This window comes from Pseudomonas halotolerans (assembly GCF_039581215.1).
GTDB classification, from domain to species: domain Bacteria; phylum Pseudomonadota; class Gammaproteobacteria; order Pseudomonadales; family Pseudomonadaceae; genus Aquipseudomonas; species Aquipseudomonas tehranensis.
This window is the reverse complement of sequence record NZ_JBCNTJ010000008.1, coordinates 112,089-222,961: the sequence shown is the minus strand read 5'-3', so window position 1 is coordinate 222,961 and position 110,873 is coordinate 112,089. Positions and strand designations below refer to the sequence as shown.

At 60.4% G+C, this 110,873-nt stretch carries 112 protein-coding genes and 2 pseudogenes (2 of these 114 cut by a window edge); 64 read left to right on the top strand and 50 right to left on the bottom strand.

Annotated elements, in window-relative coordinates; genetic code table 11:
- Both pgl and AAIS01_RS13860 read left to right on the top strand, forming a co-directional pair.
- Nucleotides 1–19, top strand: partial view of a 6-phosphogluconolactonase gene (gene pgl / locus AAIS01_RS13865; protein ID WP_343469421.1) — the end only. 695 nt of this gene lie to the left of the window's left edge; only the last 19 of its 714 coding nucleotides appear in the window; the start codon falls outside the window, past its left edge; the stop codon is at nt 17–19.
- 17 nt (nt 20–36) lie between these two features.
- Nucleotides 37–702 (top strand): bifunctional 4-hydroxy-2-oxoglutarate aldolase/2-dehydro-3-deoxy-phosphogluconate aldolase, encoded by a 666-nt coding sequence (locus AAIS01_RS13860; protein WP_343469420.1) that lies wholly within the window; start codon nt 37–39, stop codon nt 700–702.
- A gap of 245 nt (nt 703–947) precedes the next feature.
- Here AAIS01_RS13860 and AAIS01_RS13855 read toward each other — a convergent pair whose 3' ends face one another.
- Together AAIS01_RS13855 and AAIS01_RS13850 are read right to left on the bottom strand one after the other, a co-directional pair.
- Entirely contained in the window at nt 948–2,135 is a 1,188-nt protein-coding gene (locus AAIS01_RS13855; protein ID WP_343469419.1) for an aminotransferase class V-fold PLP-dependent enzyme, read from the bottom strand.
- 12 nt (nt 2,136–2,147) lie between these two features.
- A complete protein-coding gene (locus tag AAIS01_RS13850; RefSeq protein WP_343469418.1) occupies nt 2,148–2,384 on the bottom strand; it encodes a DUF3820 family protein in 237 nt (78 codons plus the stop codon).
- Between the two features lie 205 nt (nt 2,385–2,589).
- Between AAIS01_RS13850 and AAIS01_RS13845 the strand changes: the two genes are divergently transcribed.
- The 4 genes from AAIS01_RS13845 (at nt 2,590) to AAIS01_RS13830 (ending at nt 6,355) form a co-directional block, all read left to right on the top strand.
- The gene (locus tag AAIS01_RS13845) at nt 2,590–3,054 is read left to right on the top strand and encodes a PA2169 family four-helix-bundle protein (protein WP_343469417.1); all 465 of its coding nucleotides are present in this window, start codon (nt 2,590–2,592) and stop codon (nt 3,052–3,054) included.
- A gap of 233 nt (nt 3,055–3,287) precedes the next feature.
- Entirely contained in the window at nt 3,288–5,288 is a 2,001-nt protein-coding gene (locus AAIS01_RS13840) for an FUSC family protein (RefSeq protein WP_343469416.1), read from the top strand.
- A complete protein-coding gene (locus tag AAIS01_RS13835) occupies nt 5,275–5,481 on the top strand; it encodes a DUF1656 domain-containing protein (RefSeq protein ID WP_047228349.1) in 207 nt (68 codons plus the stop codon). The genes AAIS01_RS13840 and AAIS01_RS13835 overlap by 14 nt, the downstream gene beginning before the upstream one ends.
- A gap of 10 nt (nt 5,482–5,491) precedes the next feature.
- Nucleotides 5,492–6,355: an efflux RND transporter periplasmic adaptor subunit gene (locus AAIS01_RS13830; RefSeq protein WP_092397089.1), complete on the top strand. Its 864-nt coding sequence runs from the start codon at nt 5,492–5,494 to the stop codon at nt 6,353–6,355.
- Between the two features lie 153 nt (nt 6,356–6,508).
- On the opposite strand, the gene AAIS01_RS13825 is transcribed toward AAIS01_RS13830, so the two are convergent.
- Both AAIS01_RS13825 and AAIS01_RS13820 read right to left on the bottom strand, forming a co-directional pair.
- Nucleotides 6,509–6,979, bottom strand: a complete 471-nt coding sequence (locus tag AAIS01_RS13825; protein WP_003184579.1) for a MaoC family dehydratase — start codon at nt 6,977–6,979, stop codon at nt 6,509–6,511.
- Nucleotides 6,980–7,019: 40 nt separating this feature from the next.
- Nucleotides 7,020–7,964, bottom strand: a complete 945-nt coding sequence (locus AAIS01_RS13820) for an alpha/beta hydrolase (protein ID WP_343469415.1) — start codon at nt 7,962–7,964, stop codon at nt 7,020–7,022.
- Between the two features lie 247 nt (nt 7,965–8,211).
- Between AAIS01_RS13820 and fadD2 the strand changes: the two genes are divergently transcribed.
- On the top strand, nt 8,212–9,900 hold the full coding sequence (fadD2, locus tag AAIS01_RS13815) for a long-chain-fatty-acid--CoA ligase FadD2 (RefSeq protein WP_343469414.1): 1,689 nt from the start codon (nt 8,212–8,214) through the stop codon (nt 9,898–9,900).
- Nucleotides 9,901–10,264: 364 nt separating this feature from the next.
- Nucleotides 10,265–11,956 carry a long-chain-fatty-acid--CoA ligase FadD1 gene (fadD1, locus tag AAIS01_RS13810; RefSeq protein WP_186656333.1) on the top strand — a complete coding sequence of 564 codons (1,692 nt, stop codon included), beginning with the start codon at nt 10,265–10,267 and terminating at the stop codon, nt 11,954–11,956.
- 226 nt (nt 11,957–12,182) lie between these two features.
- On the opposite strand, the gene AAIS01_RS13805 is transcribed toward fadD1, so the two are convergent.
- Nucleotides 12,183–12,560 (bottom strand): hypothetical protein, encoded by a 378-nt coding sequence (locus AAIS01_RS13805; RefSeq protein ID WP_025212261.1) that lies wholly within the window; start codon nt 12,558–12,560, stop codon nt 12,183–12,185.
- Between the two features lie 195 nt (nt 12,561–12,755).
- Between AAIS01_RS13805 and AAIS01_RS13800 the strand changes: the two genes are divergently transcribed.
- From AAIS01_RS13800 to def, 3 genes are all read left to right on the top strand, one after another.
- A complete protein-coding gene (locus AAIS01_RS13800; protein WP_343469413.1) occupies nt 12,756–12,947 on the top strand; it encodes a CsbD family protein in 192 nt (63 codons plus the stop codon).
- 174 nt (nt 12,948–13,121) lie between these two features.
- Nucleotides 13,122–14,066 (top strand): YihY/virulence factor BrkB family protein, encoded by a 945-nt coding sequence (locus tag AAIS01_RS13795; protein ID WP_343469412.1) that lies wholly within the window; start codon nt 13,122–13,124, stop codon nt 14,064–14,066.
- Between the two features lie 2 nt (nt 14,067–14,068).
- Nucleotides 14,069–14,608: a peptide deformylase gene (def, locus tag AAIS01_RS13790; protein WP_343469411.1), complete on the top strand. Its 540-nt coding sequence runs from the start codon at nt 14,069–14,071 to the stop codon at nt 14,606–14,608.
- Between the two features lie 128 nt (nt 14,609–14,736).
- On the opposite strand, the gene AAIS01_RS13785 is transcribed toward def, so the two are convergent.
- From AAIS01_RS13785 to gntR, 3 genes are all read right to left on the bottom strand, one after another.
- Nucleotides 14,737–15,159 (bottom strand): GNAT family N-acetyltransferase, encoded by a 423-nt coding sequence (locus AAIS01_RS13785; RefSeq protein WP_343469410.1) that lies wholly within the window; start codon nt 15,157–15,159, stop codon nt 14,737–14,739.
- A gap of 282 nt (nt 15,160–15,441) precedes the next feature.
- Nucleotides 15,442–15,996, bottom strand: a complete 555-nt coding sequence (locus tag AAIS01_RS13780; RefSeq protein ID WP_343469409.1) for a hypothetical protein — start codon at nt 15,994–15,996, stop codon at nt 15,442–15,444.
- A 160-nt stretch (nt 15,997–16,156) separates the two neighbouring features.
- On the bottom strand, nt 16,157–17,188 hold the full coding sequence (gntR, locus tag AAIS01_RS13775) for an HTH-type transcriptional regulator GntR (protein ID WP_343469408.1): 1,032 nt from the start codon (nt 17,186–17,188) through the stop codon (nt 16,157–16,159).
- Nucleotides 17,189–17,403: 215 nt separating this feature from the next.
- On the opposite strand from gntR, the gene AAIS01_RS13770 reads away from it, so the two are divergent.
- Together AAIS01_RS13770 and AAIS01_RS13765 are read left to right on the top strand one after the other, a co-directional pair.
- Nucleotides 17,404–17,937, top strand: coding sequence for a gluconokinase (locus AAIS01_RS13770; RefSeq protein ID WP_343469407.1), 534 nt, complete (start codon nt 17,404–17,406; stop codon nt 17,935–17,937).
- Between the two features lie 91 nt (nt 17,938–18,028).
- Nucleotides 18,029–19,381, top strand: coding sequence for a GntP family permease (locus tag AAIS01_RS13765; RefSeq protein ID WP_343469406.1), 1,353 nt, complete (start codon nt 18,029–18,031; stop codon nt 19,379–19,381).
- Between the two features lie 133 nt (nt 19,382–19,514).
- Here AAIS01_RS13765 and alaC read toward each other — a convergent pair whose 3' ends face one another.
- The gene (gene alaC, locus AAIS01_RS13760) at nt 19,515–20,732 is read right to left on the bottom strand and encodes an alanine transaminase (RefSeq protein ID WP_214916634.1); all 1,218 of its coding nucleotides are present in this window, start codon (nt 20,730–20,732) and stop codon (nt 19,515–19,517) included.
- A gap of 211 nt (nt 20,733–20,943) precedes the next feature.
- On the opposite strand from alaC, the gene AAIS01_RS13755 reads away from it, so the two are divergent.
- The gene (locus tag AAIS01_RS13755) at nt 20,944–21,606 is read left to right on the top strand and encodes a LysE family translocator (protein WP_343469405.1); all 663 of its coding nucleotides are present in this window, start codon (nt 20,944–20,946) and stop codon (nt 21,604–21,606) included.
- 78 nt (nt 21,607–21,684) lie between these two features.
- Entirely contained in the window at nt 21,685–22,173 is a 489-nt protein-coding gene (locus tag AAIS01_RS13750) for a GyrI-like domain-containing protein (RefSeq protein WP_343469404.1), read from the top strand.
- 124 nt (nt 22,174–22,297) lie between these two features.
- On the opposite strand, the gene AAIS01_RS13745 is transcribed toward AAIS01_RS13750, so the two are convergent.
- Complete coding sequence (locus tag AAIS01_RS13745; protein ID WP_343469403.1) at nt 22,298–22,783, bottom strand: GNAT family N-acetyltransferase; 486 nt, start codon at nt 22,781–22,783, stop codon at nt 22,298–22,300.
- Between the two features lie 143 nt (nt 22,784–22,926).
- Here AAIS01_RS13745 and AAIS01_RS13740 point away from each other — a divergent pair, with 143 nt between their 5' ends.
- From AAIS01_RS13740 to AAIS01_RS13725, 4 genes are all read left to right on the top strand, one after another.
- On the top strand, nt 22,927–23,361 hold the full coding sequence (locus AAIS01_RS13740) for a YybH family protein (protein ID WP_343469402.1): 435 nt from the start codon (nt 22,927–22,929) through the stop codon (nt 23,359–23,361).
- A gap of 67 nt (nt 23,362–23,428) precedes the next feature.
- Nucleotides 23,429–23,773, top strand: a complete 345-nt coding sequence (locus AAIS01_RS13735) for a YciI family protein (protein WP_092397118.1) — start codon at nt 23,429–23,431, stop codon at nt 23,771–23,773.
- Nucleotides 23,774–23,800: 27 nt separating this feature from the next.
- A complete protein-coding gene (locus tag AAIS01_RS13730) occupies nt 23,801–24,277 on the top strand; it encodes an SRPBCC family protein (protein ID WP_343469401.1) in 477 nt (158 codons plus the stop codon).
- The gene (locus AAIS01_RS13725; protein WP_343469400.1) at nt 24,277–25,512 is read left to right on the top strand and encodes an RNA polymerase sigma factor; all 1,236 of its coding nucleotides are present in this window, start codon (nt 24,277–24,279) and stop codon (nt 25,510–25,512) included. The genes AAIS01_RS13730 and AAIS01_RS13725 overlap by 1 nt, the downstream gene beginning before the upstream one ends.
- A gap of 869 nt (nt 25,513–26,381) precedes the next feature.
- Here the strand turns inward: AAIS01_RS13725 and AAIS01_RS13720 are convergent.
- The 4 genes from AAIS01_RS13720 to AAIS01_RS13705 all read right to left on the bottom strand — a co-directional run bounded on the left by AAIS01_RS13720 (nt 26,382) and on the right by AAIS01_RS13705 (nt 31,723).
- On the bottom strand, nt 26,382–27,716 hold the full coding sequence (locus AAIS01_RS13720) for an imelysin family protein (RefSeq protein ID WP_343469399.1): 1,335 nt from the start codon (nt 27,714–27,716) through the stop codon (nt 26,382–26,384).
- A 277-nt stretch (nt 27,717–27,993) separates the two neighbouring features.
- On the bottom strand, nt 27,994–30,045 hold the full coding sequence (locus AAIS01_RS13715; RefSeq protein ID WP_343469398.1) for a putative bifunctional diguanylate cyclase/phosphodiesterase: 2,052 nt from the start codon (nt 30,043–30,045) through the stop codon (nt 27,994–27,996).
- A gap of 303 nt (nt 30,046–30,348) precedes the next feature.
- The gene (locus tag AAIS01_RS13710) at nt 30,349–30,945 is read right to left on the bottom strand and encodes a superoxide dismutase (protein WP_343469397.1); all 597 of its coding nucleotides are present in this window, start codon (nt 30,943–30,945) and stop codon (nt 30,349–30,351) included.
- Nucleotides 30,946–31,120: 175 nt separating this feature from the next.
- Entirely contained in the window at nt 31,121–31,723 is a 603-nt protein-coding gene (locus AAIS01_RS13705; RefSeq protein WP_214916610.1) for a LysE/ArgO family amino acid transporter, read from the bottom strand.
- A gap of 95 nt (nt 31,724–31,818) precedes the next feature.
- Here AAIS01_RS13705 and AAIS01_RS13700 point away from each other — a divergent pair, with 95 nt between their 5' ends.
- From AAIS01_RS13700 to AAIS01_RS13685, 4 genes are all read left to right on the top strand, one after another.
- A complete protein-coding gene (locus AAIS01_RS13700) occupies nt 31,819–32,712 on the top strand; it encodes a LysR family transcriptional regulator ArgP (RefSeq protein WP_343469396.1) in 894 nt (297 codons plus the stop codon).
- Nucleotides 32,713–32,769: 57 nt separating this feature from the next.
- The gene (locus tag AAIS01_RS13695; protein WP_343469395.1) at nt 32,770–33,762 is read left to right on the top strand and encodes an NAD-dependent epimerase/dehydratase family protein; all 993 of its coding nucleotides are present in this window, start codon (nt 32,770–32,772) and stop codon (nt 33,760–33,762) included.
- Between the two features lie 108 nt (nt 33,763–33,870).
- Entirely contained in the window at nt 33,871–34,749 is an 879-nt protein-coding gene (locus AAIS01_RS13690) for an ATPase (protein ID WP_343469394.1), read from the top strand.
- A 155-nt stretch (nt 34,750–34,904) separates the two neighbouring features.
- Nucleotides 34,905–35,747 (top strand): cache domain-containing protein, encoded by an 843-nt coding sequence (locus AAIS01_RS13685; protein WP_343469393.1) that lies wholly within the window; start codon nt 34,905–34,907, stop codon nt 35,745–35,747.
- 158 nt (nt 35,748–35,905) lie between these two features.
- Here AAIS01_RS13685 and rapA read toward each other — a convergent pair whose 3' ends face one another.
- Nucleotides 35,906–38,752, bottom strand: coding sequence for an RNA polymerase-associated protein RapA (rapA, locus tag AAIS01_RS13680; RefSeq protein ID WP_214916598.1), 2,847 nt, complete (start codon nt 38,750–38,752; stop codon nt 35,906–35,908).
- A gap of 248 nt (nt 38,753–39,000) precedes the next feature.
- Between rapA and AAIS01_RS13675 the strand changes: the two genes are divergently transcribed.
- The 3 genes from AAIS01_RS13675 (at nt 39,001) to ccoM (ending at nt 39,860) form a co-directional block, all read left to right on the top strand.
- Complete coding sequence (locus AAIS01_RS13675) at nt 39,001–39,342, top strand: aspartate-semialdehyde dehydrogenase (RefSeq protein WP_092397144.1); 342 nt, start codon at nt 39,001–39,003, stop codon at nt 39,340–39,342.
- Between the two features lie 93 nt (nt 39,343–39,435).
- On the top strand, nt 39,436–39,597 hold the full coding sequence (locus AAIS01_RS13670) for a hypothetical protein (protein ID WP_343469392.1): 162 nt from the start codon (nt 39,436–39,438) through the stop codon (nt 39,595–39,597).
- Nucleotides 39,598–39,743: 146 nt separating this feature from the next.
- Nucleotides 39,744–39,860, top strand: a complete 117-nt coding sequence (ccoM, locus tag AAIS01_RS13665; RefSeq protein WP_025212288.1) for a cytochrome c oxidase subunit CcoM — start codon at nt 39,744–39,746, stop codon at nt 39,858–39,860.
- 251 nt (nt 39,861–40,111) lie between these two features.
- Here ccoM and AAIS01_RS13660 read toward each other — a convergent pair whose 3' ends face one another.
- Together AAIS01_RS13660 and AAIS01_RS13655 are read right to left on the bottom strand one after the other, a co-directional pair.
- Entirely contained in the window at nt 40,112–41,587 is a 1,476-nt protein-coding gene (locus AAIS01_RS13660; RefSeq protein ID WP_343469391.1) for an inorganic phosphate transporter, read from the bottom strand.
- Nucleotides 41,588–41,948: 361 nt separating this feature from the next.
- Nucleotides 41,949–42,149 carry a hypothetical protein gene (locus AAIS01_RS13655; protein ID WP_047228318.1) on the bottom strand — a complete coding sequence of 67 codons (201 nt, stop codon included), beginning with the start codon at nt 42,147–42,149 and terminating at the stop codon, nt 41,949–41,951.
- A gap of 563 nt (nt 42,150–42,712) precedes the next feature.
- On the opposite strand from AAIS01_RS13655, the gene pcaR reads away from it, so the two are divergent.
- The 11 genes from pcaR (at nt 42,713) to pcaC (ending at nt 54,017) form a co-directional block, all read left to right on the top strand.
- Nucleotides 42,713–43,555: a pca regulon transcriptional regulator PcaR gene (gene pcaR, locus AAIS01_RS13650; RefSeq protein WP_092397150.1), complete on the top strand. Its 843-nt coding sequence runs from the start codon at nt 42,713–42,715 to the stop codon at nt 43,553–43,555.
- A 292-nt stretch (nt 43,556–43,847) separates the two neighbouring features.
- Nucleotides 43,848–45,194, top strand: coding sequence for a 4-hydroxybenzoate transporter PcaK (pcaK, locus tag AAIS01_RS13645; RefSeq protein WP_343469390.1), 1,347 nt, complete (start codon nt 43,848–43,850; stop codon nt 45,192–45,194).
- Nucleotides 45,195–45,479: 285 nt separating this feature from the next.
- Nucleotides 45,480–46,337: a CoA transferase subunit A gene (locus tag AAIS01_RS13640; RefSeq protein ID WP_343469389.1), complete on the top strand. Its 858-nt coding sequence runs from the start codon at nt 45,480–45,482 to the stop codon at nt 46,335–46,337.
- Nucleotides 46,334–47,116, top strand: a complete 783-nt coding sequence (locus tag AAIS01_RS13635) for a CoA-transferase subunit beta (RefSeq protein WP_343469431.1) — start codon at nt 46,334–46,336, stop codon at nt 47,114–47,116. Before AAIS01_RS13640 ends, AAIS01_RS13635 begins: the two co-directional genes overlap by 4 nt.
- A complete protein-coding gene (gene pcaF / locus AAIS01_RS13630) occupies nt 47,113–48,318 on the top strand; it encodes a 3-oxoadipyl-CoA thiolase (protein ID WP_343469388.1) in 1,206 nt (401 codons plus the stop codon). Before AAIS01_RS13635 ends, pcaF begins: the two co-directional genes overlap by 4 nt.
- Before the next feature lie 37 nt (nt 48,319–48,355).
- Complete coding sequence (pcaH, locus tag AAIS01_RS13625) at nt 48,356–49,060, top strand: protocatechuate 3,4-dioxygenase subunit beta (protein WP_343469387.1); 705 nt, start codon at nt 48,356–48,358, stop codon at nt 49,058–49,060.
- A gap of 1 nt (nt 49,061) precedes the next feature.
- On the top strand, nt 49,062–49,628 hold the full coding sequence (gene pcaG / locus AAIS01_RS13620; RefSeq protein ID WP_343469386.1) for a protocatechuate 3,4-dioxygenase subunit alpha: 567 nt from the start codon (nt 49,062–49,064) through the stop codon (nt 49,626–49,628).
- 310 nt (nt 49,629–49,938) lie between these two features.
- Entirely contained in the window at nt 49,939–51,234 is a 1,296-nt protein-coding gene (locus AAIS01_RS13615; protein ID WP_343469385.1) for an MFS family transporter, read from the top strand.
- 202 nt (nt 51,235–51,436) lie between these two features.
- Nucleotides 51,437–52,801, top strand: coding sequence for a 3-carboxy-cis,cis-muconate cycloisomerase (locus tag AAIS01_RS13610; protein WP_343469384.1), 1,365 nt, complete (start codon nt 51,437–51,439; stop codon nt 52,799–52,801).
- A 12-nt stretch (nt 52,802–52,813) separates the two neighbouring features.
- Nucleotides 52,814–53,614, top strand: coding sequence for a 3-oxoadipate enol-lactonase (gene pcaD / locus AAIS01_RS13605; RefSeq protein WP_343469383.1), 801 nt, complete (start codon nt 52,814–52,816; stop codon nt 53,612–53,614).
- A 10-nt stretch (nt 53,615–53,624) separates the two neighbouring features.
- Nucleotides 53,625–54,017, top strand: a complete 393-nt coding sequence (gene pcaC, locus AAIS01_RS13600) for a 4-carboxymuconolactone decarboxylase (protein ID WP_343469382.1) — start codon at nt 53,625–53,627, stop codon at nt 54,015–54,017.
- A gap of 312 nt (nt 54,018–54,329) precedes the next feature.
- On the opposite strand, the gene AAIS01_RS13595 is transcribed toward pcaC, so the two are convergent.
- A complete protein-coding gene (locus AAIS01_RS13595) occupies nt 54,330–55,583 on the bottom strand; it encodes an OprD family porin (RefSeq protein WP_343469381.1) in 1,254 nt (417 codons plus the stop codon).
- A gap of 1,096 nt (nt 55,584–56,679) precedes the next feature.
- Between AAIS01_RS13595 and AAIS01_RS13590 the strand changes: the two genes are divergently transcribed.
- Complete coding sequence (locus tag AAIS01_RS13590; RefSeq protein ID WP_343469380.1) at nt 56,680–57,048, top strand: DUF6124 family protein; 369 nt, start codon at nt 56,680–56,682, stop codon at nt 57,046–57,048.
- 239 nt (nt 57,049–57,287) lie between these two features.
- Here AAIS01_RS13590 and adeC read toward each other — a convergent pair whose 3' ends face one another.
- Genes adeC through AAIS01_RS13575 form a run of 3 tightly spaced genes read right to left on the bottom strand, consistent with a single transcriptional unit; the run spans nt 57,288 to nt 63,067 of the window.
- Nucleotides 57,288–58,745 (bottom strand): AdeC/AdeK/OprM family multidrug efflux complex outer membrane factor, encoded by a 1,458-nt coding sequence (gene adeC / locus AAIS01_RS13585; RefSeq protein ID WP_092397168.1) that lies wholly within the window; start codon nt 58,743–58,745, stop codon nt 57,288–57,290.
- Nucleotides 58,742–61,906 carry an efflux RND transporter permease subunit EmhB gene (emhB, locus tag AAIS01_RS13580; protein ID WP_092397170.1) on the bottom strand — a complete coding sequence of 1,055 codons (3,165 nt, stop codon included), beginning with the start codon at nt 61,904–61,906 and terminating at the stop codon, nt 58,742–58,744. Before emhB ends, adeC begins: the two co-directional genes overlap by 4 nt.
- 3 nt (nt 61,907–61,909) lie before the next feature.
- Nucleotides 61,910–63,067 carry an efflux RND transporter periplasmic adaptor subunit gene (locus tag AAIS01_RS13575; protein WP_343469379.1) on the bottom strand — a complete coding sequence of 386 codons (1,158 nt, stop codon included), beginning with the start codon at nt 63,065–63,067 and terminating at the stop codon, nt 61,910–61,912.
- 265 nt (nt 63,068–63,332) lie between these two features.
- Here AAIS01_RS13575 and AAIS01_RS13570 point away from each other — a divergent pair, with 265 nt between their 5' ends.
- Entirely contained in the window at nt 63,333–63,965 is a 633-nt protein-coding gene (locus AAIS01_RS13570) for a TetR family transcriptional regulator (protein WP_343469378.1), read from the top strand.
- Nucleotides 63,966–64,071: 106 nt separating this feature from the next.
- On the opposite strand, the gene AAIS01_RS13565 is transcribed toward AAIS01_RS13570, so the two are convergent.
- The 4 genes from AAIS01_RS13565 to AAIS01_RS13550 all read right to left on the bottom strand — a co-directional run bounded on the left by AAIS01_RS13565 (nt 64,072) and on the right by AAIS01_RS13550 (nt 67,404).
- Nucleotides 64,072–64,563: a hypothetical protein gene (locus tag AAIS01_RS13565; RefSeq protein WP_343469377.1), complete on the bottom strand. Its 492-nt coding sequence runs from the start codon at nt 64,561–64,563 to the stop codon at nt 64,072–64,074.
- A gap of 274 nt (nt 64,564–64,837) precedes the next feature.
- Nucleotides 64,838–65,887 carry an alkene reductase gene (locus tag AAIS01_RS13560; RefSeq protein WP_343469376.1) on the bottom strand — a complete coding sequence of 350 codons (1,050 nt, stop codon included), beginning with the start codon at nt 65,885–65,887 and terminating at the stop codon, nt 64,838–64,840.
- A 31-nt stretch (nt 65,888–65,918) separates the two neighbouring features.
- Nucleotides 65,919–67,085, bottom strand: coding sequence for an MFS transporter (locus AAIS01_RS13555; protein WP_343469375.1), 1,167 nt, complete (start codon nt 67,083–67,085; stop codon nt 65,919–65,921).
- A gap of 16 nt (nt 67,086–67,101) precedes the next feature.
- Nucleotides 67,102–67,404: an ArsR/SmtB family transcription factor gene (locus tag AAIS01_RS13550; protein ID WP_339475792.1), complete on the bottom strand. Its 303-nt coding sequence runs from the start codon at nt 67,402–67,404 to the stop codon at nt 67,102–67,104.
- A 156-nt stretch (nt 67,405–67,560) separates the two neighbouring features.
- Between AAIS01_RS13550 and AAIS01_RS13545 the strand changes: the two genes are divergently transcribed.
- Nucleotides 67,561–68,145, top strand: coding sequence for an acyl carrier protein phosphodiesterase (locus tag AAIS01_RS13545; RefSeq protein ID WP_343469374.1), 585 nt, complete (start codon nt 67,561–67,563; stop codon nt 68,143–68,145).
- A 161-nt stretch (nt 68,146–68,306) separates the two neighbouring features.
- Here the strand turns inward: AAIS01_RS13545 and AAIS01_RS13540 are convergent, their stop codons facing one another.
- Entirely contained in the window at nt 68,307–69,101 is a 795-nt protein-coding gene (locus tag AAIS01_RS13540) for a lysophospholipid acyltransferase family protein (protein ID WP_343469430.1), read from the bottom strand.
- The gene (gene olsB, locus AAIS01_RS13535) at nt 69,101–69,856 is read right to left on the bottom strand and encodes an L-ornithine N(alpha)-acyltransferase (protein ID WP_343469373.1); all 756 of its coding nucleotides are present in this window, start codon (nt 69,854–69,856) and stop codon (nt 69,101–69,103) included. The genes AAIS01_RS13540 and olsB overlap by 1 nt, the downstream gene beginning before the upstream one ends.
- A gap of 145 nt (nt 69,857–70,001) precedes the next feature.
- Between olsB and AAIS01_RS13530 the strand changes: the two genes are divergently transcribed.
- From AAIS01_RS13530 to AAIS01_RS13510, 5 genes are all read left to right on the top strand, one after another.
- Nucleotides 70,002–70,886, top strand: a complete 885-nt coding sequence (locus AAIS01_RS13530) for an acyl-CoA dehydrogenase middle domain-containing protein (RefSeq protein ID WP_343469372.1) — start codon at nt 70,002–70,004, stop codon at nt 70,884–70,886.
- Nucleotides 70,887–71,058: 172 nt separating this feature from the next.
- Nucleotides 71,059–72,153: a serine hydrolase domain-containing protein gene (locus AAIS01_RS13525; RefSeq protein WP_343469371.1), complete on the top strand. Its 1,095-nt coding sequence runs from the start codon at nt 71,059–71,061 to the stop codon at nt 72,151–72,153.
- The gene (locus AAIS01_RS13520) at nt 72,150–72,461 is read left to right on the top strand and encodes an amidase (protein ID WP_343469370.1); all 312 of its coding nucleotides are present in this window, start codon (nt 72,150–72,152) and stop codon (nt 72,459–72,461) included. Before AAIS01_RS13525 ends, AAIS01_RS13520 begins: the two co-directional genes overlap by 4 nt.
- 219 nt (nt 72,462–72,680) lie before the next feature.
- Nucleotides 72,681–73,271: a YceI family protein gene (locus tag AAIS01_RS13515; RefSeq protein ID WP_092397192.1), complete on the top strand. Its 591-nt coding sequence runs from the start codon at nt 72,681–72,683 to the stop codon at nt 73,269–73,271.
- Between the two features lies 1 nt (nt 73,272).
- Entirely contained in the window at nt 73,273–74,430 is a 1,158-nt protein-coding gene (locus tag AAIS01_RS13510; RefSeq protein WP_343469369.1) for a phospholipase D-like domain-containing protein, read from the top strand.
- A 127-nt stretch (nt 74,431–74,557) separates the two neighbouring features.
- Here the strand turns inward: AAIS01_RS13510 and bglX are convergent, their stop codons facing one another.
- On the bottom strand, nt 74,558–76,849 hold the full coding sequence (gene bglX / locus AAIS01_RS13505; protein ID WP_343469368.1) for a beta-glucosidase BglX: 2,292 nt from the start codon (nt 76,847–76,849) through the stop codon (nt 74,558–74,560).
- 261 nt (nt 76,850–77,110) lie between these two features.
- On the opposite strand from bglX, the gene AAIS01_RS13500 reads away from it, so the two are divergent.
- From AAIS01_RS13500 to AAIS01_RS13475, 6 genes are all read left to right on the top strand, one after another.
- On the top strand, nt 77,111–77,719 hold the full coding sequence (locus tag AAIS01_RS13500; RefSeq protein WP_343469367.1) for a LemA family protein: 609 nt from the start codon (nt 77,111–77,113) through the stop codon (nt 77,717–77,719).
- Nucleotides 77,720–77,855: 136 nt separating this feature from the next.
- Nucleotides 77,856–78,605, top strand: a complete 750-nt coding sequence (locus AAIS01_RS13495) for a TPM domain-containing protein (RefSeq protein WP_343469365.1) — start codon at nt 77,856–77,858, stop codon at nt 78,603–78,605.
- Between the two features lie 28 nt (nt 78,606–78,633).
- Complete coding sequence (locus tag AAIS01_RS13490; protein ID WP_343469364.1) at nt 78,634–79,251, top strand: TPM domain-containing protein; 618 nt, start codon at nt 78,634–78,636, stop codon at nt 79,249–79,251.
- Between the two features lie 148 nt (nt 79,252–79,399).
- Nucleotides 79,400–80,617, top strand: a complete 1,218-nt coding sequence (locus tag AAIS01_RS13485; protein ID WP_343469363.1) for a class I SAM-dependent methyltransferase — start codon at nt 79,400–79,402, stop codon at nt 80,615–80,617.
- A gap of 253 nt (nt 80,618–80,870) precedes the next feature.
- Nucleotides 80,871–81,452: a DJ-1/PfpI family protein gene (locus AAIS01_RS13480; RefSeq protein WP_343469362.1), complete on the top strand. Its 582-nt coding sequence runs from the start codon at nt 80,871–80,873 to the stop codon at nt 81,450–81,452.
- 68 nt (nt 81,453–81,520) lie between these two features.
- Nucleotides 81,521–81,865 carry a YegP family protein gene (locus tag AAIS01_RS13475; RefSeq protein ID WP_092454418.1) on the top strand — a complete coding sequence of 115 codons (345 nt, stop codon included), beginning with the start codon at nt 81,521–81,523 and terminating at the stop codon, nt 81,863–81,865.
- 161 nt (nt 81,866–82,026) lie between these two features.
- Here AAIS01_RS13475 and AAIS01_RS13470 read toward each other — a convergent pair whose 3' ends face one another.
- The gene (locus AAIS01_RS13470; protein ID WP_343469360.1) at nt 82,027–83,046 is read right to left on the bottom strand and encodes a DUF4917 family protein; all 1,020 of its coding nucleotides are present in this window, start codon (nt 83,044–83,046) and stop codon (nt 82,027–82,029) included.
- Between the two features lie 140 nt (nt 83,047–83,186).
- On the opposite strand from AAIS01_RS13470, the gene yiaY reads away from it, so the two are divergent.
- Complete coding sequence (gene yiaY / locus AAIS01_RS13465) at nt 83,187–84,335, top strand: L-threonine dehydrogenase (RefSeq protein WP_343469358.1); 1,149 nt, start codon at nt 83,187–83,189, stop codon at nt 84,333–84,335.
- Here yiaY and AAIS01_RS13460 read toward each other — a convergent pair.
- Complete coding sequence (locus tag AAIS01_RS13460; protein WP_343469357.1) at nt 84,332–85,495, bottom strand: MFS transporter; 1,164 nt, start codon at nt 85,493–85,495, stop codon at nt 84,332–84,334. The two genes, yiaY and AAIS01_RS13460, sit on opposite strands and share 4 nt — an antisense overlap.
- 12 nt (nt 85,496–85,507) lie before the next feature.
- Nucleotides 85,508–86,743, bottom strand: a complete 1,236-nt coding sequence (locus AAIS01_RS13455; RefSeq protein WP_343469356.1) for an aminotransferase class I/II-fold pyridoxal phosphate-dependent enzyme — start codon at nt 86,741–86,743, stop codon at nt 85,508–85,510.
- 264 nt (nt 86,744–87,007) lie between these two features.
- On the opposite strand from AAIS01_RS13455, the gene fos reads away from it, so the two are divergent.
- The 5 genes from fos to AAIS01_RS13430 all read left to right on the top strand — a co-directional run bounded on the left by fos (nt 87,008) and on the right by AAIS01_RS13430 (nt 91,326).
- Entirely contained in the window at nt 87,008–87,424 is a 417-nt protein-coding gene (gene fos, locus AAIS01_RS13450) for a fosfomycin resistance glutathione transferase (RefSeq protein ID WP_343469355.1), read from the top strand.
- 58 nt (nt 87,425–87,482) lie between these two features.
- Complete coding sequence (locus AAIS01_RS13445) at nt 87,483–88,121, top strand: LysE family translocator (RefSeq protein WP_343469354.1); 639 nt, start codon at nt 87,483–87,485, stop codon at nt 88,119–88,121.
- Between the two features lie 67 nt (nt 88,122–88,188).
- Nucleotides 88,189–89,538 carry a sensor domain-containing protein gene (locus tag AAIS01_RS13440; RefSeq protein ID WP_343469353.1) on the top strand — a complete coding sequence of 450 codons (1,350 nt, stop codon included), beginning with the start codon at nt 88,189–88,191 and terminating at the stop codon, nt 89,536–89,538.
- Between the two features lie 289 nt (nt 89,539–89,827).
- Nucleotides 89,828–90,340, top strand: coding sequence for a DUF4142 domain-containing protein (locus tag AAIS01_RS13435; protein ID WP_343469352.1), 513 nt, complete (start codon nt 89,828–89,830; stop codon nt 90,338–90,340).
- 77 nt (nt 90,341–90,417) lie between these two features.
- Nucleotides 90,418–91,326 (top strand): SDR family oxidoreductase, encoded by a 909-nt coding sequence (locus AAIS01_RS13430; protein WP_092454432.1) that lies wholly within the window; start codon nt 90,418–90,420, stop codon nt 91,324–91,326.
- A 42-nt stretch (nt 91,327–91,368) separates the two neighbouring features.
- Here the strand turns inward: AAIS01_RS13430 and AAIS01_RS13425 are convergent, their stop codons facing one another.
- Nucleotides 91,369–91,782, bottom strand: a complete 414-nt coding sequence (locus AAIS01_RS13425; RefSeq protein WP_343469351.1) for a low affinity iron permease family protein — start codon at nt 91,780–91,782, stop codon at nt 91,369–91,371.
- Nucleotides 91,783–91,948: 166 nt separating this feature from the next.
- Here AAIS01_RS13425 and AAIS01_RS13420 point away from each other — a divergent pair, with 166 nt between their 5' ends.
- The gene (locus tag AAIS01_RS13420; protein WP_177193336.1) at nt 91,949–92,095 is read left to right on the top strand and encodes a hypothetical protein; all 147 of its coding nucleotides are present in this window, start codon (nt 91,949–91,951) and stop codon (nt 92,093–92,095) included.
- Between the two features lie 132 nt (nt 92,096–92,227).
- On the opposite strand, the gene AAIS01_RS13415 is transcribed toward AAIS01_RS13420, so the two are convergent.
- The 3 genes from AAIS01_RS13415 to AAIS01_RS13405 form a co-directional block, all read right to left on the bottom strand.
- Nucleotides 92,228–92,638, bottom strand: a complete 411-nt coding sequence (locus AAIS01_RS13415) for a type II toxin-antitoxin system HicB family antitoxin (protein WP_092397230.1) — start codon at nt 92,636–92,638, stop codon at nt 92,228–92,230.
- A 1-nt stretch (nt 92,639) separates the two neighbouring features.
- Nucleotides 92,640–92,855: a type II toxin-antitoxin system HicA family toxin gene (locus AAIS01_RS13410; protein WP_343469350.1), complete on the bottom strand. Its 216-nt coding sequence runs from the start codon at nt 92,853–92,855 to the stop codon at nt 92,640–92,642.
- Nucleotides 92,856–93,048: 193 nt separating this feature from the next.
- Entirely contained in the window at nt 93,049–93,678 is a 630-nt protein-coding gene (locus AAIS01_RS13405; RefSeq protein ID WP_343469349.1) for a LysE family translocator, read from the bottom strand.
- A gap of 146 nt (nt 93,679–93,824) precedes the next feature.
- Here AAIS01_RS13405 and AAIS01_RS13400 point away from each other — a divergent pair, with 146 nt between their 5' ends.
- Nucleotides 93,825–94,304 (top strand): Lrp/AsnC family transcriptional regulator, encoded by a 480-nt coding sequence (locus AAIS01_RS13400; protein ID WP_092397234.1) that lies wholly within the window; start codon nt 93,825–93,827, stop codon nt 94,302–94,304.
- On the opposite strand, the gene AAIS01_RS13395 is transcribed toward AAIS01_RS13400, so the two are convergent.
- The 3 genes from AAIS01_RS13395 to AAIS01_RS13385 form a co-directional block, all read right to left on the bottom strand.
- Nucleotides 94,189–94,731, bottom strand: coding sequence for an MFS transporter (locus tag AAIS01_RS13395; RefSeq protein ID WP_343469348.1), 543 nt, complete (start codon nt 94,729–94,731; stop codon nt 94,189–94,191). The two genes, AAIS01_RS13400 and AAIS01_RS13395, sit on opposite strands and share 116 nt — an antisense overlap.
- Before the next feature lie 264 nt (nt 94,732–94,995).
- Nucleotides 94,996–95,892, bottom strand: coding sequence for an EamA family transporter (locus AAIS01_RS13390; protein ID WP_343469347.1), 897 nt, complete (start codon nt 95,890–95,892; stop codon nt 94,996–94,998).
- Between the two features lie 120 nt (nt 95,893–96,012).
- Nucleotides 96,013–97,272, bottom strand: a complete 1,260-nt coding sequence (locus AAIS01_RS13385; RefSeq protein WP_343469346.1) for an MFS transporter — start codon at nt 97,270–97,272, stop codon at nt 96,013–96,015.
- Between the two features lie 149 nt (nt 97,273–97,421).
- Between AAIS01_RS13385 and AAIS01_RS13380 the strand changes: the two genes are divergently transcribed.
- Nucleotides 97,422–97,877, top strand: coding sequence for a winged helix-turn-helix transcriptional regulator (locus tag AAIS01_RS13380; protein WP_343469345.1), 456 nt, complete (start codon nt 97,422–97,424; stop codon nt 97,875–97,877).
- A 281-nt stretch (nt 97,878–98,158) separates the two neighbouring features.
- Here AAIS01_RS13380 and AAIS01_RS13375 read toward each other — a convergent pair.
- The 8 genes and pseudogenes from AAIS01_RS13375 to AAIS01_RS13340 form a co-directional block, all read right to left on the bottom strand.
- Nucleotides 98,159–98,340, bottom strand: a pseudogene (locus AAIS01_RS13375) (reverse transcriptase domain-containing protein); the annotation flags it as partial.
- A 182-nt stretch (nt 98,341–98,522) separates the two neighbouring features.
- On the bottom strand, nt 98,523–99,515 hold the full coding sequence (locus tag AAIS01_RS13370; protein WP_343469344.1) for a TerC family protein: 993 nt from the start codon (nt 99,513–99,515) through the stop codon (nt 98,523–98,525).
- 449 nt (nt 99,516–99,964) lie between these two features.
- Nucleotides 99,965–100,825 (bottom strand): AraC family transcriptional regulator, encoded by an 861-nt coding sequence (locus AAIS01_RS13365; RefSeq protein ID WP_343469343.1) that lies wholly within the window; start codon nt 100,823–100,825, stop codon nt 99,965–99,967.
- A 414-nt stretch (nt 100,826–101,239) separates the two neighbouring features.
- Nucleotides 101,240–101,413: a hypothetical protein gene (locus tag AAIS01_RS13360; protein ID WP_343469342.1), complete on the bottom strand. Its 174-nt coding sequence runs from the start codon at nt 101,411–101,413 to the stop codon at nt 101,240–101,242.
- A 327-nt stretch (nt 101,414–101,740) separates the two neighbouring features.
- Entirely contained in the window at nt 101,741–102,580 is an 840-nt protein-coding gene (locus AAIS01_RS13355; protein ID WP_343469341.1) for an oxidoreductase, read from the bottom strand.
- 28 nt (nt 102,581–102,608) lie between these two features.
- Complete coding sequence (locus AAIS01_RS13350; protein ID WP_343469340.1) at nt 102,609–102,917, bottom strand: putative quinol monooxygenase; 309 nt, start codon at nt 102,915–102,917, stop codon at nt 102,609–102,611.
- A 30-nt stretch (nt 102,918–102,947) separates the two neighbouring features.
- Nucleotides 102,948–103,712, bottom strand: a complete 765-nt coding sequence (locus AAIS01_RS13345) for an SDR family NAD(P)-dependent oxidoreductase (protein WP_343469339.1) — start codon at nt 103,710–103,712, stop codon at nt 102,948–102,950.
- Between the two features lie 174 nt (nt 103,713–103,886).
- Nucleotides 103,887–104,810 (bottom strand): pirin family protein, encoded by a 924-nt coding sequence (locus AAIS01_RS13340; protein WP_343469338.1) that lies wholly within the window; start codon nt 104,808–104,810, stop codon nt 103,887–103,889.
- 100 nt (nt 104,811–104,910) lie between these two features.
- Between AAIS01_RS13340 and AAIS01_RS13335 the strand changes: the two genes are divergently transcribed.
- From AAIS01_RS13335 to AAIS01_RS13320, 4 genes are all read left to right on the top strand, one after another.
- Complete coding sequence (locus AAIS01_RS13335) at nt 104,911–105,819, top strand: LysR family transcriptional regulator (protein WP_343469337.1); 909 nt, start codon at nt 104,911–104,913, stop codon at nt 105,817–105,819.
- A 120-nt stretch (nt 105,820–105,939) separates the two neighbouring features.
- On the top strand, nt 105,940–106,539 hold the full coding sequence (wrbA, locus tag AAIS01_RS13330) for an NAD(P)H:quinone oxidoreductase (RefSeq protein ID WP_343469336.1): 600 nt from the start codon (nt 105,940–105,942) through the stop codon (nt 106,537–106,539).
- A 57-nt stretch (nt 106,540–106,596) separates the two neighbouring features.
- Complete coding sequence (locus tag AAIS01_RS13325) at nt 106,597–107,013, top strand: nuclear transport factor 2 family protein (protein ID WP_343469335.1); 417 nt, start codon at nt 106,597–106,599, stop codon at nt 107,011–107,013.
- A 78-nt stretch (nt 107,014–107,091) separates the two neighbouring features.
- Nucleotides 107,092–108,036: a helix-turn-helix domain-containing protein gene (locus AAIS01_RS13320; RefSeq protein ID WP_343469334.1), complete on the top strand. Its 945-nt coding sequence runs from the start codon at nt 107,092–107,094 to the stop codon at nt 108,034–108,036.
- Between the two features lie 8 nt (nt 108,037–108,044).
- Here AAIS01_RS13320 and AAIS01_RS13315 read toward each other — a convergent pair whose 3' ends face one another.
- From AAIS01_RS13315 to AAIS01_RS13300, 4 genes and pseudogenes are all read right to left on the bottom strand, one after another.
- On the bottom strand, nt 108,045–108,602 hold the full coding sequence (locus tag AAIS01_RS13315) for a flavin reductase family protein (RefSeq protein WP_343469333.1): 558 nt from the start codon (nt 108,600–108,602) through the stop codon (nt 108,045–108,047).
- Nucleotides 108,603–108,825: 223 nt separating this feature from the next.
- Nucleotides 108,826–109,749: an NADP-dependent oxidoreductase gene (locus AAIS01_RS13310; RefSeq protein WP_343469332.1), complete on the bottom strand. Its 924-nt coding sequence runs from the start codon at nt 109,747–109,749 to the stop codon at nt 108,826–108,828.
- A 71-nt stretch (nt 109,750–109,820) separates the two neighbouring features.
- Nucleotides 109,821–110,264 (bottom strand): DoxX family protein, encoded by a 444-nt coding sequence (locus AAIS01_RS13305; RefSeq protein WP_343469331.1) that lies wholly within the window; start codon nt 110,262–110,264, stop codon nt 109,821–109,823.
- A 362-nt stretch (nt 110,265–110,626) separates the two neighbouring features.
- A pseudogene (locus AAIS01_RS13300) lies at nt 110,627–110,873 on the bottom strand (Atu4866 domain-containing protein); it runs 11 nt beyond the window's last position.

Genomic DNA, 110,873 nt, shown 5'->3' with positions numbered 1-110,873 from the left:
GATTTACTGGTGCCCATGAACCAAGGATCAGCCGCTATGAAAAACCCATCCCCGACCGTTTCCATGGCGGACAAAATTACCCTGATCGACAGCCTTTGCGCCAAGGCGCGGATCCTGCCGGTGATCACCATCGCCCGTGAGCAGGACATCCTGCCGCTGGCCGATGCCCTGGCCGCTGGCGGCCTGACGGCGCTGGAAGTGACCTTGCGTTCCCAGTACGGCCTCAAGGCCATCCAGGTGCTGCGCGAGCAGCGTCCGGAACTGGTGACGGGCGCCGGCACGGTGCTCGACCGCCACATGCTGGCCGCCGCCGAGGCCGCCGGTTCTCAGTTCATCGTTACCCCAGGCATCACCCGTGATCTGCTGGAGGCCAGCGTTGACAGCCCGATCCCGTTGCTGCCGGGCATCAGCAACGCCTCCGGCATCATGGAAGGCTATGGCCTGGGCTATCGCCGCTTCAAACTGTTCCCGGCGGAAGTCAGCGGCGGCGTCGCGGCCATCAAGGCCTTGGGCGGCCCGTTCGGCGAAGTGAAATTCTGCCCGACCGGCGGCGTAAGCCCGGCCAATATCAAGAGCTACATGGCGTTGAAAAACGTGATGTGCGTGGGCGGCAGCTGGATGCTTGATCCTGAGTGGATCAAGAACGGCGACTGGGCCCGCATCCAGGAATGCACCGCTGAGGCGCTGGCGCTGCTGGACTGATTGTCTTTTACCGAACCTTCGTTGGGTGTTCTACGGTTTTACGGTGCGCTTGGTCGGCGCGCCGTTTTTTTTTGCCTGGGTTTTATCGTACCGCGCTGGATGAACGCTGGATTTGTGGCGAGGGGATTTATCCCCGCTGGGGCGCGCAGCGGCCCCGAAACCTGACATCTCGGTGCGTCAGATAGGTTAAGTCCACCTTGCTGGGCTGCTGCGCAGCCCTGCGGGGATAAATCCCCTCGCCACAACTACATTCGGCTCAGGTTAATCAGCGCCGCAGTCAACCGCTCGATGTCACTGGCCAACGTAATCAGCCCAGGCGTAATGCGGATACACGGCCCGACACTGGTGTTACGCACCACCGTGAAGATCCCATAGTCATTGAGCAGTCGATCAGCCATCGCCTGTTGATCGGGGTGTTCGGTGAAACGCATCGACGTGATGCCGCAGTGCAGGCGCGGATCGTCCGGCGTCATGATTTCGATCCCCGGCACATCACGCACGGCATTCACCCACAGGTCGCGCAGATAGCTGAGCCGCGCGCCCTTGGCCGATGCGCCCCCCAATGCACGGTGTTCCTCCAGTACCAGGGGCAGCGTGAGCAAGGCCGGGATGTTGGGCGTGCTGTGGGGTGTTCGCGAGCGCACATCAGTGGCAGGACAATGATCTTCGTCCATGTCCGGGTCGATGTCGGCCAGCCGTTGCGGTGCGATGTATAAAAAGCCCAGGGCCAGTGGCCCGCCGATCCACTTCTGCAGGTTGAACCCGGCGAATTCGATACCGAGCTTTTTCAGGTCGAAATCGATCTGGCCCAAGGCATGGGCACCGTCGAGAATGATATCGACGCCAAACTCACGAGCGGTCTCGGCAATGGCCTGGACCGGCATCACCAGCCCGGTGAGGTGGTTGACGTAAGTCAGCGCCATCAGCTTGAGGCTCGGATAGCGAATGAACGCCTGGCGATAAGTGCCCACCAGGCTTTCGAAACTGGCGGGGTAGGGGTGGACGAGTTCAATGACTTGCACGCCCCGCTGCCGGGCCAGCCAGCGCATCGCGCTTTTGACCGACGCGTATTCCAGATCACAGATCAATACCTGATCGCCAGGCTTGAGGCCGTTGTAGTTGCGAATCAGCGTTTGCAGAGCGTCTACAGCGCTGTTGGCCAGCGCTACGCCAGCGGGGGATGCGTGGATCAGCTGTGCCACTTGCTGGCGAATCGCTTCGCCATGGTCCCGGTCGAAATGCTGGCGTACGTACACCGAGTTACCGCGGTTGACGAACTCGATGTTGCGTTGGTACTCCTCGACCACGGTCCGGGACATGCGGCCGAAGTAGCCGTTTTCCAGATTGAGCGGAGCATGAGGGTCGACATCGTAGCGGCCCACGAAAGTCTCCCAGAAGCTTTCATCGTGGGCGCGCAGGGTGTTCTCGGGCATGGCGGGGCTCGATCAATGTTGGGGCTTGGGTTTGCCATGTTTGGCGCGCAGTGGGTCAAGCAGATCCGACAGACCGTTGTGGTCGATCTCCTGCATCAGCGCTAGCAAAGCGCCCAGTTCCCCGTGAGGAAAACCCTCGCGAGCGAACCAGTTCAGGTATTGCCCGGGAAGGTCGGCCAGGATTCGGCCTTTGTATTTGCCAAAGGGCATCTGGCGTGTCACCAGCAGTTCGAGCTTTTCCGGGTTCATGGTCTGGGTCTTGATTCAGTCAGCCTGGAAAATACAGGCATTCTGCATGCAGGCCAAATGACAGATCATGCAAAGAACACGGATACAGTTGTGGGGTGATTACTTAAATATCTGATTTTAAAGTGTTTTATTTTGAGCGGGGGGCTGGCACGACCGATGCAATATTGCTTGTAGGTTTTTTATTCACAAGCAAAGGAATTGAAAAATGACCGACATCAATAAAGAATCCATCTCCGTCCTGAACGACCTGATCGAAACCAGCAAAGACGGTCAGGAAGGTTTCAAGACTTGCGCTGAAGACATCAAGCATCCACAACTCAAGGCATTGTTCGTCCAGCGTGCCGCAGACTGCGCCACCGCCGCAGCTGAACTGCAAGCTGCCGTACGCTCGCTGGGCGGCGATCCGGAAACCTCGACCAGCGTGGCCGGTGACCTGCACCGCCGTTGGGTCGACGTGAAAGCCGTGTTCACTGGCAAGGACGAAGAAGCGGTCCTTAACGAAGCCGAGCGCGGCGAAGACCATGCTCTGAAGGCTTACAAGGAAGCCATGGAGAAAATCAGCAAGCACAACCTGGTAGGCATTCGCGACTTGGTTGAGCGTCAGTACCATGGCGTGCAGCGTAACCATGACCAGGTGAAAGCCCTGCGTAACCAGGCGCGCGCCAGCTAAACACGCGTGCAGAACAAAAAAACGCCAGCTTGTCTGGCGTTTTTTTATGGGGTTCATCGATTGGATGGGGGAAGATCGCAGCCTCGTTGCACTCGACAGCTCCTACGCTCCGGCGTGTCTACGCAGCTTCTGGAAACAACTCTGGACTCAAATAGATAGCTAGCTAATAATTACACCCTCCATCACCCTTTTATTGCATCTATCGTTACTGCGTTCCCAGAAGAGTTTTTCGCGTGCCCATTACTTTCCAGGCCTTGTTCGCCCCCGACCGCCTCGCTGTGCAATTCGCCATCAAGACCGTGCTCGGTGGCGGGCTGGCGCTTTGGCTGGCCTTGCGCTGGGGGCTGGAGCAGCCTTCATGGGCGTTGATGACCGCGTTCATCGTGGCGCAACCGCTGTCCGGGATGGTGGTGCAAAAAGGCTTGGCGCGGCTGCTCGGGACGTTGGTGGGCACCGTCATGTCCGTGGTGTTCATGGGGCTGTTCGCCCAGACGCCCTGGCTGTTCCTGCTGGCGCTGGCCGTGTGGCTGGGCTTGTGCACGGCCTGTTCGACACTGCTGCGCAGCGCCTGGTCCTATTCCTTCGTGCTGGCCGGGTACACGGTGGCGATCATTGCCCTGCCGGCGATTTCCCATCCGCTGGGGGTGTTCGATCAGGCGGTGGCGCGCTGTACGGAGATCAGTCTGGGCATTGTCTGCGCCACGGCGGCCAGCGCGTTGCTCTGGCCGTTGCGGGTTGAGCGGCAATTGGCCGATCAGGCCCGTGCCGCCTGGCAGAGCGGCATGCACGCGGCCCGCGCCACACTGACCGGCGATGCCCAGGCCCGTAAAGGGCTGCTGGAAATCCTCGGCAAGATCGTCGCCGTGGACGCCCAGCGCGAGCACGCCTGGTTTGAAGGCAGCCTGGGGCGGCAGCGGGCCCGGGCCATCAGCGCTCTGAGCCAGAAACTGTTGATGCTGCTGCGCATCTCCCGCTCGGTCCGGCGGCAATGGAAACAACTCGACCCAGAGGAAGCCGAGGCTCTCAAGCCTTGGATGAGCGAGGTGCAACAAGCCCTCGATGCTGACAGCGCGACGTTGCAAGCCCTGCGGCCACGGGTGCTGGACGCGTCTCACGACCCTCGGATCAGTTCGGCGCAAAGCTATTGCCTGGCCCGCTTCGCCTTGTTGCTCGATACCGCCCTGGCCGCCTGCGCAGCCTTGAGGGCGGTGCAAGAGGGCAGGGAGGCGGTGGATCCGCCGCGCACCCTGGCGCCTCATCGTGACCTGCCCCTGGCCATGGTATTTGGTGCGCGTAGCGCCCTGGCGTTTCTGGCGGTCGCCTGTTTTTGGCTGGCCACTGCCTGGCCCGCCGCCTCAGGCGCGCTGGTGCTCACCTGCGTGGTGTGCAGTCTATTCGCCAGTCGTGAAAACGGCGCGCAGATCGGCATGAGTTTTCTTCGGGGAATTCTGTTGGCGGTGCCCACGGCGTTTGTGGTCGGTGAGATTTTGCTGCCGCAGTGGAGCAGTTTTGCGATGTTGGGCATGGCCATGGGCGTGCCGCTGTTCCTGGGGGCGTTGGGCATGGCCAAGCCGCAGATTTTCGCCACGGCCACCTCGTTTTGCCTGCATTTCGTGGTGCTGATATCGCCGCTCAACGCCATGAAATATGACGTGGCGGCGTTCTTCAACAATGCGCAAGCGATGATGCTCGGTGTCGGCGCGGCGGTGTTGGCATTCAACCTGCTGATTCTGCGCGATCCAGCCTGGCATAGCCGTCGTCTGCTGGCTGCCACGCTTGATGATCTGGTGCGTCTCACGCGTCGTAACCTGCGGGGCGCCGAGAGCTGGTTCGGCGGGCGCATGGCTGATCGGCTGCTGCAACTGGCGCGGCATTATCCCGAACTGCCGGTGCCGGCGCGTAGCCGTTGGGATGACGGATTGTTGGGCCTGGACATGGGGGACGAGTTGCTGCATCTGCGCTTGAGTCTGGCCGTCGCCCAAATGCCCGACAACCGCGCCCAGCGCCGTTACTTCGAAGCGCTGGAGCAGGTGCTTGAGCGCGGTCCGGCAGTAGATCAGGCCGAAGCACTGGGCCCGGCGAGCGACGAGTTCCTGAAGGTGTTGTCGACGCAACCGCCCGGCGATGCGCTGAAACTGGCCCAGGGCGCGGTGGTGCAATTGCAGAACAGCTGGCGCGCCTGGTGCCGTCAGCATGAACCTGAACAACGGGAGCACAGCCATGGGCTTGCGTGAGTGGTCGATAGGCGGGGTATTGCTCAGCCCGTTTTTGATTTATGTGGTGCTGGCCTTGCTGGTGACCGGGGGGCTACGCCTGTTGCTCAGCCTCGTGCCGGCCGGGCGCTGGATCTGGCATGAAGCCTTGTTCGACTGCGCCCTGTATGTCTGTGTCCTGACTGTTATTACCGTGGTCCTCGGACCGCTATAAGGAGTTGAACATGCGTACCTCCGTACGTGTTGCTGTCACGCTGAGCGTGGTGGCCGTGGCGATCTTCGCCGGGTTTCATCTGTGGCAGTACTACATGCTCACGCCCTGGACCCGGGATGCGCGGATTCGCGCCGACGTGGTGGTGATCGCCCCTGACGTATCGGGTTGGGTGCGTGAGCTCAAGGCGGTGGATAACCAGCAGGTCAAGGCAGGCGATTTGTTGCTGAGCATCGACCGCGAACGTTTTGAGGCCGCGCTGGAGAAAGCCCGGGCGGTGGTTCAGACCCGCCAGCAGCAACTGAGTTTGCGTGAACACGAAGCCAGTCGACGCGCCGCCCTGGGGCCTCAGGCTATCAGCGCCGAGTTGCGCGAGAACGCCCAGATCAACGCCGGCATCGCCCGGGGCGAACTGCGCGAGGCCCAGGCGGAGGCGAAGGTCGCCGAGCTCAATCTGGCCCGCAGCCAGGTGCTGGCCCCACGGGGCGGCCATATCACCAACCTGCGTCTGGCCGAGGGCAACTACGTGAATGCCGGGCAACCGGTCATGGCGCTGATCGACGATTCAACGTTTTACGTGCAGGCCTATTTCGAAGAAACCAAACTGCCCAGGATCCGCGTGGGTGATCCGGTCAAGGTCTGGTTAATGAGCGCTGACCATGTCCTGCAAGGTCACGTCGAAAGCATCAGTCGCGGTATCACCGACCGCAATACCAACCCCGATGCGCAACTGCTGGCCGAGGTCGAACCGACGTTCAACTGGGTGCGCCTGGCCCAGCGGATTCCGGTGCGGATCAAGCTGGACAAGGTGCCCGAAGGGGTGAACCTGAGCGCGGGGATGACGGCGAGCGTGCAGGTGCGTGAAGACCCGCAATAACTTTGTGGCGAGGGGATTTATCCCCGCTGGGGCGCGAAGCGGCCCCAACACCTTACATCACCGCGGTGTCAGCGCCGAGTGCAGGGGGCTGCTTCGCAGCCCAACGGGGATAAATCCCCTCGCCACAAGTCATCCACCGTAAATGCGGGTGGATCAACCGACCGTAATCGCCGGCAGCGTCGGCAAGGTCACGGTCTGTTGCTTGCGTGGCGCGAGGATTTCAGCTTCGCCGTCCACCACCAGTTCATCGCGCTGATTGAACACGCGAGTGGCGATGCGCACGCGGAATTTCGGCAGTTTTTCAAGAATTTCCAGGCGCACGGTCAGGGTGTCGCCGATTTTCACCGGCTTCTGGAAGCTCATTTGCTGGCCGATATAAATGGTGCCCGGCCCAGGCAGCTCGCAGGCCACCGCCGCACTGATCAGCGCTCCGCTGAACATGCCATGGGCGATGCGCTCCTTGAACATGCTCGCTGCGGCGAATTCGGCGTCCAGGTGCACCGGGTTGTGATCGCCCGACATGGCGGCGAACAGCTGAATGTCGCGCTCTTCGACGGTTTTGCTGTAGCTGGCGGTCTGGCCGACTTCGAGGGCTTCGTAGGGGATGTTGGTAACCTGGGTCATCTATCAAATCCTGTGACGAGTAAAGGAAAACGCTGCAAACCTATTCGCTGCGTGGCGGTCGCTTGTGACTCAGGGCCTGGGCAATCCAGGCCAGCACGTCGGCCGTCACTTCATCGCGGTTGGTTTCATTGAACAGTTCGTGCCGGGCTTGCGGGTAAATCGTCCATTGCAAGTGCTGGCTACCGGCGCCGCGCAGGGCGTCGGCCAGATCCTTGAGACGCTTGCCTTCACTCACCGGATCACATTCGCCGCCGATCACCAGCAGGGGCAGGCCCGGATCGATCTGGGCGAGATTGGACGCTTTGCTGATCTGCTGCAACCCACTGAGCAGGTCGACCCACAACTGATTGGTGCAACGAAAGCCGCACAGCGGGTCGTGGAGGTACTTGTCGACTTCTGCCGGGTCGCGGCTGAGCCAGTCGAAGGGGGTGCGCGTGGGTTTGAATTTCTTGTTGAAACTGCCGAAGGACAGCCACTCGATCAGGGCGCTGCGGCCCTTGGGACCCTGGCGCTTGCGCTCGAAACAGGCGATCAGGCGTGCGGCGCGATAGAGCGCCACGGGCTGGAAATTCGAGCCGCTGAGAATCGCCCCGTGCAGACTGGCGCTGTGATGCAACAGGTAAGCCTGGGCGATGTAGCTGCCCATGCTGTGACCCAGCAGCACAATGGGAACCTCGGGGTGTTGCTGGCCGATGTGCTGATTGAGGCTGGCCAGGTCGCCGACTACCTTGGCCCAGCCATCCTCGTCTGCAAAATGGCCGAGCGTCGCCGCTTCGCCGGTCTTGCCATGACCGCGCAGGTCCGGCGCATAGACGCCGTAGCCTGCATCGCACAGCGCCTGGGCCAGACGCGCGTAGCGGCCGCTGTGTTCGGCCATGCCGTGGGCCAGCATGATCACCGCTTCAGGGGCGGTGTCAGGCAGCCACTGATTGACGAACAGGCGGGTGTGGTCGGTGGCGGTGAGCATGAACGTTTGGTGGATCATGGGCATTCCTTTACTCACGGGCATACACAAGGGCAAACACAGCGTCGCTGCATTGTATAGCGCATCCGTTGCGTCTCGCCTGATCAGGTCACGTTACGTTACGTCGTGGCAGGTAGATTCACACAATCTATGACGCAGGTTGTCATATTTGCCTGATTGGCCATAGCTGCTAGTGTCCCAAGAGCACCGCCTGTGCAAGAGCCACAGAAGCGGCCCGGACACGTTCAGGTTAAAGAGGACAAAAACAATGCAGCCTGATTTCTGGAATGACAAACGCCCGGCCGGCGTGCCCCTGGACATTGACCTGGGGGCGTACAAATCGGTGATCGAGGTGTTCGAGCGTTCCTGCAAGAAATTCGCCGACCGTCCGGCGTTCAGCAACATGGGGGTGACCCTGACCTATGCCGAGCTCGAGCGCTATAGCGCCGCCTTCGCCGGTTACCTGCAAGCCCATACCGACCTGGCGCCTGGCGATCGTATCGCGGTGCAGATGCCCAATGTCCTGCAATACCCCATCGCCGTGTTCGGTGCCTTGCGCGCCGGGTTGATTGTGGTCAACACCAACCCGCTATATACCCCGCGGGAAATGCGTCACCAATTCAAGGACTCCGGCGCCCGGGCGCTGGTGTACATGAACCTGTTCGGGCAGAAAGTCCAGGAGGTGCTGCCTGACACCGATCTGCAGTACCTCATTGAGGCGAAGATGGGCGACCTGATGCCGGCTGCCAAGGGTTGGCTGGTCAATACGCTGGTAAGCAAGGTCAAGAAGATGGTCCCTGACTATTCGCTGCCCCAGGCGGTTTCATTCAAGAGCACGTTGCGTCTGGGGCGGGGCCATGGCATCAAACCGCTGCAAGTCAGTCTCGATGACATCGCAGTGTTGCAATACACCGGCGGCACCACCGGCCTTGCCAAGGGCGCCATGCTGACCCACGGCAACCTGGTGGCGAACATGCAGCAGGCCCGGGCATGCCTGGGGCAGTTCGGCGACGACGGCCAGCCGCTGCTGCGCGAAGGCCAGGAAGTGATGATCGCGCCGCTGCCGCTGTACCACATCTACGCTTTCACGGCGAATTGCATGTGCATGATGGTGACCGGCAACCACAATGTGCTGATCACCAATCCGCGGGACATCGGTGGCTTTATCAAAGAGCTGAAGAACTGGCGTTTTTCGGCGTTGCTGGGGCTCAACACGCTGTTCGTGGCGTTGATGGACCATCCGGATTTCAAGACCCTGGATTTCTCCAGCCTCAAGCTCACCAACTCCGGTGGCACCGCGCTGGTCAAGGCCACCGCCGAACGTTGGGAGCAACTCACCGGCTGCCGTATCACCGAAGGTTATGGCCTGACCGAAACCTCGCCGGTGGCCTGCACCAACCCTTATGGCCAGAAGTCCCGGCTGGGCACGGTGGGGCTGCCGGTGCCAGGCACGGTCATGAAAGTGATCAGCGACGACGGCACCGAACAGCCATTGGGCGAGCGCGGCGAGCTGTGCATCAAGGGCCCGCAAATCATGAAAGGTTACTGGAACAAACCCGAAGCCACCGCCGAGGTGCTGGATGGCGAGGGCTGGTTCAAATCCGGTGACATCGCGGTGATCGACCCGGACGGTTTCGTGCGCATCGTCGATCGCAAGAAAGACATGATCATCGTCTCGGGTTTCAACGTGTACCCCAACGAAATCGAAGACGTGGTGATGGCCCATCCGAAAGTTGCCAATTGCGCGGTGATCGGCGTGCCGGACGAGCGTTCGGGAGAAGCGGTGAAACTGTTCGTGGTGCCGCGCGAGGCGGGCGTCAGCCTTGAAGAGCTCAAGGCTTACTGCAAGGAGAACTTCACTGGTTACAAGATTCCCAAGCACATCGTGCTGCGAGAGTCGTTGCCGATGACGCCAGTGGGCAAGATATTGCGGCGGGAGTTGCGCGATATCGCCTGATGCCTCAACGAAAACCTGACGTGGGAGCGGGCTTGCTCGCGAATGCGGTTTATCAGTCACAATTTTCGGCGACTGACACTCAGCCTTCGCGAGCAAGCCCGCTCCCACAGTTTTTTGTGGATTCAGAGCGATCTGGTGGTGCTTAGAATTTTTACTCTAAAAATGACCACTGCATATTCTTGAGTCAGATTTATGACTGCATGGGCCACTTTTGGCTCTAGGCGACCCCCGGCAAAGCTGCTACTCTCGGCGCGCTTTTGTGACTTCTCGGCGTTGAATTAAGGCCAGATTCACCAATAAACACACACCAATAATAATCGCATCAAATGCGGTGAGAATTCGCGTTGCTGAGGAGTGGGCTTCCATGATCGAAGACTTTTGGAAGGATAAGTACCCAGCTGGGATTGCTGCCGACATCAATCCAGACGAGTATCCGAATATTCAGGCGGTGTTGAAGCAGTCCTGCCAACGCTTCGCCGACAAGCCGGCATTCAGCAACCTGGGCAAGACAATTTCCTACGGGGAACTGTATGAATTGTCCGGTGCCTTCGCTGCGTATCTGCAACAGCATACCGATTTGCAGCCAGGCGATCGAATCGCCGTGCAACTGCCCAACGTTCTCCAGTACCCGGTTGCCGTGTTCGGTGCGATTCGCGCCGGTCTGATCGTGGTCAACACCAACCCGCTGTACACCGCGCGGGAAATGGAACACCAGTTCAACGACTCCGGTGCCAAGGCGCTGGTGTGCCTGGCGAACATGGCGCACCTGGCTGAGGCGGTGGTGCCCAAGACGGGCGTCAAGCACGTGATCGTCACTGAAGTCGCCGATCTGCTGCCGCCCCTCAAGCGTCTGCTGATCAACAGCGTGATCAAGTACGTCAAGAAGATGGTCCCCGCTTATCACTTGCCCAAGGCCATCAAGTTCAACGAGGTGCTGAGCAAGGGCCACGGCCAGCCAGTGACCGAAGCCAATCCGACCAGCGACGACGTGGCCGTGTTGCAATACACCGGCGGCACCACCGGCGTGGCCAAGGGGGCGATGCTCACCCACCGCAACCTGGTGGCGAACATGTTGCAGTGCAAGGCGCTGATGGGTTCTAACCTCAATGAAGGTTGCGAAGTCCTGATCACGCCGCTGCCGCTGTACCACATCTACGCGTTTACCTTCCATTGCATGGCGATGATGCTGATCGGCAACCACAACATCCTGATCAGCAACCCACGTGACCTCCCGGCGATGGTCAAGGAACTGTCGAAGTGGAAGTTCAGCGGTTTTGTCGGCCTCAATACGTTGTTCGTGGCCCTGTGCAACAACGAGGCCTTCCGCAACCTGGATTTCTCGGCATTGAAGGTGACGTTGTCCGGTGGCATGGCCCTGCAACTGGCCGCGGCCGAGCGTTGGAAAGCGGTTACCGGCTGCCCTATCTGCGAAGGTTATGGCATGACCGAAACCAGCCCGGTCGCCACCGTCAACCCGATTCAGAAAATCCACGTGGGCACCATCGGCATTCCTGTTCCGTCGACGCTGTGCAAGATTATCAATGACGCGGGTGACGAACTGCCATTGGGCGAAATCGGCGAATTGTGCGTGAAAGGTCCACAGGTCATGAAGGGCTACTGGCAGCGCCAGGACGCCACCGACGAGATCCTCGACAGCGAAGGCTGGCTCAAGACCGGCGATATCGCGCTGATCCAGCCGGACGGGTACATGCGCATCGTCGATCGCAAGAAAGACATGATCCTGATCTCCGGTTTCAACGTGTACCCCAACGAGTTGGAGGACGTGCTGGCGACCCTGCCGGGCGTCCTGCAGTGCGCAGCTATCGGCGTACCGGACGAAAAATCCGGTGAGGCGATCAAGATTTTCATTGTGCCCCGCCCAGGTGTCACGCTGACCAAGGAGCAGGTGATGGAACACATGCGCGCCAACGTCACGGGCTACAAAGTGCCCAAGGCGGTGGAGTTCCGCGATGCGTTGCCGACCACCAACGTGGGCAAGATCCTGCGGCGCGAGTTGCGGGATGAAGAGCTGAAGAAGCTGGGTCTGAAGAAGTAAGACCGCTATAAACAAAAAGCCCCGCGAATGCGGGGCTTTTTGTTTGGGATTGTCCCGGCAGGCACCAAAAGCCTGTGGCGAGGGGATTTATCCCCGCTGGGTTGCGCAGCAACCCCCTGCGTCTTGTATGACAGATTGGTGTGGCTCATGAAAGCGTGGGGCTGCTTCACAGCCCAGCGGGGATAAATCCCCTCGCCACAGGAAGCCCGGCAGCTATACGGATTGGTTACAACCGAAACTGGGCAAAATCCAGGTTGGTGCCACCTGGCCGCATGTCCTGCAGGTACGAATCCTTGTCGGCACTCAGCTCCAGGCTCAGGGCCGCCTTGCGCTTGCCCTGGTTGCGCACTTCCAGGCCTTCGAGTTTCTCGCGCAGGAACACCGTCGGCACTTTCAGGTGCAGCAATTCATCGGTGGCCGGTGTGTGCAGCAGCAGGTGAATCCATTCGTACTGACCGATGGCCAAGCGCGCCACCGGGATATCGAACCAGAAGATGTTGCGGTTACGGTTCAATTCGCTGAAATGGCAGTTATTGACGCCCAGTACGGCGCCGCCCAGTTCCTGGTTCCTGCGGGCAATGGCCTGCTTTTTATCAAGTTTCATAACGTTCCTACGGGATTGGAGCCTCAGGCCGCAGCCTGAATACGTGGGGCATTCTCGGGGGTGGATCGGCAAACATAAAGCGCAACGTGCATTCGACGATGAAATGTGCCGCTGAAAAAATGAAACTCCCCGCAAACGGCTCCGGTCAACCCTTATGTAATGACTTTTCCCACAGTTGTTCACAGGAGAAATATCATGGGTAGCACGAGCGATAAAGTGAAGGGCGTTGCCAACGAAGCTGTCGGTAACATCAAGCAGGGCGTCGGCAAGGCCACCGACAATGACCGCATGCGCGCCGAGGGCGTGGTCCAGGAGAAAAAAGGCGAGGCCCAGCAAACCGTAGGCAAGGCCAAGGATGCCGTCAAGAAAGGCGTCGACAAGGCATAACCGGCCTGTTGAAAAGCGCTTGGAACGGCCATCTGCGGATGGCCGTTTTCATGTCGGCTCGAACTTGCAGCGTGGAAATTGTTCCAAAAGTCGCCAAACAGGTTACTTTTGTCTTGGATAACAATCCCATGAGTCGCCAGGCGACCTTCCTTTATGCGGCGAAAGGAGACGCACATGATGTTCCCGGCCTTGAAAGGCTTGCCCTTGCATCGTGTGATGATGCGCACCGTGACCGAGTTCGTCGACGACGAGATGTCGACCTACGCCTCGGCGTTGGCTTACCAGATGCTGTTTTCGCTGTTTCCCTTCATCCTGTTCCTCATCGCCCTGATCGGTTTTCTGCACTTGCCGGATTTCTTCTCCTGGCTGCGCCTGCAATCGGAGTTGGTGCTGCCGCCCCAGGCCCTGGAACAGGTCAACCCGGTGATCGACCAGCTTCAGCAATCCAAGGGGGGGCTGTTGTCGGTGGGTATCGTTATCGCGTTGTGGACCGCCTCCGCCGGTGTCCGGTTGATGATGAGCGCGATGAACGCCGCCTACGATGTGGTGGAGGGCCGTCCGGTCTGGAAGCGTTTTCCGCTGTCGATTTTCTACACCATTGGCATCGCCGGCATGCTGCTGGCTGCGGCGGCGCTGATGGTGCTCGGGCCGCAGGTGATGGGCTGGATCGCGGCCCAGGTCGGGCTGGAGGAGTTCATCGTCACGCTCTGGACCATCGTGCGCTGGCCGGTAATCGTGTTTTTGCTGATGGTGGCCGTGGCGTTGATCTATTACGTGATGCCCGACGTCAAACAGGAGTTTCGCTTTATCACGCCAGGGTCGGTGCTGGCGGTGGTGGTGTGGATCATCGCGTCCCTGGGTTTTGCGTTTTACGTCAAGACCTTCGCCAACTACAACGCCATGTACGGCAGTATCGGCGCGATCATCGTGCTATTGCTGTACTTCTATATTTCTTCGGCGGTGTTGTTGCTCGGTGCGGAGATGAACGCAGTGATTGAGCACATGTCCGCCGAGGGCAAGGACCGTGGCGAGAAGGTTCCGGGCGAACATGAAAAGCAGCACGTATCGGGCCTGGGCCGCGACCATTCCATTCCTCACCCCCACACTGACGAAACCTGACCATGATTCGTGAAATCCTGAAAATGGGCGACGAACGCCTGCTGCGTATTGCCCCGCCGGTGCCGCCGGAGATGTTCGACAGCCCAGCGTTGTGGCAATTGATCGACGACATGTTCCAGACCATGGAAAGCGTGGGTGGCGTCGGCCTGGCGGCGCCGCAGATCGGTGTCGACCTGCAACTGGTGATCTTTGGGTTCGAGCACAGCGAGCGTTACCCGGACGCCGAGGCGGTGCCTCAGACGATCCTGATCAACCCACTGATCACGCCACTCAGCCCGCTGGTGGAAGAAGGTTTCGAAGGTTGTCTGTCGGTGCCGGGTCTGCGCGGTGCGGTTGATCGCTATCAGCACATTCGTTACGAAGGCTTTGACCCCAAAGGCGAAGCCATTGTGCGTGTGGCCTCGGGCTTTCATGCGCGGGTGGTGCAGCATGAGTGCGACCACCTGATCGGGCGGCTCTATCCGTCGCGCATTACCGATTTCAGTAAGTTCGGCTTTACCGAGGTCATGTTTCCTGACCTGGACCCGGCGGCGGACGACTAGCTGATAACCGACATAAAACCCCTGTGGGAGCGGGCTTGCTCGCGAACGCGGCGTGTCAGTCGACATCTATTTGGCTGACACTGCGCATTCGCGAGCAAGCCCGCTCCCACATTCGACTGTATTGCACTTCAGGATTGTGTTTTAGGTTCCATCCCCATCGCAATCATCGGTTTGCTGCGCGCATAGCGACTCAGGCGCTCGGCCATCGCATAAGGCAGCACGGGGTCGAAGCTGAACCCCTGCTGCTCATAGAAACCGCGCAAATCCGGGTGACAGAACAACCAGACCGGTCCTTCCACGCCTTTCACCGCTTTGTCGATCAAGCGCGCCGCGATCCCCTGCATGCGATACGCCGGCTCGACAAACAACCCCGTCAGCCAATGTCCCCCCGACACCGGTCGCAAGCACAGGGCCGCGATGATTTCATCCTGCCGCGCCACCCACAACTGCGCATCACGCACCGCTTTCATCGAGGACTGGTGGGCGCGATAGAACTTGTTCATCAGCGGCCACAACGGTTCATCGAGCAGCGTGTAGTGGATCTGGGGCATGGCAAAGTCAGCGTGCGGGGAGGGGAGGGCAATTATAAAAGAACATGTCTGCGGCGATAGGTGTATACCTGACTTCACATCCCGTATGAGTGGAGTACGTATCATGGCCAAAGGCATGGATTCAAAAAAAGCGGCAAAGAAAAAACCGGCGAAAACCGCCGATGAAAAGCGCGCCGACAAAAAGGCCAAGAAGGTGAATCTGTTCGGTCATTGAATCGACACCCGCGGGCGATGAGCCAGGGTCGTATCCCGGCCATCGCCCGCTGAAAAATCCGCAGCCAATCAAAGCGAGGCGAGGAACATGTCCGTAGCCGGCTCCTTGTCAGTGGCGCGGCTCTGCTGGTCCTTCTCGACTTGTGCCATCGTCATCTTGTCCTGCATGCGCTGGGCAATTTCCTGGCCGATCGCCAGCTGCTTCTCGGGCGGCATCGCATCGACCTCTTCCTGCGTGATGCCCATCTCTTCAAGAATGCTGTCGCGCAGGCGCTCCTCTGGCGTCTTGCTCATGTATTCCTTGAAGTCCGCCATAGCGGTGCTGTCTGGCACCTTGGCCGTATCGGAGGTGGAAGAAGCAATGGTCTGCAACTGAACCCGGGTCTTGGCAAACGCTTCATCAACGTTGTCACTGATGGCGGTGGTCGCATTGACCGGTTGCGTGGCTTGCCGGGCGATCGAAGTCTGCGCCTGCGCGCTGCCTTGGCTGGCCTGGGCCTGGACGTTATCGCGCAACGCCTGCAACGCGGCGCTTTGCAGGCCGCTGGCGGCTTCTGCGGTGGGATCCTCGCCCGGACGTTTGGGCAGTAAAATCATCGTTTGCTGTTGTGCACTGACCAACATGATGGATACCTGCGGTTAGGGTTGAGCCATGTGCAGGAGCAAATCCCATGCCGCCGTCGCGGGCCCTGGATCCAAAGGGCTGTGCAGCGTGTGCCGGCGATCTTGGCGGCCAATTCTTGCCGTCGAACGGCATGGATCGACCCCCACGTGACAGCCGAGCTCAGGTGCTTTCGCGCACCTTGAGTTCAAAACCCATATCCACCACTGGCTCGGCGATGCGGTTGCCGGCCATCAACGTGAGCATCTGTTCGGCGGCGCGACGGCCAATGGCTTCTCGTGGCGTGCTGATGCTGCTCAGGCGCGGCACCATGTAGGCCGAGGCGGGCAGGTCATTGAAGCCCAGGACCGCAACCTGTTCGGGGATCTTGATGCCACAGCGCAGGGCTTCCAATAGCGCGCCGTGGGCCAGGTCGTCGTTGCCGAAGAAGATTGCATCGACGTCCGGATGGCTGGCAAGCAGCTGCAAAAACAACTCGCCACCCAGGCCGACCGAGGATGGCCGTGGCGTCAGCAGTTCCAGGTCCGGGTCGTACAAGCCGGCGTTCTGCAGAGCACGGCGAAAACCTTCGCCGCGCAGCAACGTGCGCTGGTCCAGTTGCGCGCCGACATAGGCCAGACGCTTGCGCCCCCGTGAAATCAGGTGTTCGGCCGCCGTCTCACCGGCCTTGAGCTGGGAAAAACCAACGCAGTTAAGGCCCGCACCGGGGTCCAGCTCCATCATGTACACGCAGGGAATGTTGCTGGCCTCGATCATGCGCCGGGCACTTTCGGTACGGTCGAAGCCGGTCAGCAACAGGCCGCGTGGCTGGTAGGCCATGTAGTGGCGCAGCAGGTCTTCTTCTTCGTCGCGGGAGTAGTGATAGTTGCCGATCACCACTTCGAAGCCTTTGGGCCTGAGCACACGATGAATGGCTTCCAGGGTGTCGATGAACAACAGGTTGGACAACGACGGCACCAGCACCACCACCGAATGACTCTGGGCTGAAGCCAGGGCTCGGGCGGCGGGGTTGACCACGTAGTTGAGATCGCGGGCGGCCTGGCGGACTTTTTCCACCAGGCCTTCGGCCACGGTGCTGACGCCGCGCAGGGCACGGGAGGCGGTGATGGGGCTGACACCGGCCAGGCGTGCGACTTCGTTGAGCGTGGGGCGACCGGTGGTGCGGGTATTCTTATCGTTTTTAGTGACGGTCATCAGGGCGGCTTGCCAAACAAAAATCAAGGCACTAAGGTAGCGCTGTCTCGACGCGGCTGCAAATGCGTGAGCGGGGTTTGCCTGAGCCCTGACCGTTGGCGTTGTGAACGAACATGCTGCAACCACAAAAATGACAAGAAGGCGTCGGCAACTTCTGCTTTTGCTCTGGTGTCACACGTTGCAAAGGTAGCGCTGTCTGCGCGCTGAGGTGTTACATGAATAATCCCATCACCGCCCTGGTCATCATGGGCGTTGCCGGTTGCGGCAAGACTTGCGTCAGCCAGGCCCTGTGCCAGTTGAGCGGCGCCACCGCCATTGAAGGCGACACTTTCCACCCTGCGGCCAACATCCAGAAGATGAGCGCCGGTATCCCCTTGAACGACGACGACCGTGCCGGCTGGCTCGACAGCCTGTGCGAAGAGTTGCGCCGTGTCGATGCCACGGGCGAGCGCCCGGTGCTGACCTGTTCGGCCCTCAAGCACAGTTATCGCGAGCGTCTGCGCAGTGCCTTGCCGGGCCTGGGCTTTGTATTTCTTGAACTGACCCCTGAAGTGGCCGCCGAGCGCGTGTCCCATCGACCGGGGCATTTCATGCCGTCGACCCTGATCGACAGCCAGTTTGCCACCCTTCAATCCCCTGTTGGCGAGCCCCTGACCCTGGCTCTGGACGCCTCCAGCCACAGCGTCGATGAACTGGCTCATCAGGCTTACGTCTGGTGGGTGGACCACGGTTTGAAGCTTGCCAGTTGAGTTTCAAAATTTTGCGTCAGAAAGATAGCGCTGTCCCGACGGCTAAAAAATAACCGCTTCAATAACAACAACAAATCAGGAGACACCTCCCATGTTCGGCATGTCCCACGAGACGTTTCTGCTGCTTGATGCAGTGGTTACGGTGATCGGACTTATCGTCCTCATCACCAAGTTCAAACTTCACCCGTTCATTGCGCTGACCATCGCGGCCGCTTTCCTGGGCCTGACATCGGGCATGCCGATCGACACCATCATCAAGGCGTTCCAGGACGGCTTCGGCGGCGTGCTGGGCTTTGTCGGCATCATCCTGGCGCTGGGCACGATGCTCGGCAAAATGATGGCCGAATCGGGCGGGGCCGATCAGATCGCCCAAACCCTGATCCGCGCCTTCGGCAAGGATAAAGTGCAGTGGGCCATGATGTTCGCCGCCTTCCTGGTGGGCATTCCGCTGTTCTTCGAAATCGGCTTCGTGCTGCTGATTCCGCTGGTGTTCATCGTGGCGCGTCGCACCGGTGTCTCGATCATCAAGATCGGTATCCCGCTGCTGGCCGGTCTTTCCGCGGTCCACGGCCTGGTGCCACCGCACCCGGGCCCGCTGCTGGCGATTGGCGTGTTTGGTGCCGACATCGGTAAAACCATTCTTTATGGCCTGATCGTGGCGCTGCCAACGGCCATTATTGCCGGGCCGATTTTCGGTACATTCATTGCCAAGCACATCCCCGGCCATCCGAATCAGGAACTGGTGGATCAACTGGCCCGTGAGACTGACTCAGCCGATCTGCCGAGCTTCAACATCACGCTGATCACCGTCCTGTCGCCGGTGTTCCTGATGCTGCTCAAGACCTTTGCCGATGTGGTGCTGCCTGAAGGCAATTTCTTCCGCACGTTCATGGACCTGATCGGGCATCCGATTTCTGCACTGCTGTTGGCGTTGCTGCTGTCGCTGTACACCTTCGGCTACAAGCAGGGCATCGGTTCCAGCCAGATGCTCAAATGGCTGGACGCGAGTCTGGCACCCACTGCCGCGATCATTCTGATCATCGGTGCGGGCGGTGGCTTCAAGCAGATGCTGGTCACCAGCGGTGTGGGCGATGTGATCGGTCACATGGCAGTGAGTGCGCAGATTTCCCCGATTCTGTTGGCCTGGCTGGTGGCGGCGGTGATTCGCATCGCCACCGGTTCGGCGACCGTGGCAACCATCACGGGGGCGGGGATTGTGGTGCCGGTGGTCGGGATGATTCCGGGCGTGAACCGTGAGCTGTTGGTCCTGGCGACCGGTGCCGGTTCGCTGATCCTGTCTCACGTCAACGATGCCGGTTTCTGGCTGGTCAAGCAGTACTTCAACATGACCGTGGCCGAAACCTTCAAGACCTGGACTGCGATGGAAACCATCCTGTCCGTGGTAGCGCTGATCTTCATCCTGTTGCTGTCGCTGGTGGTCTAGACCTGACGCAATACCCAACTGTGGGAGCGAGCCTGCTCGCGATGGCGATATAACATTCAGCATCTCTGTTGACTGTTACACCGCCATCGCGAGCAGGCTCGCTCCCACATGGGTCTTACACATTGATCTTGTGTCAGGCGTTAGGTTTGCTTACCAACCCATCCGCCCGGAACATCCCGCGGATCCCGCGCACAGCCTGGCGAATCCGGTCCTGGTTTTCGATCAGTGCAAAGCGCACGTGATCATCGCCATATTCCCCGAACCCTACCCCCGGCGAGACGCAGACCTTGGCTTCGGCCAACAGTTTCTTGGCAAACTCCAGCGAACCCAGGTGAGCATAAGCCTCGGGGATCTTCGCCCAGACGTACATCGACGCCTTGGGGTTTTCCACCATCCAGCCCAGTTCATGCAGACCCTTGACCAGCACATTGCGGCGCTGGCGGTACTGCTCGGCGATATCACGCACGCACTGCTGGTCACCTTCAAGCGCGGCGATGGCCGCCACCTGCAGCGGTGTGAAGGTGCCGTAGTCGTGGTAGCTCTTGATCCGCGCCAGGGCGTTGACCAGTTCTGCATTGCCCACCATGAAGCCGATACGCCAGCCGGCCATGTTGTAGCTTTTGGACAGGGTGAAGAATTCCACGGCAATGTCTTTTGCACCAGGCACCTGCATGATCGACGGGGCTTTCCAGCCGTCGTAGACAATGTCGGCGTAGGCCAGGTCGTGGATCACCAGCACGTCGTACTGTTTGGCCAGGGCGATGACCCGCTCGAAGAAATCCAGCTCCACGCATTGCGCGGTAGGGTTGGACGGGAACCCCAGGATCATCATTTTCGGCTTGGGAATCGAGCCGCGAATGGCCCGCTCCAGCTCATCGAAAAAGTCCACCCCCGGCACCAGGGGCACCGAACGTACCTGGGCACCGGCGATCACCGCGCCGTAGATGTGGATCGGATAGCTGGGATTGGGCACCAGCACGGTGTCGCCCTGATCCAGGGTCGCCAGCATCAGATGCGCCAGGCCTTCCTTGGAACCGATGGTGACGATGGCTTCGGTTTCCGGGTCGATGTCCACCTCGTAGCGGTCCTTGTACCAGCGCGAAATGGCGCGGCGCAGGCGCGGTATGCCTTTGGAGGTGGAGTAACCGTGGGTGTCTTCGCGCTGGGCGACGGTGACCAGTTTTTCCACGATGTGTGGTGGCGTGGCGCCGTCGGGGTTACCCATGCTCAGGTCGATGATGTCTTCGCCGCGCCGACGCGCAGCCATCTTCAGCTCGGCAGTGATATTGAATACATACGGGGGGAGTCGATCGATGCGCGCAAAGCGGCGCGGCGAACCTGGGTTGGCCATTGTTGCCTCGAGATACGTGAGCGCCCGGAACCGTCCGAGCGACGTTGGCCACTGCGGTGGCCTGCGGCGCAAGATAAAGGGGCTGATGGCCCATTGTCCAGTAGCGGCGCGCAACTATTTTCGACGACACTGTCGATCCGGTCGTGGGGCTTTGAGTCACGCCTGCGGACTGCATGACTCGCCTTATTCAAAAAATCGAATGGACTGAATGATGGAATTTTCCAGCGGTTTCCTGCTGAGCCTTTCTTTGTGCCTGGACATTGGCGTGGCCAATATCGCGATGATTACCCTGGCCATGCAGCGTGGCTATTTTCAGGGTTTTGCCCTGGGGCTGGGCACATGTGTGGGGGACCTGGTCTACGCGGTCCTGGCCTTGGCTGGCATGACGGTGCTGCTGCAATACGAAACGGTGCGCTGGGTCCTGTGGATCGGCGGTTCGGTGCTGCTGCTGTATTTTGCCGCGAAGATGATTCATTCAGCGATCTATCACAGTGCGGTGCTGGCCGAGGCTGGTGAGGTGCGGGGTCATTCTTCCGGGCAGGAGTTTTTTCGCGGGATTTTCCTGGCGATGTCCTCGCCCAGTGCCATTCTCTGGTTCGCGGCGGTGGGCGGTACATTGATCGCTCGTTCAGGCGGCGGAACGATCCTCAGCTCGGCGCTGTTCCTGAGTGGGTTTCTCTGCGCAGGGCTGCTGTGGTGTGCAGGTCTGTGCCTGGCGGCAACCCAGGGTGGCAAGCTGTTGGGCGATAAACTGTTGCGCTATTGCTATTGGGCATCGGCAGCGATCTTCTGCTATTTCGCGGTGTACGTGATTGTTTCTGGCTACCACGAGTTTATCGGCAAGCTCGCGCCGGCCGTGGTGCCTGGGCTCTGACAAGCGAAACGGACCTGGCAATCTCCATTTGGCTTCTATACTGCAAAACCCGACCTCACGTTTCTGGAGTGTTGATGCATGGAAAAGCACGAATCCGATAACACCGCCGAGCCACGCTTGGAACACGGACGCTTTCAGCTCATCGCCGGTTTTGGTGGCCGTTTTACTCAGGACACCGCCCAGGATATCCCGCTGCTCTGGGAAAAGTTTTTGCCCTGGCTCGGTAAAGTGCCAGGGCAGAAAGATGAGGTCACCTATGGCGTGTGTTGCAACCCGGACGGGGAGGGCGGGTTTGAATACATTGCCGGAGTGGAAGTCAGCCGGCTCGATGATTTGCCCGAACAATTGCGCTGGATCGAAATACAGCCCGCGCACTATGCCGTGTTCGAACACAAAGGCCCGTTGAAAGACCTGCCGCAGACGTTCCACTACATCTGGAAAGAGTGGTTGCCGCAATCCGGCCACACCGCTGCCGATGCCCCGGAGTTCGAGCGCTACAGTGAAGACTTCAATCCCAAAACCGGCGAAGGCTCTCTGGAAGTCTGGATACCGCTCAAACCGAGCTGATTGCCACCCGCTCGCCGCTCGGCATGGCCAAATCTGTGGGAGCGAGCTTGCTCGCGATAGCGGTATGACCGTCAGCGACGATGCTGATGTGAGGGCCTATCGCGAGCAAGTTCGCACCGCTGGGTCAAAACACCAGCCCCATCCGCCGCTCGTAACCGATGCGGCCCTTGTACGCCTCGCCACTGTCGACCCAGCCCAACCGCGTGTACAGGCCGATGGCCAAGACGTTATCGGCGTCGACCGAAAGCTCCAGCCCCCTGATGTGCGGCCATGCCGCCCGAGCCACGGCAGGGAGCGCTTGCAAACAGGCCTTGCCGTAACCCTGGCCTTGGGCCCGGTAGTCGACTTGCAGGGCGTGCAGGGTGGCGCTGTGCTCATCGGCCCAGGCGGGCAGCACGGGTGGGCGCTTGAGCAGCAGGAAAGCCACTGGCACATCGTCGGCCAATAATGCGAACCCCTTGACCCCCGGGCCAGGCTTGGACAGCAGCGTGTGCAGCGCGCCGTGGATATCGCCGGCGAACTTGATCTGTTCGGGGTGGATTTCGATGGCTTCGACCTGCGTGCGCTGCAGCTCGGTGAGGTCTTCGTAGGGGACGAGCTGAGCGGTCACAAAAGCATCCGTGGTTGGCCGACAGAATGGACCTGGGATTCTAACGAATTTTTTTCTTTGAATTATTTTTGTTTGGGTTGTCGATTCGCAGTTTCTCTAAACGACAAAGGGTGTCTTCAACAAAAAACCTGCGGAGAATCACCATGAATACCCCAACCACCGAAACCGAAATCCAGGCCCTGATCGAGACGTATCGCCAGGCCGTCATGGAAAAGAACGTTGAAAAAGTCATGGCGCTCTATGACGACAACATCGTTTCGTTCGATGCCATCCAGGCCCTGCAATTCAAGGGCAAGGTTGCCTACCGGGCCCATTGGCAGGCGTGCATGGAAATGTGCCCCGGACCGCACAAGTTCGACTTCCATCAAGTCGAGATTACCTCGGCCGACAACATTGCCTTCGCGCACTGGCTGGCCTATTGCGGCGGGACCAACGACAAAGGCGAAGAGCAGGCGTGCTGGATGCGCACGACGGCCTGCTATCAACGGGTGGCCGGGCAATGGAAGATTGTCCACGAACACTGGTCCGCGCCGTTTGATCCGATGGCCGGCACGGCCCTGTTCGACCTGCAGCCCTGATCGTCGGGTTTTTCGCCGAGTGTCTTTCAGCGGTCCATAGTTGATCAGTTCGATCACGGAGCTTTCCATGAAGTATTTATGCCTGGTCTATAGCAACGAGCATGCGCTGCACAACTCACCCGACAGCCCGCAGGACGCTGAATGCATGGCCTACGCCGAGTCGATCCAGGGCAGCGGTCGGATGATTGCCGCCGAGGCCCTGGAGTCGGTGCAAACCGCTACGACGGTGCGCATGCGCGGCGGCAAATTGTCGATCACGGACGGTCCGTTTGCCGAAACCAAGGAGCAACTGGCGGGCTTCTACCTGATCGACGCCAAAGACCTGAACGAAGCCCTCCAGGTCGCCGGCAACATTCCGGCGGCCCGGGTCGGCTGCGTCGAGGTCCGACCGGTACGCCAACTGAACCCCTGAACAACAATCACAAACAGGATTTCATTCATGAACCTCAAACCTGCCTCGTTCGAGTTATCCATCAGTCGGGTGATCGACGCCCCGCGCCGAAAGATCTTCCGCGCCTGGACCGAGCCGGCCCTGCTTGTCCAGTGGTGGGGGCCACATGGCATGACGACGCCGGAGTGCGAAATGGACCTGTGGGTCGGTGGTCAGTTTCGCACCCTGATGCGTGCCCCGGACGGCAGTGAGTATCCGACCATGGGCGTGTTCCTGGAGATCGTCGCCCCGCAGCGGCTGGTGTTCACCGATGCGTTTGTGCCCGGCTGGATCCCCTCCGGCAAAGCCTTCATGACCGGCGAAGTGTTGCTTGAGGAGGTGGGCGATAAAACCCGTTACACCGCCCGCGCCCTGCACTGGAACGAAGAAGACCGCCAGGCCCACGAAGCCATGGGTTTTCACGAAGGTTGGGGCCAGAGCCTGGACCGGCTCGAAGCACTGGTGACCCAGGGCATGCCCGACTGATGTCGGCCGAAGAAGTCAGCGCACGGGTCGAGCAGGTTTATCGGCAAGACTCGCGGCGCATCCTGGCGACGCTGATTCGCCTGCTGGGGGACTTCGACCTTGCTGAAGAGGCCTTGCACGAGGCCTTCTTCATCGCGGTCGAGCGCTGGCAGCGTGACGGTGTGCCGGATAACCCTCGGGCCTGGCTGGTGTCGGCCGGGCGTTTCAAGGCCATCGACAGTTTGCGCAGGCGCGCTCGCTTCGCGGCGTCCCGGCCGATGCTGATTGCCCAGCTCGAAGAACTGGAGCAGAGCGACTGGAGTGATGAGGACGTGGAAGACGATCGCCTGCGGCTGATCTTCACCTGTTGCCACCCGGCCCTGGCGGCTGATGCCCAGGTGCCGCTGACGTTGCGGGAAGTGTGCGACCTGACCACCGAAGAGATCGCCCGGGCTTTTCTCGCCGCCCCGGCGGCCATCGCCCAGCGCATTGTGCGGGCCAAGGCAAAAATTCGCGATGCGAAGATCCCCTACCAGGTGCCGTCCCGTTCGGAACTGCCCGAGCGGCTGGACAGCGTGTTGCGCGTGATCTACCTGGTGTTCAACGAAGGCTATTCGGCCTCAATGGGGGCCGAGGTCACGCGTGAAGATTTGACCCGCGAAGCGATCCGCCTGGCCCGCCTGTTGATGGAGCTGTTGCCTGAAGCCGAAGTCATGGGTTTGCTGGCGTTGATGCTGCTGCACGAGTCGCGGCGGCGAGCGCGAACTTCACCGGGCGGTGAACTGATCCTGCTGGATGAGCAGGACCGCTCCTTGTGGGACGCCGACATGATTGCCGAAGGTTGTGCCCTGGTGGAGGCCGCGCTCAATACCCGACGGTTCGGGCCTTATTGCCTGCAAGCCGCGATTGCGGCGGTGCATGCCGAGGCCGCCACGGCGCAGGAGACCGACTGGCCGCAGATCGTCGGCCTCTATGATGTGCTGTTGCGCGCAGTGCCTTCGCCGGTGATCGAACTCAACCGCGCCGCGGCCCTGGCCAAGCGTGATGGACCGCAAGCGGGCTTGCAGCGGATCGACGCGATTCTGGACCGGGGTGAGTTGCTCGATTATCACCTGGCCCACTCGGCGCGGGCAGAACTCTGCCGGCAGTTGGGACGCGTGGAGGAGGCGAGGGTGGCGTATCGACGCGCGCTTGAATTGACGCAGCAATTGCCGGAGAGGCGGTTTATCGAGGGGCGGCTTGCGGAGTTGCAGTGATGACCACAAGCGATGAAATTTCCTGTGGGAGTTGTGGTGTGCATCGTATTTATGAACACCCAAAACCACTGTGGGAGCGGGCTTGCTCGCGAAGGCGCCGGCACAGTCAACATCGCTGTTGCTTGACCCACCGCCATCGCGAGCAGGCTCGCTCCCACAAGGGAGTTGTGGTGTGCATCGTATTTATGAACACCCGAAACCACTGTGGGAGCGAGCCTGCTCGCGAGGCACAGTCAACATCGCTGTTGCTTGACCCACCGCCATCGCGAGCAAGCCCGCTCCCATAAGGGAGTTGTGGTGTGCATGGTATTTATGAACGCCTGAAACCACTGTGGGAGCGAGCCTGCTCGCGATAGCGGTATGTCAGTCACATTGCTGTTGGCTTATACATCGCCATCGCGGCAAGCCCGCTCCCACAAGGGAGTTGTGGTGTGCATGGTATTTATGAACGCCTGAAACCACTGTGGGAGCGAGCTTGCTCGCGATAGCGGAATGTCAGTCACATTGCTGTTGGCTGATACATCGCTATCGCGGGCAAGCCCGCTCCCACAAGGGAGTTGTGGTGTGCATCGTATTTATGAACACCCGAAACCACTGTGGGAGCGAGCCTGCTCGCGAAGGCGCCGGCACAGTCAACATCGCTGTTGCTTGACCCACCGCCATCGCGAGCAAGCCCGCTCCCATAAGGGAGTTGTGGTGTGCATTGTCTTTATGAACACCCGAAACCACTGTGGGAGCGAGCTTGCTCGCGATAGCGGTATGTCAGTCACATTGCTGTTGGCTGATACATCGCTATCGCGGGCAAGCCCGCTCCCACAGGGCTTTTCGGCTTGGCTGACGGGCGTAACCCGTCAGCCAGCCAGCATTGATCAGAACTCGTGATCAGCGCTGTCCGGGTTCAGGTCGCTGATGCCCAGTTTGCCCGCGGCCTGTTCGATCGCGCCGGTCTGCTTGACCAGTGCGGCGATGGCGTCGCGCACGACCTGATTGCCAGCGGTGTTGCCCGCAGCGATCAGTTGGTCGTAGTGCTCACCCTTGTTGGCGTGATCGACCATGACCTGGATCTTGGCTTCGGTGTCGGCCAGGTCGGCCTTCAGGGCGGTGTCAGCGGCCGGGTCAGCCTTGGCCACCAGGGACGACAGGCTGGCGCCGGTCATCTTGGTGCCGTCGACCCGGGTGTATTCGCCCAGGTAAACGTTGCGTACACCTTTGGCGTCGTAGAAGTGCGAGTTGTGGGTGTTGTCGCTGAAGCAGTCTTGCTCGTCTTCTGGCGAGTTGGCTTCCAGGGACACTTTCATGCGCTCGCCCGCCAGTTCACCCAGGGACAGGCTGCCCATACCGAACAGCATCTTGCGCAGGCCGGTTTCGGCAGGCTCGGCTTCCAGGGTGGCGCGGTAGTTGTCAGCCACGTTTGGCTTCCAGTTGCCGACCATTTCTTCCAGATCGCTGACCAGCAGTTGGGTCACGGCCTTGAGGTAGGCGCGACGACGGTCGTTGTGACCGCCAGTAGCCCCGGCGCCTTCCAGGTAATCGGAGGCCGGACGGTTGCCAGCACCAGGGCCGGTGCCGTTGAGGTCCTGGCCCCACAGCAGGAATTCGATGGCGTGGTAGCCGGTGGCGACGTTGGCCTCGGAACCGCCCAGCTCGTTCAGGCTGGCGAGTTTCTCGGGAGTGATGTCTTTCACGTCGACCTTGTCTTCGCCCACCTGGACTTCGGTATTGGCGATGATATTGGCGGTGGCGCCCGGGTTACCCAATGCGTGCGCATAGGAGGTGTCCACGTAGTCGATCAGGCCCTCATCCAGCGGCCAGGCGTTCAACTGACCTTCCCAGTCGTCGATGATGGTGTTGCCGAAACGGAACACTTCGCTTTGCAGGTAAGGTACGCGCGCGGCAACCCAGGCGGCCTTGGCGGCGTTGAGGGTTTCGTCGTTCGGTTTGGCCAGGAACGCATCGATCGCGGTTTGCAGGGTTTTCGCGGTGGATTCGGCATCGCTGTAGACCGCATGGACGATGTCGGCGTAATGCGCGACAACGGCCTTGGCAGCGGCTTCGTCGATCTTGCCAGCTGCGGCTGGGGCGGCGGTGCTGGCTGCGGGCGTTGGCGTTTGCGGCGCGGCGGCCTTGTCTTTGCCTTCGCCGCAACCGGCGAGGGAAATAGCGATGGCCAGCAAACTGGCGGTAGCCAGAGGCATACGAATCATGGCGAACATCCTGCTTCGGTGATGGATGGGACAGGCGCGAGGTGCGCAAAGCTGCGACATAATGCGAAAGATTTGCATTATGTGTAAAGGGTTGTAGCTGTAAATATTTCTTATTTGCTCACCCACGACCCCAGACTCTGCAGCGTCCGTAGGCGCTGTCGAGTGCAACGAGGCTGCGATCTTTCCCTGACGCTTGAATCTCAAGGCAAAGATCACGATCAAAAGATCGCAGGCTTCGCCAGCTCCTACAGAGGCATGACAACAAGGGGAGAAAGAATCAGAAGATGGAGACTTTGCTGCGCTGCGCCTGCTTCAGATAGAGGCCCAATTCTCGTGCCGGCAGCGGTTTGCTGTAGTAGTACCCCTGACCTTCGTGGCAGCCCTCGGAGATGATGTAGGCTTCCTGCTCGACCGTCTCGACGCCCTCGGCGATCACCTGCATCCCCAGGCTCTTGCCCAACTGGATGATGGCCCGGACGATGGTCGCGTCATCCTCGTCATCGAGCAGGTCCTGGACGAAGCTCTTGTCGATCTTGATCTTGTCCAGCGGCAGGCTTTTGAGATAGCTCAGGGACGAATAGCCGGTCCCGAAATCATCGATGGCGATCAACGCACCGGAGCGGCGCAGGCTGAGCAAGTGCTGGGCGGCGGTGGTAATGTCTTCCATCAAACCGGTTTCCGTGACTTCCAGCTCCAGGCTGCGCGGCGGCAGGCGGTACATCTGCAGCAAGTTGTTCACCACGCGTGGCAGTTCGGCGTGGTGCAATTGCACGGTCGACAGGTTGACTGCCATGCGCAGGTCCACGAAACCCTGGTCATGCCATTCGCGCAACTGCTTGCAGGCCTGGTCCAGCACCCATTCACCGATGGCGATGATGGTGCCGTTCTGCTCGGCCAGGGGAATGAACAGGTCCGGCGGCACGAGGCCGTGTTCAGGGTGATGCCAGCGAATCAGGGCCTCGGTACCGACCACCCGCAGGTCGCGATAGCTGATCTGCGGCTGGTACACCAGGCTGAACTGCTCGAGCAACAGCGCCTCGCGCAGGTCTTTTTCCAGTTCGCGTCGGCGGCGCATTTCACTGTCGACGCTGGCGATGTAGAACTGATAGCGATTGCGCGACCGGGCCTTGGCCAGGGTCATGGTCTGCTCGGCTTTCTGCAACAGCTTCTCGGTGCTGTCGCCGTCTTCCGGGAAGAGGGTGATGCCGATGGTCGCCCGCAGGCGGATTTGCCGATCGTCGAGGACGAACGGTGCCTCCAGGTCATCGAGGATGCTCTGGGCCAACTCGGCGGCTTCGTAAGGTTGTTCGATATCGGCCTGGACCAGGGCAAACTGGTCGCCCCCCAGTCGTGCCAGCGCGCCAAGGCGCCCGCTGTGGGCCCGCAGCCGATCGGCCAGGGCCAGCAGCAACTGGTCGCCGGTTTGATAGCTGAACTGTTCGTTGATGCCCTTGAAATCATCCAGCCCCACACACAGCACGGCCACCCGACGTTGCAAGCGCCCGGCATCCACCAGGATCTTGTCCAGTTGCTGTTGTAGCTGTTGACGATTGGGCAGGCCGGTGAGGAAGTCGTACTGGGCCATGCGCAGCAGGCTGTTTTCTGCTTCGTGGCGCAGGTGCGTATTGCGTTCGATGGATGAGAGCAGCTGGTTGGCGGTATTGATCCATAGGCCCAGCTCGTTTTTCTCGTGGCCCGGCAGTTGAGGAATCTTGTGTTCGCTGGGACGGTCGGGGTTGATTTCGGTCAGGTGCTCGATGATCCGCGACAGCGGCTTGGTCAACAGCCAGTGATAGACCAGGTACAACACCAGGCCCATCGCCAGGGCTCGCAACATGCCCGATATGAAAATGATCACAGCGTTGCCGATGAAGCTCTGGCCGTAGGTGGCGGTATCGAGGGTAATGCTCAGGTCGCCGTAATATTCACTGTAAGGCCCACGCCCCACCAGTTGCGTGGTGAACGTGCGTTCCTGGCCAAGGATCAGGTCGGTCAGCCAGCGGCTTCCAGATTGCTGCAGAGGCCGGGTTTTTTCGGCCAGCATGGTCTCGTGAGGATGACCGATAGAGGCCATGCGCACGGCTTTGTCCTGAAACAGTCCCTCGATCACTTGCATGCCCATTTCCCGGTCCAGGCTGTAGACGGCCTGGGTCGAAGGGTCCCGGAACATATCAAGAATTCGCTGAGCGTCGCTGGCGACCGCATGATCGGTTTTGTAGGCGTCGTACACGATCTGGGCGCAGCTCAATACCACGCCGACGATCAATGCCGAGAGGAGCACGACCCGCAGTAACTTCACAGACAAGCTGTTCTTGAGTTCCAGCTTCAAAGAGGGGGTTCCTTGTTCCGTGCGGGTAGCGTCAAGTTGCCATGAGTATTGGCAATCCTGTGATGTCAGTCAAAGGGACAATCAAACACAAGGGTCTTCGTCTGAAACCTGGCCGTTATACGGCGTTTTCAGAGTTATTGCTCTACGACCATTGTGTCGGATGGAAGGGGCCGCAACTTGAGGCCTGGGTTCTATTTTTGTTGGATTTCAGACACGAGGTATTGGCCTGGAAAGGGTCCGGGACTTTGTGCCGGCTAAAAAAAACCCGGCAACACGCCGGGTTCTTTTGTCTGGCATCACGAATCAAGCGGTGAAGGTCTTGCCTTCGAACTGCTCGGCCACGAACTTCCAGTTGACCAGGTTCCAGAACGCTTCGACGTACTTCGGACGAACGTTGCGGTAGTCGATGTAGTAGGCGTGTTCCCAAACGTCGCAGGTCAGCAGCGGGGTGTCGCCACTGGTCAGCGGGTTGCCGGCGCCGATGGTGCTGGCCAGGGCCAGGGAACCGTCAGCCTTTTTCACCAGCCAGCCCCAACCGGAGCCGAAGGTGCCAACGGACGTCTTGGTGAACTCTTCCTTGAACTTGTCGAACGAACCGAACGCACTGTTGATGGCCTCGGCCAGCGCGCCGGTAGGTTGACCACCGGCGTTTGGCGCCAGGCAGTTCCAGTAGAAGGTGTGGTTCCAGACCTGAGCGGCGTTGTTGAAGATACCGCCCGAGGAAGTCTTGACGATTTCTTCCAGGCTCTTGCCTTCGAACTCGGTGCCAGGTACCAGGTTGTTCAGGTTCACGACGTAGGTGTTGTGGTGCTTGTCGTGGTGGTATTCCAGAGTCTCTTTGGAGATGTGCGGCTGCAGTGCATCGTGTGGATAAGGCAGCGGCGGCAATTCGAAAGCCATGGTGATTCTCCTAATCAGGTCAGTTGCGGTGAGCGCAAGGCCGATCACGGGCGGCCAGACTAGCGCCGGGGAGTTTGTACTCATTGCGGCGCAGGAGTCGGATCATAGCACCGGGGCAACGGCATAACCACGCAACAACTGTGTGGGATAGAGGTTCCAGAGCGGTTTGGAATAATCAGCCGGAGACGATCAACTGTATTGCCACGCTGAACATCATCGTCGCCACCAGCACGTCCAGTACCCGCCAGGTACTCGGTCGGGCCAGCCACGGTGCGAGCCATGCCGCACCGATCGCCAGCGTGAAGAACCACAGCAACGAGGCGCTGGCCGCACCCACGACATAGGCGCCAGGCACGCTTTGCTGGGCACCGAGGGAGCCGATCAGCAGCACGGTGTCCAGGTATACGTGGGGGTTGAGCAGGGTCACCGCCAACGCACTGAGCAGCACCGCCCGTAACGAGCGCACCACCTGCTGTTCATCTTGTTGCAGGCTCTGTTTCGAACAGGCCCGGCGCAACGCCAGGCTGCCATACCAGAGCAGGAACGCGGCGCCGCCCCAGCGGGCTATGGAAAGCAGCAACGGGCTTTGGGCCAGCAGTGTCGCCAGGCCGAATACCCCGGCGGCCACCAGCAGCGCATCGCACGTTACGCACAGGGCCGCGACCGGCAAGTGATGTTCGCGGCGCAGGCTTTGGGCCAGGACAAAGGCGTTCTGAGCGCCGATGGCCATGATCAGCCCGAGGGCCACCAGCAGTCCGTTCATGTAGCTTTGCCACATAAATTACTCCCCGAGTAGGTTTGAATGCTGGCCATTCTCCGGTGCAACGCGCTATAAGAAAAACCAATCTTGCTGATTGCTCATTAGGAAAACTGATGTTCGATTACAAATTGCTTTCTGCTCTGGCCGCAGTGGTCGAACAGGCCGGGTTCGAACGTGCCGCCCAAGTGCTGGGTTTGTCGCAGTCGGCGATTTCCCAGCGCATCAAACTGTTGGAGGCGCGGGTCGGCCAGCCCGTGCTGGTGCGCGTCACGCCGCCGGCACCCACCGAAATCGGTCGCCGCTTGCTCAACCATGTGCAGCAGGTGCGGCTGTTGGAGCGCGACCTGCAAAGCCTGGTGCCCGCGTTGGATGAAGAGGGGCTGCCCGAGCGCCTGCGCATCGCCTTGAACGCCGACAGCCTGGCCACTTGGTGGGCGGGGGCCGTTGCGGACTTCTGCGCCGAACATCATCTGTTGCTCGACTTGGTGGTGGAAGACCAGAACGTCGGCCTCAAGCGCATGCGTGCCGGTGAGGTGGCAGCGTGCGTCTGCGCCAGTGAGCGCCCGGTGGCCGGTGCCCGTAGTGTGTTGTTGGGGGCCATGCGCTACCGGGCGTTGGCCAGCCCGGCGTTCATCGCCAGGCACTTCCCCGATGGGGTGCGCGCCGACCAACTGGCGCGCACGCCGGCGCTGGTGTTCGGCCCGGATGATTTCCTGCAGCATCGCTACCTTGCTTCTCTGGGGGGCGAAGGCGGTTTCGAGCATCATCTTTGCCCGTCGTCCGAAGGTTTCATTCGGCTCACCGAAGCGGGGCTTGGTTGGGGACTGGTGCCGGAGCTGCAAGTGCGCGAGCAACTGGAGCGGGGCGAGCTGGTGGAGTTGCTGGCAGATAAACCGATCGATGTGCCGTTGTACTGGCATCATTGGCGCAATGGTGGACAGTTGCTGGGTTTGTTGACTGAACGATTGATCAAAGCGGCAAGCAGCAAGCTACAAGCGGTCAGTTGAAAGCGATTGGCTCGAAGCGTGTAGCTTGCAGCTCGAAATCTGATTTTAGGAGTCTTCATGAAAATTCTGGTCACCGGCGCAAGCGGCTTCATTGGCGGGCGCTTTGCGCGTTTCGCTCTGGAGCAAGGCCTGGATGTGCGGGTCAACGGTCGCCGGGCCGAGAGCGTTGAGCACCTGGTGCGTCGCGGGGCGCAGTTCATCCAAGGGGATCTGAATGACCCGTTGCTGGCTCGCGACCTGTGCCTGGGTGTTGACAGCGTCGTGCATTGCGCCGGTTCCGTGGGGCTTTGGGGGCGCTATCAGGATTTTCACCAAGGCAACGTCCAGGTCACGGAAAATGTTGTCGAAGCCTGCCTCAAGCAGAAGGTCAGGCGCCTGGTTCATCTGTCATCGCCGTCGATTTACTTCGATGGCCGGGACCATCTGGCCCTGACCGAAGAGCAAGTGCCCAAGCGTTTCAAACATCCCTACGCGGCCACCAAATACCTGGCTGAACAGAAGGTTTTCGGGGCCCAGGAGTTCGGTCTCGAAGTCCTGGCTCTGCGCCCGCGTTTTGTCACCGGCGCGGGTGACATGAGCATTTTCCCCCGGCTGTTGAAAATGCAACGCAAGGGGCGGCTGGCCATTGTCGGCAACGGGTTGAACAAGGTGGACTTCACCAGCGTGCAGAACCTCAACGAAGCGCTGCTCAGCAGTCTGTTGGCTGGCGAATCGGCCCTGGGCAAGGCTTACAACATCAGTAACGGCACGCCGGTGCCGTTGTGGGATGTGGTCAATTATGTGATGCGACAGATGGAAGTCCCACAGGTCCGGCGTTATCGTTCCTACGGGCTGGCCTACAGCATCGCCGCCCTGAATGAAGGCTTCTGCAGGTTGTGGCCGGGTCGTCCCGAACCGACGTTGTCGCGTTTGGGCATGCAGGTCATGAACAAGCATTTCACCCTGGACATCAGCCGGGCCCGGCATTATCTGGATTACGATCCACAGGTCAGTCTGTGGACCGCTCTTGATGAGTTCTGCACCTGGTGGAAAGCCCAGGATGCCCGCTGATCGCCCCGTCATGAACCGAGTGCCCGGTTCGGGGTCAATCGGTGCGGCGGGCGAGGGGGTTATACTCGCCGCATCAAGCCATCACCGGTTTCCCAAAGGTTAAACCCAATGCCCATGCGTAATGATGCCAACGACGACTTCGATGATGTACCGAGCTTGCGGATGCGGGCGGACATTCCCGATGACGATGACTTTCTGCCCAACCGTTCGCCCCATGTGCAAGCACGCCCGGCGCCTGTTGCGGCGGCCAAGGTCAAGGGCCCCAGTACCGGGCCGCTGTGGGCATTGGTTGGTGCGCTGTTGTGTGCGCTTGCCTTTCTGGCGTGGTGGAGCTTCCAGCAGATTTCCTTGATGGAACAGCAACTGGTGGCCACTCAGGAAAGCTTCGCGCGCATCAGTGAGGATGCGGCGGGGCGTCTGCAGGACATTTCGGGCAAGGTTGTAGCCGGTCAGTCCAATGTCATGAGCGACAGTGAAGCCTTGAAGCTGCAGATCAAACAGCTGGAAAACAAGCTTCAGGAGCAGAGCAAGCAATTCGATAACAAGCTGCAGGAGCAGTACAAACAACAGCTGGTCGCGTTCGGGCCGTCCGCCGATCTGGGCAAGGAACTGGCCCAGATCATGGCCCAGACCACTGAACAGCAGAACGCCAACACTCAGCTGCAAGCTTCCAACAAGGCGCTCCAAGCCCAGGTCGAGGCGCTGGCGGCTGAAGTTTCCGCCCTGAAAAACCAGGGCGAAGACGGTGCCCTCGATGCCCGGCTCAAGAGCATCGGTGCCGACATCACCGCTTTGAAAAGAGCCACTTCCAACTCTGCCATCGAGCGCCTGGAACAGGACATGATCGTGCTCAAGAGCCAACAGGACAACGGTGGCACCAACACTGCCGAGTTCGACGCCTTCCGCGGCCAGGTCACCCGCAATATCAACACATTGCAGGCGCAGATCCAGAACTTGCAGCAGCAACTCCGCGCTGGGGGGCAATGAACTGACGGCGGTCCACGATTTTTCGCGGCCGCCGCAAATCCCTCGGTTGGACTCATTGTCTGGGGAAAGATCGCAGCCTCGTTGCACTCGTCAGCTCCTACATCACCCCATGCCGTCTACGCTCTTGAAACACCAACAAGAACGAGGACGCGCGTATGGGTTTTTTTCACAAGATTGCCTGGCTGGGCGCAATGCTGATGCTGGGGGTGGCACAGGTGCTGGCGGCCACTCCGGATGACGGCCAGGCGGCCCGAGCACTGCTGGAAAAGGCCCTGGCCTATTACCACGACAAGGGTGACAAGGCGTTTGCCGCGTTCAGCCGCCAAGGGGAGTTCGTCGACAAGGATCGCTACGTTTTCGTGGTGGATACCCAAGGTGTGATGCTCGCCAGCGGCGGTCCTTCTTCGGCGCTGATCGGGCGAGACGTTTCAGAGGTCCTGGGACCGGACTTGCGCAAAGCCTTCAAGGACGCCTTGAAAACGCCCGAGGCCAGTGGCATCCAACAGGCCGAGTATCGCTGGCGGAACTGGGCTGACGGCAAGGTCGAGCGCAAGCATGTGTATTTCCAGCGCGTCGGCGAGCGAATCCTGGCCGTCGGCTACTACCTGCCACGGGCTTCCGCCGAGCAGGCCCGCGCGCTGTTGGACAAGGCTTCGAGCGACCTGATGCAAAACGAAAAACCCACGCTGATGGCGATCAACTCCCTCAAGGGCGGTTACCTGCAGGATGACCTGTATGTCTTTGTCGTCGACCTCAATACCCGGCGCTATGTCGGCCACGGCACCAACCTGCGGTTGATCAATACCGATTTCACCAGGGTCAAGGACCCGGATGGCAAACCGGTGGGCGAGCCGATACTGGCGCTGATCGAGAAACAGGACGAGGGAGAGTACGAGTACCGCTGGAAGAACCCGGTGACCGACAAGGTCGAGGACAAGCACGCGTACCTGAAGAAAGTCGGGCATTTCCTGGTGGCGGTGGGGTATTACAGTCCTTGAAGCGAGGCGCTGGATATCGTGGCGAGGGAGCTTGCTCCCGCTGGACCGGGCTGGCGCTCCAGTGCGCAGCGCCCCCCAAAAAAGGGGCCGCTTCGCAGCCCAGCGGGAGCAAGCTCCCTCGCCACAGTTGAATCCAGACAGCCTTCAGGGAGTGGCAATCAGCCCGCCACCAATACGCGAATGGCCTCCAGGCGCAGCGCCGCTTTCTCAAGCATCGCCAAACCTTGCTCACGCTGTTGGCGCAGAGCCACCAGTTCGCTGTCGCGTACCGTCGGGTTGACCGCTTGCAGGGCGGTCAGGCGCGCCAGTTCTTCGTCGGTATCGGCGGCCAGGCGACGCTGGGCTTCGGCCACGCGTTCGGCGTGACGCGGGGCGATCTTCTCTTCACCGGCGTTGATCCGTGGCGAGAGCTGGTCACGCTGGGCCTGGATGAACTTGTTGGCGCTGGCCCGGGGCACGCTTTCCAATTGATCGTTCAACGTCTCGAACGACACGCGGGCCGCGAGGTCGTTGCCGTTGGCGTCCAGCAGGCAGCGCAGGGCGGCCGGCGGCAGGTAACGGCCCAATTGCAGGGAGCGCGGGGCAACCACTTCACTGACGTAGAGCAGTTCCAGCAACACGGTGCCGGGCTTGAGGGCTTTGTTCTTGATCAGCGCTACGGCGGTATTGCCCATGGAACCGGACAGCACCAGGTCCATGCCGCCTTGCACCATCGGGTGCTCCCAGGTAATGAACTGCATGTCTTCGCGAGACAGCGCCTGGTTGCGGTCGTAGGTGATGGTCACGCCTTCGTCGTCGCCCAGCGGGAAGCTGGCGTCGAGCATTTTTTCGCTCGGCTTGAGGATCAGCGCGTTGTCCGAATGGTCCTCGCTGTCGATGCCGAACGCATCGAACAGCGTTTCCATGTAGATCGGCAGGGCGAACTGGTCGTCTTGTTCGAGAATGGCTTCCACCAGTGCGTCGCCTTCACCGGCGCCGCCGGAGTTGAGCTCCAGCAGACGGTCGCGACCGGTGTGCAACTCGGCCTCCAGACGTTCGCGTTCGGCGCGGGCTTCGTCGATCAACGCTTGCCACTGGCCGTCATCGGCCTCTTCCAGCAAGGGCAGCAGGCGCGGGCCGAATTGATGCTGCAAGGCGTTACCGGTCGGGCAGGTATTGAGGAACGCGTTCAGGGCCTCGTGATACCACTGGAACAGCCGCGCTTGCGGGCTGGTCTCCAGATACGGCGCATGCAACTCAATGGTGTGCTTCTGGCCGATCCGGTCCAGACGGCCAATACGCTGCTCCAGCAGGTCTGGGTGCGACGGCAGGTCGAACAACACCAAATGGTGGGCGAACTGGAAGTTGCGGCCTTCGCTGCCGATTTCCGAGCAGATCAGCACTTGGGCACCGAACTCTTCGTCGGCGAAGTAAGCCGCCGCGCGGTCGCGCTCCAGGATGTTCATGCCTTCATGGAACACCGTCGCCGGGATGCCGGAACGCACGCGCAGGGCATCTTCCAGGTCCATGGCGGTCTCGGCGTGGGCGCAGATCACCAGCACTTTGGTGCGCTTGAGCATCTTCAGCGTGTCGATCAGCCACTCGACCCGCGGGTCGAAACGCCACCAGCGCTGTTCTTCGCTGGCGTCCGGCTGAGCCTGGAAGCTGACTTCCGGGTACAGCTCGGCGTGATCGCCCAAGGGCAGTTCGAGGTACTCATCCGGGCATGGCAGCGGATAGGCGTGCAGCTTGCGCTCAGGGAAACCCTGCACGGCGGCGCGCGTATTGCGAAACAGCACGCGGCCGGTGCCATGACGGTCCAGCAGCTCACGGACCAGACGGGCGCTGGCTTCGACATCGCCATCATTGACGGCGGTCAGGAGCGCTTCGCCTTCGTTCCCCAGGAAACCGTGAATGGTCTTGTGCGCCTCGGGCGAGAGACGGCCCTTGTCCAGCAGCTCCTGCACGGCCTCGGCCACCGGGCGATAGTTTTCGCTCTCGGCGCGAAAGGCCTTGAGGTCATGGAAGCGGTTCGGGTCCAGCAGGCGCAGACGGGCGAAGTGGCTGTCCTGGCCCAACTGTTCCGGGGTCGCGGTCAGCAGCAGCACGCCGGGTATTGTCTCGGCAAGCTGTTCGACCAGGGCGTAATGCGGACTGACCTGATCTTCGTGCCAGACGAGGTGGTGGGCTTCGTCGACCACCATCAGGTCCCAGCCGGCGGCAAACAGCGCGTCCTGGGCCTTCTCATCGTCCACCAGCCACTCCAGCGCCACCAGGGCCAGTTGGGTGTCTTCGAACGGGTTGCTGGCATCGCTTTCGATGAAGCGTTCTTCGTCGAACAAGGCGACCTGCAGGTTGAAGCGCCGGCGCATTTCCACCAGCCATTGGTGCTGAAGGTTTTCCGGGACCAGGATCAACACGCGGCTGGCGCGGCCGGAGAGCAGTTGACGGTGGATGATCAGACCGGCTTCGATGGTCTTGCCCAGGCCCACTTCGTCCGCCAGCAATACCCGCGGCGCAATGCGGTCGGCCACTTCACGGGCGATGTGCAATTGGTGGGCGATGGGCTGGGCACGTACGCCGCCCAGGCCCCAGAGCGGGGATTGCAGTTGGCGGCTGGTGTGTTCCAGGGTGTGGTAGCGCAGGGAGAACCATGCCAGCGGGTCGATCTGGCCGGCGAACAGACGGTCGCTGGCCAGGCGGAACTGGATAAAGTTCGACAGCTGGGTTTCCGGCAGGGTGACCACTTCGTTCTGCCCATTGAGGCCGTGGTAGACCAGCAGGCCGTCGACATCGTCGACTTCACGCACGGTCATTTTCCAGCCTTCGAAGTGAGTGATCACATCGCCCGGCGAAAACCGCACGCGGGTGAGGGGCGCATTCCGTAGCGCGTACTGGCGAGTGTCGCCAGTGGCCGGATAGAGCACGGTCAACAAGCGGCCGTCCTGTGCCAGAACGGTGCCTAAACCCAGCTCGGCTTCGCTGTCACTGATCCAGCGTTGCCCCGGTTGATACTGCTGCGCCATGCTGCCTGACTCCCGCCTTGAAAAAGCCGGTTATCTTAACGGAATGATCCCTCAGACCAAAGGATTTACGTAGACATCGGCTCGCCATGAGCATGGATTACTTACCGGCGGTGCGGAACTTAAGTGTGCTAAGTGATCAAACAAGCTCGGCCCGGCCTATTGTGATAATGCCAACCGGGTCACAAGTTTCAGACCAGCGGTTCAAGCTGTTCCTCGCTCAGCCGACAACCTGAAGACAGGAGACCTTTATGTTGCCACCCATGCTCCCTTTGAGCGCTGTCCCCATCACCGCTCAACAGGATCCGGTCCGCCAGCGACCGGACATACCGCCCGTGGTCCCGGTGCAGCAAAGCTCCAATGAAAGCACCATCGACCTGAAAAATCGCGACCCGGAGGAGGCTGCGCTGTTGCTGCGCGAGGAGCAACAGCGCCAGCAGGAACGCCACAAGCGCCGCCGCGAAGCCGACGAAGATCCTGAAGCGCACCTGGCCGTACCGGGTACTGAACTGAACGCCGATAACACCGTGCCTGTGGTGCCGCTGATAGAGGGAGAGGAGCGTCAGGGCTTGTGGGTCGATATTCAGGTCTGATCCAGGCTTTGCCGACACCTGCAGGCTGGTCAACACCGCCAACAGCCGCCATCATGGGCGCATCCGCCATTTACCGCACGATGCCGACACGCCATGAGCCAAGACGACAAACTGATCGACCTCAGCGCTGAGCGCGCCAAACGCGTTCACGACCTCAACGAAAAGCGCCTTAACGAAGTCCGCCAGGCTTTTGAGCAAGCCATGCCGTTGGGCAAACCCCAGAAAAAAACCAAGAAAAAACCAAAAAAGCGCTAACCCCCCCTCCATTCATTGATACAGATCAGTTATTTCCCCTCCTTATTCGCCGCGTCGCGAGCGTTATTGACTCCGGTCAATTTTCATCCAGGCCTGATTGGTTAACTTGAACCCATCGCAACAGGGGCAAGACCAGGAGGCCAGTCATGTTTTTCGATAATGTGGTGTTTGCCGGAGTGTTGACCGTCGGCCTCATGTTCGTGTTTTTCGCCGGCTTTGGATTATTCATCTGGAAAGATGCACACAAGCGCAAAAAGCCATAGGTCTTTCCAGCGACAACGAGCACGCAAGGCATTTTGGGCGACTTCGGTCGCCCTTTTTTTTGGGATTTTTTTCAGGGCCTACACCACTTTCCTTGTGGGAGCGGGCTTGCTCGCGAAAGCGGTGTGTCAGCCTCTGTACGGTCACTGATCCGACGTCTTCGCGAGCAAGCCCGCTCCCACAAAGTGGTGGTTCTGGGCATAAAAAAAGGTGCGATCCGCAAGGATCGCACCTTCTTTTTGAGCCGCTGGTATCAGCTGCCGAGGGCCTTGGACGCCAGCCAGAACAGCGCGGCCGAGAGGGCCACCGTGGCCGGCAAGGTCAGTACCCAGGCCAGCAGGATGGTCCGTACCGTGCCACTTTGCAGACCGCTCTTGTTGGCGACCATGGTACCCGCCACGCCGGACGACAGTACGTGGGTGGTGGAAACCGGCAGGCTGAAGATGTTCGCCGCACCGATCATGCACGCCGTGGTGATTTGCGCCGACATACCTTGAGCGTAGGTCATGCCTTGCTTGCCGATCTTCTCACCGATGGTCAGCACCACACGCTTCCAGCCGACCATGGTGCCCAGGCCCAGGGCCAGGGCGACTGCCAGAATCACCCAGAACGGGGCGTATTCGGTGGTCGCGGTCAGGTCCTTGCGCAGCTTGTTCAGATCGTCTTTTTCACGGGCTGCCAGGCCAGGCAACTTGCCAACCTTCTTTGCCGTGTCATCCAGGCAAAGCAGGTAGCGACGCACTTCAATGCGGCTTTCCGACGGCAGCGAATGGTAATCCGCTACACCTTTGAGGGTGTCGAGCAGCGCTGCGATGGTGGGCTCGGTCTGCTGCGGGTTGCAGCGGAATTTCTCCGGTAGATCGCCCTCGACGCTTTTGCCCAGCGCCAGGTATTCACCCAGCGATTCGCTGTTGCGCTGGTAGAACTGGCTCAGGTGCAGCGTCGCGTCGCGGGTCCGCTCGATCTGGTAGGTGGTGCTGTTCAGGTCAAGCACGAACTGTGCAGGTACGATACCGATCAGCACCAGCATGATCAGGCCGATGCCTTTCTGGCCATCGTTGGAGCCGTGGACAAAGCTCACGGCCATGGCTGAAATGACCAGCACCAGGCGATTCCAGAACGGCGGGTGTTTCTTGTCGTCGATCTTGCGGCGCTGTTCCGGCGTTTTGTGCATCTTTGACAGCGGTCGCCACCACTTCAGGCCAATCAATACCAGGGCGGCAATCAGGAAGCCTGCCATGGGCGAGAACACCAGGGAGGCACCGATATCGATTGCTTTCTGCCAGTTCACCCCGTCGGCCAACGGGATATCGTTGATCAGCGCGTTGGCCAGGCCCACGCCGAGGATCGAACCGATCAGCGTGTGAGAGCTGGAGGCCGGGATACCGAAGTACCAGGTGCCCAGGTTCCAGGTGATGGCCGCTGCGAGCAGCGAAAACACCATGGCCAGCCCGTGTCCAGTGTTCACATTGATCAGCAGCTCTACCGGCAGCAGGTGAACGATGGCATACGCCACGCCCACACCGCCCAGCAGCACGCCGAGGAAGTTGAACACACCGGAAAAGAACACCGCCAGATGAGGCGGCATCGCTTTGGTGTAGATAACAGTGGCCACCGCGTTTGCGGTGTCATGAAAGCCGTTGATGAACTCGAAGGCGAGGACAAAGGCCAGGGCGAGCAAGAGGCTCACAAGCACCCAAGCATCCAGTCCGCTAAATAAATCGATCATGAAGGTTTTCTGACCCGGTCGTAAGGGGGCGCGATTATGCCAGAAAACCTCGGTAATCGATGCATTGCCTGCTCATCGGTAACATTCTTCAACGAAATAATTTGCAGACACCCCTTCGAACCCTGGCGTTTAGCGGGTTGCGCAACCCATTGATTCGGGAGCGGAAAGCGCGCCAGGCAAGGGGCCGCTCGTCGTTGAAAGAGCCTCAAGCGGTTGTGCGAAAAATCTGAAAAGAAGGTAAGCCATGGCCATTCCTCGACCGTTGTCGGGGAAATGGCGACCCGCTCATGGCGGGCGTCCGGTACGGGCCGGCCAGGGTGTCGGCCGGATACCCCTTCATAAGAACATCAAGCGCTGAGGATTATCGCTCTTCCGCTTTGAGTTCCTGTTCCATTTTCTGAAGTTCCTGGGTAAAGGCCTGGTCCTGAACGGTGGCGCGTTTACGCCAGGGTTTGCGTTCCGGTTCAGGTTGCGCGGCGTAGGTGGTGATTTCCCCGCCGTAAACTTCCTTGTAACGTTGTTCCTGGCGCTCAAGTTCCGCGCGCAGTTCGTCTTTCGTCACAGTATTACCTAATGGTTTGAATGGGTCTGGTGATACGCACTGCATGTAGACATGCAGACGGCCACGGCACCAGAGCTGACAGCTGACGTAGCATCAGGAGTTTCGTATAACGCCGATACGGGGGAAGCGCCATCCGGGTGCTTCGGGCACCGGCTGCCGGCACCACGCAGGATAGAAACCTGCAATGCCTGCGGACGGGAGCGGTCGATTGCCGCACCGTCACTGAGGGGCATTATAGCGGCCTGTCCGAAGAACACTATCGGGAAAAGTTAAAAGAATCTGTTGTTGTGTGAATCAATATTTGTATGTGCAACTTGTGGCAATTAGGTTTCGGGCAATCCCAGACAATGTCGCTATCCACGCTCCTGGCACGCACTATGTTCAATAATCGTGGCGTCATTACTTATTTATCAACCCTTCACACAAAAGCAAGGCGGGTGGGAGGAGCTTTGATTGCGATTATCGGTTGATGGTTCGATAATCGAACGGTGCTGAAGCCAGCCCCTTGTCTGTGCAGCGGGCAGCCGCTTGTAATAGCCGCCATTCCCCGGGAAGGACCAGATATGAACGACCAATTGCGCAACGCCTTCGCTTCTGTAGCGCCACCCATCGTTGCTTCGCCGGCCAAGCGCATCCAGGCCCTGACCGGTGACCCGGACTTCATGACGTCCCTGGCCCGTGGGTTGGCCGTGGTCCAGGCGTTTCAGGAGCGTAAACGGCACCTGACCATCGCTCAGATCAGCCACCGCACGGAAATTCCCCGCGCCGCCGTCAGACGTTGCCTGCACACGTTGATCAAACTCGGCTACGCCACCACCGACGGCCGGACCTATTCGTTGTTGCCCAAAGTATTGACCCTGGGTCATGCCTATCTGTCATCGACGCCCCTGGCCGTGTCCGCGCAGCCGTATCTGGACCGAATGAGTGAGCAGTTGCATGAGGCCTGCAACATGGCGACGCTGGAAGGTGACGACATTCTCTATATTGCCCGCTCGGCGACCACTCAGCGGCTGATATCCGTGGATCTGTCTGTCGGTGGACGCCTGCCGGCCTATTGCACCTCGATGGGCAGAATTCTTCTGGCGGCGCTGGACGACGCTTCCTTGCGTGATTACCTCGACCATGCCGACCTGCAGGCCAAGACCAGCCGGACCCTGCACACTCCCCAGGCTTTGCTGGAGTGTTTGCAAGAAGTGCGGCAGCAGGGATGGTGCATTGTCGACCAGGAACTGGAGCAGGGGCTGCGCTCGATTGCCGTGCCTGTCTACGACGCCTCCGGCCAGGTGGTGGCGGCGTTGAATGTCAGTACCCATGCCGGACGGGTCAGCCGCAATGAACTGGAACAGCGCTTCCTGCCGGGCCTGTTGGGCGCTAGCCGTGACTTGAGCGCGCAGCTGTTCACTTAAGCTGTTCGATAAACGCACACAGTCGTCTCGGGTGAATTGACGTTATTTGCCTCGGATCATTAATGTCGCGGCAGCGTCATCCGGCGTGGCCGAGCCTGACTCGACCGATGGATGGCGACCCAATAATAATGAGAGGCACACCTGTCATGCATACCTCCTGCGGCCTTCACGTTGACGATCGACCGGCCTGTCCGTCCCAGATCGCCCGCTAACCCAACACCTTTCTTACAGCCTTGCGGTTTATTGCCGGGCCTCTGTTCGCCTGCGTTTTCTTGCGTGGAATAAAAACAAGATGAACCAACCCCAGACCTCCGTAGGCAATTGCCTCGACGTGCAGTCCTTCATCAACGCTCAACCCATCTCGCGCTATCAGTGGCGAGTAGTGATTCTGTGCTTCCTGATTGTTTTTCTCGACGGCCTCGACACGGCGGCCATGGGCTTCATCGCCCCGGCGCTCTCCCAGGACTGGGGCATTGATCGGGCCAGCCTGGGCCCGGTCATGAGTGCGGCGCTGATCGGCATGGTATTCGGTGCCCTCGGCTCCGGTCCGTTGGCAGACCGTTTCGGCCGAAAAGTTGTGCTGGTCGGCGCGGTCGTACTGTTCGGCGCGTTCAGCCTGGCATCGGCCTACAGCACCACTATCGATCAATTGCTGGTGCTGCGTTTTCTGACCGGCCTGGGGTTGGGGGCCGGCATGCCGAATGCGACCACCTTGCTGTCGGAATACACCCCGGAACGTAAAAAATCGTTGCTGGTGACCAGCATGTTCTGCGGCTTCAACCTGGGCATGGCTGGCGGCGGGTTTATTTCGGCCAAGTTGATACCGGCGTTCGGCTGGCACAGCCTGCTGCTGATCGGCGGGATCCTGCCGTTGATCCTGGCGGTGGTGTTGGTGTTCTGGTTGCCGGAGTCGGCCCGTTATCTGGTGGTGCGCAACCGTGGCACAGACAAGGTGCGCAAGACCTTGGCCCCGATCGATCCGCACACCGTTGCCCAGGCGGCGAGTTTCAGTGTGCCGGAACAAAAAACTGTGAAAGCCCGCAACGTGCTGGCGGTGATTTTCTCCGGCACCTACAGCGCCGGAACCCTATTGTTGTGGCTGACCTACTTCATGGGGTTGGTGATTGTTTACCTGCTGACCAGCTGGTTGCCGACGCTGATGCGCGACAGCGGCGCGAGCATGGAGCAGGCGGCATTTATCGGGGCGTTGTTTCAGTTCGGCGGCGTATTGAGCGCGGTTGGGGTGGGGTGGGCGATGGACCGGTTCAATCCGCACAAGGTCATCGGCATTTTCTACTTGATGGCTGGGATATTTGCCTACGCGGTCGGGCAGAGTCTGGGCAACATTACCTTGCTCGCCACGTTGGTGCTGGTGGCCGGCATGTGCGTCAACGGCGCGCAATCGGCGATGCCGTCGCTGGCGGCGCGGTTCTATCCGACCCAAGGCCGGGCCACCGGTGTCTCGTGGATGCTCGGCATCGGCCGTTTCGGCGCGATCCTCGGTGCCTGGATGGGGGCGACGTTGTTGGGCCTGGGCTGGAACTTCGAACAGGTCCTGACCGCCCTGGTCATTCCAGCGGCCTTGGCGACGGCGGCGGTGGTGATCAAGGGCATGGTCAGCCATGCGGATGCGACGTGAAGCAGTGACATGACCCCCTGTGGGAGCGGGCTTGCTCGCGAATGCGGTTTGTCAGGCAGCACTATTTTGTTTGACCCACCGCATTCGCGAGCAAGCCCGCTCCCACAGGGGTCTCTGTGTACTTGGATAAGTCGTTAGCCAAACAACAATCTGTTCGATAAACGAACACTCAGTCGATTATCGGATTGTTTGGCGTTTTCCCTCAGCTTAATCTTCAGTCACTCCGGCGCTTAACCTCGCGCCTTTTTCTTCATCTTGGTCTACTGAAAAACGGGAGCCTGCCCCATGGCTGAAATCCTTTCGCTGCACGACGCAGTGAAGCAATTCGTCAATGACGGCGATACCGTCGCGCTCGAAGGCTTCACTCACCTGATTCCGACGGCGGCGGGTCATGAAATCATTCGCCAGGGCAAGAAAGACCTGACGCTGGTGCGGATGACGCCTGACCTGATCTACGACCAGTTGATCGGAGCCGGTTGTGCTCGCAAGCTGATTTTCTCCTGGGGTGGCAATCCTGGGGTGGGCTCCCTGCACCGGCTGCGCGATGCCGTGGAAAAACAATGGCCGCACCCGCTGGAGATCGAAGAGCACAGCCACGCCGACCTGGCCAATGCCTACGTCGCCGGGGCCTCGGGCTTGCCATTCGCGGTGCTGCGGGCCTACGCCGGCTCTGACCTGCCCAAGGTCAATCCGCTGATCAAAAGCGTGACCTGTCCCTTCACCGGGGAAGTCCTTGCCGCAGTGCCTTCGGTACGCCCGGACATCACGGTGATCCACGCACAAAAGGCCGACCGCAAGGGCAACGTTCTGTTGTGGGGCATTCTCGGCGTGCAGAAAGAAGCCGCCCTGGCCGCCAAGCGCTGCATCGTCACCGTGGAAGAAATCGTCGATGACCTCAACGCACCAATGAACGCCTGCGTCCTGCCGACCTGGGCGTTAAGCGCGGTGTGCCACGTACCGGGTGGCGCTCATCCGTCCTACGCCCACGGCTACACCGAGCGTGACAACCGTTTCTACCAGGCGTGGGATCCGATCGCCCGGGACCGTGAGACCTTTACCGCCTGGATCAACGAATACATCCACGGCACCCGAGATTTCAGTGAATTCCAGGCCCGACTGGCAGCCACTTCGGAGGCGAAATAATGACGTACTCCACCAACGAAATGATGACCGTTGCCGCAGCCCGCCGGCTGAAGAACAACGCCGTGTGCTTCGTGGGCATCGGCTTGCCATCGAAGGCGGCCAACCTGGCGCGGCTGACCTCCTCGCCGGATGTGGTCCTGATCTACGAGTCCGGTCCAATCGGCGCCAAGCCCAGCGTATTGCCGCTGTCCATCGGTGATGGTGAGCTGGCTGAGACCGCAGATACAGTCGTACCCACCGGTGAGATTTTTCGCTACTGGTTGCAGGGCGGACGCATCGACGTCGGCTTCCTCGGTGCAGCCCAGGTCGACCGTTTCGGCAACATCAACACCACGGTGGTGGGTGACTACCATCAACCGAAAGTCCGCTTGCCGGGTGCCGGCGGCGCCCCGGAAATCGCCGGTTCGGCCAAGAGCGTGCTGATCATCCTCAAGCAGTCGGCGCGCTCGTTCGTCGACAAGCTGGATTTCATCACCTCGGTCGGTCACGGCGAGGGCGGTGATTCCCGTAAACGCCTGGGCCTGCCGGGCGCTGGCCCCGTAGGTATCATCACCGACTTGTGCATCATGGAGCCGGAAGCCGGCAGCCATGAGTTCGTGGTCACCGCGCTGCACCCCGGCGTAACCCGCGAGCAAGTCGTTGCCGCCACCGGTTGGGCGATTCGTTTTGCCGACCAGGTGCAAACCACTGCCGAGCCGACCGAAACAGAGCTGCGCGCCCTGCGCGATCTCGAAGCACGTACTGCCGCGGCCCACGGTCAGGCACCGGGAGAAGCGTGATGCGCGACGTTTATATCTGTGATGCGATTCGAACCCCCATCGGTCGCTTCGGTGGCGGTTTGTCCGCCGTGCGCGCCGATGACCTGGCCGCCGTACCGATCAAGGCGCTGATGGAGCGCAACCCGTCGGTGGATTGGAATGCCGTGGACGAAGTGTTTCTCGGCTGCGCCAACCAGGCCGGGGAGGACAACCGCAACGTGGCGCGCATGGCGTTGCTGCTGGCAGGCCTGCCGCAGAGCATTCCCGGCGTGACCCTCAACCGTCTTTGCGCCTCGGGCATGGACGCCGTCGGCACGGCCTTCCGCGCCATCGCCAGCGGCGAAATGGAATTGGCCATCGCCGGCGGGGTGGAGTCGATGTCCCGCGCACCGTTCGTGATGGGCAAGGCCGATGCCGCGTTCTCGCGCAACATGAAGCTGGAGGACACCACCATCGGCTGGCGCTTTATCAATCCGTTGATGAAAAGCCAATACGGCGTGGACGCGATGCCCCAGACCGCCGATAACGTGGCCGATGATTACGCGGTGTCTCGCGCTGACCAGGATGCTTTCGCCTTGCGCAGTCAGCAGCGCACGGCGGCCGCTCAGGCCGCAGGGTATTTCGCCGAAGAAATCGTCCCGGTGCGCGTCGCCCACAAGAAAGGCGAAACCGTGGTCGAGCAGGACGAACATCCTCGCGCCGACACGACGCTGGAGACCTTGAGCAAACTCAAGCCGGTCAACGGTCCGGACAAAACCGTCACCGCCGGCAACGCCTCGGGCGTGAATGATGGCGCGGCGGCTATGATCCTGGCGTCGGCCGAAGCGGTGAAGAAACACGGGCTGACGCCGCGGGGCAAAGTGTTAGGCATGGCCAGTGCCGGTGTGGCCCCACGGGTGATGGGCATCGGCCCGGTGCCCGCAGTGCGCAAACTTACTGAGCGCCTCGGCCTGGCGGTCGCCGACTTTGACGTCATCGAGCTCAACGAAGCCTTCGCCAGCCAGGGGTTGGCGGTGCTGCGCGAGCTGGGGCTGGCGGACGACGCGCCGCAGGTGAACCCCAATGGCGGCGCTATCGCCCTCGGTCATCCGCTGGGCATGAGCGGAGCGCGGTTGGTGCTGACGGCGCTGCATCATCTGGAAAAGACCGGCGGCAAGAAGGGCCTGGCGACCATGTGTGTTGGCGTCGGCCAGGGGCTGGCGTTGGCAATCGAACGCGTCTGACGCGTCGTTCTACTCATAAGAAACCGAGGAATGCTTCATGACTGACAAGCCTGGTTATCGTCGCCCCCAAGCGGGCACCCAGCCGGAGTACCTGCACCCGCCGTACCAGTCCACCAACCTGCGCTCGCCTTCAAAGCCGTTGGTGTTCCTGCCCCATTCGCTGTCGGAAATCACCGGCCCGACCGTAGGTGCTGATCGCCTGCAGGAGAAGGATAACGACCTGACTGCCCAGCATGCCGGCGAGCCACTGGGGGAGCGGATCATCATTCACGGGCGCGTGCTGGATGAGCACGGCCAGCCTGTGCCAGGCATCCTCGTGGAAATCTGGCAGGCCAACGCTGCCGGTCGCTACAACCATGACCGTGACAACCATGACGCGCCGCTGGACCCGAACTTCACCGGCACCGGTCGCACCGTCACCGACGCTGACGGTGGGTACCAGTTCCAGACCATCAAGCCCGGCGCCTACCCGTGGGGCAACCATCACAACGCCTGGCGCCCGGCGCATATCCATTTCTCACTGTTCGGGCCGAGCATTCTGACGCGGCTGGTGACGCAGATGTATTTCCCCGGCGACCCGCTGCTGGCCTACGACCCGATCTACAACTGCGTGCCGGACACCAGCGCCAAGGAACGCCTGATCGCCCGTTTCGACCTGGAAAAAACCATTCCTCACTACGCCCTCGGTTATCGTTGGGACATCGTATTGCGCGGCCGCGATGCCACGCCGATGGAGAAATAAGATGACGCTCACCGCCACCACGTCTCACACCGTTGGCCCTTACTACCACATCGGCCTGACCTGGCTGAACCGCGAAGACCTGACTGTCGCCCAAACCCTCGGCCAACGCGTAGCGATCACCGGGCAAGTGATCGACGGCAACGGCCAGTTCGTCAACGACGCGATGCTGGAAGTCTGGCAGGCCAACGCCGCCGGAAAATACGCGCACCCGGAAGACGACCAGGACAAACCCCTGGACCCCCACTTCGAAGGCTTCGGCCGGGTGCCGGTGGATGCCGAAGGGCGTTTTCGTTTCACCACCATCAAGCCGGGCACCGTGCCGGGCTTGGGCGGCACGACCCAAGCACCGCACCTGGTGGTACTGGTGTTTGCCCGCGGTCTGGTCAAGCATTTGCTGACGCGAATCTATTTCGATGGTGAACAGGCCAATGAAACCGATCCGCTGCTGGCCTGCGTGCCCGAAGAGCGGCGCGCCACTCTGGTGACCAAGCCCGATGCGTCGGGTGTGTACCAATGGAACGTGATCCTGCAGGGGACGGATGCCGAGACGGTGTTCTTCGATTACTGAGTCATGATTTTCCTGTGGCGAGGGAGCAAGCGCCCGCCGGTTTTGTAGGCGCTGGCGAAGCCTGCGATCTTTTGATCTTTCATTTGGGACCAAGCGCTTGTGGAAAGATCGCAGCCTCGCTTCGCTCGACAGCTCCTACGGGACAAGCCAGCGGGAGCTCGCAGGACCACAGCAATGGCATGAACCCTGTGGGAGCGAGCTTGCTCGCGATGGCGTCCACACTGGCGCTAGCGCTTCAATGTCTGTTTGTGGAACGGGACTGTTACAAAGTGTGTCTAGACTCTGTCCAGTCCTCAAGAGTGAATAACCCATGACCACCTTAACCAGCCACTACACCGGCGAAGAGCGCGGCAAGCGCATCTTCGCCATCGTCGGTGCCTCATCCGGCAACCTGGTCGAATGGTTCGACTTCTATGTCTATGCGTTCTGCGCGATCTATTTTGCGCCGGCGTTCTTTCCGTCCGACAACCCCACCGTGCAACTGGTTAACACGGCGGGTGTGTTCGCCGCCGGGTTCCTGATGCGGCCCATCGGCGGCTGGATCTTCGGCCGGGTCGCGGACCGTCACGGGCGCAAGAATTCAATGATGATTTCGGTGCTGATGATGTGCTTCGGCTCGTTGCTCATCGCCTGCCTGCCCACCTACAAGGATATCGGCGTCTGGGCGCCGGTGCTGCTGTTGCTTGCCCGCTTGCTGCAAGGCCTGTCGGTCGGCGGCGAATACGGCACCACCGCCACCTACATGAGCGAAGTCGCCCTGAAGGGCCAGCGCGGTTTCTTTGCCTCGTTCCAGTACGTGACGCTGATCGGTGGGCAACTGCTGGCGGTGTCGCTGGTGGTAGTCCTGCAACAGATTCTCAATGAAGACGAACTGCGTGCCTACGGCTGGCGGATCCCATTCGTGGTGGGCGCGGCGGCGGCGCTGATTTCACTGGTGCTGCGTCGTTCCCTCAAGGAAACCAGCAGCAAGGAAATGCGCGAAAACAAAGACGCCGGCAGCATCGCGGCGCTGTTTCGCGACCACAAGGCGGCGTTCATCACCGTGCTGGGCTACACCGCCGGCGGTTCGTTGATTTTCTACACCTTCACCACTTACATGCAGAAATACCTGGTGAACACTGCCGGCCTGCACGCCAAGACCGCCAGCTACATCATGACCGGCGCGCTGTTTCTGTACATGTGCATGCAGCCGTTGTTCGGCATGCTGGCGGACAAGATCGGCCGACGTAACTCCATGCTCTGGTTCGGCGCTCTGGGGGCGTTGTGCACAGTGCCGATCCTGCTGACGCTGAAAAGCATCAGCAGTCCGTTTCTGGCGTTTGTGCTGATTACGCTGGCGCTGGCGATCGTCAGTTTCTACACCTCCATCAGCGGCCTGGTGAAAGCAGAAATGTTTCCACCCGAAGTGCGAGCGCTGGGGGTAGGGTTGGCGTACGCGGTGGCGAATGCGATTTTTGGCGGTTCGGCTGAGTACGTTGCCTTGAGCCTGAAAGCCCAGGGCATGGAAAACGCCTTTTATTGGTATGTCACGGTCATGATGGTGGTGGCGTTCCTGTTCAGCCTGCGCCTGCCCAAGCAACCGGCGTATTTGCACCATGACCTTTGAATCCACCTGATCATTTGAGGCTTGTTTGAGTCATTGTGGCGAGGGGATTTATCCCCGCTGGGGCGCGAAGCGGCCCTAAGTATCAGCAACCGGGTCTGTCCGACAGATTGTGTTGCTGCTTTGGGGGCCGCTGCGCAGCCCAGCGGGGATAAATCCCCTCGCCACAGCAATTTCTCTCGCCTCACCTTCCCAAGGACTGTTTATGAACGAACGACCGGGCAATCAGCTGTTCGATGCCTACTTCACCGCCCGCGACATGCGCGAGGTGTTCTGCGATGCGGGCCGGGTACAGGCCATGCTCGACGTCGAGGCGGCACTGGCCCGGGCGGAGGCGCGGGTGGGTTTGATTCCCCAAAGCGCCGTGGCGTCGATTGAACAGGCCTGCCGCGCCGAACTTTATGATTTTTCGGCATTGAGCCAAGCGATTGCCAGCGCCGGTAATTCGGCGATCCCGTTGGTCAAGGCGTTGGGCAAGTGCATCGCCGCCGAGGACGCCGAAGCCGAGCGCTACGTGCACCTGGGTGCGACCAGCCAGGACGTGATGGACAGCGGGCTGGTGCTGCAACTGCGCCAGGCACTGGGGCTGATCGAAGGCGAGCTGGCGCAGTTGGCCGTCACCCTGGCCCGACAAGCCGAACACTACGCCGCTACGCCACTGGCCGGGCGCACTTGGCTGCAGCACGCCACGCCGGTGACCCTGGGCATGAAAATCGCCGGGTGGCTGGGGGCGATCACCCGTAGCCGGCAACGCTTGAATGAGCTCAAGCCGCGCTTGCTGGTGCTGCAATTCGGTGGTGCCTCCGGAACCCTCGCCGCCTTGGGTGAACACGCCTTGCCCGTTGCTGAAGCCCTGGCCGCCGAGCTGCAACTGAACCTGCCGGAACAGCCATGGCACACCCAGCGTGATCGCCTGGTGGAGTTCGGCTCGGTGCTGGGTTTGATCGCCGGCAGCCTGGGCAAACTGGGCCGCGACATCAGCCTGTTGATGCAGACCGAGGCCGGCGAAGCGTTCGAACCTTCGGCCCCGGGCAAGGGTGGTTCGTCCACCATGCCCCACAAGCGCAACCCGGTGGGCGCGGCGGTGCTGATCGGCGCGGCGACGCGGGTGCCAGGTTTGTTGTCGACGCTGTTCAGCGCCATGCCCCAGGAGCATGAGCGCAGCCTGGGCCTGTGGCACGCCGAATGGGAAACCCTGCCGGATATCTGCTGCCTGGTGTCCGGCGCCCTGCAACAGGCGCGGCTGCTGGCCGAAGGGCTGGAAGTGGACGCGGCGCGCATGGCCCGTAATCTGGAACTGACTCAAGGACTGGTGCTGGCCGAAGCGGTGAGCATCGTCCTGGCCCAGCGCGTGGGGCGCGACACCGCGCACCATCTGCTGGAGCAATGCTGCAAACGTGCCGTGGCCGAGCAGCGCCATTTGCGGCAGGTGCTGGGGGATGAACCTCAGGTCACCGCGCAGTTGTCCGCCACTGAGTTGGATGATTTGCTCGACCCTGCCCACTACCTCGGCCAAGCCCAGACCTGGGTCGCTCGCGCAGTAGCTGAACACCTTGCCTTGAACGCTTGAAAGGAGATTGTTGTGGGATTCGTCAAACTCGCCGAAGGCGAACTGAATTATTGCTTCGATGGGCCGCAAGACGCCCCGGTGCTGGTGCTTTCCAACTCCCTGGGCACCGATCTGCACATGTGGGACGTGCAGGTCGCGGCGTTCAGCGAGCACTTTCGCGTGCTGCGTTTCGACACGCGCGGCCACGGTCAATCATTGGTGACTGAAGGGCCGTACAGCATCGAACAACTGGGCCGCGACGTGCTGGCGATGCTCGATCAGCTGAACATCGACAAGGTGCATTTTTGCGGGTTGTCCATGGGCGGATTGATCGGCCAATGGCTGGGGATCAATGCCGGCGAGCGGCTGCACAAACTGGTGGTGTGCAACACTGCCGCGAAGATCGGCGACCCCTCGGTGTGGAATCCGCGCATTGAAACCGTACTCCGTGACGGCCAGGCGGCCATGGTAGCGCTGCGGGATGCTTCGGTTGCCCGCTGGTTTACCCCTGACTTTGCCGAGGCCCAACCCGCGACGGTGAAGAAGATCACCGACATGCTCGCCGCCACTTCGCCCCAGGGCTACGCGGCCAACTGTGCGGCGGTGCGTGATGCCGATTTTCGTGAGCAACTGTCTTCGATCCGCTTACCGCTGCTGGTGGTGGCCGGCACTGAAGATGCGGTGACACCGCCGTCGGGTGGGCACTTCATCCAGGAACGGGTCAGCGGGGCCGAGTACGCCGAGTTCTACGCCGCGCATTTATCCAACGTCCAGGCCGGCGCTGCGTTCAGCGCGCGAGTATTGGATTTCCTGCTTGACTCTGACCGTGCCTGAGGACTTTTTTGTGGACGAGAAACAACGTTACGACGAAGGCATGCAAGTGCGCCGCGCGGTGCTGGGCGATGCCCATGTCGATCGCAGCCTCGATGCCTTGACCGAGTTCAACAGTGAATTCCAGGAGATGATCACCCGTCATGCCTGGGGCGACATCTGGACCCGCCAGGGTCTGCCGCGCCACACCCGCAGCTTGATCACCATCGCCATGCTGATCGGCATGAACCGCAACGAAGAACTCAAACTGCACCTGCGCGCCGCCGCCAATAACGGCGTGAGCCGCAGCGAGATCAAGGAAGTGATCATGCAGAGTGCTATCTATTGCGGTATCCCGGCGGCCAACGCCACCTTCCACCTGGCCGAGTCGGTGTGGGATGAGCTGGGCGTCGAATCACGGGCTTGAGAACCACCGCTAGTCCTCTGTGGGAGCGGTCACCGGATCTGCTCCCACCCCAAATCCCCTGTGGGAGCGGGCTTGCCCGCGAAAGCGGTGGGTCAGCTTGCGACGATGTTGAATGTGCGGCCGCCTTCGCGAGCAAGCTCGCTCCCACACTGATTTTGAGTGGTCATGGGATCTGCATCCACCCCAACCCCCCTGTGGGAGCGGGCTTGCCCGCGAAAGCGGTGGGTCAGCTTGCATCGATCTTGAATGAGATGACGCCATCGCGAGCAAGCTCCCCACCTACACTGGTACGGCCTCCATCCATGCTGGCTCTTACAACAAGCTGATCGGGTAGCTGACGATCAAGCGGTTTTCATCGAACTCAGTGGTGCTGAAGTCCCGGCGCATCGTCGAGTTCCGCCATTTCACGTTAAGGCTCTTCAACGCACCGCTCTGTACGGTGTAGGCCAGTTCGCTTTCACGGCCCCACTCCTTACCATCGGTGATGGTGCCGGTGTGCACGTTGTCACCGCTGATGTAGCGGTTCATCAGGGTCAGGCCCGGTACACCGACGGCGGCGAAGTTGAAGTCGTGGCGCACTTGCCAGGATTTTTCCTGGGCGTTGTCGTAGCTGGAGTTGTAGCTGTCGTTGGCCAGGGTGCCGCCGCTGGTGCCGTTGACGCGCATCCAGCCATCGTCGCCGCTGAGTTTTTGCAGGCCGACGTAGAAGGTGTTGCCACCGTATTTGGCCGAGAGCATGGCGAAGGCGGTTTTGTTGTCCAGGTCGCCCGCCAGGGCACTGCCTTCTTCCTTGCCGATGAAGTAGCCCAGGTTGGCGCCCAGGGTCCAGTCACCGATGGGCTGGCTGTGGGTCAGGTTGAAATATTTTTGCTGGTAGATGTCCGACAGTTCCGCGTACCAGACGCCGACCTGGGTGCGCTTGTCGTTGAAGGCGTATTCGCCGCCGCCGAAGTTGAAGCGATCGGAGAGGAACGCACCACGACCGTTCATGGACATGTCTTCCATGCTCGCGTCGTTGCGCATGCTGTTGGCGCGGAACTGGCCGCCGTACAGGCTCAAGCCGTTGATCTCGGTGGAGGTGACCTGACCGCCGCGGAAGGTCTGCGGCAGGGAGCGGCCGTCGTCAGAGCGCAGGATCGGCAGCACCGGCATCCATTCGCCGACTTTCAGTTCGGTTTTCGACACCTTGGCCTTGAGCGCGACGCCCAGGCGACCGAAGTCATCGGCCGGACGGCCATCATCATGCACCGGCAGCAAGCCGGTATTGGCAGTGCCACGGCCGCCGTCGAGCTTGACCGAGTACATGCCCAGCACGTCCATGCCGAAACCCACCGTGCCCTGGGTAAACCCGGACTTGGCGTCGAGAATGAAACTCTGGGTCCATTCCTCGGCTTTGCTTTGCGCGTTATCCGGGTTGGTGAAGTTGCGGTTGATGTAGAAGTTGCGCAGGTTGAGATTGACCTTGGCGTCTTCGACAAACCCCGACTCCGCAGCCAGAACGGGCAGGGCGGTACTGGTCAGGGCGACGGCAATGAGGCTGGGGAAAAAGTGCTGTGTCGGTTTCATGGGCGTGTCTCTAGTTTTTGTGGACGAAGCGGGTCGTTGCCGCAACCTTGGGTTGCAGACGGTACGGTGGAACCAGCGGCGTGAAGGCTGTCGAGGATCAGCCGGGTGAGGCGGGGCGTGTGGGCATGGCATCGAACCTGTTGTTATTGGTTTTGTGCGAGCGATGGTGATGGGCGGCCCGGGATCGGTTCAATTGCCGTTTGCGGGTTTTGGGCGATTATCGAACGGCAAAAATCGGATTGTATGGATGTAATCCCTGTGGGAGCGGGTACATATCCATTGCAGATCTGTGGGAGCACAGCTTGCTCGCGAGGCGGCCTGACAGCCGACCTGTCTCTCCGGCCGTACTCCGATCCAATTGTGGGAGCGGGCTTGCTCGCGAAGACGGCCTTATAGCCGACCTGTCTCTCCGGCCGTGTTCCGATCCAATTGTGGGAGCGAGCCTGCTCGCGAAGACGTCGGCACATCCAACGCTGATGCAGGCTGATCCACCGCCATCGCGAGCAGGCTCGCTCCCACAGGAGGAACGCGATCACCAAAAAATCAGGCCGGCTGTCAGGCCGCCTCGCGAAGGACGTTGATCTCGGCGCCCCGTTAACCACGCTGGCCGAACGCAGGCGTTGCGCAGTGGGCATCCCGGCATGGATGCCGGGATAGCCGCGCTGGGCCATGGATGGCCCTTCGCGGCGGGCCCACGGAGCAATGCCGGAGTGAGGGCACACCGAGCCTAAGCGAGGTGCCGAGTGGTGGGGCAGGAGCGCTTTGGTTACTTTCGCGCTTTTCGAAAGTGACCCGCTGTAAAAGCGGAACCCTAAGCCGCCGTTACCGCAGCAATGGATATGTACACAATCAACAAACCCCTGTCCGGCTGTCAGGCCGCCATCGCGGGCAAGCCTTGCTCCCACAGAATTTGTGGCCGGTCTGACAGACGCGACGACTTTTCCGACGAGGTTTTAAGGTTGCTGCTCGGAAGCGGTAAATCTAGCCTGTTCAGGTCGCTGCCAACTCAGCGACCGGGACTGCAAGCCCACCGAATTCGTTAGGCGCCAGCGCCCAGACCCATGTCTCGGGCTCCAATTGATGCAGGAGCGCCGTTATGAAAAAACATCATCCTTCTTCGCCATCAGAGAGCACCTTCCCCTACAACGACCCCGATCCAGAAAAGCTCCAAGAGGCCGCAGACCGATCACTCGATTACCATCTGGGCGCCCACCCTGATCCCAAACCCAAACCCAAACCCAAACCCAAAACCTCAACTCAAGTTTTCACCGTCATCGATACCCTCGACACCGAGTGTCTACTAGCAAATCTCAGCGAAACCCTGGCCTCGGCCAGTGCCATGGTCAACGATCTGGCGTTCGACCTGGAAGGCTCCCGGCGGCATGTCGCGCTCGGCGTGGCGCAGATGATTGACTTGAGCGAGTTGTTGGCCAATCGAGCGCTGGATATCGTCGACCCGCGTTAGCCAGTCGGGCCCTATTGTGGCGAGGGGATTTATCCCCGCTGGGCTGCGGAGCAGCCCCAAAAAAGGCTCGATGCGAAAAAATCTGGTAAACCGAGCTGGCAGGGATATGAGGGGGTTGCTGCGCAACCCAGCGGGGATAAATCCCCTCGCCACAGATTTGTGTATTAAGCTCGGAAGCGATTAGAAACAAAAAAGCCCACCTTTCGGTGGGCTTCGTGTTTCAGCGTTCAGGCATCCAGTCAGAACAATTTCAGCGGCGGCGCTTTCTCCGCCACCGGTTCGTTCCTGCCGGTCTCGGCATTCCAGCCGCCCCCCAACGCCTTGTACAGATTGACCTCACTGGTCAATTGCGCGAGGCGGTCGGTGATCAGCGATTGTTGGGCGCTGAACAACTGACGTTGGGCGTCGAGGAAGGTCAGGTTGCTGTCGACACCGATGCGATAGCGACGCTCGGCCAGGCGGTAGTAGTCCTGGTTCGCGGCGACGAAGTCGGTCTGGGCCTGCAACTGCTCGTTGTAGGTCTGGCGCGCCGCCAGGCCGTCGGAGACTTCCTGGAACGCCGTCTGAATCGACTTCTCATACTGCGCGACGTTGATGTCTTTCTGGATTTTGGCGTAATCCAGGCTCGCCCGCAGGCTGCCGGCGTTGAAGATCGGCAGGTTGATTTGCGGGGCGAAGGTCCAGGTGCCCGAACCGCCCTTGAACAGGCCGGACAGGTCCGGGCTCAGGGTGCCGGCGTTGGCCGTCAGGCTGATGCTGGGGAAGAACGCGGCCCGTGCGGCGCCGATGTTGGCGTTGGCGGCCAGCAGGTTGCGTTCGGCCTGGAGGATGTCCGGGCGCCGTTGCAACAGGTCTGACGGCAACCCTGCCGGCACTTCGCTGAGCAGGTCATCGCTCAACGGTTGGGTGTTCAGGTTGGAGGGCAGACCGGTGCCCAGCAGCAGGGTCAGGCTGTTTTCGTCCTGGGCCACCTGGCGGGTATAGCGCGCCAGTTGTACGCGGGCGTTTTCCACTGCCGTGCGTGCCTGGCTCAGGTCCAGGGCCGAGGCCACGCCGACTTCGGCGCTGCGCGAAGTCAGCTTGAGGCTCTGTTCATAGGTGCCCAGGGTTTCCTGGGTCAGCTTGAGCAGTTCCTTGTCGGCCTGCCAGGTCAGGTAGGCGTTGGCGACGTTGGCCACCAGGCTGATCTGGGTGCTGCGGCGGGCTTCTTCGGTAGCGAAGTAGCTTTGCAGCGCTTGCTCGCTCAGGCTGCGCACCCGGCCGAACAGGTCCAGTTCATAAGCACTGATGCCCAGGGTGGCTGAGTATGAGCTGCTGATGGCCGCCTCACCGGTTTGCGAAGCCCGTGCCGGCACTCGCTGACGGCTGCCGGCACCGGTGGCCGAGACCGCCGGGAACAGGTCCGCCCGCTGAATGCGGTATTGCGCGGCGTAGGCATCGATATTCAGCGCCGCGACGCGCAGGTCGCGGTTGTTCTCCAGGGCTACCTGGATCAGTTGCTGCAGCGCCGGGTCATGGAAAAACTGTTTCCAGCCCTGTTCGGCGGCGGCCTGGCCGGCCGCCTTGGCCGGCTCGTAGGCCGGACCTTGCGGGTATTGCGTGGCGACCGGTGCGTCGGGCCGCTGATAATCGGGGATCAGCGAGCAGCCGCTGAGCACGACGGCAGCGATGGTCAGAGAGAGGAGCGACTTGCTCATTGGCCAGCCTCTTTAGAAGTTTCAGGAGCGTCGTCCTGGTCGGCATTTTTGCGACGGCCTATCGACGACACAGTCACGAAGAACAAGGGTACCCAGAAAATTGCCAGGACGGTGGCGGTGATCATACCGCCGATCACGCCCGTACCGATGGCGTGCTGGCTGCCTGAACCGGCGCCGGTGGAAATCGCCAGCGGGACCACGCCGAGTACGAACGCCAGGGACGTCATGATAATCGGCCGCAGACGCATCCTACAGGCTTCGATGGCGGCTTCCACCAGCGTTCGGCCCTGTTCGTGGAGTTCCTTGGCAAATTCCACGATCAGAATGGCGTTTTTCGCCGCCAGGCCGATGGTTGTCAGCAGGCCTACCTGGAAGTAAACGTCGTTGGACAGCCCACGCAGGCTGGTCGCCATCAGCGCACCGATGATCCCCAGTGGCACCACAAGCATGACCGCGATCGGAATCGACCAGCTTTCATACAGCGCTGCCAGGCACAGGAACACCATCAGCAACGACAAGGCGTACAGCGCAGGTGCTTGGGAGCCGGACAGACGTTCCTCGTAGGACAGGCCCGTCCAGGAAATACCGACGCCGGCCGGCAGTTTCTGGGCGATGGCCTCGACTTCGGCCATGGCTTCACCGGTGGAGTAACCCGGGGCAGGGGACCCCAGGATTTCCATCGCTTCCACGCCGTTGTAACGGGCCAGTTTCGGCGAGCCGTAGACCCACTCGCCCTTGGCGAAGGCGCTGAACGGCACCATGGTCCCGGCGCTGTTACGCACGTACCACTTCTGCAGGTCTTCGGGGCTCATGCGAGCATTTGGCTGGCCCTGAACGTAGACCCGCTTCACCCGACCACGGTCGATGAAGTCGTTCACATAGCTGCTACCAAAGGCAATCGACAGGGTGCTGTTGATGTCCGAGAGGGTAATGCCCAGCGCGCTGGCCTTCTCGTCATCGATTTCCAGCTGGTATTGCGGTTCGTCGTTCAGACCGTTCGGACGCACCTGAGCCAGAACCTTGCTCTCGGACGCCATGCCCAGGAACTGGTTTCGGGCTTCCATCAGCTTTTCGTGGCCGATGCCGGCGCGGTCCTGCAGGAACACGTCGAAACCGGTGGCGTTACCCAGTTCCATCACCGCCGGCGGAGCGAAGGCAAACACCATTGCGTCGCGGAAGGTGAAGAAATGTTGCTGGGCACGGCCGGCGATCTTGAACACGGTGTTGTCTGCGTTACGTTCTTCCCACGGCTTGAGCATGATGAACGCCAGGCCGGAGCTTTGGCCGCGACCGGCAAAGTTGAAGCCGGTCACGGTGAACACCGAGGCCACGCCATCGCCTTCGCCACCGTCCTTGCTTGGACGCAGCAGGAATTCGCGCATATTGTCCACCACCACCTGGGTGCGCTCGGCGCTGGAGCCGGCCGGTGTCTGCACCTGGGCAAACAGCACGCCCTGGTCTTCTTCCGGCAGGAACGCGGTAGGAATACGCGTGAACAGCCAGATCATGCCGACCACGATGATTAGGTAGGCCAGCAGGTAGGGGGCCTTGTGCTTGAGCATGTTGCCCACGCCGCGCTCGTAGCTTCTCACGCTACGGTCGAAGGTGCGGTTGAACCAGCCGAAGAAGCCGCGTTTGGGCGTGCCGTGCTCACCCTTGGGGATGGGTTTGAGCATGGTGGCGCACAGGGCAGGGGTGAAGATCAGGGCCACCAATACCGACAAGGCCATGGCCGAGACGATGGTGATGGAGAACTGTTTGTAGATCACACCGGTGGAGCCGCCGAAAAACGCCATCGGCAACAGTACTGCCGACAGCACCAGGGCGATACCTACCAGGGCACCCTGGATCTGACCCATGGATTTTTTGGTGGCTTCCTTGGGGGATAGGCCTTCTTCGCTCATCACCCGCTCGACGTTCTCCACCACGACGATGGCATCGTCCACCAGCAATCCGATGGCCAGCACCATGCCGAACATGGTCAGGGTGTTGATGCTGAAGCCGAACGCCGCGAGGATCCCGAAAGTACCCAGCAATACCACCGGCACCGTCATCGTGGTGATGATGGTGGCGCGGAAGTTCTGCAGGAACAGGAACATCACCAGGAACACCAGGGCGACCGCTTCGATCAGGGTTTCAACCACACCCTTGATCGACTCGCTCACCACGGGCGTCGTGTCGTAAGGGAACACCACTTCCAGGCCTTGCGGGAAGAATGGTTTGAGATTGTCGACGGTCTGGCGCAAGGCCTTGGCCGTGTCGAGGGCGTTGGCGCCGGTGGCCAGTCTCACCGCCAGGCCGGAGGCCGGGGCGCCGTTGAACTGGGCATTAATAGCGTAGCTCTCGCCCCCCAGGGCAACATCCGCCACGTCGCCGACGCGCACTTGCGAGCCGTCTGGATTGACCCTGAGCAAGATGGCCTTGAACTGCTCGGCGGTTTGCAGGCGGGTCTTGCCGATCACGGTGGCGTTCAGTTGTTGGCCGGGGCGGGCGGGCAGGCCGCCGAGCTGGCCGGACGCGATCTGGACGTTCTGCGCGGTAATGGCGGTGGTCACATCCGCCGGGGTCAGGTTGTAGTTATTCAGCTTGGCCGGGTCGAGCCAGATCCGCATGGCGTACTGGGCACCGAAGACCTGGAAGTCACCGACACCAGCGGTGCGCGAGATCGGGTCCTGCATGTTGGACACGATGTAGTTGGACAGGTCCTCACGGGTCATGCTGCCATCGCGCGACACCACGCCGATCACCATCAGGAAGTTTCTCACTGACTTGGTGACGCGAATACCCTGCTGCTGCACTTCTTGCGGCAGCAGTGGGGTGGCCAGGTTCAGCTTGTTCTGGACCTGGACCTGTGCGGTATCGGAGTTGGTGCCTTGCTCGAAGGTCGCCGTAATGGTCATGCTGCCGTCGGAGTTACTTTCCGAGGAGACATAACGCAGGTTGTCGATACCGTTGAGCTGTTGCTCGATGACCTGCACCACCGTGTCCTGCACGGTTTGCGCGGACGCGCCTGGGTAGGTCACCTGGATCGCAATTGCCGGCGGCGCGATGCTCGGGTACTGGTTGATGGGCAATTTGAGGATCGATAAAGCCCCGACCAGCATGATCACCAGGGCGATCACCCAGGCGAAAATCGGACGGTCGATAAAAAATTTCGACATGGTTTACTCCCCTTTGCCGCCGGCGGCTTTGTCAGCTGCCTGTGCGGGGGCCGGGTTCTTTTCGCCAACGTTGGTGGCCTCAGTGGCTTTGACTTCCACCCCTGGCCGTACGTACTGCAACCCTTCGGTGATCAGGCGATCGCCAGCCTTGAGCCCGTCTTCGATCAGCCATTGGCTACCGACGGTACGGCTGGCCTTGAGCTGGCGCAGCTCGACCTTGTTGTCCGGGCCCACCACCAGGGCGGTCGGCATGCCTTTGAGGTCACGGGTGACGCCTTGCTGCGGCGCCAGGATGGCCGCGCTGTTCACACCGGCCTGCAATTGCGCGTGGACGAACATGCCCGGCAGCAGGGTGTGGTCAGGGTTAGGGAACACCGCGCGCAGGGTGACCGAACCGGTGGTTTGGTCGACCGACACTTCGGAGAACTCCAGCTTGCCCTCATGGGCATATTGGCTGCCGTCTTCCAGGGTCAGTTTGACCATGGCGGCGTTGTCGCCAGCCTTCTGCAGGCGGCCGCTTTCCAGTTCACGGCGCAGTTGCAGCAGCTCTACAGAACTCTGCGTCACGTCGACGTAAATCGGGTCCAGTTGCTGAATGGTTGCCAGGGCATCGGCCTGGCCGTTGCTGACCAGCGCACCCTCGGTCACCGAGGAACGACCGATGCGACCGGAAATCGGCGCGTAGACCTTGGTGTAGCGCACGTTGATCCGGGCGGTTTGCAGACTGGCTTCCGACTCCAGGCGGTTGGCCACGGCGGTGTCGTATTCCTGGCGGCTGACGGCCTGTTCGTCCACCAATTGTTTATAGCGATCGGAAATGGACTTGGTTGAGCGCAGGTTCGCTTCTGCGCTTTTGAGGGTCGCTTCGTACATCGCCGGGTCAATCTGATACAGCTGCTGGCCGGCCTTGACGTCGGCACCTTCCTTGAACAGACGCTTGAGGATGATGCCGTTGACTTGTGGACGAACTTCCGCGATGCGGAATGCGCTGGTGCGACCCGGAAGCTCCGATGTCAGGGTGAACGGCTGGGTCTTGAGGGTTACGACGCCGACCTGAGGAGCCGGTGCGGCAGGTGCCGCCTCTTCCTTTTTACATCCGCTGAGCAGCGATGCCAGGGCGATGGCGGTAACCAGAGCGGTAACAGCTGGCTTGAATTGCATGGAAATCCTCGGGTCCAGGCGCGTAGGAGGCGCACAAGAAAGTGGAAGGTGAAAAAGAGCGGAATAAACAATTAGTAGGATGCTAAGAAATATACTTACGTACACGGTTGTTTGTAAACACCCAAATTGCGTACCATCGGTCTTTACAAAAGCCTGACAAAAGGCCTGCGCAGGTCGCAGACGCGTTGCGAAAAACGCCGCCTCACATTTTGTTCAGTTGATCCTTACGCATTGCTTACGCATCCTGATTGAGGTGTTTACTGCCATGGTCCGTCGTACCAAAGAGGAAGCCCTGGAAACCCGCAGCCAGATACTCGAAGCGGCCGAAAAAGCCTTTTTCGAGCGCGGTGTGGCCCGCACGACACTGGCTGACATCGCGACCCTGGCCGGTGTAACGCGCGGTGCCATCTACTGGCATTTCAGCAATAAGGCGGACCTGCTCCAGGCCATGCTCGATACGTTGCACGAGCCGCTCGATGACTTGGCCCGCGCCAGTGAAAGTGAAGAGGAGCTTGACCCCCTGGGGTGTGTTCGCAAGCTGCTGGTGCGGTTGTTCCAGCAGGTGGCCCTGGATCCGAAAACCCGACGCATTAATGAGATTTTGTTTCATAAGTGCGAATTCACCGATGAAATGTGCGATTTGCGCCAGCAGCGGCGCCAGGTCAGTCTCGACTGCAATGTGCGTATCGCGTTGTCGTTGCGCAATGCGATGAAGCGTGGCCAGTTGCCGGACGATCTGGATCCCGAAAGGGCAGCAGTCGCCATTCACGCCTACATCGACGGCATTTTGTACCAGTGGCTACTGGCTCCCGACAGCTTCGCACTGGCGGATGAGGCCGAGCGCTGGGTGGAGATTGGGCTGGACATGCTGCACCTGAGCCCCAGCCTGCGCAACTGAAACAAAATGCTTAATTTCATCGGTTTGTGTCAATAGCTGAGCGAGAAGAACGCCGCCGGGTTTTGAGCCCGGCGGCGTGTTTTTTCAGGGGCAGGTGGCCATTTGATTATTCGACGATAAGGCGGACGGTGTAGCTGAAAGGCGGCTCGAGCATTTTCTGGGAGATTTCAGTCCGGCAGCTGTACTGGCCATTGCCTGTATAGGCGGTATTACTTCTCCAGTTGGGTTTATAGCGAGGCTCTATGGCGCCAAAGTGGATAGGCGCTTCGAACCGGGTTTGCAGTTGGCATTCGAAATCATCCAGTCCGTAGACCAAAACTAACTCAATGGGTTGCACTTTCTTTAGTGTAGGTTGCCAGCCAGAGTTGGGGTAGGTGAAGTCCCTTTTATTGGCGAAGTGGATATTGCGGATTGACTTGGGGGCGACATTGTAACCACTCAGGGAAAAGTCTGCGGGCGGCGCAGGGTCGCTCGACAGGGTATTCATTTTCAGAGTGCCGGGCGTATAGTTTGTGACTTCCACGGTGATGCCAGTGTTGGCCATGCTGTTGGCGACCAGTGCGGGCCCAAGTAGCAGGGCCAGGATGAAACTTTTCATGATGTTCATTTTTTTATATGTCTCTCGTGAACGCAAGGCTCGCTAAAGCCTGCATGTTGTTTTTAATGATGTATTGTTTTGAATGGGTGGATCTTGCTGCTCGGTTTTATTATTAGCGGTGTTGGATGTTTGAATCCATAGTGTCAGGATGCTTTGTTGTTATTCGATGTTTCGATGTCTTAATATGACGTGAGCGAGATTAAATATTCGGCATAAAAAAGCCCCGGCTCTTTCGAGTCGGGGCTTTTAATTAAAGCCTGTTTTTACTTCGAACTTACATCACTGGGTAATCGATGTAACCCACCGGGCCTTTCCCGTAGAACGTCTCTGGATGAGGCGTGTTCAGCGGGGCGTCAGCTTTCAAGCGCGCCGGCAGGTCCGGGTTGGCAATGAACGGGACGCCGAAGGCCACCGCATCCGCCTTGCCCTCGGCCAACCAGGCGTTGGCGCTGTCCTTGGTGAAACGTTCGTTGGCAATGTACGGGCCGCCAAAGGCTTGCTTGAGTTGTGGGCCAATGCTGTCTTCGCCTTCCTTTTCACGGGAGCAGATGAAGGCGATGCCCCGCTTGCCCAGTTCGCGGGCTACGTAGCTGAAGGTTTCCAGACGATTGTCGTCGCCCATGTCATGGGAGTCAGCGCGTGGCGCCAGATGTACGCCCACCCGGCCGGCGCCCCAGACTTCGATGGCGGCGTCGGTCACTTCCAGCAGCAGGCGGGCACGGTTTTCCAGGGAGCCGCCGTAGCTGTCGGTGCGCTGGTTGGTGCTGCTTTGCAGGAACTGGTCGAGCAGATAGCCGTTGGCGCCATGGATTTCCACGCCGTCGAAACCGGCAGCCTTGGCGTTCTCGGCGCCTACGCGGTAGGCGTCGATGATGTCGGCGATCTCAGCGGTTTCCAGTGCGCGTGGCGTGGGGTAGTCGGCCAGCGGACGTACCAGGCTCACGTGGCCCTTGGGCTGGATGGCGCTTGGCGCCACCGGCATTTCGCCGTTCAGGTAAGACGGATGGGAGATCCGACCCACGTGCCACAGTTGCAGGAAAATCTTGCCGCCGGCGCCGTGAATGGCCTTGGTCACGTTGCTCCAGCCGCGCACCTGGTCGTTGGACCAGATGCCGGGGGTGTCCGGGTAGCCCACGCCCATGGGGGTGACAGAGGTGGCTTCGCTGAGGATCAGGCCGGCGGAGGCTCGCTGCACGTAGTACTCGGCCATCAGCGCGTTGGGCACACGGCCCGCGTCGGCGCGGCAGCGAGTGAGCGGCGCCATGATGATGCGGTTTTTCAGCTCGATGTCGCCGAGTTTGATCGGATCGAAAATTGTCGCCATGAACTACAACCTCATAAGTGAAGGGGAAAAGTCAGTGAGTTGCGGGGGCCAGGCCGGCATGACCGCCTTGGCGGAAAGTGATCAGGGTGACCAGCAGCGCCAGCACGGCCAGCGCTCCGGCGGCCAGGGGCACGCTGGTCAGGCCCAGGCCGTGGTCGATGACACTGCCGCCGACCCAGGCGCCCAGGGCGTTGCCGATGTTGAAGGCGCCGATGTTCAGGGTAGAAACCAGGTTTGGCGCGGCTTTGCCGAAGGTCACCACGTTGACTTGCAGGGCCGGCACGGCGGCGAAGCAGGCGGTGGCCCAGAGGAACAGGGTGATTTCCGTGGGGATCAGCGCGACGCTGGTCCAGCTCAAGACGGTGGACACCACGGCCATGGTGATGAAAACCCCCATCAGCGTGTTCGCCAGGCTCTTGTCCGCCAGCTTGCCGCCGATGATGTTCCCCAGGGTCAGGCCCAGGCCGATCAGCACCAGGGTCCAGGTCACGCCGCGGGGCGACACGCCAGTGACTTCCCCCAGCAGCGGGGCGACGTAAGTGAACAGGGTGAACACCGAGGCGGAAAACAGCGCGGTCATGCTCAGGGACAGCCACAGGCCTGCGCCCTTGAGGGCGACGAGCTCCGAACGCATGTCGAGTTTTTCTTCATCGCGCTTGGCCGGCAGAAAGCGGATCAGGCCGATCAGCGCAATCACGCCGATGACGGTCACGGCCCAGAAGGTCGAGCGCCAGCCGGCTTCCTGGCCTAGCGCGGTGCCCAGCGGTACGCCGAGCACGTTGGCCAGGGTCAGGCCGGTGAACATCAGGGCCACGGCCGAGGCGCGCTTGTTCGGTGCCACCAGGCCGGCGGCCACCACCGAACCGATGCCGAAGAACGCACCGTGGCACAGGGCGGTGACGACCCTGGCGAACATCAGCACGTTGTAGTCACTGGCGATGGCGCAGAGCAGGTTGCCGATGATGAAAATCCCCATCAGCGCCACCAGGGCTGCCTTGCGTGGCAACCGCGCGGTGGCCAGGGCCATGAACGGTGCCCCGATGGCCACGCCCAGGGCATAGCCGGTCACCAGCCAGCCGGCACCGGGAATCGATACACCCAAGTCGGCCGCCACCTCAGGCAGCAGGCCCATGATGACGAACTCGGTGGTGCCGATGGCAAAGGCGCTCAGGGCCAGGATGATCAGTGAGAGGGGCATGGTGGGTCCTTGTCGATCAGAGCTCTTGGCTCATTTGCTTGAGGAACTGCTGGATCAAATCCTCGTTGCGTTTGAAGAAATGCCATTGACCGACCTTCTGGCTGGTGATCAGCCCCGCCCGTTGCAACACCGCCAGATGTGCCGACACGGTGGACTGCGACAGGCCGCAACGCTGGTCGATCTGTCCGGCGCAAATGCCGAATTCGTGGTTGTGCAGCTGTTCGGGGAACTGGACCTTGGGGTCTTTGAGCCAGTTGAGGATGTCTCGCCGTACTGGGTGCGCCAGGGCTTTTATTATTTCGTCGAGGTCAAGGGTCATGGGTGGCAGCTCGGGATGAGTAAAACGCTATATCGCGATGAAGCGAACCTTAAATCGTTACTTGGCGATATACAAATATGAATTTAATCTGAACACCGAATAAATCGCTATATCGGGTTATAACGATAGGGGGGCGGTGATGCTAAGCTTCGCGCCATGAACTATCTCGCACACCTGCACCTTGGCGGCCCTGGACGGGAACGCCTGCTCGGCAGCCTCTACGGCGACTTCGTCAAAGGGCCGTTGCAAGGGCTCTACGCTCCGCAGATCGAAGCGGCGATTGCCCTGCATCGGCGCATCGACATGTACACCGATCGCCACCCCGTGGTGGATATCGCTTTGTCGCGCTTTTCCACCGTACGGCGGCGCTATGCCGGCATCGTGCTCGACGTGTTTTTCGATCACTGCCTGGCCCGGGACTGGACGGTGTATGGCGAAGGGCCGTTGCTGGACTTCACCTCCCAGGTCTACCGAGTGCTCGCCGCCGAGCCACAGTTGCCTGGACGTTTGGCGCAAATCGCGCCTTACATGGCGGCGGATGACTGGCTGGGGTCTTATCGGGAATTCGAGGTGCTCGGGCAGGTGCTACGAGGCATTTCCCGGCGCCTGTCCCGGCCCGAGGAACTGGCCGGGGCCATGGAAGAATTGATCAGGCTCTATGAGCCGTTGAGCGAAGACTTTCGGTTGTTCTACCCGCAGTTGCAGGGCTTTGCGTTGAGCCAGACAACACCACAACACTAATTGTGGGAGCGGGCTCTGGCTGTCACTGAAGATCAAATGTGGGAGCGAGCCTGCTCGCGATGAGGGCCTGACAGTCAAGAATCAGGTGACTGACAGACCGCTATCGCGAGCAGGCTCGCTCCCACAAGGTCTCTGCACAAGGTCTTTGCAGAGGGCCCGGATCAGGCAGCAATCGCCGCAGGCCGCATCGGCACTTGTTGCTTCTGTGGAATTTCGCCAAACAACGCCTTATGCACCGCCTGTTGCGCCTGGAATGCCAGGGCTGCGCGTTCCTGGCCGTGGCAGGCAATGGGTGGCAGCAGATGGATATGCACGTCGCCCCGGTCATTGGCAAACAAGCGCATCAGATGGGACAACAGATCATCATCGCCAATGAACGGTGCCAGCGAATCAGGCTCGCCGTTGCGCAGGTAACGGATCGCCACCGGTTGCAGTGCCACGTCAGCATCGATGGCCGCCGACAATAAACGACCATGGAAAGTGCGCAGGGAGCGGCCGTCGGTGGTGGTGCCTTCGGGAAACATCAGCAGCGGATGGGCCTGTTCCAGGTGTCGGCCCATCTGCTTGCGGATCAACTGGCTGTCGCCCGAGCCGCGTCGGATAAACAGGCTGCCCGCTTTGGCCGCCAGCCATCCGGCCACGGGCCAGGTGCGCACTTCGGCCTTGGACAGGAAGGACATTGGCGTGAGCATGCCCAGCAGCGGGATATCGGTCCAGGACACATGGTTGCTGACCCACAGCATGGGCTGTTGCGGCATCTGGCCGTGCACCGTCACGTGGAAGGGCAGGGCATGGCTCAGGCGCGCCATGAAAAAACGCGACCAGCGCTGGCGACGTACCATGGAGTTGGCCACACCCAACCGTTCAAACAGCCCGAACACGCTGGCCATGCTCAGGCCCAGCGCCACCACCAGCAACACTCGCGCGATTCGCGCGTACACCCGCAACCGACTCATCATACCGCTGCCTTGAAGTGGCGGGCGTAGCGTGGGCACAGTTCGTCGCGCTTGAGCAGGATGAACACGTCGGCCACCTGGAAATCCTCATCCCAGCACGGCTCACCACAGATCTTCGCGCCCAGGCGCATGTAAGCCTTGAGCAGAGGTGGCATTTCGGCGATGACGTTGGACGGCACGTCCAGGGCCGGCAACGGTTTTTTTGGCTCCGCGCGCAGGTGTTCGGTGCACAGATAACGTTCGCGCAGGCGTTGCATGATCGCTTGGGCCTGGACGCCGCCATCCTGCATCGGGATGCTCGCGCAGCCCATCAGGTAGCTGTAGCCGCCCTCGTTCAACACTTCGGCCAGTTCGCCCCAGAGTACCGCGATGGTGCCACCGTTGCGGTAGGCCGGGTCGACGCAGGTGCGGCCGATTTCCAGGATCGGGCCCTTGAGCTGGACCAGCCCGTGAAGGCTGAACTCTTCTTCACTGTAGAACCGGCCCAGGCTGCTGGCGGCGTGGTGATCGAGCAGGCGCGTCGTCGCCACGAGGCGGCCGGTGTTCAGGTCGCGTACGCCGATGTGGGCGCAGTGAACATCATAGTCGTCCATGTCCAGACCCATTTCCGCGCCTTTGAGCTTGGCGTTGAATTCGCCGCTGAAGACGTTGAAGCGCAGGGCCTGGGCTTCTTGCAGAGCGTTGGCGCCAATCAGGCGTTCGGCTTGCAGGCGGCGTTCATTGCCAGTGTCGCTGATGCGGGCGATCTGAGTCATAGCGAATCTCCGTGCGGGCTGTTCAGTTGCAGCCGATCGACTTTCTTTATGCAGCCATGTTGTGCAAAGTCAGGCTATGTAGCCCCGGTGTCATCGCCATGAAGCTTTGGTGATGCTTATATGACAGCCCATTGAGGAGCCTCCCATGCCTTGGCAAAACCTGATCGAACGCGGCGAACGACTGCCCGCCCATCCGGACCTGGCCGAGGGTTATGCGTCCTTGCTGCAACGCCTGGGGCCGGTGACGCCGTTCGAACTGGCCGTAATGGGCGCGCGATTGATGGCAACGCCGGGGTTGGCGTTTCTGGTGGGCTATCAGGCGGCGCTACGGGTACTTTGGCCCAGCGCGCCCCAGAGCCTGGGCGCCTTGTGCGCCACGGAACAACGCAGCCTGCGCCCGGCGGACATGCAGACTCGCGTCACCGACCTGCGTTTGAGCGGGCGCAAGGATTTCGTGACTGCCGGTGATGCCGCCGAGTGGCTGCTGATCGCCGCTCGCAGCGAAGCACCCGGCGAGCCGCCGCGGTTGAATCTTGCGGTGGTTTATCCCGGAGAGCCGGGCGTAACCCTGGAAAAACTCCCGGCCATTGCCCTGATGCCAGACATCAGCCATGGCCGGGTGCTGCTGGATGCCGCGCTGTGCGAGTTGTTGGCCGGCGACGGTTGGGACGCCTACGTCAAACCGTTCCGCACCCTGGAAGACCTTTATGTACTCAGTGCCATGGCTGCTTGGTTGTATGGCGTGGGGCAGGAGTGCGCTTGGCCCCAAGCCCTGCAATTGCGCCTGCTGGGGTTGCTGGCAGGTTGCGCTGAAGTGAGCCGTCACAACCCGTCCAGCGCGGCCGGGCATGTGCTGCTGGGTGGGTTGTTCGCGCAGTTCAACGGGCTCGATGAAGAACTGAGCGACGCCCTGGCCGCCGGCCCGGCGTTGTGGCGCGAGATGTGGACGCGGGATAAAGCCGTGATGGACATGGCGGCGGGGGCGCGGGCCAAGCGGTTGGCCAAGGCGTTGGGATCTTCATTGATTTGAAGGCCCTCATCGCGGGCAAGCCTTGCTCCTACAGGTCAGTGCCAAATGACAGTCTGCCGTAGACCTGTGGGAGCAAGGCTTGCCCGCGATGGCGTCAGGACTGTCGACACAAATACCCAAATTGTCATCAAGTCTGAATAGGCTCGAAGGTTAAACCCTGCGAGCCCCAAGCATGTCCAAAGGCTGGTTCCTGATCCCGCTGCTGATACTCAACCTGAGCGTCCAGGCCGAAAACTGGCCTGGCGAGCAGTGGTCAATCGGCCCGCCCCCCACCGGACCGGCCATCGAAGCCCTGGAGCAATACGCCTTCCCACTCCGGGACGATGCGAGCCGTGAGGGCATCCGCACCGATGCGTTGCTGGTGATCCAGGACGGTCGACTGGTCTATGAACGCTACGCCGGACCGACCACCGCCCAGACCCCGCACCTGACCTGGTCCATCAGCAAAAGCCTGCTGGCGGCGGTGTTCGGCGTGGCCTACGGTGAACAGCGTTTTGCCCTGGACGATCCGGCAGCCAAGTACTACCCACCCCTGAACCGGCATCCGGACATGACCCTGGCCGATCTGTTCCACTGGGCCTCGGGCCTGGACTGGCAAGAGGATTACGAATACGCACCGCTCAAGTCCTCGGTGGTAGCGATGCTCTACACCCGGGGGCGTCACGACATGGCGGCGTTCACCGCGCAGCATGCAAGCTTCAGCCCGCCGGGACAGGCGTTCCGTTATTCGAGCGGCGACAGCAACCTGCTGGCGGCGGCTTTGAAAAATATCGTCGGCCCGGCGCGCTATCCCGATTATCCCTGGACGGCGCTGTTCGAGCCGCTGGGCATCCGCCACGCCACCTGGGAAACCGACGCCGCCGGCACGTTTGTCGGGTCGTCCTACGCCTACCTCACGGCGCGCGACCTGGCGCGTGTAGGGCTGTTGATGCAACGGGAGGGACGCTGGGGCGAGCGGCAGCTGATCCCGCAAGCCTGGGTGACGTTCAATCGCGAGCCCTTCGCCCGCTTCCGGGCCGGCCAGGACGAAGCGGTGCCCGGTGGGCATTGGTGGCTCAACCGCGCTGCCGATCCGGCCATCCGCCCGTGGCCCGATGCGCCGCCGGATACGTTTGCCGCGCTGGGCCATTGGGGGCAGGCGCTGTACGTGATCCCCAGCGCCGGGCTGGTGATCGTGCGCTACGGTGATGACCGCGACGGCCGCTACCGTCACAACGAATTGCTCAAGCGAGCCATGGCGGCGTTCGCCGAAACGGTACAGCCATGAAACGCAGACTGTTGCTCACTCTGATGTTAGTGCTTGTGGTGGCGTTGCTCGGCTGGGCCTGGCTCGAGCGGGTGGCGTTGCGGGCCTTCCCCGACATCATCAGCGCCTACACCGCCAAGGAGTATTGCTCGTGTCGTTACGTGATGGAGCAACCGACGGACTATTGCCATGGTTATGTGAAACAGTGGGTGCCCATCAGCGATTTGTTCGAGAGCCCTGAAGCAAAACGCATCACCGTCGCCGGGTTGGGGCGAAGCAATAGCGCGCGGTGGATGGGCGAGAGGCAGGGGTGTCGGTTGGAGCCGTGACCGGATTTGTGGGAGCAGGGCTTGCCCGCGATGCAGGCGCCGCGTTTCAGCAGTAAACCCCAGTGATCGTTCATCGCGAGCAAGCTTTGCTCCCACACATTTTGAATCCCCCTTGTCAAAGGACCTGTGTGTTCCCGAAGGGGGATTGAAACAGAAGGTTTGCAAGTGCCCTCGGCCCGGTTAAGGTTCGCCACAGGTTTATCTGCCCTTCGAGTGTGTATGTTCAAGCGGTCTTTTTCTCATGCTGTCGCGACCTTGCTGCTGGCCTGCGCCGCGCTGCCGGCCCAGGCCAATTGGTACCTGGACGGCGAATCGTCGCGGCTGTCGTTTATCAGCAGCAAAAATGGCAACGTGTCCGAGGTCCAGCGCTTCCTGGTGCTGCACGGTCAGGTCCAGCCCAAGGGGATGGTCCGGCTGGAAGTGGAGCTGGAGTCGGTCAACAGTGGCATTCCCCTGCGTGACGAGCGCATGCGCGCCGAGTTGTTTGAGATCAAGCAATTTGCCGATGCCTCCATCACTGCGCAGCTCGACCTGTTACCGATCCAGGACCTGGCCAACGGCGCCCAATTGGAACTGCGCTTGCCGCTGACCGTGGACCTGCACGGCAAGCAACAGGTGTATCAGGCCGAACTGCTGGCCACGCGCCTGGATGAACGACGCTTCCAGGTCGTGACCCTGGAGCCGGTGGTGCTCAATGCGGCGGATTTCGACCTGGCGCCGGGATTGGAGAAGCTGCGCAAACAGGCCGGGTTGTCGGCCATCAGCCTCGCAGTGCCGGTGAATGCGGTGCTGATTTTCACGGCGCGCTGACATGGGCGGCCCGGTATTCCCGTGGCGCGAGGGCAATCGCTTCGAGTTGTTGATCGATGGCCCACGGTTTTTCCCACGCATGCTGGTGGAAATCGCCCGCGCCCAGGAACAGGTTGAGCTGGAGCTGTACCTGGTGGAAGCGGGGACGTGCGCCGAGGCGATGGTTCAGGCGCTCGTCCAGGCTGCCGAGCGCGGTGTTCGCGTGCGTTGCCTGTTCGATGACTACGGCAGCCTGGCGTTTACCCAGGACCTGCGCCATCGCCTGATCGAGGCGGGCGTGGAGTTGCGTTTTTACAATCGCCTGAGTTGGCGACGCTGGGTACGGAATTTATATCGGGACCACCGCAAGTTGCTCTTGGTGGACCAGCGCCTGGCGGTGGTGGGCGGCACCGGGGTCACCGATGAGTTCTGGAGCCCGCTGGATGACCGCTGCGAGTGGCACGAGGTGATGGTGGAAATCGTCGGCCCCTTGGTGCTGGACTGGCAGTTGCTGTTTGACCGTCAATGGCTCGCCAACCGCCATCGCCGTGCCTGGAAGCCGGCGTCCAATTTCGGCTTGCCGCGCTTGCCCCGGGTACCGCCCATGGGCGAGGGCATGGGGCGGGTGGCGTATGCCGACGCCCGCCAGAATCGCGACATTCTGCAATCGCTGTCCCGGGCCCTGAACAGCGGTCAGAAGCGGATCTGGATGGCGACCCCGTACTTTTTGCCCACCTGGAACGTGCGCCGCTCCTTGCGCAAGGCTGCCGCCCGCGGCCTCGATGTGCGCCTGCTGCTCACCGGGCCGCGCACCGATCACCCGTCCGTGCGCTACGCCGGGCACCGTTATTACCCGCGTCTGCTCAAGGCTGGGGTGAAAATCTTCGAATACCAGCCGTGTTTCCTGCACCTGAAGATGGTGCTGGTGGACGACTGGGTCAGCATCGGCTCCTGTAATTTCGATCACTGGAACCTGCGCTTCAATCTGGAAGCCAACCTCGAAGCCCTCGACACGGCACTCAGCACTGCGGTGGCGGCGAGTTTCGAGCGAGACTTCGCCCAGAGCCTGGAGGTCAGTCTCGACGCCTGGAAGCGTCGGCCGCTGTGGAAACGCGTCAAGCAACGGGTATGGGGGTTGGTGGATCGGGTGGTGGTGAATCTGCTGGGGCGGCGGGGCTAAGGTTCACCAAAAATCAATGTGGGAGCGAGCCTGCTCGCGATGGCGGCCTGACAGTCAATGATGCGGTGACTGCTAGATCCTCATCGCGAGCAGGCTCGCTCCCACAGGTTTTTGCGGTGTTGGTAAATCAGAGCAACTCAAAACTCTGTTGCTTCACATCCTGGGAATCCAGGCCGATCTGTACGTTGAACTTGCCCGGTTCAGCGGCGTACTTGAGCTGGGCGTTGTAGAACTTCAGATCGTCTTCGGTGATGGTGAAGTGAATGACTTTCTTCTCGCCAGCCTTGAGCATCACTTTGCGGAAGTCCTTCAGCTCCTTCACCGGGCGGATGATCGAGCCGGTCACGTCCTGGATATAGAGTTGCACCACGGTTTCGCCGTCACGCTCGCCAGTGTTTTCCAGGGTCACGCTGGCATCGAGCTTGCCGGTCTTGTTCAGCGTGGTGGACGACAGGGCCATGTCCGACAGGCTGAATTCGGTGTAGCTCAGGCCGTAGCCGAACGGGTAGAGCGGGCCTGTGGTGTCGTCGAAGTATTGCGAGGTGTAGTTGCCCGGCTTGCCTGGCGTGAATGGCCGGCCAACGCTCAGGTGGTTGTAGTAGGTTGGAATCTGTCCCACCGAGCGCGGGAAGGAAATCGGCAGCTTGCCCGACGGGTTGTAGTCGCCGAACAACACGTCGGCGATGGCGTTGCCGCCTTCGGTGCCACTGAACCAGGTTTCCAGGATCGCATCGGCCTGTTGCTTTTCTTCCACCAGCGACAGTGGGCGGCCGTTCATCAGCACCAGCACCAGTGGTTTGCCGGTGGCCTTCAGCGCCTTGATCAGCTCGCGTTGGCTGGCGGGGATGCTCAGTTCAGTACGGCTCGAGGATTCGTGGGACATGCCGCGGGACTCGCCCACGGCGGCTACCACGACATCGGCTTGCTGGGCGGCCTTGACGGCTTCGTCGATCAGCACCTGGGCAGGGCGCGGGTCATCGACCACTTCCGGGGCGTCGAAGTTGAGGAAGTTCAGGTAGTCGAGCACTTTCTTGTCGCCGGTGATGTTGGCGCCACGGGCGTAGATCAGCGTTGATTCTGCGCCCAGGGCGCGGGTCATGCCGTCGAACAAAGTCACTGATTGCGCCGGGCGACCGGCAGCAGCCCAACTGCCCATCATGTCGATCGGTGCCTTGGCCAGCGGGCCGACCAGGGCGATTTTTGCGCTCTTCTTCAGGGGCAGGGTCTGGTTGCGGTTTTCCAGCAGGACCAGGCTCCGGCGGGCCACGTCACGGGCGTCGGCACGGTGCAGGCGGCTTTCGGCGTAGGTGTCGGCCGGGTCGTCCTCGGCCTTGCCGATGCGCAGGTACGGATCCTTGAACAGGCCCATGTCATATTTGGCGGCGAGGACTTCGCGCACCGCATTGTCGATGTCGCTCTGCTCGATTTCCCCGGCCTTGAGCAGCCCAGGCAGCTCCTTGCCGTACAGCGAGTCGTTCATGCTCATGTCGATGCCGGCCTTGATCGCCAGCTTCGCCGCTTCGCGACCGTCGCGGGCCACGCCATGTTTGATCAGTTCGAAGATGGCGCCGTGGTCACTCACCGCAAGACCCTTGAACCCCCATTCCTTGCGCAACAGGTCGTGCATCAGCCAGGTGTTGGCGGTGGCGGGCACGCCGTTGATGGAGTTCAGCGCGACCATCACCCCGCCGGCACCCGCATCGATGGCGGCACGGTAGGGGGGCAGGTAGTCCTGGTACATTTTCACCGGGCTCATGTCCACGATGTTGTAGTCCCGGCCACCTTCCACCGCACCGTACAGGGCGAAGTGCTTGACGCTGGCCATGATGCTGTCGGCCGCGTTGGCGCCACTGCCCTGGAAGGCTTTGACCATCACCCCAGCGATGCGCGACACCAGGTAGGTGTCCTCGCCAAAGCCTTCGGAGGTCCGGCCCCAGCGTGGGTCGCGGGAAATATCCACCATCGGCGCGAAGGTGATGTCCAGGCTGTCGGCCGCCGCTTCCTTGGCAGCGACGCGGCCGGAGCGGTAGATGGCGTCCATGTCCCAGCTCGAGGCCAGGGCCAGGGGGATCGGGAAAATGGTACGGTGGCCGTGGATCACGTCATAGGCGAAGAACATCGGGATCTTCAGCCGGCTGCGCATGGCCGCATCCTGCATCGGGCGGTTTTCCGCACGGGTGATGGAGTTGAACGTCCCGCCGATGTTGCCGGCGGCGATTTCCTTGCGAATCATCTCCCGAGGCATCTCGGGGCCGATGCTGATCAGGCGCAACTGGCCGATCTTTTCCTCGAGGGTCATCTGCTTCATCAGGTGGCTGATGAAGGCATCCTTGTTTTCCATCGGGGTTGGCAGGTTGTCAGCTACTACGGATTGACTGGCCAGTGTGACAAAAAGGCCCAGCAAACACAGCTTCTTCATGAATGGTTTCTCGCAAGCCTAAGGGCGGTCATCAGTACACGCCGTCAGCAAAATGTGAGGAGCGGCTATTGTTGTTCGAGTATTGTCTGAATAAGAGCAGCACAGTTTTCGAACGCACGCGGATGAACTTAGTTTCGTGCCGGGCATCTTTTAGCCCACCGACCCTGATTCAATCCCGTGGCGGCGGCAGATTATGCCCCAGACACCGGAGAGATAGGTGACTGTGTTTTTTCAATGGAATGTAGAGGGGAGCTTCAACCGATGAATCTACGACTCAATCACCTTCGCCACCTGCAAATGCTGGCGCTGATGCTGTTCACCACGCTGCTGGCCGGTTGCGGCATCAACAACATCCCAACCCTGGACGAACAGGCCAAGGCTGCCTGGGGCCAGGTGCAGAACCAGTACCAGCGCCGAGCCGACCTGATCCCCAACCTGGTGGAAACCGTCAAGGGCTATGCGCAGCACGAACAGGAAACCCTGACGGCGGTGGTCGAGGCGCGGGCCAAGGCCACGTCCATCCAGGTCGATGCCAGCACCCTGGATAACCCGGAAAAACTCAAGCAGTTCCAGCAGGCCCAGGATCAGTTGAGTGGCGCGTTGAGTCGGCTGATGGTGGTGGTCGAGCGTTATCCCGACCTCAAGGCCAACCAGAATTTCCTGGCCTTGCAATCACAACTTGAAGGCACCGAGAACCGCATCGCCGTGGCTCGTCGCGACTTCATCCTCGCGGTGCAGCAATACAACACCGAAATCCGCACCTTCCCCGGTCGCCTGTGGCACAGCGTGTTGTACAGCGATCTGCCGATCCGCGAAACCTTCGAAGCCACCAGCCCCAACGCCGAAAAAGCCCCTGAAGTGAAGTTCTGAAAAAACTGTGGGAGCGAGCCTGTGGGAGCAAAGCTTGCTCGCGATGAACGATAACGCGGTCATTAGAAAGACCGAGGTGCCTTCATCGCGAGCAAGCTCAGCTCCCACACCCGCTCGCTCCCACACAGGAGTTACGATGCGAGTGTTGAAATTTGGCCTGGTGCTGTTGCTCTGGGTCTTTGCCATTACAGCCCAGGCTGAGCTGAGTTTTCCGGCACTGACCGGGCGGGTGGTGGACACTGCCCAGATGCTTGAGCCTTCGGTGCGCACGCAACTGGATGCACAGCTCAAGGCCCATGAGCAGGCCACCGGTGAACAGGTGGTCGTGGTCACGCTGGCGGACCTGCAAGGCACCAGCATCGAAGACTTCGGTTATCAACTGGGTCGTTACTGGGGCATCGGGCAGAAAGATAAAAACAACGGCGCGCTGCTGATCGTGGCGCGGGATGACCGTAAACTGCGGATCGAAGTGGGTTACGGCCTGGAAGATCGCCTGACCGACGCCCAGAGTTCGGTGATCATCAACCAGGTGATCACCCCGGCGTTCAAGGCCGGCAACTTCAGCAAAGGCATCAGCGACGGCGTAGCGGCGATGTTGACGGTGCTGGGGGGCAATGCGCTGGATGAGCCGGCTGCGGCGTACGGTGCCGATGGCCAGGAGGCGGGCGATTTCGTCGGGCGCCATCCGGGGTTGTTCGTGTTGTTGGTGCTGCTGTTCATCGTAACGGTGTTCGTGTGCCAGATGCTCGGTATCCTGCCGGCCGGACGCGGTGGTTCCGGGGGCGGCTATGGCGGTGGCGGCGGTGGTTTTGGCGGCGGCGGTGGCGGTGGCTTCAGCGGTGGTGGGGGCAGTTTCGGGGGCGGCGGTTCGTCGGGCGGCTGGTGACAATAATAATGAGCAGGCACTTTTAACCATGGCATTACTGACGGAACACGAACAACGCAAGGTCGCCGAGGCCATCGCCCGGGTGGAGCGCGATACCGACGCCGAGCTGGTCACCGTGCTCGCCGCTCGCGCCGACGACTATGCCTACATCCCGCTGCTGTGGGCCAGCCTGCTGGCCTTGGTGGTGCCCGGCATGGTGCATTACCTCACGGGCTGGCTGAACATGCACAGTCTGCTGCTGGTGCAATGGGGCCTGTTTATCGTGCTGTGCCTGGCGTTTCGCATTCCGGCAATCACCACTCACCTGATCCCCCGTACCGTGCGCCACTGGCGGGCCTCCAATCTGGCGCGTCGGCAATTTCTCGAGCAGAACCTGCACCACACCGTCGGCGGCACAGGCATGTTGATTTTCGTTTGCGAAGCCGAGCGGTACGTGGAAATCCTGGTGGACGAAGGCATTTCCAAATGTCTCGATAACAAGCACTGGGAAGCCATTGTCGCCGCCTTCACCCAGCAGGTCCGCCAAGGCCAGACGTTGCAGGGCTTTGTCACCTGCATCGAGGCCTGCGGCCAATTGCTCAAGGAGCATGTGCCGGTGACTCACGCGCGCAATGAGCTGCCGAATCGGTTGGTGGTGCTGGGCTGAAAAATGGCTGCCAGCACAAGCCTGTGGGAGCAAAGCTTGCTCCCACAGAGGCTACTGCTCGCCACACGAACTTTTCCGTGCCCTCGCTGCCCATCGCCCCTAAAATAACCGCCATTCCCGATCCGCCCGCCCCGAGGCCGCTTTTCCCATGTCAGTTACCGCTACCCCCGCCCGTCCTGCGCCGGATCACCATGCCCAGTTCATCGAGCTGCTGCAAAGCAGCCTTGAGCAGAACGCCTTCATCAAACTGGTGCTGGCCAAGTACGTCGGTGAGGAAGCGGACCTGCAGCGGCTGATCATCAAGCAGTTGTCGGTCAAGGATCAGCCCTGCCTGTCCTTCGTTTACCGCTACAAAACCCGCGACATCACCAAGAATTTCCCGCTGGCCGAAGGCGTGACGACCATCGCCGCGCTGTTGCCGGTGTCGTTCAAGAACGCGCATCTGCTGGCTGTTACCGACGAAGCGCAGCTGGAATACAGCAAGAAGGGCAAGAGTTCGCTGTTCAAGAGCAAACCCCAGCAGCTGCGAGAAGTGCCATCGGCCGAGCACAATCGGGAGAAAAACCGCTTTCTGGACCTGAACCGCCCGTTCCTGGCGGATCTGGGCGTGACCAACCACAAGCACGAACTGATCCCGGCGATGTCGCGCAAGTGGAAGCAGATCAACAAGTTCATCGAAGTCTTCAGCCATGCGCTGACATCGTCGCCGCTGGCCCTGGATCAACCGGTGCGGGTGTCGGATTTCGGCTCGGGCAAGGGCTACCTGACGTTCGCCATCCATGACTACCTGCGCAACACCTTGCAGGCTGAAGGGATCGTGACCGGCGTCGAACTGCGAGAGGACATGGTCAAGCTGTGCAACGAAGCTGCCGCGCGGCTGGAACACCCGGGGCTGAGCTTCCAACACGGCGATGTGCGCAGCGTGGCGCCGGCTGCGGTGGATGTGATGATTGCCTTGCATGCCTGTGATATCGCCACCGATTACGCGATCCACATGGGTATTCGCTCGGGTGCTTCGATCATCATGTGCTCGCCGTGCTGCCACAAGCAGATCCGCTTGCAAATCCAGAGTCCGGCGTTGCTCAAGCCGATGCTGCAATATGGCCTGCACCTGGGCCAGCAGGCCGAAATGGTCACTGACAGCCTGCGGGCGCTGTTTCTGGAGGCATGTGGCTACGAAACCAAGGTGTTTGAGTTCATTTCCCTGGACCATACCAACAAGAACAAGATGATCCTGGCGGTCAAGCGCGCCGAACCGGTGGACCCGGCCGAGCTGCTGGCGAAGATCCAGGAACTCAAGGCGTTCTACCACATCACCGAGCACTGCCTCGAAACCCTGCTGCGCGCTGACGGTTATCTCGCCTAGAGCGACTGGCACCTCACCCTGTGGGGGCGAGCCTGTGGGAGCAAAGCTTGCTCGCGATGAACGATGACCCGGTTTGCCTGTTGAATCACGGTGCTTTCATCGCGAGCAAGCTTTGCTCCCACCGTGACAGGCCTCCCAAAGTGATCGTACCTGTGCAGCCCGTCAGGTAATCAGCGCTTATCCCTCATCTAGCGACGTACCGGACTACCTTTAATGCGTTCACTACCTACGCATTCCTCAAGGAGTCCTTCCCATGGCCGCAAAGAAAATCCTGATGCTGGTTGGCGATTACGTCGAAGACTATGAAGTGATGGTGCCATTTCAGGCCTTGCAGATGGTCGGTCACACCGTTCATGCCGTGTGCCCGGACAAAACCGCCGGGCAGACCGTGCGCACGGCGATCCACGACTTCGAGGGCGACCAGACCTACAGCGAAAAACCGGGGCATCTGTTCGCGCTCAATCATGATTTCGTCAGTGTCGAGGCTGCGGATTACGACGCGTTGCTGGTGCCGGGCGGACGTGCGCCGGAATATCTGCGCCTGAATGAGAAAGTCCTGCAACTGGTGCGTGACTTTGACCAGGCAGGCAAGCCGATTGCCGCGGTATGCCACGGTGCGCAATTGCTGGCAGCGGCGGGGATCCTGGAAGGGCGCGAATGCAGCGCCTATCCCGCCTGCGCCCCGGAGGTGCGTCTGGCCGGAGGAACCTTTATCGAGTGCGCGGTCACCGAAGGCCACGTTCAAGGCAATCTGGCGACCGCCCCGGCCTGGCCGGCGCACCCGAACTGGCTGGCGGGGTTCCTGACGCTGCTGGGCACGGCCATCACCTTGTAAGGCACTGGCAGAACAAGCGCAGCGGGTCTTTACTCTCGGGGATGTCTCAACCGCCCAGGAGAAAGAACATGTCCGGATGGTACGAAGTCAGCAAAAGCAGCAATGGCCAGTTTAAGTTTGTGCTCAAAGCGGCCAACGCCGAAACGATTTTGACCAGCGAGCTGTATACGACCCGCAGCGGAGCCGACGGTGGCATCGCTTCGGTGCAGAAGAACAGCCCACTGGCCGAACGTTATGAACTCAAGAGCACCAAGGACGGCCACCCTTACTTCAACCTCAAGGCTGGCAATCACGAAGTGATCGGCAGCAGCGAAAGCTATTCCTCTGACGCCGCCCGGGACAAGGGCATTGCCAGCGTCATGGCCAACGGACCGACGACGGTGATCAAGGACAAGACGCTGGCGGCGTTTTGACAGGACGCCAGAAGCCGAGGGTCAATGTGGGAGCAAGGCTTGCCCGCGATGCAGGTGCCGCGACTGTGCAGGAAACACCGAGTCATCGTTGATCGCGAGCAAGCTTTGCTCCCACAGATAAAACCTCTCGCCCCACGTTACTGTCCGGGCCGGCCTTTGCTCTAAACCTCCACCGGCACCGACAGCTTCGGATTGCACAGCGGATGGGTCTTGGCATCGAAGAACCGCAGTTCAACCGCCAACCCCTGGAACACCTTGGCGTAATGGCGTTTCTGGTGCTGGATGAACGCCTGGCTGCGAGGGTAGATCGAGATTGCCACGGTTTTCGGCGCGGCCTGGCGCAGGGCATGGACGATGTGACTGTCCTGGTCACCCAAGGCATGGCCGAACAGGCACAGGTTGTCGCCGTGGTGCAGCAACTGGTCGTAGCAGAACGATAGGTAATCGGAGCTGCGGATGGTCTTGAGCTTGTCCTGGCTCGGGCCTTCATTGACGAACAGCGGCACGTCGTCAAGGGTCTTGATCGTATTGTTGATGGCGAAACTGCCCAGCAGCGTGCCTTCGGTGGCGGTCAGTTTGCGTGCCGTGCCGTCCTGGTTGCGCACCAGGTGCAGGCCTCCGTGCAGGTACAACAGACGTGGTTTGTCCGTGCCGGCCTGGCTCAGATCAAAGCTGTGATCGTTGCCCAGGAACAGGTCGGTGACGGTATCGGGCGCATGCTGGATCGCCCAGTAGTTGAGCAGATCGTAATTGGTGGTGAACACCGTGCGATAGCGGCCCAGCTCCTGATTAAGCGTCGCCAGGGTCGCGGGCTCGACCAGTCGCCACGGGATATGCACCGCGTGCACGGTGTTGATCAGTGCTTCCTTGATTGCGTAGTAGCGGTTACGCGGTGCCGCAGAGCTCACGGCCAGGGCCTTGTTGACCCGGCTGGTGGTTTTCAGCGCGCTGAGTACCTGTTCGAAGCTGCGGGTCTGCATCGCGTCGAACACACTCATTTCCGACGGGCTCAAGGGTTTTTCTTCGACGGTGCGAGCGTTTTCGAACAGCGAGTCGTAGCCGAAATCGTCCCAAACGGCGCGGCTGGCGCCGTTACCCAGCAGCAAGCCACTGAAAGCGGTGCTGGCGCGCAAGGCCTCCCAGTCTTCGAGCTGGGCGTCGTATTGCTGGAAGTCGGTCATTGCGAAAGTTATCTCAAAACGTGGTTAAGACAGGGCGCGACTTTATCACGACCCAGTCTTGAGCCAGATCAAGATGCGCCGTGACCAGTCGGTCATTCTGGTAGCCCTGCCAATCCCGGCCTCTTCCAGGAGCATCTCCCATGAGCAGCACTTTTTTCATTCCCGCCGTGAACGTCATGGGGCTGGGTTGCCTCGACGAGGCCATGACCGCCATCCGCAACTACGGCTTTCACAAGGCCCTGATCGTTACTGACGCAGGGTTGGCCAAGGCCGGCGTCGCCAGCAAGGTGGCCGATCTGCTGGCGCTGCAAGACATCGATTCGGTGATTTTCGACGGTGCCAAGCCCAATCCCAGCATCGCCAATGTCGAGCGCGGGCTGGGGTTGTTGAAGGAGAGCCAGTGCGATTTCGTGGTGTCGCTGGGCGGCGGTTCGCCCCACGATTGCGCCAAGGGCATCGCCTTGTGTGCCACCAACGGCGGGGAAATTCGTGACTACGAGGGCGTTGACCGCTCGAGTAAACCGCAGTTGCCACTGATCGCCATCAACACCACGGCAGGTACGGCCAGCGAAATGACCCGTTTTTGCATCATCACTGACGAGACTCGCCACGTGAAAATGGCCATTGTCGACCGCAACGTGACGCCGCTCATGTCGGTCAACGATCCGGCGTTGATGGTGGCGATGCCCAAGGGGCTGACGGCCGCCACCGGCATGGATGCGCTGACTCATGCGATCGAAGCGTACGTATCCACGGCTGCCAATCCGATCACCGATGCCTGCGCGCTGAAAGCGGTCACTTTGATCAGCAATAATCTGCGTCAGGCGGTGGGCGACGGTAACGATCTGACGGCACGGGAGAACATGGCCTACGCGCAGTTTCTCGCGGGGATGGCGTTCAATAATGCCTCGTTGGGTTTTGTGCATGCCATGGCCCATCAACTGGGCGGTTTTTATGACTTGCCCCACGGCGTGTGTAATGCAGTGTTGTTGCCCCATGTGCAAAGTTTCAACGCCTCGGTATGTGCCGCTCGGCTGACCGACGTGGCCAATGCCATGGGGGCCAATACGCACGGTCTCAGCCCGGAGGAAGGCGCGCGGGTGGCCATTGCGGCGATCCGCAGCCTGGCTCGGGACGTCGACATTCCGGCCGGCCTGCGTGATTTGGGCGTGCGCCTCAACGACGTGCCGGTACTGGCCGCCAACGCATTGAAGGACGCTTGTGGCCTGACCAACCCGCGGGCAGGGGATCAACGGCAGATCGAGGAGATTTTCCGCAGCGCCTTTTAAGCGACCCGTGCTGGCATAAACCGCCCGCACAGCAGCGCCGCCACGGCCAACAGCGTGCACAACGCCGCCAGCGGCCAGGCCTGTTGGCTCAACAACAGGCTGGCCGTGGCGCCGATGAGTGAGGCCATCAACTGATGCAGAAAACCGCTCAGCGCCATGGCATAGGCGCCGGCCACCGGTGAACCCTCGTTGGCCAGGGACAGGCTGATGGGGTAATTCAACGATTGACCGAATACCGCGAAGCAGTACGGCAACCAGAACAGCAGCGCGACACTGCTAAGCGCGACGCTCCCCAGCAGCATGGTCGCACTGCCGCCCAGCACCAGCGCAAGGCCCCAGCTCATCAATCGTCGTTGGCCGGTGCGTAGCACCAAGGCGTTGACCGCCAGCGCGCCGAACAGGTACGCCGCACTGATCGGCCAGCCCAGCAGGCCGTACTCAATCGCTGACCAATGAAAGCTTTCCTGCAGGATCAGGGGCGCGGCGGTGTTGAACGCGACAATCACGCCGTAACCCAAGCCGCCGGCCAATGCCGGCAATAAAAAACCTCGGGATCTGAGTATCCTGCCGTACACGCGCCATGCCGATTGCCCGTTGCTGTCTTCTGTCAGCACTGTAAACCCGACCCGGGACACTGCGACCGCCATGGCCAGGCTGACCGCACCCAACCCGTAGAAGATCGCTCCCCAGCCGAACGCAGCCTGGATCAAAGAGCCCAGATATTGACCGATGCCAAGGGCAACCACGAAGGCTATGGAGATCCATGACAGGGCCTTGGCCAGCAGATCGCCGCTGAAACTGTCACGGATCAATACCCTGGCCATCACCGAGATACCGCTGGCGCCGATGCCCTGAATCAACCTGAGCGTCAGGAACGCCTCCACTGTTGTACCCAGCGGTAGGGCCAGGTTGCTCAGGCCGTACAGCCCCAATGCCGCCAGCAACACCGGTTTGCGTCCCAGACGCTGGCTCACGCTGCCCCACAGCAACATGGGCAGCGCCATGCCGATCAGGTAAACCGACAAGCCCCAGGAAACCCGGGACGCATCGGCCCCCAGATCCCGCGCAATGTCGGGCAGGGCCGGCAAGTAGATGCTCATGCCCAGTTGTGCCAGGAAGACGGTGGTGCAGGTGATGATCAGGGTCGTACGGTTCTTCATCAAGGCGCTCGTTCAAGGACGGATGTCACGTCCGTGTGCCAGCAGCAGATCGGTGATCCGTTCGCAGAACGAGCGAATCACGTCCGTCTCCATGTCGGCGCGCAGGGTGATGCGGATTGCGGCCTTGTCTTGCGGCACAACGGGGAAAAAGACCGCCGAAGTGAAATACCCCAGGTCGGCCAGTTCGACTGCCAGCCTGTTGGCCAGGGCTGCTGCACCGCAGGTCACCAGGCGGATCGCCATGGTATTGCCCAGCTGCTCGGTGCGGATGAGGCTGTCGAAGAGGCGAATATTAGCCTGCAAACGCTCCTGCAAGGCGCTGAATTCTCGACTGCGGTGCAGACGGATCGAGGCCATGCCGGCGCCAATGGCCGCCGCGTTCAGGCTCTGGGACCAATTGCTCGGCCCGCCGTAGCGCTGCACCAGTGTTTTGTGCCGTTCACTGCCAAACATCGCCAGGCCGCCACTGGCCCCGAATGATTTGGCCAGCGAGGCAACAATCAGCGTTCGCTCGTCCACGGCGTGGAAGCGTGAACGCACCAGACCCGCTCCGCATTGCCCTATGGTGGACAGTGCGTGGGAGTCATCCAGATAGAGAAACAGGCCATAGCGCTGTTTGAGGTACAGCAGGCTGTCCATGTCGGTCACCCCACCCATGCTGTAGGCACCATCGGCCACATACGCCACGTTGCGCTGGCGTTTGCACACGTCTTCGAGAAAGTCCATGTCGTTGTGGGGGCCGGTGATGACTTGGGTTTCATCGGCGCAGGCCGCCTTGACGTGGTTCAGCGAGTAATGGGCATGTTTGTCAAACACCATGACAGGCGGCCGATTGTCCGTGAACGCGCCGCTGGCCAGCAACGGCAGGATCCCGGCGCTCGCTGCGCTGCATGACAGGGCGCTGAGACAACTGGCGCCAAACAACTCCGACAATTGGGTTTCGTATCGGTCCAGGATCGCCAGCTTGCAGCGGTTTTTCGAGTTGGCGACGCGCAGGGTCCCGGTTTCCCACAGGGCCGTCATGGCGCCGTCCAGCAACGCGGGATGGTGGTCCAGACCCAGATAGGACGTAGTACAGAAGTGGTGAAAGGTTCGGCCGTACTGGTCGACCAGGACGTTAGGTGTCTTGACCTCGACATTCAGCCCTGAGATTTTTCCGACTTCGGCGTTCCGCCAGTCCTGGTCCGCCAGGGCAATGACTTTACGGTAGTTGGTGTAGCGATGGGTCGGCTGTGCAGTCTGGTTCATGGTGCGGTTACATTCCTTGGTTGAGTGGTGCTGTCCGTGGGGGGCGATCTCTGTGTGTTTCCAGACTTTACAGATCATGATGCGGGGCTTTGAATCGGCCGTTTCCGGCGTATTTGAGTGTTACCGGAGACTTCTGTGTAGGATCTTGCCTAAGGGGTTGGCCGGGGAATCCATTTGCGCTGTCGGAGCTGGGCAACGCCATGTTTTCACCCTTGAGCCCACGGCACTTGGCTCATCCGTTTCTTTTCCAAAGGTTGCTTGTCGATGCTCTCAGGTTTCAATCATCTGACACTGGCTGTCACCGAGCTGGACCCCAGTGTGGTTTTTTATAGCGAGCTCTTGCAGCTTCGTCTTGAGGCCCGGTGGGACACAGGGGCCTATTTGTCGCTGCCCGGATTATGGCTGTGCCTGTCTGTTGACCCGTTGCGCAAGAAGGCGCCTGCGGCGGACTACACCCATTACGCATTCAGTATCGGTGCCCAGGACTTTCCGGTGCTGGTGGCGCGGCTCAAGGCGGCCCAGGTGGTGTCGTGGCGCGACAACCGCAGCGAAGGTGATTCGTTTTACTTTCTCGACCCGGATGGGCACAAACTCGAAATCCATGTGGGAGATCTGCCTTCCCGGCTACAGGCCTGTCGACAGGCGCCTTATGCCGGCATGGAGTTTTTTCCGGCTTCGTGATCCTTTGTGCCGAGCCAGATAAACTGCACCACGCCGATATCCGACAGGACCGCCCATCATGACTCCCTCGCTGCTGTTCACCATTCTTGCCAGCGGCTTCATCTATGGCATCACGCCAGGGCCTGGAGTGCTGGCGGTGTTCGGCATTGGCGCCGCACGAGGGCGGCGGGCCGGGGCGGGGTTTCTCGGCGGGCACCTTCTGGGAGATGTGATCTGGTGTGGCACCGCGCTGGTAGCGATTGTCGGTGCACGGGAAATAGGCAGCGTAGCGTTCGATGTATTGGGCGTGATCAGCGGGCTTTATCTGTTCTGGTTGGGCCTGCGGGCCGTTCGTGCTCGCGCGGGCAGTGCCGGTGCGCCACAAGGGCCGGCGCGTCAGCCGTTCTGGCACGGGGTGATATTCGGCCTGACCAATCCCAAGGCGTATCCGGTGGCGGTGGCGACGTTCACGGCTTTGCTGTCCAGCCGTGCCGAGCTGCTGCACTGGTCGATGTTGCCTTGGCTGATCGCGCTCAGTTTTCTGGGCGGCCTGATCGCTTACGCTATCCTCATTGGTATTGTTGGCGCGAGTCGGGTCCGCGTGCTGTATCAGCGTCACGAACTGACAATCACCCGGTTGTGTGGCGTGATGTTCATTGGTTTTGCCATCAACGCCTTGTGGCATGCAGTGCCAGGCTTGTTGGCCAGCAAGGCGTAAGGCTGACGTACCGGCTGCGCACGTCAGGCTTTGTTCAACGTTGCATTATCGGAAGATCACCCGCCCCATGGACACTCGCAATTCCGCGCCGCTGGCCAGCTACATCGATCTTTTGATGGACGCCGTGTGCGCTGTCGACGGTCAGGGGCGTTTTGTGTTTGTCAGCGCCGCTTGTGAGCGCATTTTCGGTTACACCCCACAGGAATTGATCGGTCAGCCGATGATCGACCTGGTGCACCCTGCCGACCGCCAGCGCACGCTCGAGGCGGCGCGGGAGATCATGGACGGCGAACCCAAGCTCAATTTCGAGAACCGCTACCTGCGCAAGGACGGGCGGGTGGTGCATATTTTATGGTCGGCGCGGTGGTCGCCGGCGGACGGGTTGCGGATTGCCGTGGCCCGGGACATCACCGAACGCAAGCAGGCCGAGTCCCGGCAAGCGGCGTTGTATGCGATTTCCGAGGCCGCCCATGCTGCGGCGGACTTGCTGGCGTTGTTCAAGCGCATTCACCTGATCATTGGCGAGTGGCTGCCGGCGCTGAACTTTTCGGTGGCGTTGTATGACGAGCAGTGCGAGCAACTGACCTTTGCCTATCACGTCGATGACCTGGAGCGACAGCCCGATGTGCCGGGCTCGGTCACCAAGCGCCTGTGCGCCGAAGTGATTCGCAGTGGCCAGCCGATCCTGCTGACGCCCGGTTGCGGTCAGTTGCCAGTGGGGTTTGGCGACCTGGTGGCGCAACCGAACGCCCCCTGCTGGTTGGGTGTGCCACTGATCTCGCAGAGCGGCACGATCGGTGCGTTGATCGTCAAGAGCGCGCAAGACAACCCGCGCTACACCGAGCAAGACAAGGAGTTGCTGCAATACGTCTGTGCGCAGCTCACCATCGCCATTGAGCGACAGCAGTTGCACGCCCGGTTGCAGCGCATGGCTCAGTACGATCAGTTGACCCAGATACCCAACCGCGAATTGTTGCGCGAACGCTTCAAGGCCGCACTGGCCACCGCCCGCGCGGCCTCTGGGCGCATGGCGCTGCTGTATATCGACCTGGACCGCTTCAAGCAGATCAACGACACCTACGGCCACGCAGTGGGCGACATGTTATTGCAGGCAGTGGCCAGCCGGCTCCAGGGCTGTGTGCGCGACACCGATACCGTGGCGCGCATTGGCGGCGATGAGTTCGTCGTCCTGCTCCATAGTGTCCAGACTTTGGAAGATGCCCACCGTGTGCAGGAAAAGATCCGTCATGCACTGAGCCAGCCGCTGCGCCTGGACGGGCACTGCCTCAGCATCGAACCGAGCATCGGCGTGGCCTGTTTCCCCGAACATGGCAGCGAAGATGTTGCGCTGTTCCGCCACGCCGACGAGGCGATGTACGCCGCCAAACGCCAGAATCACCAAGCGTTCGGTATTTGACTGCGCGCCGCCGTTCGTCGTGCCGCAGGCCGTTTTTTCAAACCTTTCAGTCCCCGATCCTTTCGAATGGTATGAGAACCCCGCTCGCCGGAAACATTGTCCCCGATCGAACGAAGGCGCCTGGAGCGGGTCGCACATGTGGGAGAACCACCACCCTGACCCTCCGTATGCGGCCGTCGAAAGCCGACATCGGCTGCAATCGGGAAGGTATCTTGTTAAAGCGTCACAGGTGGTTCTGATTCAGTGGTGGGAAACCCCACCGCAACTTCTATCAGAGGAGGGCGTGACCATGAGCCGGATGGCCACCTTATTAAGCACCACCAGTCTCGTCGTGCTGATGGGCCTGGGGGCTAGCAGTGCTTGGGCACAATCGCCTGCCGAATTTATCAATGATGCTTCGGCCAAAGGCATGGCTGACATTGAGGCCAGCCGTATGGCCCACGGCAAAGCCGAGTCCAGGGAAGTCAAGGATTACACCATCATGGTGATCAATGACCGCACCACCGCCAACCAGCATCTGGCCAAGATTGCGAAAAAGCTCGACCTGCCTGTCGCACCCCGAGAAGAAGTGGCTGACAAGGCCAAGAGCCTGATACCGCCCGTACCGCAGGTGCCGGAAGGCGAGTCGTTCGATGCTGCCTATGCCGCCAACCAGGTCAAGGCCACCGAGGAAGCCATCGCGCAGATCCAGGAGCAGGCCAAGACCACCGAGGTGCCGGAAATCAAGGCGTTCGCCGACGAAACCCTGCCTAAGTTGCAGACCCATCTCGAAATGGCCAGGGCGCTCCAGGCCAGTCGCTGATTCGCCGCACTTTTTAATATTCCGGGCCAGGGCGCTTGCGCCCCGGCTCACTTTGCCCGCCGAAAAGGAGAAGTTCGATGTCTACACGCCGAGAACCCAACCAATACGCGATGCAGAACCCCTTGACTCAATATCCCCGTCCGCCGTTTCCCGACCAGCCGCAGTCGCCACCGGGTATCGATCAGGACATGGTGCCCAAGCCCGATCACGGTGAAAAAAGTTATCAGGGGTTCGGACGCCTGGAAGGGCGCAAGGCTTTGGTGACCGGTGGCGACTCGGGCATCGGTCGCGCCGCCGCCATTGCTTACGCCCGGGAAGGCGCTGATGTGGCGATCAACTATCTGCCCAGCGAGGAGCGCGACGCCCGGCAAGTCATTGAGTTGATTGAGGCCGAAGGTCGCAAGGCGATTGCAATCCCGGGCGACCTCAAGGATGAAAAATTCTGCGGCCAACTGGTGAGAAGCGCCCACGAGCAACTGGGCGGCCTGGATATTCTGGTGAATGTCGCGGGTAAGCAGGAAGCACAGAAAGACATTGCCGATATCACCACCGCGCAATTCGATGACACCATGAAAACCAACATCTATGCGATGTTCTGGATCTGCAAGGCAGCCGTACCGCTGATGCCAGCGGGGGCGACGGTGATCAATACGGCGTCGATCCAATCCTACGATCCGTCTGCCACCCTGCTGGACTACGCCACCACCAAAGCGGCCATCGTCGCCTTCACCAAGGCGCTGGCGGGGCAGGTGATCAGCAAGGGCATACGGGTCAATGCTGTGGCGCCGGGCCCGATCTGGACCGTGCTGCAACCCAGCGGCGGACAACCCCAGGAAAAAATTCCCACCTTTGGTTCTCAGGTTCCAATGAAGCGCCCCGGCCAACCGGCCGAATGTGCACCGCTTTATGTGCTGCTGGCGTCACAGGAATCGAGCTACATCACCGGGGAAGTGTTTGGCGTGACGGGCGGTAATCCGCTGCCTTGATGCTAAGCCGCGCGAGTGGCAAGCCCCACTCGCGCCGTCTGCTCAGCACTGATTCAGATCGATCTTGTTTTTTTGCTCCAGGCCTTGTTCGGCGCCAAGGTTTTTGGCTTCCTGCTCACCCATCGCCTGGTAGTGTTTTCGCATCGCTTCCAATTGCTTGAGGTCCAGGGATTCCAGGCCGAGCATCGCGTTGTGTGCATGCTTGGTCGCCCGTATCAGCTCGTCCACCTTCAGATGCAAGATGTCGGTATCGCGGTTCTGTGTGTTCTGAATCAGGAACACCATCAGGAAGGTGATGATCGTGGTGGAGGTGTTGATGATCAGTTGCCAGGTATCGTTGAACTGGAAAAACGGCCCGCTGATAGCCCAGAGCACCAACAACACCAGTGCCCCCAAAAATGTCTTGGGGCTCCCCGCCCACAGGGCCAGTTTTTGTGCGATTTTTGCGAAATTCATTGCTGCGTTTCCTTCTGGGATGCACCTGTCTGGTGTGACAGCAACGAAGCGATGAAAATTCTACTGACATGGGCTGCGCGGCCTTAAGTTCATTGACCCGCAAGGTCGTCGCAACCATTTGCCGTATCCGGAGGTCACTGCTTAAAGCCCTCAATCGGAGTACACCATGAATCTTGCGCGCACGTTTTGCTTGACCTGTTGCCTGTTCGCCCTGCAAGGCTGCTTCGACAACTCGGACAACGAGACCAAGGACAACACCGATGGCACCAAGTCGTCGGTGCAGATGCAGGAGTCAGGCTCGGAGAAAAAATAACCGGCTTTTGCAAATCCCCTGATGTGGGAGCGAGCTTGCTCGCGATGGCGTCGGATCAGCAGGATTGATGTTGGCTGACAGGGTGCCATCGCGAGCAGGCTCGCTCCCATAGGGTGTGGGGCAGGCCTGCTTTCAACGTCCTTGCTGTAACACCTTCAGCGCCGCCGAAGCGAGAAACCCGGAACGGCTTTTTTCTTCAGGATGGTGCAGCACGTAATCGTCGATACGGTTCAGCAGATAGCCGGGCAAGGTGATGTTGAGCTTCTGCGCCTTACCCAGATATTTGGTCACATCAATATCCACCAGCGCCCAGGTGCAGCCTGCGTATTTCGCATTGGCCGCATGCAAGGTGACTGTATTGGCCGATGGAATCGGCGAGCCGTCCTCCGCCAGAATCTCGAAGTGCCCCTCAATAGCTTCGCGGGCCATCGCCATGGCATCGTCCAGGTCATCGCCAGCAGAAAAACAACCGGGAATATCCGGTACTTCAACGCCCCAAGCGTGCTTCTCATCGCCCATGGAAATTGCAATCGGGTAAAGCATGTCAATCGTTCTCCGGGAGTGCAGGGCAACTGGCCGTTTGTAGCAGGGCCTGTTGCAAAATGCTGATGGCCGTCTTTTTGAGCAGATCCTTCTTTGGATGAGGAATGGTGACCAGCCCCGGCTTGGTCGGGTGCTTGAAGTGGTGATGGCTGCCCCGAATCCGCACCAGATACCAACCGTCCGCAACAATTTGGCTTATCAAAAATCGGCTATTCACAACACCTCCGTGTGGTGTGCTTGGTGGGTACTATACCTCCTTGGGTTTAATGATCAACACTATAACCACCGGGAGTCACCTCGGGAGGCAAGCGCTGTCATCGCAACCCAGTCTAGAAGCCGTGTCATACAAGGGGGCGGTGAGGCGGGTTGGGGTTATTTCTGGATGTGAAGAACAACGAAATGCATCCGCACTACGACTGCTGCACAAACGTCAGCCGCACGGCAAACCCAATCAAAAGACTCCCGAACAACCACTGCTGCATACGCTGGGCCGAAGGAGAGCGTTGGAGCCAGCGACCGAGCGCCACGCCCACCAGCGCATAGGTGCTGTCAAACAGGAAACCGACGCAGACTAACACCACCCCAAGCGTTGCAAATTGCCCAAGCACCGACCCGTCCTGTGGGGCGATGAACTGCGGCAACAACACCGAGCAAAACAGCAGCGCTTTGGGATTGAGCAGGTTGGTCAACAACCCGCGTCGAATCGCCTGGTGCCACTTGCGTCTTCCTGCCTCAGCGTCGTCCCCTTCAAAGCTTGGCAACAACGAAGTGCGCAGGCATTGAAAACCAATCCATAGCAAGTAAGCGGCACCGGCCAGGCGCACCACGTCAAAGGTCCAGGGCGCGGTCTGGAACAACGCCGAAAGCCCCAACGCTGCCAGCGCGACGTGACACCCGCGAGCGATCCCCAGACCTACGGCTGTCGCCAGCGCCGCGCCTCTACCCTGACGGGCGCCGGTTTGCAGCAGCAGGATCATGTCCGGGCCGGGCAACAGATACACCACCACCAACGCCATAAAAAACAACCAGAGCTCAGCCACACCATCCCCCTGCATATCGACGATTTCGGTAGTGCCAGTCTAGGGCTGACGGGCAGGGCAGGTGGTTGCGAAGTCAGCTTCTAAAGCTTTTGAAATTGGCATAACCTGCCAAGTAATCACGATGTTCAATCGGAAACTGCCAATTCATGAAACTGGATGCCTTCGACCGCAAAATCCTCGCCGCGCTGCAACGCGACGGCCGCCTCAGCAACGTGCAACTGGCCGAAGAAATCGGCCTGTCCGCTTCACCGTGCCTGCGCCGCGTGCGGATGCTGGAAGAGGCCGGCGTGATTCGCGGCTACCAGGCCGTCCTCGATCGCGACGAAGTGGGCCTGGGGCTGACAATCTTTGTCGGCGTCAAGGTTGAACGGCACAACGACGAACAGGCCGAAGCGTTTCGCCAAGCGGTCACGGCGTTGCCGGAGGTGATTTCGGCGTTTCTGGTGTCAGGCGAATCGGACTTTCTGTTGCAAGTGGTGGTGCCCGACTTGCGGGCCTACGACCGTTTTCTCACTGGGCGACTGCTGAAGTTGCCGGGGGTGAGTGATATCCGGAGTAACTTTGCGATTCATACGGTGAAGACGCCGGGGGCGCTGCCGTTGGGGCATTTGCCGGGGGGCGGTTGATATTTTCGGGTGTTCCCGCCAGCACTGACCGCAACCGGCAGGCAATCGCGACACGGATATGCACACGAGCACCGCCAAAGGCCATGCCCAGAATTAACAGGCTCAGCGCTTTGAGAAACAGCGTATCCGGCATCACCCACCACATCGTGGTGGAAATCACCGACAGCGCAGTCAGCGCCGACAGGTAAACCAGCAGGTTACGGCCGGTGTTGGCGATGATGACCAGCACACCGATCAGCGCCATGCCCAAGCCGAACACGGCATCAAGGACACCCAGTTCAAAAAGCGTCCATCCGTGATTCGATACGTACACGGGCAGCATGAAATTGAACGCGCCTAGAATCGGCCAGATCAGCACCATCGGCACAAACAGGGTCATCGGCAGTCTGGCGGAAGCCGCCACTTCGAGCTTCTCGCGAACATCCATGGGCAGGCCGTTGCGCAGTGCGCCGGAAAACAGGCGGTAGACCGTCGAGCAGAACAGGAAAATGGCCCGGCGACAGCTTGAACTGCGCTCGTACCGAAGCCCAATCGGCGGGATCAAGTGTCGGCACGGTTTCATCCTTGACAGGCGCTTGACTCACCTGTGCGTTTACTACATCTGCAAACATGCTGCCTCCAATCAGGGTCGCTCCTACAGTGGCGCCCATAAAATCACGTCTTCCCAGACTCATACCGGTACCCTATCGTTTCACATTGAAGTGCGCGCAGGGCGCGCGAAAATAGCATTGAAAATACGCTGACCATAGAGGCCCACGGCCAGGCCGAGTACGATCAGTACCATCGCCATTACTTTGCTCACCGGCACACTTTCGTTGAACACCACTACCGAGCCGAGCATGCCGAAGATAGGCACCAGCAGAGAGAGCGGCGCCACTGTGGAGACCGGATAGGTTTTGAGCAGCGAGTTCCAGATCCAGTAAGCGAACAGCGTGTTGGGATAGACCTGGAACAGGATCGACAACACGCTGGTCGTGTTCACCTGACTGACAAACGCGGTGTAGCCGGCGCTGCCGTTCACCGCGTAATCGAGGGCGAACAGCGGAATCGGTGCAAATGCGCTGGACCAGATCAGAAAGCCGAAGACATCCTTGGTACTGGCCTTCTTGTTGATGATGTTGGCAACGCTCCAAGATGCCGCGCCCACCAGCACCAGCAACACGCCGGTCAGGCTCACCGAACCGTCACTGATCTTGATGATGCACAGCAGCCCCGCGAGGGCGATCAACATGCCCAGCACCTGGAAGCGGGTCAGCGCTTCCTTGAACACCCAACCGCCGAGCAGGATGGTGAAGAACGCGCTGAACTGCAGCACCAGCGACGCGATGCCCGCCGACAGCCCGGCCTTGATACCCAGATTGACCACACCCCACAGACCAATGCCGAACACCAGGCCATAGCCGATGATGTAGCGCCACGGCACGTCGGGTTTACGGATGAAGAAAATCGCCGGTAACGCACAGAGACTGAAGCGGATACCCGCCAGGATGAGCGGATCGACGGTGGCCAGTCCCAGTTTGATCACCGAGAAATTCACACCCCAGATTGCCGTTATCAATACAGCCAACACTACATGCAGTGGTTTCATGGATTATTTGCCTTGATGAAAGAGGTCGGTGTCACGCCACAGAGGTCAGGTTGTGCGCCAGGCCCACTGCTTCACGCCATCCCTTAATTTGCGATCGCGAGAAGTTGTTATGTTGGAACGTTATTTGGAAGTTAGTCCCAGGTAGATCCAGTACAGCAGGGCGACTGCGCTGATGGTGGCACCCAATATACAAACGGCGACCCAGCCAAAGTGTGCATAAGTATAAGTAGCGGCTATAGCACCCAGACCACTGCCCACCGAATAGAAACACATGTAGGCGCCCACCAGTCGGCTTTGTGCATCGGGTCGTGCGGCAAAGATCAGGCTCTGATTGGTGACATGGACGGCTTGCACGGCGAAATCCAATAACACCACACCTACCACCATGGCGAACAATGAGTGTTCAACGAACGCCGTAGGCAGCCAGGACAAGGTCAACAGTGCCAACGCGACGCCCGTTGTGCGATTGCCGAGCCCTTGATCGGCGAGCCGTCCGGCCCGTGCCGCTGCCAGCGCACCGGCCACACCGGCGAGTCCGAACAACCCAATCTGGGTGTGTGTCAGCGACAACGGCGGCGCGCTGAGTGGCAGTACCATCGACGTCCACAACACACTGAACGCGGCGAAGATCAGCAGGGCGAAGGTGCCCCGGACACGCAATGTGCGTTCGGTCAGGTACAACTGGAAGACCGATCGCAGCAATTGCCAGTAGCCGCCTTTCGCCGGTGGTGTGGTGGAGGCAGGCATGGTGCGCATCAGCACCAGTGCCATGCCGATCATCAGGGCGGCCGAGACAAAATAAACGCCGCGCCAGCCGGCCAGATCTGCCACTGCACCGGAGACGAAGCGGGCCAACAGAATCCCCAGCACCACGCCACTGGTCACGGTGCCGACGGCTTCGCCACGCTGCTCGGGACTCGCCAGCGAAGCGGCGTAGGCAACCACCACTTGCACCACGACCGCCATCAGGCCCACCAGCACCATCGCGCCGAGCAACATGCCCCAATCCTGCGACAGGCCAACTGCGCACAGGGCCAGAGCCGACAGCAGCATTTGTGTAAGGATAAGTTTCTTGCGATTGAGCAAATCACCCAGCGGAACGATGAACAACAACCCGACGGCATAGCCGGCTTGTGTCGCGGTCACTACGACACCAATCGTGCCCGACGAAACCGACAGGCTGGCAGCCATCGATTCCAGCAAAGGCTGGGCGAAGTAGACGTTTGCGACCGCCATGGCGCAGGTAATTGCAAAAAGAAAAGTCTGATAGCGACTGAGCTTGGAGGTGTCCCGGTTTTGGGGGGCTCGCCGCGTGTGCCCACCGCTGGATTTTTCGGCTTCGATGTCCATCTTTACCGGGGCATGAGACTTGAACGGCATCACTCCATCCTTGGAATATGTAGTTTCGAAAGGAAACCGATTCGTTGTTTTTTATCAAATGAAGTTGTTAAATGCAACCAAATCTGTAAAGCATTTTTGTCTGACGTTAGAACTTCCCCCCTTCCTACTGACTCGCCTCCAGGAGACCCATGGCCAGACAGCAATTACTGGCGCAGAGCGAATGCCCGGTCGCCCGCACGCTCGAAGCAATCGGAGATCGCTGGGTATTAATGATTATCCGCGACGCGTTCGACGACGTTCGCCGCTTCAGTGAATTTCAGAAACGCCTTGGTCTCGCCAAGAATATCCTCACGGTCAAGCTCAAAATGCTCGTCGAGTTGGGCGTATTCAACATCCAGCCGGCATCCGACGGCAGTGCCTACAAAGAATATGTGCTGACTGAAATGGGGCGCGCGGTGTTTCCCATCGTCGTCAGCATGCGCCAGTGGGGGGAGCGCTACTTGTTCAACACAGGGGAGAGCTATTCGGTGCTGCTCGACAATGAATTGTCGGAGCCGGTAGAAACCATCGCCGTACGTTCCAAGGCGGGCAAGGTGTTGACCTCGGCCGATTGTCATCGGCGGGTCGTCAAGCGCTGGGGTTGAGGCGAGTCGAAACGACTGGTCGACAGCAACGGATCGCCGATCAAGTGGGTCCGAAGTGCCGAAGAGCTAAAGCCCAGTGGATGTAGATAACGCCACTGCGCGTTCCTGCCGCGACGCTGTTGAAGTCCTTGCGATTGTTCGGGCTGCCAAGAAACGCTGCCAACCGTAGCGGTAGTTCTGGCTTCCGTTGCCCAATCAAACCGCATTTCCAAAGACCTGCCAGTGCACGAACAACGATGGACAGGCTATCTTCATTCGATTGAGCCAGTCAGCACTGCTCCGCTGCGGCAGTGAACCACCACATCGTCGGCATAGCAGGCAAACGGACATCCCGGATAAGACCTTTGCATCCAAGCATCGAACGTATAGTGCATGAACAGATTCATCAATAAGGGACTGACAACCCTCCTTGGGGTGTGCCGCTTTCACGCGGTAATAGAACGCCGTCAGCAGTCTCAAACGGACCGCAACCTTGTAAACAATAGGATCCAGCATCCTGCGCATGTTGGCGATGTGCGGCCGGCCCATTTCGCGTCATGCCGCTTGCGCAGGCGTGCCCCTCACCCATTCAACGACATCGGCCTATAGCCCCCCGATGGCAGGCGCCAATATTGTTTTCGTGTAGCGGCCGCCGCCTGTTTGGATCTACACCTGCGAGCGAGCAGAGGCCTGGTCGCGGGTTTTCCAAAGCGATAGCAACACACCGCCCAGCAGCAAAGCCAGGGTCACGCTCAGGGAAATCACCGCCGGAATCTTGCCGATGATGCCGACCAGGAAAATCTTGCCGCCGATAAACACCAGCACCAGCGCCAGGGCGTACTTGAGATAGGCGAAGCGGTGAATCATCGCCGCCAGAGCGAAATACAACGCACGCAGGCCAAGGATGGCGAAGATGTTCGAGGTGTAGACGATGAAAGGATCCTGGGTGATGGCAAAGATCGCCGGCACGCTGTCCACAGCGAACACCAAGTCGGCACACTCAATCAGCACCAGGGCCAGGAACAACGGCGTCGCCCAGAGCACGGACCTACCACTGGCATCCGCCTGGCGGACGAAGAAGCGCCCTTCATGCAAGCGATCAGTCACCCGCATGTGCTTGCGCAGGAACTTCACCAGCAGGTTTTCGCTCAGGTCCGGGTGGTCATCGATCTTGCTGAACAGCATCTTGGCCCCGGTCAACAGCAGGAAGATGCCGAACACATAGAGGATCCAACTGAACTCGGCGATCAGCGCCGCACCTAGGCCAATCATGATCGCTCGCAGCACGATCACACCGAGAATGCCCCAGAACAGCACCTCGTGCTGATACTTACGCGGGATTGAGAGAAAGCTGAAGATCATCGCCATCAGGAATACGTTGTCCATCGACAACGACTTCTCGATCAGAAAGCCGGTGTAGAAATCCATCCCGGCGTCACCGCCCTTGACCTGCCAGACCCAGAGCCCAAACAGCAAACTGGCCGTGATATAGCCAGCAGACAGCAGCAGGCTTTCACGAACGCCGATTTCTCGATGCTCACGGTGTAACACCCCGAGGTCGAAGACCAACAGGCTGATAACGATGCTGATAAAAACGAGCCACAACCACGTGGCGGTGCCGAGAAAGTCGGCAAAAAAGAACGGTTCTAGGGCAGTCATAAGCCCCTCCTCGCAGTGTCGAAGTTGTACAAACTGCAACTCCGACATGGCAGCGATTCGCTGTCGGAGGGGCCCGGCGTTGTGGGAAAAAATTTAGAGAGGCGTGGGGGATTTCTCAATCGCGCAAGGGTTGCAAGGTGTTTCAGTGGGGGAGGGTGTTGCTGAGGTTGGGATGTCGATTGACGGAAATTGAGTAAACCCTGCTTTCCTGGAGAGGTTCAAAGACTCATCTTGAGGCCAGCGTAGTCGGAGCCTATGGGTACGCTTTTTGGCTGATGGCTGACTGTTATGACCGGTAGAAAATTGTCGGTTCTGCCTTTCCTCAAGGGCAGCTTTCGGCCAGAAGCGGACGCTCATGACAAACCGTTCTCACCTCGTCTTTTACGGACAGGTCTAAGTAGCCAGAACCTGCCCCTGAACTGACTCATGCCTGGTATGGTGAGGTAGTATCAAGCGCTGTGTAGTAAACGACTTACATCCCTCGACGGTGGTGAACCAAACTGCCGACAATATTCGTGACTGAACTGCGAAGGGCTTTCGTCGCCGACGCGGTAACTGGCGCTCGAAACATCCAACCCTTCGTTGATCATCAACCGGCGCGCCTCCTGTAGGCGCAGTTGTTTTTGGTACTGCAGCGGGCTCATCGCTGTGACCGCCTTAAAGCGATGATGCAGCGTTGAGTTACCGAGGTTAGCCACGCGAGCGAGCTCATCGATTCGCAAAGGTTCGGTGTAGTGCTTGTTCAACCAGTCGATCGCGCGCGTCACTCTGTGCGTCTGCGAATCGCTGAGCGCCATTTCGTAGAGCCTGCGCCCGTGGCTCCCGCGTAACAGTCGGTAATACAGCTCGCGCAAGACAAAGGGCGCTAGCATGCGAATATCCCACGGCGTATCGAGCAAACGCATCAATCTCAGAATCGTATCGAGCAGGGTGAGGTCGATGCGGTCAAGGAACAGCCCGCGGCTCGGTTCATCTGGCACCCCTGCTGGCGGCGCGTCGGCGATAAGTTGGGCAATTTCTGCAGGATCGAAATCCAGGCGAATACATATATAAGGCGAATCAGGGCTCGCCTCGATCACACGTCCGGCTACCGGCAAAGTGACCGACACCACTAGATAATTGAGTGGGTCATAGTGGTACTTTTCGTCACCCAGCCCGAGCTCTTTACTACCTTGGACGATCAGACAGAGTGCGGGCCGGTGTACGGTGTGGATGAGCTCGGACGGCTCGTCCATACGAATGATGTGCAGCGGAGCGATGGCTGTTTCATACGAGCCAGGTTTGGGAATCCGTCGCGTCAGTATCCGCATCAGTCGGCCCGGAGGCCAGCAGTGCACTGATGGTTGTAATCGTCGTTCGTGTCCATGTGAAGACCCTTGATAGTGGTCAAAGGTTAGAAAAGCCGGCTACATGCGCTAAGCATATTTTATGCCTATTGCACGAACGAAGCCCGACCAATGGGCCGGGCTCTGGCTGTCCCTAGCGGTAGAGCACTACACCTCTCCATCCATGGTGAAACCAGTTCGTCCCATGAACGGACGCAATTGCTTTCCATCTCATAGCGCCTCTGATAGTTACTCTTATAATTCCTTCGCGCTTCGTCTTAGCGCCCATTGGGCATTAGCTCGTGGCGAATGCACCAATCAGCGCTAATCCACATATCGGTAAAAGCACGGTTTCCGGAAGAGGGGCTATGCATATTGGGTTCTCCATCTGCAGAGCTATCAGCTGAGGCGGCCAATAGCGGTGCGCTCAGAGCCGCCTTCAGCAACGCGGAAACCGGGAGTGCGCTCGGCCCCGCCTTCGACAACCGTCAGGCTGACGGTGGAAAGGCTGACGGCAGAGAGGATGAAGGCCCCCAGGGCGGTACCGATAAACAGTTGGCTGATGTTTTTCATCGTGATGTCCTCACAAGTCGAATAGCGGGTTCGGATGGCCTGTCCGGGCCGTTTGGTGTCATCCGTTTCGTGAGTCCAGATTAGGGAGAGTGGCCTCTTGGCCGGTATGTCGAACGTGTCGAGGATTTGCCTGATCCTCTATGGCGTTGCCAGCGTGCCTGTTAAATCATGCCGTTACTTGCGCCGCCGGTTGCCGTCTGCCCGCCGTCAACGGCCAGCAGCACGCCAGTGATGAGTGCAATCTTGTTCTGATGGTCAGTCACGGTGCGATCCTTTAGCTGGTTCTGTCGGACGGCAGCCCTTGCGATAGGCTGCCGCTACGACTTGTCAAGCCTGTGATTCGGGAAAGTCGGCGCCGCGAGCGCTAGCTTCCCAGGTGCGGAACTCGCTCTGCATAGCTGAGAGCTTGCTCATTGCCACATCGAATGCCCTGTTGCCCAGCAGTAGGCGATGTGGTGGCTGGGCCGCGGTGACCGCCGTATAAATCGCTGAAGCGGCACGGGCCGGGTCGCCCTGCTGCCTTCCGACCGAGGCGTGGTAGGCACGGCGCGCCTCACCTGCGGTGGCGTCGTAGTCGTCGATCCGTTCTGAGGCTTCAGCTGCCGAGCCCGCCCATTCAGTGCGAAATGCGCTGGGCTCCACTGTCATGACACCGATACCCAAGGGCTCAACCTCGGCGCGCAGGGTTTCCGAAAGCCCCTCGACAGCGAACTTGCTTGCGCAGTAGTAGCCCACTGCGGGAAAACCGGCGAGGCCGCCGATAGAGGTCAGGTTAACTATCATGCCCCGGCGCCGTTGGCGCATACCGGGGAGCACGGCGTGGATCATGTGTGCGGTACCAAAGAAATTGACTTCGAATAGGCGACGCGCCGCCTGCGGGTCAGTCTCCTCGACCGCAGCGAAATAACCGATGCCGGCATTGTTGACCAGCACATCCACCGAGCCGAATTTGCGCTCGGCTTCAGCCACCACAGCTTTGGCCTGCTCGGCATCGGTGACGTCCAGCGGCAGCACCAGTGCCTCGCCGAGCCTGGCGAGATCCTGCACTTGATCTGCCTTGCGCGCGGTAACGATTACGCGCTCGCCCTGCTCAAGCAGATGGGCTGCGATGTAACGGCCAAATCCGGTGGAACAGCCGGTCACCAGCCAGGTGCTCTGCGTATTCATAATTGGAACCTCCTATATTTAATAAAGGTCAGCGCTCAATTGTTTCGGAGCGACGTTCAAACGTACGGATCTCGGGAGCCTCGCAGCAGAGCGCGTCGAGTTCGTTCATGAAGGCCTGCACGTAGGGCGTCTGCATGTGACCGTCGAAATCCGTGGTCGAACGCCAGTCTTCGTAGGCGCACCAGACATCGGCCGAGTCGCTCGATTGGTATATGTCGTAACGGACGCAACCTGGCTCCTGCCGGGTGGGGCCGACCAGCGCCAACAGACGCTGGCCGAGGGCATCTCTTTGCCCGGGGCGTGCAGTGAAAAAAGCAACCTTGGTGAGCATGCCCATGATGGGTCTCCTGTATGCGTGATGGATTGATCAGCCGGCAGTAACGGTCATGCCGCCGTCGGCCATGACGACCGAGCCGACCATGAAGCTCGCTCGGTCCGAGGCGAGAAAGGCGACGATCTCGGCAATTTCTTCCGGTTGTGCAGCACGGCCAATGGGGGCGGCTTCGCCGTGCTGGGCGAGGAAGCCCGGACCGTCCTCGACCACGTCATTGAGGATGTTGGTGATGACGTCACCGACGCCGATGGCATTGACACGGATGCCATGCTCGATGGCTTCGAGCGCTAGCGTACGGGTTAACTGGGCTAGCGCGCCCTTGGAGGCGGTGTAGGCCGCGATGGTCGGAAAAGCGAAGTAGGACGCATAAGAGGCGATGTTGACGATGGCCCCGGACTTGTTGGACATCATCGCTTTGACCGCTTCGCGGCAATGCAAGAAGGCCGCAGTGGCATTGACCGCCTGGATGCGCTCCCAGTCTTCGCGGGTCATATCGACGACCAGCTTGTTGATGATGATCCCGGCGTTGTTGACCAGGATGTCCAGCCGGCCGAACTGCTCGACGGCAAGGCCGACAGCGCGCTCGGCGGCGCCATCTTCGCTGATGTCCGCCACCAGTGGGACCAGGCCAGGACGTGCGAGATCTTCTACGGCGGGGTTCAGGTCTTCGGCAACGACCTTGGCACCACGCGCATGCAGCAACAGTGCAATCGCCTTGCCGATGCCACTGGCGGCGCCAGTGACCAGCGCGACTTTGCCTTCGACTTCATGGGCAATGTTGTAGGTGATATCAGTCATGGTGCTCTCCTGCGTTGCGAGCCGAGGAGACATTCGCCGGCTCGGCGCCTGTGAGGCGCTGTCGTTATCGACGGCCTCACTGTCTCGCAATGTGCAGGGGCGGGCTTTCGCAGGCTTGCCGAGGCTGTTGGGGTTTTGCGCCAACGTTCAGGGCCCAAGGCCAGGCAGCGTAGATCACGCCTTAAGACGCCAGCGCAGTCCCGAATCGTCTGGCAGCGGAATGAAATCCTCATCGCCTGGCACATCTGGAAAGCGCCGCGCACGCCAGTCTTCGGCCGCCTGTTGGATGCGCTCGGGCCGGCTCGAAACGAAGTTCCAGTAAATGTGCCGATGACCTTCTAGCGGTTCGCCGCCAAGCAGTAAGAGTCGGGTGGGCCCGAAAGCACGCAACACCACCTCGCTGTTCGGGCGCAGCACGACCAGCCGATCGGCACTGAAGCGCCCCGGTTGCCCAACCACCTCAACCTCGCCACTGACGACATACAGGGCACGTTCGATATGCTCGGCAGACAAGCGATATCGCGCACCCGCTTGCAGTTGAAGGTCCGCGTAGAACAGGTCGGAGACGGTCCGGGTTGGTGAGATGAGACCTTCCAGCGAACCGGCCAGCAGACTTAGCGAAACACCGTCGCTTTCGATGTGCGGGATACCCTGGGCCAGCAGGTGCTGGAAGCCTGGCTCGTCTTCCTCGTGTGGCTCGGGCAGCGCGACCCAGGCCTGGAAGCCCATAAGTTCGCCACCGGTGGCCCGGACCAGATCGCTGGAGCGTTCGGAGTGGACGATTCCGCGCCCGGCAGTCATCAGGTTGATTTCCCCGGCACGCAGCTGCTGGATATGTCCGGCGCTGTCACGATGTAGCATTTCGCCTTGCAATAGGTAGCTGATTGTCGACAGGCCAATGTGCGGATGCGGGCGGGTGTCGATGCCTTCGCCCGGTCCAAAGACCACCGGTCCGAAGCTGTCGAGAAAGATGAACGGTCCGACCATTCGCCGCTGCACCGACGGCAACGCCCGGCGCACGTCGAACCCGCCAATGTCACGCACGTTAGGAAGGATCATCTGCTCAATGGTGCCTGTGGCGGAAGTTTGCAGGGTCATAGCGGTTTTCGTTGAAAGAGTGAGGGTGAGGTCACTCTAGGCCCGCTGTCTTATCTGCAAAACCCGGATAATATGTATCGAAACGTTCGAGCGATTAGAAATGATTTCAGACCCGGGCACCCCAACCCTCGATCAACTGCGTGTGTTTCTAACGGTGGTGGAGGTCGGTAGTTTTGCTGGCGCAGCGCGTAAGCTGCACCGCGCCACATCGGTGGTTAGCTACTCCATTGCCAACTTGGAAATGCAACTGGGTGTCAGCCTGTTCGATCGCAAGACCACCCGCAAACCGCAATTGACCGACGCCGGCCGCACGGTGCTGGCCGAGGCACGTACGATCTACAACGGAATCGACGGCCTGCGAGCCAAGGTTCGTGGGCTGCTGCACGGGCTGGAAGCGGAAGTGCATCTGGTGCTCGACGTGATGTTGCCCAGTGAACGGGTGGTCGATGCGCTCAAGGCCTTTCGTGAAGAATTCCCCACCGTGTCGCTGCACCTGCATATCGAGGCCCTCGGCGCAGTGACGCAGCGGGTGCTCGACCGTGGCGCCACCCTGGGCGTGAGTGGCCCGCTGACCACCAGCATCGATGGCATCGAACGTATCGGTGTAGGCAAGGTCGCGCTGGTTCCGGTGGCGGCGCCCGACCATCCGCTGGCGCAACCGGGCCCGCACGCGCCGGGTATAGGCCGCGCGCATGTCCAACTGGTTCTGACTGATCGCTCGCGACTTACCGAGGATCAGGAGTTCGCCGTGGTCGGCACACGAACCTGGCGGTTGGCGGATCTAGGCGCCAAGCACATGCTGCTTCGCGAAGGTATCGGTTGGGGCAACATGCCGATCGACATGATTCGCGAGGATCTGGATAGCGGGCGCCTTGTGCAACTCTACCTGCCCGACTGCTTCGGCGGTGATTATGCCTTCGATGTCATCTACCGCACCGACACGCCTCCCGGCCCGGCTGCAAATTGGTTGATCGAACGGTTCAAGGCGCAGGCAACCGAAGCGCCCTGAGTATTCGAAAAAATCGAACCTAATGCTCTATATTGGTTGTCTATTTTAGATAGTAGCGCCATGAGACATTGGCTCCATCGCGGCAACACGGCCGCTGGCACTCACCAATGGAGACATCTCATGGCAAAGGTTCTGGTTCTCTACTACTCGTCCTATGGACATCTCGAAACAATGGCCAACGCCGTCGCTGAGGGCGCCCGGGCAGCCGGTGCGCAGGTAGACATCAAACGCGTCCCGGAGACTGTCCCCGAAGACATCGCCCGCAGTGCCCACTTTAAACTGGACCAGACCGCATCGATTGCAACGGTCGCCGAGCTCGAACAGTACGACGCCATCATCGTCGGCACTGGCACCCGCTTCGGCCGCATCAGCAGCCAAATGGCCGCTTTCCTCGATCAGGCCGGAGGCCTCTGGGCGCGTGGTGCGCTCAACGGCAAGGTCGGCGGAGCCTTCACGGCGAGCGCGACCCAACATGGCGGTCAGGAAACTACGCTGTTCTCGATCATTACCAACCTGCTGCACTTCGGCATGACTATCGTCGGCCTGCCTTACAGCCACCAGGGCCAGATGAGAGTTTCAGAAGTGGTGGGCGGAGCCCCTTATGGCGCGACGACCATCACGGGCGGTGACGGCTCGCGTCAGCCCAGTGACATCGAGCTGGACGGTGCCCGCCACCAAGGCGAGCTGATCGCCAAAACAGCTATCAAGCTGTTCGGCTGACCGCTCCGGGCTTGCCCTCTGACAAGCCCCTCCTTTCTCCTGGATACGAGCAACATCATGACCGCCGAACAGCTGCTGCGCCTGCATTTCGAAACCTTTGTTGATGACCCTGAACGCTGGAAAACCCTGATCACTGACGACCTGGTGTGGGAGCTGCCATTTGCGCCCGCACTCGGGCATCCAGCGCGCCTCGAAGGGCGCGATCAGGTGCTTGGTCATGTGGGCTGGTTCATCAGTGCGGTGGAGAGCTTCCGCTTCTTTGACTTACGAATTCACCCCGGCGTGAGCCCGCTTGAGGCCAGCGCCGAGGTTAAGGCCGAGGGCCTCATCAAACCGACCGGACGCATCTACGAGCAGGAGTACGTGCTGTTCGTACGCGTCGAGAACGGTAAGCTCGCGTTTATCCGCGAATACTTCGACCCGGTCCGGGCTGCCCTTGCCCTGGATGCGCCGATCCCTGCGTTGGCCGGCTGATCCGCAGCGCTACCCTGCTCAAAGCCGCCGAGGCTGCGTTACCCTATCTACACCAGCCCTCGCCATAGGGCTCTGTCGATGGAGTCTCCTGTGCGCCAAGTAGATCCTCAGAACCTCCCTGCAAGCGATGCTCAGCGCATCACGGGCGAATCGATGCTGCATTACCTGCCATGTACGCTGCAGGGCTTGCCGCCGCGTCCGCAGATGCAGGACGTGGTGGTGCTGCGGTTTAGTCATCGCAGCATCGTCGAGCCGATCCTGGTGCCCGCGGTGGTCGAGCCGCTTCTAGTGTGGGTGCTAGCGGGCGCGGCTCGAGTCGAGGAGCGCGCCCTAGGCGGCGAATGGGAGGCGTCCGATATAAAGGCCGGTGACTTCTTTCTCACAAACACTGGCGAGCCCTACGAGATGCGCTGGCAAACACAAGGCTGCGACATCTTCGAGGTGATGCACCTGTACCTCGGCCTGCCGCTGATCGACCAGGCAGCTCGCGACGTACTGGGCGATCAGGCCGACCCGGTAACCTTTCTCGATATTTCCGGCGCGCAGGATGATCGGATCAGCCTCATGTTGGAGCATCTGCGCCAAGAGCTCCTCGACGAGCGCCAGCCCAGCCCCTTGTTTGCTCACAGCCTGGCTCAGGCGCTCGCCGTGCATCTGGTGCGCCGTTACCTTGATCCGCGCCGCGGCGCCCGGCGCAGCAATGCGTTGCAGGCCTACAAGTTGCGGCGCGTCATCGAGGCGATGAACGAAGGTCTGGCCGAAGACTTCAGTCTCGCCAATCTTGCCCGGGTTGCCGGGTTGAGCGAGTACCACTTCAGTCGGATATTCAAACGCGCCACCGGGCTGTCGCCTTCTCAGTACTTCATCCGTTTGCGTATGAGCCGCGCCCGGCATCTGTTGCTGGAGACGGACCGCAGCATCATTGATGTCGGATTAGAGGTTGGCTACTCGAGCCCCAGCCATTTCTCCCAGGTGTTTCGCCGCGAGGTGGGCGTCACGCCCAGCATCTATAGGCACGCGTGACGGCCGCCTCAGAGATTCTGCGGTTTAAAGAGCTCGCTCATATCGATCACCCGGCCTGCCACGCGGAATCGGCCCTGCCCGATGTAATGCAAGGTAGCCGGCTCTCTGACGTCGGTGGCGACATGGCCTTTCACCACCTCCCAGATGAAAAGGCCGTAGGCGTCGATCTGACTATCATCGGCCAGGCGGCATTCAAAGTTTGCATAGCACTCCTCGATCAAGGGTGCCTGCACTCGACTGGCACGCGCAGCGGTTAACCCGCATGCCTCGAACTTATCCACCGAGCGTCCTGAACTGTTGCCGATCGCGACGACAGCATCGACGTTGGCCGCGGTGGGGATGTTGATCACGCATTCCCGGCTGCGGCGGATCGTCTCGTAGCTGTGGTTTCCCTCCCAGATATAGCAGCCGAATAGCGCCGGGCTGAACTGCATCATCATGTGCCAGCCCATGGTCATAATGTTGGTTTCGCCTTGCCAACATGAGCTGACAAGCACTATCGGGCCGGTCTCAAGATGCTGACGGGTCTCGGCTAGGGGGAAGTCGAACTTGTCGTAGCGGTGCATGGCGGCATCCTCATGGTTGAAAGATGAGGTCAGCGTCTCGCAAGCGCAGCGCTGCGTCTGTTGCGAGCCTGTCGAAGATGTCGCGAATTTGCGCTGAGACAAATGGCAGCTTCAGTCCGTGTGATCACGGCTGCGCCTAGAGCGAAAAGCTTGCCAGACAGTTGGTAAATTCGAGACGTGAAAAAGCCGGGCATCGCCCGGCTTGATCGACTGTTGCGCCAGCTCAGAGGCTGGCGTCGAGTACCAGCTTGCCGCGTATGTGTCGCCCCGAACTTTTACGCAATGCCCCTTCAGCCTGGGATAAGGGCAGCACTTGCACCTCGATCACCAGCTCGCCGGTCTCAAACAGCGCGGCGATTTTCTCGAGCTGTGTGCCATCGGATCGCGTGGCGAAATGCTTACCGGTTGCGCCGGCGGCTTCTGCCTGTTTGACGTCCGGCGGGCTCACAGGGGACACCAATACACCGCCAGGCTTGAGCACCGACCACGAGCGAGTTTGAGTGTCGCCGCCGACCAGATCCAGCACCACATCGACCGGCTCGACAACAGTCTCGAACCGGGTCTGGTTGTAGTCGATTACTTCTGACGCCCCCAGCTCACGCAGGTAATCATGGTTGCCGGCCGAGGCAGTGGCGACTACGGAGGCGCCAGCAATGCGTGCCATCTGCACTGCCATGCTGCCGACTCCGCCCGCGGCGCCATGAATCAGCACCCGCTGGCCCGCCTTAATTTGCGCATGTTCATGCAGCGCCTGCCAAGCAGTAAGAGCAACCGCCGGTACACCGCCTGCGTGCAACGCCGGCAAGCGGCTCGGCCGATGGGCAAGACGATCTGCGCCGGCCACCACCTCAGTCGCGTAGCCGCCGACGATATTGATGAAACCAAACACCTCATCACCCACCGAAAATCTGCTGACACCCTTACCCAGCGCTGCCACGCGACCGGCCACTTCGACGCCCGGTGTATAGGGCAGCTGTAGCGGAATGAAGGCTTTCATCGCACCGGATAGCACCTTCCAGTCGATCGGGTTCACCCCGCTGCCGGTCACCTCGATCAACACCTCTCCATTGCCCGGCACTGGCGATTGCAACTCCTCGAACACGAAGCCTTCAGGCTGCCCGTATTGCGTTACGCGAATCGCTTTCATCTCTCACCTCGAATTTAGTGTGTGTTGCTTGAGCGAACCGGCGGCTTGTGCCGGCCAGAATCGGAAGGGATTCAGCTGCGACGCGCATCCAGGCTGAAACGTCCGGCACCGAAAGCGACGACGTGCATCAGACCGCCCGCCATGGCGATGTTCTTGAAAAAGTGGATGAACTGGTTCTGGTCGCCCAGCTGGCTGTGGAACGCCAGTGCGGTGACCACGCTGAATACGGCGAGCCCTGCCGCTACCAGGCGGGTGCGATAGCCCAGGATAAGCGCAGCGCCACCGGCTACTTCCAGCAGAATGGCGATCGCCAGTGCGAGGGTCGGGAACGGCAATCCGACGGCGTTGATGTAGCCGATCATTCCCTCCGCTGCGCTGATCTTGCTGACGCCCGAGAGCAGAAAAATAGCGCTTAAAAACACGCGTCCGGTTAGTGAGGCCGACGCGGAGAGCGTGTCAATGGTGATGGCGTTGGTGCGGGGAGTGCTGCTGGTGTTTGCGATTGCTTGAGTCATGGCTGTTGCTCTTTGAAGGACTCACCACCTTGGTGAGCCGCATTGAGGAGAATTCTGCGCCAAGTCTTCTTGTCCAAATAGCCGGCCAATATCGAAGGTTTTGTTCGAATAAATAGATCGTAAAATGCAGGGCTGCCTTGCTGGGCGGGTCGTCAACTTCAAAAGGCTCCCTAAAAAACTACTCCGGGTCTTCCTGGCAGTCTTCACCGAGATGCAAAAAGCACCCGACACGAATTGGATGTGTCCTTTCCGTCATGTAGAAAGAGGAAAGAGTCGTCGTTGGATGCGGTGGTTGCTATCCGACCTAAAGCAGCCAGTCATAGGCGATACAGCGGTCAGATTTAAGCTTTAGGTATTCGGGCTTAAGTCTCCTCCCGATAGAGAACCATGCCTGCATGGTAGAGGACCCCATCGCGAAACTCACCGTCCGCGGTGAAGCCGGTATCGTCCACATACTCGATGTGGTTGCCTTCGAGCCAATAGCGCCCCTAGTAGGCACTTTTCTTGTTACCACGGGCCTCGTCATAGCGCCCGCCGGTCAGCAGTTCATGCCGTATGCGGCCATCCGCAGTAACCCACATGCCGACATACTTGTTTTGATTACCTGAG

What these genes read in the sequence shown, in the direction of transcription:
- AAIS01_RS13860 (WP_343469420.1), top strand. Translation starts at nt 37, where the DNA reads ATGAAAAACCCATCCCCGACCGTTTCCATGGCGGACAAAATTACCCTG.
- AAIS01_RS13855 (WP_343469419.1), bottom strand. Translation starts at nt 2,135, where the DNA reads ATGCCCGAGAACACCCTGCGCGCCCACGATGAAAGCTTCTGGGAGACT.
- AAIS01_RS13850 (WP_343469418.1), bottom strand. Translation starts at nt 2,384, where the DNA reads ATGAACCCGGAAAAGCTCGAACTGCTGGTGACACGCCAGATGCCCTTT.
- AAIS01_RS13845 (WP_343469417.1), top strand. Translation starts at nt 2,590, where the DNA reads ATGACCGACATCAATAAAGAATCCATCTCCGTCCTGAACGACCTGATC.
- AAIS01_RS13835 (WP_047228349.1), top strand. Translation starts at nt 5,275, where the DNA reads ATGGGCTTGCGTGAGTGGTCGATAGGCGGGGTATTGCTCAGCCCGTTT.
- AAIS01_RS13830 (WP_092397089.1), top strand. Translation starts at nt 5,492, where the DNA reads ATGCGTACCTCCGTACGTGTTGCTGTCACGCTGAGCGTGGTGGCCGTG.
- AAIS01_RS13825 (WP_003184579.1), bottom strand. Translation starts at nt 6,979, where the DNA reads ATGACCCAGGTTACCAACATCCCCTACGAAGCCCTCGAAGTCGGCCAG.
- AAIS01_RS13820 (WP_343469415.1), bottom strand. Translation starts at nt 7,964, where the DNA reads ATGATCCACCAAACGTTCATGCTCACCGCCACCGACCACACCCGCCTG.
- fadD2 (WP_343469414.1), top strand. Translation starts at nt 8,212, where the DNA reads ATGCAGCCTGATTTCTGGAATGACAAACGCCCGGCCGGCGTGCCCCTG.
- fadD1 (WP_186656333.1), top strand. Translation starts at nt 10,265, where the DNA reads ATGATCGAAGACTTTTGGAAGGATAAGTACCCAGCTGGGATTGCTGCC.
- AAIS01_RS13805 (WP_025212261.1), bottom strand. Translation starts at nt 12,560, where the DNA reads ATGAAACTTGATAAAAAGCAGGCCATTGCCCGCAGGAACCAGGAACTG.
- AAIS01_RS13800 (WP_343469413.1), top strand. Translation starts at nt 12,756, where the DNA reads ATGGGTAGCACGAGCGATAAAGTGAAGGGCGTTGCCAACGAAGCTGTC.
- AAIS01_RS13795 (WP_343469412.1), top strand. Translation starts at nt 13,122, where the DNA reads ATGATGTTCCCGGCCTTGAAAGGCTTGCCCTTGCATCGTGTGATGATG.
- def (WP_343469411.1), top strand. Translation starts at nt 14,069, where the DNA reads ATGATTCGTGAAATCCTGAAAATGGGCGACGAACGCCTGCTGCGTATT.
- AAIS01_RS13785 (WP_343469410.1), bottom strand. Translation starts at nt 15,159, where the DNA reads ATGCCCCAGATCCACTACACGCTGCTCGATGAACCGTTGTGGCCGCTG.
- AAIS01_RS13780 (WP_343469409.1), bottom strand. Translation starts at nt 15,996, where the DNA reads ATGTTGGTCAGTGCACAACAGCAAACGATGATTTTACTGCCCAAACGT.
- gntR (WP_343469408.1), bottom strand. Translation starts at nt 17,188, where the DNA reads ATGACCGTCACTAAAAACGATAAGAATACCCGCACCACCGGTCGCCCC.
- AAIS01_RS13770 (WP_343469407.1), top strand. Translation starts at nt 17,404, where the DNA reads ATGAATAATCCCATCACCGCCCTGGTCATCATGGGCGTTGCCGGTTGC.
- AAIS01_RS13765 (WP_343469406.1), top strand. Translation starts at nt 18,029, where the DNA reads ATGTTCGGCATGTCCCACGAGACGTTTCTGCTGCTTGATGCAGTGGTT.
- alaC (WP_214916634.1), bottom strand. Translation starts at nt 20,732, where the DNA reads ATGGCCAACCCAGGTTCGCCGCGCCGCTTTGCGCGCATCGATCGACTC.
- AAIS01_RS13755 (WP_343469405.1), top strand. Translation starts at nt 20,944, where the DNA reads ATGGAATTTTCCAGCGGTTTCCTGCTGAGCCTTTCTTTGTGCCTGGAC.
- AAIS01_RS13750 (WP_343469404.1), top strand. Translation starts at nt 21,685, where the DNA reads ATGGAAAAGCACGAATCCGATAACACCGCCGAGCCACGCTTGGAACAC.
- AAIS01_RS13740 (WP_343469402.1), top strand. Translation starts at nt 22,927, where the DNA reads ATGAATACCCCAACCACCGAAACCGAAATCCAGGCCCTGATCGAGACG.
- AAIS01_RS13735 (WP_092397118.1), top strand. Translation starts at nt 23,429, where the DNA reads ATGAAGTATTTATGCCTGGTCTATAGCAACGAGCATGCGCTGCACAAC.
- AAIS01_RS13730 (WP_343469401.1), top strand. Translation starts at nt 23,801, where the DNA reads ATGAACCTCAAACCTGCCTCGTTCGAGTTATCCATCAGTCGGGTGATC.
- AAIS01_RS13725 (WP_343469400.1), top strand. Translation starts at nt 24,277, where the DNA reads ATGTCGGCCGAAGAAGTCAGCGCACGGGTCGAGCAGGTTTATCGGCAA.
- AAIS01_RS13720 (WP_343469399.1), bottom strand. Translation starts at nt 27,716, where the DNA reads ATGATTCGTATGCCTCTGGCTACCGCCAGTTTGCTGGCCATCGCTATT.
- AAIS01_RS13710 (WP_343469397.1), bottom strand. Translation starts at nt 30,945, where the DNA reads ATGGCTTTCGAATTGCCGCCGCTGCCTTATCCACACGATGCACTGCAG.
- AAIS01_RS13705 (WP_214916610.1), bottom strand. Translation starts at nt 31,723, where the DNA reads ATGTGGCAAAGCTACATGAACGGACTGCTGGTGGCCCTCGGGCTGATC.
- AAIS01_RS13700 (WP_343469396.1), top strand. Translation starts at nt 31,819, where the DNA reads ATGTTCGATTACAAATTGCTTTCTGCTCTGGCCGCAGTGGTCGAACAG.
- AAIS01_RS13695 (WP_343469395.1), top strand. Translation starts at nt 32,770, where the DNA reads ATGAAAATTCTGGTCACCGGCGCAAGCGGCTTCATTGGCGGGCGCTTT.
- AAIS01_RS13690 (WP_343469394.1), top strand. Translation starts at nt 33,871, where the DNA reads ATGCCCATGCGTAATGATGCCAACGACGACTTCGATGATGTACCGAGC.
- AAIS01_RS13685 (WP_343469393.1), top strand. Translation starts at nt 34,905, where the DNA reads ATGGGTTTTTTTCACAAGATTGCCTGGCTGGGCGCAATGCTGATGCTG.
- rapA (WP_214916598.1), bottom strand. Translation starts at nt 38,752, where the DNA reads ATGGCGCAGCAGTATCAACCGGGGCAACGCTGGATCAGTGACAGCGAA.
- AAIS01_RS13675 (WP_092397144.1), top strand. Translation starts at nt 39,001, where the DNA reads ATGTTGCCACCCATGCTCCCTTTGAGCGCTGTCCCCATCACCGCTCAA.
- AAIS01_RS13670 (WP_343469392.1), top strand. Translation starts at nt 39,436, where the DNA reads ATGAGCCAAGACGACAAACTGATCGACCTCAGCGCTGAGCGCGCCAAA.
- ccoM (WP_025212288.1), top strand. Translation starts at nt 39,744, where the DNA reads ATGTTTTTCGATAATGTGGTGTTTGCCGGAGTGTTGACCGTCGGCCTC.
- AAIS01_RS13660 (WP_343469391.1), bottom strand. Translation starts at nt 41,587, where the DNA reads ATGATCGATTTATTTAGCGGACTGGATGCTTGGGTGCTTGTGAGCCTC.
- pcaR (WP_092397150.1), top strand. Translation starts at nt 42,713, where the DNA reads ATGAACGACCAATTGCGCAACGCCTTCGCTTCTGTAGCGCCACCCATC.
- pcaK (WP_343469390.1), top strand. Translation starts at nt 43,848, where the DNA reads ATGAACCAACCCCAGACCTCCGTAGGCAATTGCCTCGACGTGCAGTCC.
- AAIS01_RS13640 (WP_343469389.1), top strand. Translation starts at nt 45,480, where the DNA reads ATGGCTGAAATCCTTTCGCTGCACGACGCAGTGAAGCAATTCGTCAAT.
- pcaH (WP_343469387.1), top strand. Translation starts at nt 48,356, where the DNA reads ATGACTGACAAGCCTGGTTATCGTCGCCCCCAAGCGGGCACCCAGCCG.
- pcaG (WP_343469386.1), top strand. Translation starts at nt 49,062, where the DNA reads ATGACGCTCACCGCCACCACGTCTCACACCGTTGGCCCTTACTACCAC.
- AAIS01_RS13615 (WP_343469385.1), top strand. Translation starts at nt 49,939, where the DNA reads ATGACCACCTTAACCAGCCACTACACCGGCGAAGAGCGCGGCAAGCGC.
- AAIS01_RS13610 (WP_343469384.1), top strand. Translation starts at nt 51,437, where the DNA reads ATGAACGAACGACCGGGCAATCAGCTGTTCGATGCCTACTTCACCGCC.
- AAIS01_RS13595 (WP_343469381.1), bottom strand. Translation starts at nt 55,583, where the DNA reads ATGAAACCGACACAGCACTTTTTCCCCAGCCTCATTGCCGTCGCCCTG.
- AAIS01_RS13590 (WP_343469380.1), top strand. Translation starts at nt 56,680, where the DNA reads ATGAAAAAACATCATCCTTCTTCGCCATCAGAGAGCACCTTCCCCTAC.
- adeC (WP_092397168.1), bottom strand. Translation starts at nt 58,745, where the DNA reads ATGAGCAAGTCGCTCCTCTCTCTGACCATCGCTGCCGTCGTGCTCAGC.
- emhB (WP_092397170.1), bottom strand. Translation starts at nt 61,906, where the DNA reads ATGTCGAAATTTTTTATCGACCGTCCGATTTTCGCCTGGGTGATCGCC.
- AAIS01_RS13575 (WP_343469379.1), bottom strand. Translation starts at nt 63,067, where the DNA reads ATGCAATTCAAGCCAGCTGTTACCGCTCTGGTTACCGCCATCGCCCTG.
- AAIS01_RS13570 (WP_343469378.1), top strand. Translation starts at nt 63,333, where the DNA reads ATGGTCCGTCGTACCAAAGAGGAAGCCCTGGAAACCCGCAGCCAGATA.
- AAIS01_RS13565 (WP_343469377.1), bottom strand. Translation starts at nt 64,563, where the DNA reads ATGAAAAGTTTCATCCTGGCCCTGCTACTTGGGCCCGCACTGGTCGCC.
- AAIS01_RS13560 (WP_343469376.1), bottom strand. Translation starts at nt 65,887, where the DNA reads ATGGCGACAATTTTCGATCCGATCAAACTCGGCGACATCGAGCTGAAA.
- AAIS01_RS13555 (WP_343469375.1), bottom strand. Translation starts at nt 67,085, where the DNA reads ATGCCCCTCTCACTGATCATCCTGGCCCTGAGCGCCTTTGCCATCGGC.
- AAIS01_RS13550 (WP_339475792.1), bottom strand. Translation starts at nt 67,404, where the DNA reads ATGACCCTTGACCTCGACGAAATAATAAAAGCCCTGGCGCACCCAGTA.
- AAIS01_RS13545 (WP_343469374.1), top strand. Translation starts at nt 67,561, where the DNA reads ATGAACTATCTCGCACACCTGCACCTTGGCGGCCCTGGACGGGAACGC.
- AAIS01_RS13540 (WP_343469430.1), bottom strand. Translation starts at nt 69,101, where the DNA reads ATGAGTCGGTTGCGGGTGTACGCGCGAATCGCGCGAGTGTTGCTGGTG.
- olsB (WP_343469373.1), bottom strand. Translation starts at nt 69,856, where the DNA reads ATGACTCAGATCGCCCGCATCAGCGACACTGGCAATGAACGCCGCCTG.
- AAIS01_RS13530 (WP_343469372.1), top strand. Translation starts at nt 70,002, where the DNA reads ATGCCTTGGCAAAACCTGATCGAACGCGGCGAACGACTGCCCGCCCAT.
- AAIS01_RS13525 (WP_343469371.1), top strand. Translation starts at nt 71,059, where the DNA reads ATGTCCAAAGGCTGGTTCCTGATCCCGCTGCTGATACTCAACCTGAGC.
- AAIS01_RS13520 (WP_343469370.1), top strand. Translation starts at nt 72,150, where the DNA reads ATGAAACGCAGACTGTTGCTCACTCTGATGTTAGTGCTTGTGGTGGCG.
- AAIS01_RS13515 (WP_092397192.1), top strand. Translation starts at nt 72,681, where the DNA reads ATGTTCAAGCGGTCTTTTTCTCATGCTGTCGCGACCTTGCTGCTGGCC.
- AAIS01_RS13510 (WP_343469369.1), top strand. Translation starts at nt 73,273, where the DNA reads ATGGGCGGCCCGGTATTCCCGTGGCGCGAGGGCAATCGCTTCGAGTTG.
- bglX (WP_343469368.1), bottom strand. Translation starts at nt 76,849, where the DNA reads ATGAAGAAGCTGTGTTTGCTGGGCCTTTTTGTCACACTGGCCAGTCAA.
- AAIS01_RS13500 (WP_343469367.1), top strand. Translation starts at nt 77,111, where the DNA reads ATGAATCTACGACTCAATCACCTTCGCCACCTGCAAATGCTGGCGCTG.
- AAIS01_RS13495 (WP_343469365.1), top strand. Translation starts at nt 77,856, where the DNA reads ATGCGAGTGTTGAAATTTGGCCTGGTGCTGTTGCTCTGGGTCTTTGCC.
- AAIS01_RS13490 (WP_343469364.1), top strand. Translation starts at nt 78,634, where the DNA reads ATGGCATTACTGACGGAACACGAACAACGCAAGGTCGCCGAGGCCATC.
- AAIS01_RS13485 (WP_343469363.1), top strand. Translation starts at nt 79,400, where the DNA reads ATGTCAGTTACCGCTACCCCCGCCCGTCCTGCGCCGGATCACCATGCC.
- AAIS01_RS13480 (WP_343469362.1), top strand. Translation starts at nt 80,871, where the DNA reads ATGGCCGCAAAGAAAATCCTGATGCTGGTTGGCGATTACGTCGAAGAC.
- AAIS01_RS13475 (WP_092454418.1), top strand. Translation starts at nt 81,521, where the DNA reads ATGTCCGGATGGTACGAAGTCAGCAAAAGCAGCAATGGCCAGTTTAAG.
- AAIS01_RS13470 (WP_343469360.1), bottom strand. Translation starts at nt 83,046, where the DNA reads ATGACCGACTTCCAGCAATACGACGCCCAGCTCGAAGACTGGGAGGCC.
- yiaY (WP_343469358.1), top strand. Translation starts at nt 83,187, where the DNA reads ATGAGCAGCACTTTTTTCATTCCCGCCGTGAACGTCATGGGGCTGGGT.
- AAIS01_RS13460 (WP_343469357.1), bottom strand. Translation starts at nt 85,495, where the DNA reads ATGAAGAACCGTACGACCCTGATCATCACCTGCACCACCGTCTTCCTG.
- AAIS01_RS13455 (WP_343469356.1), bottom strand. Translation starts at nt 86,743, where the DNA reads ATGAACCAGACTGCACAGCCGACCCATCGCTACACCAACTACCGTAAA.
- fos (WP_343469355.1), top strand. Translation starts at nt 87,008, where the DNA reads ATGCTCTCAGGTTTCAATCATCTGACACTGGCTGTCACCGAGCTGGAC.
- AAIS01_RS13445 (WP_343469354.1), top strand. Translation starts at nt 87,483, where the DNA reads ATGACTCCCTCGCTGCTGTTCACCATTCTTGCCAGCGGCTTCATCTAT.
- AAIS01_RS13440 (WP_343469353.1), top strand. Translation starts at nt 88,189, where the DNA reads ATGGACACTCGCAATTCCGCGCCGCTGGCCAGCTACATCGATCTTTTG.
- AAIS01_RS13435 (WP_343469352.1), top strand. Translation starts at nt 89,828, where the DNA reads ATGAGCCGGATGGCCACCTTATTAAGCACCACCAGTCTCGTCGTGCTG.
- AAIS01_RS13430 (WP_092454432.1), top strand. Translation starts at nt 90,418, where the DNA reads ATGTCTACACGCCGAGAACCCAACCAATACGCGATGCAGAACCCCTTG.
- AAIS01_RS13425 (WP_343469351.1), bottom strand. Translation starts at nt 91,782, where the DNA reads ATGAATTTCGCAAAAATCGCACAAAAACTGGCCCTGTGGGCGGGGAGC.
- AAIS01_RS13420 (WP_177193336.1), top strand. Translation starts at nt 91,949, where the DNA reads ATGAATCTTGCGCGCACGTTTTGCTTGACCTGTTGCCTGTTCGCCCTG.
- AAIS01_RS13415 (WP_092397230.1), bottom strand. Translation starts at nt 92,638, where the DNA reads ATGCTTTACCCGATTGCAATTTCCATGGGCGATGAGAAGCACGCTTGG.
- AAIS01_RS13400 (WP_092397234.1), top strand. Translation starts at nt 93,825, where the DNA reads ATGAAACTGGATGCCTTCGACCGCAAAATCCTCGCCGCGCTGCAACGC.
- AAIS01_RS13395 (WP_343469348.1), bottom strand. Translation starts at nt 94,731, where the DNA reads ATGGATGTTCGCGAGAAGCTCGAAGTGGCGGCTTCCGCCAGACTGCCG.
- AAIS01_RS13390 (WP_343469347.1), bottom strand. Translation starts at nt 95,892, where the DNA reads ATGAAACCACTGCATGTAGTGTTGGCTGTATTGATAACGGCAATCTGG.
- AAIS01_RS13385 (WP_343469346.1), bottom strand. Translation starts at nt 97,272, where the DNA reads ATGCCGTTCAAGTCTCATGCCCCGGTAAAGATGGACATCGAAGCCGAA.
- AAIS01_RS13380 (WP_343469345.1), top strand. Translation starts at nt 97,422, where the DNA reads ATGGCCAGACAGCAATTACTGGCGCAGAGCGAATGCCCGGTCGCCCGC.
- AAIS01_RS13370 (WP_343469344.1), bottom strand. Translation starts at nt 99,515, where the DNA reads ATGACTGCCCTAGAACCGTTCTTTTTTGCCGACTTTCTCGGCACCGCC.
- AAIS01_RS13365 (WP_343469343.1), bottom strand. Translation starts at nt 100,825, where the DNA reads ATGCGGATACTGACGCGACGGATTCCCAAACCTGGCTCGTATGAAACA.
- AAIS01_RS13360 (WP_343469342.1), bottom strand. Translation starts at nt 101,413, where the DNA reads ATGAAAAACATCAGCCAACTGTTTATCGGTACCGCCCTGGGGGCCTTC.
- AAIS01_RS13355 (WP_343469341.1), bottom strand. Translation starts at nt 102,580, where the DNA reads ATGAATACGCAGAGCACCTGGCTGGTGACCGGCTGTTCCACCGGATTT.
- AAIS01_RS13350 (WP_343469340.1), bottom strand. Translation starts at nt 102,917, where the DNA reads ATGGGCATGCTCACCAAGGTTGCTTTTTTCACTGCACGCCCCGGGCAA.
- AAIS01_RS13345 (WP_343469339.1), bottom strand. Translation starts at nt 103,712, where the DNA reads ATGACTGATATCACCTACAACATTGCCCATGAAGTCGAAGGCAAAGTC.
- AAIS01_RS13340 (WP_343469338.1), bottom strand. Translation starts at nt 104,810, where the DNA reads ATGACCCTGCAAACTTCCGCCACAGGCACCATTGAGCAGATGATCCTT.
- AAIS01_RS13335 (WP_343469337.1), top strand. Translation starts at nt 104,911, where the DNA reads ATGATTTCAGACCCGGGCACCCCAACCCTCGATCAACTGCGTGTGTTT.
- wrbA (WP_343469336.1), top strand. Translation starts at nt 105,940, where the DNA reads ATGGCAAAGGTTCTGGTTCTCTACTACTCGTCCTATGGACATCTCGAA.
- AAIS01_RS13325 (WP_343469335.1), top strand. Translation starts at nt 106,597, where the DNA reads ATGACCGCCGAACAGCTGCTGCGCCTGCATTTCGAAACCTTTGTTGAT.
- AAIS01_RS13320 (WP_343469334.1), top strand. Translation starts at nt 107,092, where the DNA reads ATGGAGTCTCCTGTGCGCCAAGTAGATCCTCAGAACCTCCCTGCAAGC.
- AAIS01_RS13315 (WP_343469333.1), bottom strand. Translation starts at nt 108,602, where the DNA reads ATGCACCGCTACGACAAGTTCGACTTCCCCCTAGCCGAGACCCGTCAG.
- AAIS01_RS13310 (WP_343469332.1), bottom strand. Translation starts at nt 109,749, where the DNA reads ATGAAAGCGATTCGCGTAACGCAATACGGGCAGCCTGAAGGCTTCGTG.
- AAIS01_RS13305 (WP_343469331.1), bottom strand. Translation starts at nt 110,264, where the DNA reads ATGACTCAAGCAATCGCAAACACCAGCAGCACTCCCCGCACCAACGCC.